This is a genomic window from Acinetobacter sp. YH12251 (assembly GCF_013417465.1).
Taxonomy (GTDB): Bacteria; Pseudomonadota; Gammaproteobacteria; order Pseudomonadales; family Moraxellaceae; genus Acinetobacter; species Acinetobacter amyesii.
Genome location: NZ_VPDZ01000008.1, coordinates 1 through 115,343, shown reverse-complemented (window position 1 = coordinate 115,343; position 115,343 = coordinate 1). Strand labels below are relative to the sequence as shown.

At 41.3% G+C, this 115,343-nt stretch carries 108 protein-coding genes, 9 tRNA genes and 2 pseudogenes (1 of these 119 running past the window's edge); 47 read left to right on the top strand and 72 right to left on the bottom strand.

Features of this window, described 5'->3' with window-relative positions; translation table 11 throughout:
* Positions 1-1,590, bottom strand: partial view of an exodeoxyribonuclease V subunit gamma gene (locus FTV27_RS08790; protein ID WP_180078059.1) — the beginning only. 2,193 nt of this gene lie to the left of the window's left edge; 1,590 of the gene's 3,783 nt are visible here — the first part of the coding sequence; the start codon lies at positions 1,588-1,590; the stop codon falls past the left edge of the window.
* A 179-nt stretch (positions 1,591-1,769) separates the two neighbouring features.
* Between FTV27_RS08790 and FTV27_RS08785 the strand changes: the two genes are divergently transcribed.
* Complete coding sequence (locus FTV27_RS08785) at positions 1,770-2,291, top strand: hypothetical protein (protein WP_078192820.1); 522 nt, start codon at positions 1,770-1,772, stop codon at positions 2,289-2,291.
* 141 nt (positions 2,292-2,432) lie between these two features.
* Here FTV27_RS08785 and FTV27_RS08780 read toward each other — a convergent pair whose 3' ends face one another.
* Positions 2,433-3,851 carry a phosphate--AMP phosphotransferase gene (locus FTV27_RS08780; RefSeq protein ID WP_111885629.1) on the bottom strand — a complete coding sequence of 473 codons (1,419 nt, stop codon included), beginning with the start codon at positions 3,849-3,851 and terminating at the stop codon, positions 2,433-2,435.
* A gap of 205 nt (positions 3,852-4,056) precedes the next feature.
* Between FTV27_RS08780 and FTV27_RS08775 the strand changes: the two genes are divergently transcribed.
* The 7 genes from FTV27_RS08775 (at position 4,057) to FTV27_RS08745 (ending at position 10,357) form a co-directional block, all read left to right on the top strand.
* A complete protein-coding gene (locus FTV27_RS08775; RefSeq protein WP_180024752.1) occupies positions 4,057-4,770 on the top strand; it encodes a hypothetical protein in 714 nt (237 codons plus the stop codon).
* 226 nt (positions 4,771-4,996) lie between these two features.
* Positions 4,997-5,941: a bifunctional demethylmenaquinone methyltransferase/2-methoxy-6-polyprenyl-1,4-benzoquinol methylase UbiE gene (gene ubiE, locus FTV27_RS08770; RefSeq protein WP_078192823.1), complete on the top strand. Its 945-nt coding sequence runs from the start codon at positions 4,997-4,999 to the stop codon at positions 5,939-5,941.
* A 16-nt stretch (positions 5,942-5,957) separates the two neighbouring features.
* The gene (locus tag FTV27_RS08765) at positions 5,958-6,626 is read left to right on the top strand and encodes an SCP2 domain-containing protein (RefSeq protein WP_180078058.1); all 669 of its coding nucleotides are present in this window, start codon (positions 5,958-5,960) and stop codon (positions 6,624-6,626) included.
* An 18-nt stretch (positions 6,627-6,644) separates the two neighbouring features.
* Complete coding sequence (locus FTV27_RS08760) at positions 6,645-8,264, top strand: AarF/ABC1/UbiB kinase family protein (RefSeq protein ID WP_180078055.1); 1,620 nt, start codon at positions 6,645-6,647, stop codon at positions 8,262-8,264.
* A 112-nt stretch (positions 8,265-8,376) separates the two neighbouring features.
* Positions 8,377-8,784 carry a hypothetical protein gene (locus FTV27_RS08755; protein WP_180078053.1) on the top strand — a complete coding sequence of 136 codons (408 nt, stop codon included), beginning with the start codon at positions 8,377-8,379 and terminating at the stop codon, positions 8,782-8,784.
* Between the two features lie 106 nt (positions 8,785-8,890).
* The gene (locus tag FTV27_RS08750; RefSeq protein ID WP_180078051.1) at positions 8,891-9,970 is read left to right on the top strand and encodes a patatin-like phospholipase family protein; all 1,080 of its coding nucleotides are present in this window, start codon (positions 8,891-8,893) and stop codon (positions 9,968-9,970) included.
* Positions 9,971-10,042: 72 nt separating this feature from the next.
* Positions 10,043-10,357 carry a hypothetical protein gene (locus tag FTV27_RS08745; protein ID WP_180078050.1) on the top strand — a complete coding sequence of 105 codons (315 nt, stop codon included), beginning with the start codon at positions 10,043-10,045 and terminating at the stop codon, positions 10,355-10,357.
* A gap of 70 nt (positions 10,358-10,427) precedes the next feature.
* On the opposite strand, the gene FTV27_RS08740 is transcribed toward FTV27_RS08745, so the two are convergent.
* The gene (locus FTV27_RS08740) at positions 10,428-12,608 is read right to left on the bottom strand and encodes a SulP family inorganic anion transporter (RefSeq protein ID WP_180078048.1); all 2,181 of its coding nucleotides are present in this window, start codon (positions 12,606-12,608) and stop codon (positions 10,428-10,430) included.
* Positions 12,609-12,858: 250 nt separating this feature from the next.
* Complete coding sequence (locus FTV27_RS08735; protein WP_180078046.1) at positions 12,859-15,219, bottom strand: Tex family protein; 2,361 nt, start codon at positions 15,217-15,219, stop codon at positions 12,859-12,861.
* Positions 15,220-15,554: 335 nt separating this feature from the next.
* On the opposite strand from FTV27_RS08735, the gene ompR reads away from it, so the two are divergent.
* From ompR to FTV27_RS08710, 5 genes are all read left to right on the top strand, one after another.
* Positions 15,555-16,319, top strand: a complete 765-nt coding sequence (ompR, locus tag FTV27_RS08730; protein WP_078189809.1) for a two-component system response regulator OmpR — start codon at positions 15,555-15,557, stop codon at positions 16,317-16,319.
* Between the two features lie 246 nt (positions 16,320-16,565).
* Positions 16,566-18,026, top strand: coding sequence for an ATP-binding protein (locus FTV27_RS08725; protein WP_180024744.1), 1,461 nt, complete (start codon positions 16,566-16,568; stop codon positions 18,024-18,026).
* 206 nt (positions 18,027-18,232) lie between these two features.
* Positions 18,233-19,750 carry an acetyl-CoA hydrolase/transferase family protein gene (locus FTV27_RS08720; RefSeq protein ID WP_180078128.1) on the top strand — a complete coding sequence of 506 codons (1,518 nt, stop codon included), beginning with the start codon at positions 18,233-18,235 and terminating at the stop codon, positions 19,748-19,750.
* Positions 19,751-19,877: 127 nt separating this feature from the next.
* Complete coding sequence (locus FTV27_RS08715) at positions 19,878-20,297, top strand: GNAT family acetyltransferase (RefSeq protein ID WP_180078044.1); 420 nt, start codon at positions 19,878-19,880, stop codon at positions 20,295-20,297.
* 148 nt (positions 20,298-20,445) lie between these two features.
* The gene (locus FTV27_RS08710; RefSeq protein ID WP_180078042.1) at positions 20,446-21,132 is read left to right on the top strand and encodes a DsbA family protein; all 687 of its coding nucleotides are present in this window, start codon (positions 20,446-20,448) and stop codon (positions 21,130-21,132) included.
* A 75-nt stretch (positions 21,133-21,207) separates the two neighbouring features.
* Here the strand turns inward: FTV27_RS08710 and FTV27_RS08705 are convergent, their stop codons facing one another.
* Positions 21,208-21,408 carry a dodecin family protein gene (locus tag FTV27_RS08705; RefSeq protein WP_067761311.1) on the bottom strand — a complete coding sequence of 67 codons (201 nt, stop codon included), beginning with the start codon at positions 21,406-21,408 and terminating at the stop codon, positions 21,208-21,210.
* A 237-nt stretch (positions 21,409-21,645) separates the two neighbouring features.
* Between FTV27_RS08705 and FTV27_RS08700 the strand changes: the two genes are divergently transcribed.
* The 5 genes from FTV27_RS08700 to FTV27_RS08680 all read left to right on the top strand — a co-directional run bounded on the left by FTV27_RS08700 (position 21,646) and on the right by FTV27_RS08680 (position 25,566).
* A complete protein-coding gene (locus FTV27_RS08700) occupies positions 21,646-21,894 on the top strand; it encodes a glycine zipper domain-containing protein (protein ID WP_078192883.1) in 249 nt (82 codons plus the stop codon).
* A gap of 234 nt (positions 21,895-22,128) precedes the next feature.
* Entirely contained in the window at positions 22,129-22,317 is a 189-nt protein-coding gene (locus FTV27_RS08695) for a hypothetical protein (RefSeq protein ID WP_180078040.1), read from the top strand.
* 350 nt (positions 22,318-22,667) lie between these two features.
* Positions 22,668-22,847, top strand: a complete 180-nt coding sequence (locus FTV27_RS08690; protein WP_180007056.1) for a hypothetical protein — start codon at positions 22,668-22,670, stop codon at positions 22,845-22,847.
* Between the two features lie 11 nt (positions 22,848-22,858).
* Positions 22,859-24,307, top strand: coding sequence for a hypothetical protein (locus FTV27_RS08685; RefSeq protein ID WP_180078038.1), 1,449 nt, complete (start codon positions 22,859-22,861; stop codon positions 24,305-24,307).
* 98 nt (positions 24,308-24,405) lie between these two features.
* A complete protein-coding gene (locus tag FTV27_RS08680) occupies positions 24,406-25,566 on the top strand; it encodes a hypothetical protein (RefSeq protein WP_180078037.1) in 1,161 nt (386 codons plus the stop codon).
* Between the two features lie 68 nt (positions 25,567-25,634).
* Here the strand turns inward: FTV27_RS08680 and FTV27_RS08675 are convergent, their stop codons facing one another.
* The 6 genes from FTV27_RS08675 to FTV27_RS08650 form a co-directional block, all read right to left on the bottom strand.
* On the bottom strand, positions 25,635-25,910 hold the full coding sequence (locus FTV27_RS08675) for a hypothetical protein (protein ID WP_078192833.1): 276 nt from the start codon (positions 25,908-25,910) through the stop codon (positions 25,635-25,637).
* A 154-nt stretch (positions 25,911-26,064) separates the two neighbouring features.
* Positions 26,065-27,984, bottom strand: a complete 1,920-nt coding sequence (gene htpG / locus FTV27_RS08670) for a molecular chaperone HtpG (RefSeq protein ID WP_180078035.1) — start codon at positions 27,982-27,984, stop codon at positions 26,065-26,067.
* A 117-nt stretch (positions 27,985-28,101) separates the two neighbouring features.
* A complete protein-coding gene (locus tag FTV27_RS08665) occupies positions 28,102-28,449 on the bottom strand; it encodes a lysozyme inhibitor LprI family protein (protein WP_078189819.1) in 348 nt (115 codons plus the stop codon).
* Between the two features lie 157 nt (positions 28,450-28,606).
* A complete protein-coding gene (locus FTV27_RS08660; RefSeq protein WP_180024739.1) occupies positions 28,607-29,194 on the bottom strand; it encodes an OmpW family protein in 588 nt (195 codons plus the stop codon).
* A 306-nt stretch (positions 29,195-29,500) separates the two neighbouring features.
* Entirely contained in the window at positions 29,501-30,868 is a 1,368-nt protein-coding gene (locus FTV27_RS08655) for a Na+/H+ antiporter family protein (RefSeq protein WP_078192837.1), read from the bottom strand.
* A 96-nt stretch (positions 30,869-30,964) separates the two neighbouring features.
* The gene (locus FTV27_RS08650) at positions 30,965-31,840 is read right to left on the bottom strand and encodes an alpha/beta fold hydrolase (RefSeq protein ID WP_180078033.1); all 876 of its coding nucleotides are present in this window, start codon (positions 31,838-31,840) and stop codon (positions 30,965-30,967) included.
* 128 nt (positions 31,841-31,968) lie between these two features.
* Between FTV27_RS08650 and FTV27_RS08645 the strand changes: the two genes are divergently transcribed.
* Positions 31,969-32,451 (top strand): DUF4442 domain-containing protein, encoded by a 483-nt coding sequence (locus FTV27_RS08645; protein WP_078189823.1) that lies wholly within the window; start codon positions 31,969-31,971, stop codon positions 32,449-32,451.
* A gap of 50 nt (positions 32,452-32,501) precedes the next feature.
* Here the strand turns inward: FTV27_RS08645 and FTV27_RS08640 are convergent, their stop codons facing one another.
* From FTV27_RS08640 to FTV27_RS08495, 30 genes and pseudogenes are all read right to left on the bottom strand, one after another.
* Positions 32,502-32,858, bottom strand: coding sequence for a DNA transfer protein p32 (locus FTV27_RS08640; protein ID WP_078192840.1), 357 nt, complete (start codon positions 32,856-32,858; stop codon positions 32,502-32,504).
* 129 nt (positions 32,859-32,987) lie between these two features.
* The gene (locus tag FTV27_RS08635; RefSeq protein WP_180007039.1) at positions 32,988-33,530 is read right to left on the bottom strand and encodes a hypothetical protein; all 543 of its coding nucleotides are present in this window, start codon (positions 33,528-33,530) and stop codon (positions 32,988-32,990) included.
* 159 nt (positions 33,531-33,689) lie between these two features.
* Positions 33,690-37,889 (bottom strand): DNA-directed RNA polymerase subunit beta', encoded by a 4,200-nt coding sequence (gene rpoC / locus FTV27_RS08630; protein WP_180078031.1) that lies wholly within the window; start codon positions 37,887-37,889, stop codon positions 33,690-33,692.
* Between the two features lie 155 nt (positions 37,890-38,044).
* Positions 38,045-42,133, bottom strand: a complete 4,089-nt coding sequence (gene rpoB, locus FTV27_RS08625; protein WP_180024736.1) for a DNA-directed RNA polymerase subunit beta — start codon at positions 42,131-42,133, stop codon at positions 38,045-38,047.
* A gap of 303 nt (positions 42,134-42,436) precedes the next feature.
* The gene (gene rplL / locus FTV27_RS08620; RefSeq protein ID WP_078189828.1) at positions 42,437-42,808 is read right to left on the bottom strand and encodes a 50S ribosomal protein L7/L12; all 372 of its coding nucleotides are present in this window, start codon (positions 42,806-42,808) and stop codon (positions 42,437-42,439) included.
* A gap of 48 nt (positions 42,809-42,856) precedes the next feature.
* Positions 42,857-43,363, bottom strand: coding sequence for a 50S ribosomal protein L10 (gene rplJ / locus FTV27_RS08615; protein WP_111885844.1), 507 nt, complete (start codon positions 43,361-43,363; stop codon positions 42,857-42,859).
* Between the two features lie 301 nt (positions 43,364-43,664).
* Positions 43,665-44,360: a 50S ribosomal protein L1 gene (gene rplA, locus FTV27_RS08610; RefSeq protein WP_078189830.1), complete on the bottom strand. Its 696-nt coding sequence runs from the start codon at positions 44,358-44,360 to the stop codon at positions 43,665-43,667.
* 3 nt (positions 44,361-44,363) lie between these two features.
* Positions 44,364-44,792, bottom strand: coding sequence for a 50S ribosomal protein L11 (gene rplK, locus FTV27_RS08605; RefSeq protein WP_004868049.1), 429 nt, complete (start codon positions 44,790-44,792; stop codon positions 44,364-44,366).
* A 115-nt stretch (positions 44,793-44,907) separates the two neighbouring features.
* Positions 44,908-45,441: a transcription termination/antitermination protein NusG gene (gene nusG / locus FTV27_RS08600; protein WP_078189831.1), complete on the bottom strand. Its 534-nt coding sequence runs from the start codon at positions 45,439-45,441 to the stop codon at positions 44,908-44,910.
* Positions 45,442-45,448: 7 nt separating this feature from the next.
* Complete coding sequence (gene secE / locus FTV27_RS08595; protein ID WP_078189832.1) at positions 45,449-45,889, bottom strand: preprotein translocase subunit SecE; 441 nt, start codon at positions 45,887-45,889, stop codon at positions 45,449-45,451.
* 76 nt (positions 45,890-45,965) lie between these two features.
* Positions 45,966-46,041 (bottom strand) — tRNA-Trp (locus FTV27_RS08590).
* A 55-nt stretch (positions 46,042-46,096) separates the two neighbouring features.
* Complete coding sequence (gene tuf, locus FTV27_RS08585; RefSeq protein ID WP_180077405.1) at positions 46,097-47,287, bottom strand: elongation factor Tu; 1,191 nt, start codon at positions 47,285-47,287, stop codon at positions 46,097-46,099.
* A gap of 155 nt (positions 47,288-47,442) precedes the next feature.
* A tRNA-Thr gene (locus FTV27_RS08580) sits at positions 47,443-47,517 on the bottom strand.
* Between the two features lie 23 nt (positions 47,518-47,540).
* Positions 47,541-47,616 (bottom strand) — tRNA-Gly (locus FTV27_RS08575).
* 38 nt (positions 47,617-47,654) lie between these two features.
* Positions 47,655-47,738 (bottom strand) — tRNA-Tyr (locus tag FTV27_RS08570).
* 54 nt (positions 47,739-47,792) lie between these two features.
* Positions 47,793-47,868, bottom strand: a tRNA-Thr gene (locus FTV27_RS08565).
* A gap of 98 nt (positions 47,869-47,966) precedes the next feature.
* On the bottom strand, positions 47,967-49,460 hold the full coding sequence (gene trpE, locus FTV27_RS08560) for an anthranilate synthase component I (RefSeq protein WP_180078126.1): 1,494 nt from the start codon (positions 49,458-49,460) through the stop codon (positions 47,967-47,969).
* Positions 49,461-49,577: 117 nt separating this feature from the next.
* Positions 49,578-50,246 (bottom strand): phosphoglycolate phosphatase, encoded by a 669-nt coding sequence (gene gph / locus FTV27_RS08555; RefSeq protein WP_180078029.1) that lies wholly within the window; start codon positions 50,244-50,246, stop codon positions 49,578-49,580.
* Positions 50,247-50,323: 77 nt separating this feature from the next.
* Complete coding sequence (locus FTV27_RS08550; protein ID WP_180024947.1) at positions 50,324-51,073, bottom strand: FHA domain-containing protein; 750 nt, start codon at positions 51,071-51,073, stop codon at positions 50,324-50,326.
* A gap of 77 nt (positions 51,074-51,150) precedes the next feature.
* Complete coding sequence (gspD, locus tag FTV27_RS08545) at positions 51,151-53,382, bottom strand: type II secretion system secretin GspD (RefSeq protein WP_180078027.1); 2,232 nt, start codon at positions 53,380-53,382, stop codon at positions 51,151-51,153.
* A gap of 42 nt (positions 53,383-53,424) precedes the next feature.
* Positions 53,425-54,291, bottom strand: coding sequence for a type II secretion system protein N (locus FTV27_RS08540; RefSeq protein WP_180078025.1), 867 nt, complete (start codon positions 54,289-54,291; stop codon positions 53,425-53,427).
* Positions 54,291-55,034: a type II secretion system protein N gene (gene gspN, locus FTV27_RS08535; RefSeq protein WP_180078023.1), complete on the bottom strand. Its 744-nt coding sequence runs from the start codon at positions 55,032-55,034 to the stop codon at positions 54,291-54,293. Before gspN ends, FTV27_RS08540 begins: the two co-directional genes overlap by 1 nt.
* 168 nt (positions 55,035-55,202) lie before the next feature.
* Positions 55,203-55,529: an H-NS family nucleoid-associated regulatory protein gene (locus FTV27_RS08530; protein WP_180078124.1), complete on the bottom strand. Its 327-nt coding sequence runs from the start codon at positions 55,527-55,529 to the stop codon at positions 55,203-55,205.
* Between the two features lie 142 nt (positions 55,530-55,671).
* Positions 55,672-56,103 (bottom strand): thioesterase family protein, encoded by a 432-nt coding sequence (locus FTV27_RS08525; protein WP_180078020.1) that lies wholly within the window; start codon positions 56,101-56,103, stop codon positions 55,672-55,674.
* 9 nt (positions 56,104-56,112) lie between these two features.
* Complete coding sequence (locus FTV27_RS08520) at positions 56,113-57,306, bottom strand: heme biosynthesis protein HemY (protein WP_180078018.1); 1,194 nt, start codon at positions 57,304-57,306, stop codon at positions 56,113-56,115.
* Between the two features lie 6 nt (positions 57,307-57,312).
* On the bottom strand, positions 57,313-58,155 hold the full coding sequence (locus FTV27_RS08515; RefSeq protein ID WP_180078016.1) for a hypothetical protein: 843 nt from the start codon (positions 58,153-58,155) through the stop codon (positions 57,313-57,315).
* Positions 58,152-58,931, bottom strand: a complete 780-nt coding sequence (locus FTV27_RS08510) for a uroporphyrinogen-III synthase (protein ID WP_180078014.1) — start codon at positions 58,929-58,931, stop codon at positions 58,152-58,154. The genes FTV27_RS08515 and FTV27_RS08510 overlap by 4 nt, the downstream gene beginning before the upstream one ends.
* A 3-nt stretch (positions 58,932-58,934) precedes the next feature.
* Positions 58,935-59,852, bottom strand: a complete 918-nt coding sequence (gene hemC, locus FTV27_RS08505) for a hydroxymethylbilane synthase (protein ID WP_218949541.1) — start codon at positions 59,850-59,852, stop codon at positions 58,935-58,937.
* A gap of 95 nt (positions 59,853-59,947) precedes the next feature.
* Entirely contained in the window at positions 59,948-60,688 is a 741-nt protein-coding gene (locus tag FTV27_RS08500) for a LytTR family DNA-binding domain-containing protein (RefSeq protein ID WP_078193128.1), read from the bottom strand.
* Between the two features lie 53 nt (positions 60,689-60,741).
* Positions 60,742-61,895: pseudogene (locus FTV27_RS08495) on the bottom strand (sensor histidine kinase).
* Here FTV27_RS08495 and argH point away from each other — a divergent pair.
* Together argH and FTV27_RS08485 are read left to right on the top strand one after the other, a co-directional pair.
* The gene (argH, locus tag FTV27_RS08490) at positions 61,886-63,316 is read left to right on the top strand and encodes an argininosuccinate lyase (RefSeq protein ID WP_180078011.1); all 1,431 of its coding nucleotides are present in this window, start codon (positions 61,886-61,888) and stop codon (positions 63,314-63,316) included. The pseudogene FTV27_RS08495 and the gene argH overlap by 10 nt on opposite strands.
* Positions 63,317-63,343: 27 nt before the next feature.
* On the top strand, positions 63,344-63,613 hold the full coding sequence (locus FTV27_RS08485; protein WP_078190466.1) for an oxidative damage protection protein: 270 nt from the start codon (positions 63,344-63,346) through the stop codon (positions 63,611-63,613).
* 819 nt (positions 63,614-64,432) lie between these two features.
* On the opposite strand, the gene pgsA is transcribed toward FTV27_RS08485, so the two are convergent.
* From pgsA to uvrC, 3 genes are all read right to left on the bottom strand, one after another.
* A complete protein-coding gene (pgsA, locus tag FTV27_RS08480; RefSeq protein WP_078190467.1) occupies positions 64,433-65,020 on the bottom strand; it encodes a CDP-diacylglycerol--glycerol-3-phosphate 3-phosphatidyltransferase in 588 nt (195 codons plus the stop codon).
* Positions 65,021-65,124: 104 nt separating this feature from the next.
* On the bottom strand, positions 65,125-65,919 hold the full coding sequence (locus FTV27_RS08475) for a thioesterase family protein (protein WP_180078009.1): 795 nt from the start codon (positions 65,917-65,919) through the stop codon (positions 65,125-65,127).
* Positions 65,920-66,055: 136 nt separating this feature from the next.
* A complete protein-coding gene (gene uvrC / locus FTV27_RS08470) occupies positions 66,056-67,855 on the bottom strand; it encodes an excinuclease ABC subunit UvrC (protein ID WP_180078007.1) in 1,800 nt (599 codons plus the stop codon).
* A 178-nt stretch (positions 67,856-68,033) separates the two neighbouring features.
* Here uvrC and FTV27_RS08465 point away from each other — a divergent pair, with 178 nt between their 5' ends.
* Positions 68,034-69,080, top strand: coding sequence for an AAA family ATPase (locus FTV27_RS08465; protein WP_180078006.1), 1,047 nt, complete (start codon positions 68,034-68,036; stop codon positions 69,078-69,080).
* 53 nt (positions 69,081-69,133) lie between these two features.
* Here FTV27_RS08465 and FTV27_RS08460 read toward each other — a convergent pair whose 3' ends face one another.
* Together FTV27_RS08460 and FTV27_RS08455 are read right to left on the bottom strand one after the other, a co-directional pair.
* On the bottom strand, positions 69,134-69,547 hold the full coding sequence (locus FTV27_RS08460) for a PH domain-containing protein (RefSeq protein WP_180078004.1): 414 nt from the start codon (positions 69,545-69,547) through the stop codon (positions 69,134-69,136).
* 181 nt (positions 69,548-69,728) lie between these two features.
* Entirely contained in the window at positions 69,729-70,811 is a 1,083-nt protein-coding gene (locus FTV27_RS08455) for a diguanylate cyclase domain-containing protein (protein WP_180024933.1), read from the bottom strand.
* Between FTV27_RS08455 and FTV27_RS17185 the strand changes: the two genes are divergently transcribed.
* Positions 70,810-70,935: a hypothetical protein gene (locus FTV27_RS17185; RefSeq protein ID WP_257230000.1), complete on the top strand. Its 126-nt coding sequence runs from the start codon at positions 70,810-70,812 to the stop codon at positions 70,933-70,935. The two genes, FTV27_RS08455 and FTV27_RS17185, sit on opposite strands and share 2 nt — an antisense overlap.
* Positions 70,936-71,191: 256 nt before the next feature.
* On the opposite strand, the gene lpxO is transcribed toward FTV27_RS17185, so the two are convergent.
* Positions 71,192-72,106: a lipid A hydroxylase LpxO gene (lpxO, locus tag FTV27_RS08450; protein WP_078190472.1), complete on the bottom strand. Its 915-nt coding sequence runs from the start codon at positions 72,104-72,106 to the stop codon at positions 71,192-71,194.
* Between the two features lie 473 nt (positions 72,107-72,579).
* Between lpxO and fadB the strand changes: the two genes are divergently transcribed.
* From fadB to FTV27_RS08435, 3 genes are all read left to right on the top strand, one after another.
* A complete protein-coding gene (gene fadB / locus FTV27_RS08445) occupies positions 72,580-74,733 on the top strand; it encodes a fatty acid oxidation complex subunit alpha FadB (RefSeq protein ID WP_180078002.1) in 2,154 nt (717 codons plus the stop codon).
* Positions 74,734-74,745: 12 nt separating this feature from the next.
* Positions 74,746-75,918, top strand: a complete 1,173-nt coding sequence (gene fadA, locus FTV27_RS08440) for an acetyl-CoA C-acyltransferase FadA (RefSeq protein ID WP_180078000.1) — start codon at positions 74,746-74,748, stop codon at positions 75,916-75,918.
* A 126-nt stretch (positions 75,919-76,044) separates the two neighbouring features.
* A complete protein-coding gene (locus FTV27_RS08435) occupies positions 76,045-76,893 on the top strand; it encodes a hypothetical protein (protein WP_180077998.1) in 849 nt (282 codons plus the stop codon).
* 338 nt (positions 76,894-77,231) lie between these two features.
* Here FTV27_RS08435 and tehB read toward each other — a convergent pair whose 3' ends face one another.
* A complete protein-coding gene (gene tehB / locus FTV27_RS08430) occupies positions 77,232-78,104 on the bottom strand; it encodes an SAM-dependent methyltransferase TehB (protein WP_180077996.1) in 873 nt (290 codons plus the stop codon).
* 297 nt (positions 78,105-78,401) lie between these two features.
* Between tehB and FTV27_RS08425 the strand changes: the two genes are divergently transcribed.
* Positions 78,402-78,977: a hypothetical protein gene (locus FTV27_RS08425; protein WP_180077994.1), complete on the top strand. Its 576-nt coding sequence runs from the start codon at positions 78,402-78,404 to the stop codon at positions 78,975-78,977.
* A gap of 54 nt (positions 78,978-79,031) precedes the next feature.
* Here FTV27_RS08425 and FTV27_RS08420 read toward each other — a convergent pair whose 3' ends face one another.
* The 10 genes and pseudogenes from FTV27_RS08420 to FTV27_RS08375 all read right to left on the bottom strand — a co-directional run bounded on the left by FTV27_RS08420 (position 79,032) and on the right by FTV27_RS08375 (position 85,827).
* Positions 79,032-80,393, bottom strand: coding sequence for a GGDEF domain-containing protein (locus FTV27_RS08420; RefSeq protein ID WP_180077992.1), 1,362 nt, complete (start codon positions 80,391-80,393; stop codon positions 79,032-79,034).
* Positions 80,394-80,768: 375 nt separating this feature from the next.
* Complete coding sequence (locus FTV27_RS08415; RefSeq protein WP_078190480.1) at positions 80,769-81,047, bottom strand: hypothetical protein; 279 nt, start codon at positions 81,045-81,047, stop codon at positions 80,769-80,771.
* A gap of 79 nt (positions 81,048-81,126) precedes the next feature.
* A complete protein-coding gene (locus FTV27_RS08410) occupies positions 81,127-81,876 on the bottom strand; it encodes a hypothetical protein (RefSeq protein WP_180077990.1) in 750 nt (249 codons plus the stop codon).
* Between the two features lie 192 nt (positions 81,877-82,068).
* A complete protein-coding gene (locus FTV27_RS08405; protein WP_227591847.1) occupies positions 82,069-82,596 on the bottom strand; it encodes a hypothetical protein in 528 nt (175 codons plus the stop codon).
* A gap of 193 nt (positions 82,597-82,789) precedes the next feature.
* A pseudogene (locus FTV27_RS08400) lies at positions 82,790-83,524 on the bottom strand (class I SAM-dependent methyltransferase).
* Positions 83,525-83,625: 101 nt separating this feature from the next.
* Positions 83,626-84,348: a hypothetical protein gene (locus FTV27_RS08395; protein WP_180077988.1), complete on the bottom strand. Its 723-nt coding sequence runs from the start codon at positions 84,346-84,348 to the stop codon at positions 83,626-83,628.
* Complete coding sequence (locus FTV27_RS08390; protein ID WP_180025927.1) at positions 84,348-84,797, bottom strand: hypothetical protein; 450 nt, start codon at positions 84,795-84,797, stop codon at positions 84,348-84,350. Before FTV27_RS08390 ends, FTV27_RS08395 begins: the two co-directional genes overlap by 1 nt.
* A gap of 155 nt (positions 84,798-84,952) precedes the next feature.
* Positions 84,953-85,028, bottom strand: a tRNA-Phe gene (locus FTV27_RS08385).
* A gap of 138 nt (positions 85,029-85,166) precedes the next feature.
* Positions 85,167-85,242: transfer RNA gene (locus FTV27_RS08380), tRNA-Phe, on the bottom strand.
* A 195-nt stretch (positions 85,243-85,437) separates the two neighbouring features.
* The gene (locus FTV27_RS08375; protein ID WP_078193146.1) at positions 85,438-85,827 is read right to left on the bottom strand and encodes a GNAT family N-acetyltransferase; all 390 of its coding nucleotides are present in this window, start codon (positions 85,825-85,827) and stop codon (positions 85,438-85,440) included.
* 97 nt (positions 85,828-85,924) lie between these two features.
* Between FTV27_RS08375 and hisB the strand changes: the two genes are divergently transcribed.
* The 8 genes from hisB (at position 85,925) to FTV27_RS08335 (ending at position 92,380) form a co-directional block, all read left to right on the top strand.
* Entirely contained in the window at positions 85,925-86,518 is a 594-nt protein-coding gene (hisB, locus tag FTV27_RS08370; RefSeq protein WP_078190487.1) for an imidazoleglycerol-phosphate dehydratase HisB, read from the top strand.
* A complete protein-coding gene (gene hisH, locus FTV27_RS08365) occupies positions 86,518-87,135 on the top strand; it encodes an imidazole glycerol phosphate synthase subunit HisH (RefSeq protein WP_078193147.1) in 618 nt (205 codons plus the stop codon). The genes hisB and hisH overlap by 1 nt, the downstream gene beginning before the upstream one ends.
* 130 nt (positions 87,136-87,265) lie before the next feature.
* Positions 87,266-87,775, top strand: a complete 510-nt coding sequence (locus FTV27_RS08360) for a DUF805 domain-containing protein (protein ID WP_180009276.1) — start codon at positions 87,266-87,268, stop codon at positions 87,773-87,775.
* 230 nt (positions 87,776-88,005) lie between these two features.
* Positions 88,006-88,479 (top strand): DUF805 domain-containing protein, encoded by a 474-nt coding sequence (locus tag FTV27_RS08355; RefSeq protein WP_180035467.1) that lies wholly within the window; start codon positions 88,006-88,008, stop codon positions 88,477-88,479.
* A 155-nt stretch (positions 88,480-88,634) separates the two neighbouring features.
* Entirely contained in the window at positions 88,635-89,300 is a 666-nt protein-coding gene (locus FTV27_RS08350) for a 3'-5' exonuclease (RefSeq protein WP_180077986.1), read from the top strand.
* A gap of 433 nt (positions 89,301-89,733) precedes the next feature.
* On the top strand, positions 89,734-90,498 hold the full coding sequence (locus tag FTV27_RS08345; RefSeq protein WP_180077984.1) for a hypothetical protein: 765 nt from the start codon (positions 89,734-89,736) through the stop codon (positions 90,496-90,498).
* A 193-nt stretch (positions 90,499-90,691) separates the two neighbouring features.
* Positions 90,692-91,423 carry a 1-(5-phosphoribosyl)-5-[(5-phosphoribosylamino)methylideneamino]imidazole-4-carboxamide isomerase gene (gene hisA / locus FTV27_RS08340; protein WP_180077982.1) on the top strand — a complete coding sequence of 244 codons (732 nt, stop codon included), beginning with the start codon at positions 90,692-90,694 and terminating at the stop codon, positions 91,421-91,423.
* A 69-nt stretch (positions 91,424-91,492) separates the two neighbouring features.
* Positions 91,493-92,380 carry a DMT family transporter gene (locus FTV27_RS08335; protein WP_180077980.1) on the top strand — a complete coding sequence of 296 codons (888 nt, stop codon included), beginning with the start codon at positions 91,493-91,495 and terminating at the stop codon, positions 92,378-92,380.
* A gap of 90 nt (positions 92,381-92,470) precedes the next feature.
* Here FTV27_RS08335 and FTV27_RS08330 read toward each other — a convergent pair whose 3' ends face one another.
* Genes FTV27_RS08330 through FTV27_RS08320 form a run of 3 tightly spaced genes read right to left on the bottom strand, consistent with a single transcriptional unit; the run spans position 92,471 to position 94,506 of the window.
* Complete coding sequence (locus FTV27_RS08330) at positions 92,471-92,863, bottom strand: hypothetical protein (RefSeq protein WP_168378990.1); 393 nt, start codon at positions 92,861-92,863, stop codon at positions 92,471-92,473.
* A gap of 38 nt (positions 92,864-92,901) precedes the next feature.
* Complete coding sequence (locus tag FTV27_RS08325) at positions 92,902-93,528, bottom strand: DUF1294 domain-containing protein (protein ID WP_180077978.1); 627 nt, start codon at positions 93,526-93,528, stop codon at positions 92,902-92,904.
* A gap of 27 nt (positions 93,529-93,555) precedes the next feature.
* The gene (locus tag FTV27_RS08320) at positions 93,556-94,506 is read right to left on the bottom strand and encodes a homoserine kinase (protein ID WP_180077976.1); all 951 of its coding nucleotides are present in this window, start codon (positions 94,504-94,506) and stop codon (positions 93,556-93,558) included.
* Positions 94,507-94,616: 110 nt separating this feature from the next.
* On the opposite strand from FTV27_RS08320, the gene hisF reads away from it, so the two are divergent.
* Positions 94,617-95,378 (top strand): imidazole glycerol phosphate synthase subunit HisF, encoded by a 762-nt coding sequence (gene hisF / locus FTV27_RS08315; RefSeq protein WP_373423585.1) that lies wholly within the window; start codon positions 94,617-94,619, stop codon positions 95,376-95,378.
* Between the two features lie 374 nt (positions 95,379-95,752).
* On the opposite strand, the gene FTV27_RS08310 is transcribed toward hisF, so the two are convergent.
* Entirely contained in the window at positions 95,753-96,373 is a 621-nt protein-coding gene (locus tag FTV27_RS08310; RefSeq protein WP_180077974.1) for a hypothetical protein, read from the bottom strand.
* Between the two features lie 111 nt (positions 96,374-96,484).
* Here FTV27_RS08310 and FTV27_RS08305 point away from each other — a divergent pair, with 111 nt between their 5' ends.
* On the top strand, positions 96,485-97,495 hold the full coding sequence (locus tag FTV27_RS08305) for an AraC family transcriptional regulator (RefSeq protein WP_180077971.1): 1,011 nt from the start codon (positions 96,485-96,487) through the stop codon (positions 97,493-97,495).
* A gap of 165 nt (positions 97,496-97,660) precedes the next feature.
* Positions 97,661-98,347 carry an aquaporin Z gene (gene aqpZ / locus FTV27_RS08300; protein WP_180063003.1) on the top strand — a complete coding sequence of 229 codons (687 nt, stop codon included), beginning with the start codon at positions 97,661-97,663 and terminating at the stop codon, positions 98,345-98,347.
* Positions 98,348-98,446: 99 nt separating this feature from the next.
* Here aqpZ and FTV27_RS08295 read toward each other — a convergent pair whose 3' ends face one another.
* Both FTV27_RS08295 and FTV27_RS08290 read right to left on the bottom strand, forming a co-directional pair.
* On the bottom strand, positions 98,447-98,695 hold the full coding sequence (locus FTV27_RS08295; protein WP_111884516.1) for a hypothetical protein: 249 nt from the start codon (positions 98,693-98,695) through the stop codon (positions 98,447-98,449).
* 117 nt (positions 98,696-98,812) lie between these two features.
* Positions 98,813-99,901, bottom strand: coding sequence for a DNA/RNA non-specific endonuclease (locus tag FTV27_RS08290; protein WP_078193159.1), 1,089 nt, complete (start codon positions 99,899-99,901; stop codon positions 98,813-98,815).
* 263 nt (positions 99,902-100,164) lie between these two features.
* Between FTV27_RS08290 and FTV27_RS08285 the strand changes: the two genes are divergently transcribed.
* Entirely contained in the window at positions 100,165-100,881 is a 717-nt protein-coding gene (locus FTV27_RS08285; RefSeq protein ID WP_180077969.1) for a hypothetical protein, read from the top strand.
* Positions 100,882-101,084: 203 nt separating this feature from the next.
* Here FTV27_RS08285 and FTV27_RS08280 read toward each other — a convergent pair whose 3' ends face one another.
* Positions 101,085-102,965: a potassium transporter Kup gene (locus tag FTV27_RS08280; RefSeq protein ID WP_078193161.1), complete on the bottom strand. Its 1,881-nt coding sequence runs from the start codon at positions 102,963-102,965 to the stop codon at positions 101,085-101,087.
* Positions 102,966-103,087: 122 nt separating this feature from the next.
* Here FTV27_RS08280 and FTV27_RS08275 point away from each other — a divergent pair.
* The 3 genes from FTV27_RS08275 (at position 103,088) to FTV27_RS08265 (ending at position 104,099) form a co-directional block, all read left to right on the top strand.
* Positions 103,088-103,178, top strand: a tRNA-Ser gene (locus tag FTV27_RS08275).
* Between the two features lie 428 nt (positions 103,179-103,606).
* Positions 103,607-103,834: a hypothetical protein gene (locus FTV27_RS08270; RefSeq protein ID WP_078190515.1), complete on the top strand. Its 228-nt coding sequence runs from the start codon at positions 103,607-103,609 to the stop codon at positions 103,832-103,834.
* Between the two features lie 189 nt (positions 103,835-104,023).
* Positions 104,024-104,099 (top strand) — tRNA-Thr (locus FTV27_RS08265).
* Between the two features lie 51 nt (positions 104,100-104,150).
* On the opposite strand, the gene FTV27_RS08260 is transcribed toward FTV27_RS08265, so the two are convergent.
* The 3 genes from FTV27_RS08260 to FTV27_RS08250 form a co-directional block, all read right to left on the bottom strand.
* Positions 104,151-104,978 carry a cyclopropane-fatty-acyl-phospholipid synthase family protein gene (locus FTV27_RS08260; RefSeq protein ID WP_180077967.1) on the bottom strand — a complete coding sequence of 276 codons (828 nt, stop codon included), beginning with the start codon at positions 104,976-104,978 and terminating at the stop codon, positions 104,151-104,153.
* Between the two features lie 2 nt (positions 104,979-104,980).
* Positions 104,981-106,279 carry an FAD-dependent oxidoreductase gene (locus FTV27_RS08255; RefSeq protein WP_180077964.1) on the bottom strand — a complete coding sequence of 433 codons (1,299 nt, stop codon included), beginning with the start codon at positions 106,277-106,279 and terminating at the stop codon, positions 104,981-104,983.
* A 430-nt stretch (positions 106,280-106,709) separates the two neighbouring features.
* Positions 106,710-107,588, bottom strand: a complete 879-nt coding sequence (locus FTV27_RS08250; RefSeq protein WP_078190517.1) for a pirin family protein — start codon at positions 107,586-107,588, stop codon at positions 106,710-106,712.
* Positions 107,589-107,915: 327 nt separating this feature from the next.
* Between FTV27_RS08250 and ycaC the strand changes: the two genes are divergently transcribed.
* Together ycaC and FTV27_RS08240 are read left to right on the top strand one after the other, a co-directional pair.
* The gene (gene ycaC / locus FTV27_RS08245; protein ID WP_078193174.1) at positions 107,916-108,542 is read left to right on the top strand and encodes an isochorismate family cysteine hydrolase YcaC; all 627 of its coding nucleotides are present in this window, start codon (positions 107,916-107,918) and stop codon (positions 108,540-108,542) included.
* 107 nt (positions 108,543-108,649) lie between these two features.
* Positions 108,650-109,573, top strand: coding sequence for a LysR substrate-binding domain-containing protein (locus tag FTV27_RS08240; RefSeq protein ID WP_180077962.1), 924 nt, complete (start codon positions 108,650-108,652; stop codon positions 109,571-109,573).
* 67 nt (positions 109,574-109,640) lie between these two features.
* Here FTV27_RS08240 and ahpC read toward each other — a convergent pair whose 3' ends face one another.
* Together ahpC and FTV27_RS08230 are read right to left on the bottom strand one after the other, a co-directional pair.
* Entirely contained in the window at positions 109,641-110,204 is a 564-nt protein-coding gene (ahpC, locus tag FTV27_RS08235; RefSeq protein WP_078190520.1) for an alkyl hydroperoxide reductase subunit C, read from the bottom strand.
* A gap of 486 nt (positions 110,205-110,690) precedes the next feature.
* Positions 110,691-111,695, bottom strand: coding sequence for a T6SS immunity protein Tli4 family protein (locus tag FTV27_RS08230; RefSeq protein ID WP_180002755.1), 1,005 nt, complete (start codon positions 111,693-111,695; stop codon positions 110,691-110,693).
* 238 nt (positions 111,696-111,933) lie between these two features.
* Between FTV27_RS08230 and FTV27_RS08225 the strand changes: the two genes are divergently transcribed.
* Positions 111,934-112,332 (top strand): transposase family protein, encoded by a 399-nt coding sequence (locus FTV27_RS08225; protein ID WP_180077959.1) that lies wholly within the window; start codon positions 111,934-111,936, stop codon positions 112,330-112,332.
* A complete protein-coding gene (locus FTV27_RS17070) occupies positions 112,280-112,756 on the top strand; it encodes a transposase family protein (RefSeq protein WP_218949540.1) in 477 nt (158 codons plus the stop codon). The genes FTV27_RS08225 and FTV27_RS17070 overlap by 53 nt, the downstream gene beginning before the upstream one ends.
* Before the next feature lie 244 nt (positions 112,757-113,000).
* Here the strand turns inward: FTV27_RS17070 and ssb are convergent, their stop codons facing one another.
* Entirely contained in the window at positions 113,001-113,582 is a 582-nt protein-coding gene (ssb, locus tag FTV27_RS08215; protein ID WP_180077958.1) for a single-stranded DNA-binding protein, read from the bottom strand.
* 179 nt (positions 113,583-113,761) lie between these two features.
* On the opposite strand from ssb, the gene FTV27_RS08210 reads away from it, so the two are divergent.
* A complete protein-coding gene (locus FTV27_RS08210) occupies positions 113,762-114,049 on the top strand; it encodes a hypothetical protein (protein WP_180074839.1) in 288 nt (95 codons plus the stop codon).
* Positions 114,050-114,767: 718 nt separating this feature from the next.
* Here the strand turns inward: FTV27_RS08210 and FTV27_RS08205 are convergent.
* A complete protein-coding gene (locus FTV27_RS08205; RefSeq protein ID WP_168370874.1) occupies positions 114,768-115,127 on the bottom strand; it encodes a hypothetical protein in 360 nt (119 codons plus the stop codon).
* Positions 115,128-115,343 lie beyond the last annotated feature (216 nt).

Below are 115,343 nucleotides of genomic sequence, written 5' to 3'. Positions count from 1 at the left end.
TTGAATATCTTGACTAACCACTCCTGCAATTTTTACTGGGATATAAGGTAAATCCATAGCACTGCGACCCATGCCTCGAGTCGTCGAAAAGACCGTCCGAATATGCGGTTCCAGTTCTTTTAAGTTTGGCACCAATACCAAGATATCACTCGGATGGCGTGGCTCTTGTTCCGAGCCTTCGGCCAACCAATGTACCAACTGCTCACGTAAAACTTCTAACTGACGCAGGCTAGAATGACAGACATGAAATTGAATCGATTCATCTGAACCCGCGAGTGCATATTGATGCTGTTCGGGCTCTTCTAGAGTCATGATGTCATATTGAATTTGAGCGAGCAGCGTTGTCGGCTCAGTATCTGGAAAAATATCTTCCCAGCCTTCGCCACCAGACATATTCACCAATAATGCAAAGTTATCCCGCGCACGTTTGCCTAAACGAGTCAATAATGAATGCTGTGATTCACGAAATTCCGCATTGGTCGTACTCAGATAGGCCTGAATTTGCGCTGTGCTGACATTAGGATTTCGTTCAATATAACGCTGTTGCAATTTTAGGTTATAACGATCTTTCCAAACAGGATCGACCATGTCTGCCCAATACTCACGCGATGGGTTGAAATACAACAAATGTACTTCGGTATACGCCGCCAAACGATACAAAAATTTGAGTTGTGCAGGTGGTAGTTCTAAGGTAGTAAAGACGAAAATCTGTTCAGGTAAACCGTTATAGGTTTGATGACGCTCATCATCGCGTTCATCCTCCTCAGCATCCAAATCAAACTGCTGCTGCCGATTTTGCTCAGCATGCGCCAAGGCAAACCAAAATTTATTATCTATTTCCTGACGGTCATTAAAATCTTTTTTGAATACTTGATGCCACAGCCAACGCTGCCATTGCTCTAGTTGTCGAGCCTGCGTCGGTAAATATTCATCAGCTTGTTCAGGTTTCAGACCTGTGAGTTGCATAATATTTAATGGCTGGTTATGACTCCACGCTTTTAGCCAGTCGGTATCGCAATGTGGACAAATCCATTGCTCAACACCTTCATCCGGGGTATGAATACAACTGCCACGAAAGGCCATGTAGTTGGTAAAAAGCCGAGTGACTTGAGCAGCGATCCAGTACAACATTTCTTGGCGCTTTTGCTCACGTTTTTTTTGATCTGAGAGTTGTGCTGTGCTGTCAAAAATACGCTGAACTAAGGGCTGCACGTCTGTCGGAATCTGAGCAGCATCAAACTTATCAGCCGCAATAAAACCGGCTAGAGCATTATAAATACGCCATTGCATAATCAATGGCGGCATGTTGATACCTTTAATTCGCTCACGGTCTTGTTTGTTCGGCAAGGCCCAATCGTAGGCTTTCCACTGCAACCCTAAAATTTTACGATGATGCTTAATATTGGCACTAATACTGATTTTTTCAGCAACTTGTTTTTCTAACCATGCTGCAATGGCTTGATCGGGTACCACGATATGCCGTTCTTGCAAGACAGATAATGCATTAGTCGACTGATTTGATTTCAATTTTTTGATTAGACAATCCACCAAAACTTCGATTCTTTGACTCTGAATTACATGTATTGCCATGGATTACCTTTACAGCCTGAATGACCAACTACTACAAAACAACAATGATTATTTACTATACATCTTGGGCTGTCTATGCGACTTTGACAAGAGAATAGATTGCAAAAAATGCTTTTAAACAAGTATCTTAATGATACTTTATGAGAAAAAAACCAATCCAGTATTAAGGGTATTTGCTTATGAAAATTGATAACATTCCTGATTCCATCGACCCTAACTTAAATCTGGACATTATTCGCGCTGAATGCTTAGAGCTCGTTAAAAAACGTGCTTATTTTTCAGCAGGTGCAGCCATTATTCCTGTGCCATTTTTGGATGTGGTGATTGACGTCGGAATTTTGTCACAGCTCATTCCAGAAATTAATGCGCGTTTTGGTTTAGCACCAGATCAAATTAGTGTGTATGATCCAAAAACCAAACAAATTCATTGGACAGAACTGCGTAAACGTGGTGTCGAATTTTCTGGTTTAGTGGTTGCACGAACCGCGATGAAAAAATCGCTAAATAACATTGCTGCAAAATATATTACCAAACAAGTCACTAAATTTATTCCATTAGGTGGACAATTGGTGGCAGCCAGTTTGGGTTATATTGTGATGAAAAAAGTCGCTGAAACCCATGTAGAAGAAAGCTACCAATTGGCGAAGCGTATTCAACAGAAATTTCCGAACCAACCTGTCCCAACACCAAACAATGCTTAATGCAGCGACGTTTAGTTTATGAACAGGTTTAAAACATTAAAGCGCTCTAAATCATAGGCCTGAAGATCCAGTAAATTTGAAAATGAGCGAGTTTTGAAAATGAAGAAAAAAGCCACGAATTGCGTGGCTTTTTTCATAAAGTCAATCTGCTTTCAACTGCGCTAAAATCGTTTTTAGCACTTGTAAACGAGCACTATGCTTATCATTGGTCGCAATCACATGCCACGGCGCATATTCTGTATTCGTGCGTTGCAACATATCTGCAGCAGCTTTGAGATAGTCATCCCAACGGTCACGATTCCGCCAGTCATCTGGAGTAATTTTAAAACGTTTATGCGCGGTTTCTTCGCGGGCTTTAAACCGCGCAGCTTGCTCATCCTTATCTATGGCTAACCAGAACTTGATGACAACCGTTTGACTGTTATATAGGTCCTTTTCAAAGCGATTAATTTCATCATATGCCCTCTGCCATTCAACGGTGTTAGCAAATCCTTCAATCCGCTCAACCAAAACACGACCATACCAACTGCGATCAAAAATCGTGATTTTCTCTTCAGGGACAATTTTATTCCAAAAGCGCCATAAGTAAGGACGGCGTAGTTCATATTTTTCAGGTGCTGCTATAGTATGAATTTCATATTCGCGTGGGTCTAACTTTTTAACAATACGTTTAATTGCTCCGCCTTTCCCTGCGGCATCCATCCCTTCAAACACGATCACCACGTTGCGTGAATCAAAACGTAAAGCTTCAGCCACCTTACGGCTTAATTTTTTTAATTCTTTTTTATAATCGGCTTCATCAGCGACGGCTGTACTTGGCTCCAATAAAGCCTGTGGTGTTTTGGCTTGTTTCCAACGCCCTACCGCTTTAGTTTCATGTGTTGGACAATGTTTTAAAGTGCGTAAAATATACTGTGCAAATTGCTGATCACGGACTTGCTCATCTTCACAGTCGATAATGATCCAGTCATGACTAAAACGCTGACGTAAACGTTGCAAGTTGTCATATTGTTTTTTATTGCGCCAATCTAAACCATGCAATTTATGCCAACGCGCTTCACTCGGGTCCATTTCATCCAAACGTTTTTGTAAAGATTTCCAAGATAAATCGAACCAGACCTTAATCACATCGACATGATTATTTTTTAGGTCTCGTTCATAAGCCCGCATGTTCTCGACATATTCATCAAATAAGGTTTCATCCAAAGGCTTCGACACATGCATGGCGGTACTGAGCAAATCACTATACCAGTTTCCAAACATCACCATGATTTGCCCTTCGGCAGGAATAAACCGTGCATAAGACTGCCAAAAGGTTTGTTTTGGATTAAATATGATCGGGGCATCCGCTTTCACCCTTAAGTAACGTGGATCAACCCATTCACGGAGCTGTTTGACGGCCTCCCCCTTACCCGCAAGCTCTATTCCGCTGACTAAAATCAACACGCTTTTGGCATTAGGCTGACGGCTGGTATTTTTCAGTTGATATTGCGCTTCAATTAGCTCAACCGAGAGTTGTTCTTCATCCATCAATTGAAATTCTGTTTCTTTTAAGCTCATGGCGGACCCTTGGTTTTATTCTGTTTTGAGTATAACCATGCCGTTCATCACACAACAATGCTTTCATGTATATGCTGAAATGCAAAATATGACCATTTCTGCAACAAACTGACTCAGATTAACCTATAATTTCGTCACTTTGTCATAGCCCTAAGCTACAACACCCACTAAGATTCAAACATCTAAAAAATAATTGAGACACTCAATGTCCAAACTTGCAGTATTAGATGATTTACTTGAACTGTATTACCAGTTGAACTACCACAAAAAGCCAGAAATTTTACAGCGTTTACAAGATGTCCAGCAGTGGCAAAAACAGCGTATGCAACGCACTCATGCCGTACAATTTGCTGAAAAACACAATGTGCTGATGTCTGAATATTTTATTAATCGTTTATATGGCGGTCCTGATTTTGATGCATTAGCAGCACAAATTGCTCGTCTCACGCGCTATGCACACAAAGCTGAAAAATTGATTCCAGACAATGCTATAAAGACTGGTACTTCGGGCGTACAACTTGCCATTTTAGCCGTACAGCTTGATGAACAAGTGGCCATGCAATTATTAGAAGATTATCCATCCAATCTGACCCTAACCGATGAAATGATGCGCCAGACTTATCTTAAGCTTGATCAGGGCAAGGACCGTATGTTACAGCTGCAACTATTGGACGATTTAGGTCGTAATCTAGATAAATATATGCGCTCATTTATGGTCTATACCGCCTTTAAGATGTGCAAAGGCGCAGCAATAAAATATAACTTCGAAGTGATGTATGACTTTATGCAAGATGGCTTTCTCGCAATGAAACCACTTAAGTCAGCAGAAAAATTTGTGCGTGAATTTACCACTGTAGAACGTCAAATCATTGACCGTGTACATGCTGGAGACCCTAACCCGTTTCAGCCGGCGGCCTAACAAAATTATCATCCCCATTCAGCCCACATTTGATATAAAACAAACAGGGCGCTCAAAGCTGAACTCAGATTTTTTATAGGGGTTTTGCAAAGCAATTACAGCAGCCCCTTATTTTTTCTGTATATTATTCACAACAAATGCAAATGACTGCTGTATAACAACAGAGAATCTGTCATCATGCTTACAAAGTAACATTAACCCTATTTATAAGTTAGGAGTGACTCTAATGTCTAACGAGAATCAAACGCCTGTCCCTACACCTGAGTCGGCACAAAATACAGACAAAGCGAGTCCATTCTTAACTGAACCTTTACCACAAGGGACAGCGCAAGGTCAGCAACAATCTTTAGAACAACGTCTGACCGACACACCTGTGACAGGTTCAGTACCCAAATATAATCTGCCACGTGGCGCGAACACAGGTAATGTTGGGCCAACTACACACTTTGGTTATCAGACCGTGAGCAGCGAAGACAAAGCGCAAAAAGTCGCGGAAGTTTTCCACTCAGTGGCTGCGAAATACGACATCATGAATGATTTAATGTCATTTGGTATTCACCGTCTATGGAAACGTTTTGCCATTAACATGTCAGGTGTTCGTCGCGGTCAGCACGTACTGGATATTGCAGGCGGTACAGGTGACCTTGCTAAAGTGTTCAGTCGTGAAGTTGGTCCGACAGGTCATGTGGTGCTTTCAGACATTAACGAATCGATGCTCAATGTCGGTCGTGACCGCCTCATTGATGCTGGTTGTACCAATGTCGATTTCGTTTTGGCCAATGCTGAAACTTTAGAACCTTTTGCAGACAACAGTTTTGACCTATTAACCATTTCATTTGGTCTACGTAACGTGACTGACAAAGATGCTGCTCTTGCTGCAATGTACCGCGTTCTTAAGCCAGGTGGTCGTTTACTGATTTTAGAATTCTCTAAACCGGTATTTGAACCTTTCTCAAAACTGTATGACTTGTACTCATTCACTGCATTACCGATCATGGGTAAAATCGTAGCGAATGACTCTGAAAGCTATAAATACCTTGCAGAATCAATTCGTATGCACCCAGACCAACGTACTCTTAAAGGTATGATGGAAAATGCGGGCTTCCAAAACTGTGATTACCACAACTTAACGGGTGGTATCGTGGCTGTACACCGTGGTTTCAAACTTTAATACTGCAGGCTGAACTATGTGGTCGATTCTCGCACTTGGTGCAGTTGAACGCTTAATTCATCATGTCATTGATTTGGATGCTATTACTCGTATCCAACTGAATGAATTGCAAGGCAAAATGCTTCGTGTGGTGATCGACTCACCACAGTTGTCGGTGGATGTGTTTTTTGACGATCAGAAAGTTCGCTTAGAACCGACGCCAACAGGACACTCTGAAACCGCATCTATCTTTGAGCAACGTCCTTACGAGCAGCAGTCAAGTAAGACCGAAGCAACGGCGACCTTGCATGTCAAAACGGTCGTCGAGCTCCTTAAACTGCTGTTGGCTGAAGATGTCGGCAATATCCCATTGCAAGGTGATTATCATTTATTGCAGGATATCCAACGCATTATGCAGCAAGCTGAGCCCGATTTAGCTTCGCATTTAAGCCCTTGGATAGGTCCAAGCCTTGCGCATGAAATTGGTAAGTTGCAACTTGCACCCAAATATCTCAAACGTACTTTACAAAGCCATTTGTTCTTTGCTGAAGACGCGTTAAAAGAAGATTCTGGCTTGTTTGCCCCACGTTGGCAGATGGATGACCTGAATCAAGACACACGAATTTTGAATCAAAATCTGGACCGTGCAGAAGCAAAAATTCAGCAACTGCATAGCCAAATTGACTCATTACAAGACAACACTTAAGACTAGGTAATTGCACATATGATTCCGCACGTTTCACGTTTACTCGACCTTTGGCGCATCGCTGCGCACTATAGACTCGACACGTTGTTTCCTGCGGAAGAATTACCGGAAAAAGCCCGTCATATTCTTTCTCTCATTCGCATGCACCCTGCGGCTTGGTCAAGCCGCGAGCGTAAAAATCCGCTCAAGCTCAAAGAAGCCATGGAAGAGATGGGCCCGCTGGCCATTAAAATGGGGCAATTACTGTCTACCCGTCGTGACTTGATTCCACCTGAAGTTTTACAGCAATTGGTACTACTACAAGACCGTGTAAAACCTTTTTCGAATGACGTTGCCAAAATGCGTATTCAGGAATCACTCAAAGCGGATGTGAATACCTTATTTGCACGCTTTGACGAGCAGCCTTTAGCCGCTGCATCTATTGCACAAGTGCATACTGCAGCCCTGCATGATGGCCGTGAAGTCGTGGTAAAAGTGACTCGCCCAAATATTCGCAATCAAATTCTGGAAGATTTTGAAATATTAGAGTGGCTTGGTCAGTTCCTTGAAAAACGTCTAGAAGCCGCTCGTGCCCTGCATTTATCTGAAATTATTCAGGACTACCGTCAAATTATTCTCAATGAATTGGATTTGACTTTAGAAGCGGATAACACCCGTCGTATGCGTCATTACTTCACCGGTTCAAGCATGATGTACGTGCCTGAAGTCTACATGGACAGCCGTGATGTCATGGTCGAAGAACGTATTACCGGTGTGCCTATTTCAGATATTGCGACCTTTGATCGCTTGGGTATGGATCGTAAAGATTTAGCCGAAAAAGGGCTCACCATTTTCTTTACCCAAGTGTTCCGCGATAACTTCTTCCATGCAGACATGCATCCGGGGAATGTCTTCGTCGAAACCATCAATCCTAGCAATCCACGCTTTATTGCCTTGGACTGCGCGATTATGGGTGAGCTTTCAAAGCACGACCAAATGACCGTAGCACGCATGCTACTTGCGGTTATGAACAGCGACTTTATGCAGCTGATTCAAATCGTGCATCAAGCGGGTTGGATTCCACCGGGTACAGATCAAGATGCCTTAGCACGTGAAATGCGTCGCACAGTTGGCCCAATGGTCTCTAAACCAATGCATGAATTGGACTTCGCCGGCATTCTGATTCAAGTGATGGATATTGCGCGTCGTTTCCATTTAGAGATTCCGCCACAACTGATGTTGCTGCTCAAAACCTTGGTTCATGTCGAAGGTTTAGGAACTGATCTCTATCCTGAATTGGATATTTGGAGTTTGGCAAAACCAATCCTCACCGATTGGATTAAAGCGCAAATGAATCCTCAGAAAAACTTAAAAGAACTCGGACAAAAAATTCCAGACTTACTTTTAGGTGCGCAAGATTTACCAACGCTGATGATCGACAGTCTGAATGGTTTAAAAAATCAGTCAGCTTGGCATGCAAAACAACTCAATGAACTGCAAAGCATGCGCTTGCAAATGGAACATCAGCAAAAGCGTAGTTGGGTCTTTGGTAGTGTTATGGCCATCTTCCTCTCCATTGCGATAATTGCGCCATGGTATGTTTCCATCGTATTAATTGCACTTTCATGCTTACTTGCCATTTGGCGTGTGTTTAAATAATCTTTGTATTTAAACAATATGTTGTATCCATAGCTCCTTTAAGCCCTTTGACAATAAAGGGCTTAAAGCTATAAAAACAAAAAATTCAAAAAATTAAATAAGGCTGAACGCCATGTCATACAGTTATTTAGGGGTACTGTATGGTCGAAATCCACTCAGAGCTTGTGCAACGGCCTTGCTATATAGTTTTTCGACCCTGCTCGATGTATTGGTTCAATTGAATTTACACTTATCTTTTCTGAACTGGCAACCGACAGCCAACACCACCCTGTATCGGATGCAACATAGCGCTGCATTTTGGTGGATCATTCTCTTTAATGTACTTCCCTGTTTATTCCTGCTTTGTTTGCCACAGCAAAAACTGACGGCCGGGTTAAATTATTGGTTATTAGCTGGGGCCGTGGTTTTTATCATTAATCTATTTGCTTGGGCGGTCTTTCCAATGGCGACATGGGCAATCGTCTGCCTCAGTTTGTTTCAATTGCATCGGCATAATGAACAATTATTACAACACTCATGAGCGATACCCTGATATGACTGAGAAGTCATTTGTCGGAAGTTTCAGCCATTGGGTCTGTGCAAAAACGCACTAGAATAATTCTACGACTGTATTTTAAGCGACTGCCATGACTCAAATTTTGCAAAAAAAACCGCCTGCGCTCAATATCCGTGCTGGCCATTTAGCACGCCAACTAATTGAAAAAGAAGGTTTAAACGCCGCTCAAGTGGATATCCTGCCCGGTGCTGCTGGTGGCCCGAAAGGCATTGGTATTCAAGGTTTAGATCAGGCGATTTTTGCTGACTTTTTGCCACGTGCGCAACAAAAGCGTACTTTAATTGGTTCATCGATTGGCAGTTGGCGCTTTGCCAGTATTGCTGCTTGGGGAGCTATCGAAGGCACGAAACGCCTCTCTGAGCTGTATACCAATCTGAGCTTTCATAAAAAGATGAGTCGTCAAGAAGTCAGCGATGTGTGTCGTGGCATGCTGATCGATTTGATTCAAGGTCAAAAAGCTGCACTGGTTAATCATCCTGATTATCACCTCACTGTGCTTTCAGTCAAAGCTCAGCATATTTTCCAAAGTGATAAAGCTCTGCCGCTATTAGCCTCTGTCGCAGGAATCGTGGGAACGACAGCGCTCGCACGTAAACACAGTCGTTATTTCATGCAGCGTGTAATTAGTCAGCCTGTGTCAGGTCATCAATTTACCGTGGCGGATGATGGCTTTACCACGCATTACCATGCATTGACTCAAGACAGTGTCATGCCGTGGCTTATGGCTTCTGCATCTATTCCCGGTGTCATGGCCGCGATCCGTGATATCCCTGATGCGCCACAAGGCAGTTACCGCGATGGCGGCCTGATTGACTATCATATTGACCTACCCTTCCAAAGTCAGGGCATCGTGCTGTATCCGCATTTCACAGATAGCATCACCCCCGGTTGGTTTGATAAATTATTTAAACGTCAGGCTAATCCAGACAATCAGGCGCGTACCCTGTTACTATCACCTTCACAAGAATACCTTGCAAGCTTGCCGCTTGGCCGACTGCCTGACCGTAAAGACTTTACCCTCAAAGGCTTAGACAACCAACAACGGATTAAAATGTGGAACCAATGTGTGGCTGAAAGTCAGCGTATGGGCGATGAGTTTTTGGAGTTGGTTGAAAAGCAACATTTCCCAGCAGTCATGCAAGCACTCTAAGCGTTACAGTAATCTCTTGCGAGGGACGCTATAATCCTGTTTCAGAATTTTGAGCTTATTTAGTATAGATTTATGCGGATATTTTTAACTGTTTTGCAGTATGCCTGCATCGCTTTTGCACTTTTCCTTGTTTATCAAGTGTCAACCGCCTTGATCAACGGCCAATACGATTTAATGGAAGTGGTGGCAGATGTCGGTACGATTTTAATTTGTATTGATTTGGCGGTGTTTTTATTTACCAGTAATGCAAAACAAGGCATTAGCATCGAAGACTATGCGAAACAATTGGAACAAAAGCCGTCAAAATTGGTATATGTCACCCGTAAATTGGGACATTTCGGTATTTTGCTGATCATTACCAGTTGGATTGTACCGATGATTCGCTAATGTATTTTAGTTCAATAAAAAGGATCATCATGTGTTCATGATGATCCTTTTTTATGTCATCAGATTTTATTTATCCGAAGAAATTAACCCGTCCAGTTCTTACATCATACACCGCACCAACGATCGCCACTTTACCTTCTTGCACCAATTGCTGTAGCACTTCACTATTTTGCAAAATATAGCGGATGTTGTAATGCACATTCATTTGCGTCACTTGCTCTAAAAATGCCGGACTCAGCGTTTGTGGTTGCATCAATTCAGCAACACGCGATACAGACTCATTGAGTGGCCCCAGCACATATTGAATATGCGGCATACGCGTCAAGCTCTGAATCGATTGACCAGCTAAATGCAACTGACAAGCACTGCTAACCGCACCACAGTCCGTATGACCAAGCACTACGATCACTTTGGCACCTTTGACTTCGCAGGCAAATTCTAAAGAACCTAATACTTTTTGCCCTGCGACATTCCCCGCTATGCGTAAACTAAATAAATCGCCAATTCCAACATCAAAGATCATTTCAGTCGGCGCACGAGAATCCATACAACCTAACACTGCCGCAATCGGATGCTGTCCTTCTTCTGCGGTCACCCGCAGTTGACGATAGATATCTCGTTGCAAACGCTCATTTTGTACAAACCGCTCATTGCCGGCTTTAAGTAAAGCGAGCACGGCCTCCGGAGTCAAACGTTGCTGTAAAGCTGAGGTACTGATATCTATATCCAATGCCGCCTCCTGCGCATCGGCATAGTGTGCCTTGAAACCAATCAACTGCACTTGCACTTTACGCTGTGCTGCCTTTTCCTGCTGGTACTCTTGAATAAGCTGGAAAATATCAGCATCCATATCACTCACATGTGTGGCATCAATCACCACTTGTTCGCCCCGATGGATATGTTCCAATGCAGATATTAATGCCGACCGGTTGAGAAAACTAACTTGTGAAGGCAATTCAATCCGTGTAATCACCCCATGTAAATGATGCTCTTTATACACCTTCAGTCCCTTATTAAAATTGGCATATAAAATAAAGGCCGCACTACTGGCTAAACCAATCAAGATTCCGAGCAATAAGTCTGTGAATAAAATCGCCAGTAAGGTAATGATAAAAGGAATAAATTGTTTCCAACCTTTTAAATACAACTGTTTAAACAATTTGGGATGTGTCAGTTTAAACCCAGTGAGGATTAAAATTGCGGCTAATGCTGAAAGCGGAATCATGTTCATCAAAGGCACTAAACACAGTACGGCAAACAAGAGCAATACGCCATGAAAGATGGCAGAACATTTACTTTTAGCTCCAGCACTGGCATTGACCGAACTACGAACAATTACTGAAGTTAGCGGCATCCCGCCTATAGCACCCGAAACGACATTGCCGATGCCTTGCGCCCATAACTCTCGGTTGGGGGGTGAAGAGCGCTTATGCGGATCCAATTTATCTGCTGCTTCTAAATTCAATAGAGTTTCTAATGACGCCACAACCGCCAAAGTGATAGCGCCCGTATAAATCAGAGGATTATTTAAAGCGGTCCAATCCGGAAAGATCATCACATTTTGTGGCTGATCCCAAAGGTTAGGAAGTTGGATGAGATTTGATGGATGAACTGCAAAAGACGAGCCACTAAGCACCAACACGGCATTACATAGTGCAGCGATGACTACAGCAACCAAGGCTGAAGGCAAAACCCATTTTTTGCATGGGCTCTGTTCCCATAGCAACATCAGCACAAGGCTACCGATACCGATCAGAACGGCACCGATATCCCAATGCAAATCGAGCGGCTGTGACTGCCACGGCACAGACCATGAAAATTGGTTCAAGCCAAACAAATAAGGTATTTGACTCCCAATCAAAATCAGCCCGATAGCTGCCAACAAACCCAATATGACATTGTTCGGAATAAAGTTGGCAAAGAAACCGAGCCGAAATAAGCCAAATCCAATCTGTAAGATACCGGCAAAAACAATACACAATAAAAAGGCGGCATAGTTGCCGCCGAGTAGTTCTAGCTGTACCAAAATGACTGCTGTTAAACCTGCTGCTGGCCCTGCAACACTGATATGTGAGCCACTCAGTGCCCCAACTAAAATACCACCGACAATGCCGGCAATAATGCCAGAGAGAATCGGTGCGCCAGAAGCCAATGCAATACCTAGGCATAGCGGTAAAGCCACGAGAAATACCACTGTTCCAGATAAAAAGTCGTGAATATGAAATCGATGTCGTTCAATTTTAGATGTCATCATTTTACCGTTTATAATAAATATCAAATAATTAGATGTAAGTATGTAAAGCCTAAAGTTTGTGACCACTTTATGGCGTGACTTATATTGTCTGACAATCGAACGATTCTATAGTGTGTTTTGATACGTGATTTGTGTGATTTTTACACTTTATTGCGAAGTTTAAGATTCAGCTCATTTATCTTTGATAGGCCGTAAAAGAAAATAAAAAAAACCTCCCAAATGGGAGGTTTTTTTTAACAGTTCAAGATTACTTCGAACCTTTAATCCCTGCTTGTAATAACAACGCACCTAAACCACCAATTTTATTTTCTTGTGGTTTCGCTGCTTGAGGTTTTTTATGACCTTGTGGGCGGTCGCCTTGCGGACGAGCATGCTGTGGTCGTTTCGCATGTGGCTTACGCTCACCACGTTGTTCTTGCTGGGCATTGTCACGACGTGGTTGACGTTGTGGTTTCGCTGCAGCAGTACCTTCTGCACGCATAGACAAGTTGACACGGTTACGTTCAACATCGACATTCAAGACACGAACTTGAACAATTTGACCTGGTTTTACGACTTTGTGCGGATCTGCAACAAATTCATTTGCAAGTTCAGAAATATGCACTAAACCGTCTTGGTGTACACCCACATCCACGAATGCACCGAAGTTCGTCACATTCGTAACCACACCTTCAAGCTGTAAACCTTCAGTCAACTGCGCCACTTCAGTGATGTCTTCACGGAATTTTGCGGTACGGAACTCTGGACGTGGATCACGACCTGGTTTTTCAAGTTCAGATAAAACGTCTTGAATTGTCGGTAGACCAAATTGGTCATTCACAAATTCTTCGGCGTTTACTTGGCGAATAATTTCAGTATTACCAATAATATCTTTGACTGTGGTTGCTTTCGCTGCCACAATTTTTTCTACTAAACCATAAGATTCAGGGTGAACTGCAGATGCATCCAATGGTTCAGAACCATCTTGAATACGTAAGAAACCTGCTGCTTGTTCAAAGGTACGTTCGCCTAAACGAGGTACTTTCTTCAAACTTTGACGGTTATCAAAACGACCATTTTCTTTACGGAAATCCACAATTTGCTGTGCAATTGATTTATTCAAACCCGCGATATAACCCAAAATTGCAGATGATGCTGTGTTCACATCTACACCAACTGAGTTCACGCAGTCTTCAACTACTGCTTCTAGTGTTTTTGCTAAATCGGTTTGGTTCACGTCATGTTGGTATTGACCTACACCAATCGATTTCGGATCAATTTTCACAAGCTCCGCCAATGGATCTTGTAAACGACGAGCAATCGACACTGCACCGCGAATAGATACATCTAGCTCTGGCAATTCTTGAGATGCCAATTCAGATGCTGAATAAACAGATGCACCCGCTTCAGAGACAGACACACGAATCAAGTTCAAATCCGTATTCGCAGCCATCATTTCAGCCACAACCGCTTCAGTTTCACGGCTTGCAGTACCATTACCAATCGCAATTAATTCAACATTGAATTCGCGGCAAAGGCGCGCAAGTTCAGCAACTGAACCAGCTTTGTCTTCTTTCGGAGCAAATGGGTAAATCGTGCTGTGTGCAAGTACATCACCTGATGCATTGACAACAGCCAATTTCACACCCGTACGGATACCAGGGTCAACACCCAGAGTGGTACGCGCGCCGGCTGGTGCAGAAAGTAATAAATGACGTAGGTTTTCAGCAAATACATCCATCGCTTCAGCTTCGGCAGCCAAACGTTTTTCAGTCAATAATGAATGCTCAATGGCAGGACGAACTTTACCGAGCCAGAACAGTTTTGCTGTTTGTTTTAAGAAATCTGCACGCGCTTGTGGCTGAGCTGTTTCTATATTATATTCAGTTTCAATACGTGCCAATGGTGCATCATCTTCACCATCGACTTTTAAGCCTAAGACATTTTCTTGACGGCCACGTAGCATCGCCAATAAACGATGTGACGGCACTTTATTTAAGCTTTCAGAAAAATCGAAGTAATCACGGAATTTTTTACCGACTTCCTTTTTCTCATCACTTGCCACTAAACTTTTTAACATTGCTGTTTTTGCAAATGTTGCTTTGAGTTCAGTGGTTAATGCAATATTTTGCGCCCATTCATCAATTAAAATGTGTTGAATCGCATCAAGTTGACTTTCAACATCTGCATAATCTTCATGGCTAAAGCCTGCCAAAGCTTCCGTAGGATCGATCGCTTCATTAAAGATTTTTTCAGCGATTGGGCCTAAACCCGCTTCTTTGGCTTTAAATGATTTACTTGTACGTTTTGGACGGTACGGCGCGTAAATCTCTTCTAAAGCATTTTTCGTTTCTGCTGCATTCACACGAGCAAGTAAGTCATCAGATAACTTGTTTTGTTCTTTTAGAGATTCGATTACCTTTTCACGGCGCTCAAATAAATCACGCAGGTAAGTCAGACGTGTATCGAGCTGACGTAATTGAGTATCGTCCAGACCTTGCGTCACTTCTTTACGGTAACGTGCGATAAATGGAACACTGGCACCTTCATCAATGAGCTTGATGGCAGCTTCAATTTGATTTGGACGTACGGCAATTTCTTTTGCCAACTGCTGAACTAAGTCAGTCATCGTATTAGATCCCTGCAAGGATAAGTTCTAAAAGCCATGATTATAAAGACCAAGACCATAAAATCCACAATTGTTTTTATAAATTTATTCGTGGTTTTTAATGCCAATTCATCTCAAATACACATTTTTTTACGAAACTGACTATGAAACAGCAAATTAGCGAGACTTAGACAAGCAAACTGATTCGAACAACATGTATACATTTGGTATCTATGTCTTGATTTTAACTGCAATATTTGTTGCTTTAGAGCATAGTAAATTTATATAAATGAATCGTATACTCAAGTGAAATCGACTTTTTGTTTACGATGACAATAAAGAATAAGGAGCACGTCATGAGTTTAGTTGTACCTGCTGAAAAAACAGATGCCGTACAAGCCGAAACCGACCGAGTCGAACGCATTCTGGTTGTCGATGATGATGTGCGTCTACGCACCCTCTTACAACGCTTCCTAGAAGATAAAGGTTTTGTGGTCAAAACCGCACATGATGCGACTCAGATGGATCGTCTGTTGCAGCGGGAACTCTTTTCCCTGATTGTGCTCGACTTTATGTTACCTGTTGAAGATGGCTTGAGTATTTGTCGCCGTCTGCGCCAATCTAGCATCGATACCCCAATCATTATGCTGACCGCTCGTGGTAGCGATTCAGACCGTATTGCAGGACTTGAAGCCGGTGCAGATGACTATTTACCAAAACCATTTAACCCGAATGAGCTATTAGCTCGTATTCGTGCGGTCCTACGTCGCCAAGTGCGTGAAGTTCCGGGCGCACCAAGCCAACAAATGGAAGTGGTGTCTTTTGGTCCTTGGTCACTCGACCTGTCTACTCGTACATTAACCCGTGAAGGTCAAGTCGTCACATTAACAACGGGTGAATTTGCCGTACTCAAAGCATTAGTTCAACACCCACGTGAACCACTGACACGCGACAAGTTAATGAATCTTGCTCGTGGTCGTGAATGGGGCGCGATGGAACGTTCAATTGACGTTCAGGTTTCTCGCCTGCGTCGTTTGGTTGAAGAAAACCCAGCACGTGCGCGCTATATTCAAACCGTTTGGGGCGTAGGTTATGTCTTTGTTCCAGATGGTGCTGAATAAGCCATAAAATAAGACCTGAGAATCGAGTCACCGTACCTCATGTCCGGAAATACCATTCGCTGCTGTCTGAGCCACTTGAAATTGAATGAATAAAAGTAATGTGCGCGAGTTCAGCGAATGGCAAAAATTTTGGTTACTTTTTTAAAAAGTAACATAACGAACTCCTCCCAAAGAACGTTCCAGCAGTAAGATTCCATCGCAAAGAATAAAAACTGCCTTTCAAAAAATTTGCTTAAAGGATTCTGCGTGAAACTCGAACCCATCGACCCACAGGAATTTACCGACTACGTTACCTACTCCGAAAAAAAACGGACACCTTGGGAACGCTTCCTCGATAAAATCAAACCCCGCTCTGCAGCCATGCGGACTACCGTATTGGTCTTATTTGTGGTGTTTTTTAGCCTGTTTATGTCCTTATGGTTCTTTTGGCGCACACTCTATTTACCCGAAATTCAACAACATGCTCGTTACCTCGCGGTCGAGCTTGAAATCATTAACAATCCTGATTTACGGATTTTTCATAACAATGCCGAAGTGGATGTCGACGATTGGATGCGCAATCGCGTCGGAATCGAATATGTGACCGATCCGAAAGAATTTCCCAATGTTAAAGACAAAGTGATTGCAGAATTCTTTACCAATCAAATTGAAAAAAAACTGGCCAAAGAAATGCGCATTGATAATGCGACCGTGTATTTCCAATTTAAACCTGACCCACGTATCTGGATTCAAACTCCAGAAATGAATGGCAACTGGGTTCGCGAGCCTTTAAAAACCTATGCCAACTATAGCGCAGAGCTGATTTTAGGCTGGTTATTGGGTATTCCGCTGATTGCTGGCATCATTATCTTAACCTTGGTTCGTCAGCTCAACCGTCCACTAAAACGTTTACAAGATGCGGCAAACAACTATAGTAAACAAGGCACTGCACCTTATTTAGAAACCAACCATGGGCCACAAGAAATCCGTGAAGTAAACCAAGCCTTTAACCACATGGTCTACACGCTGGAACAAACTGAACGTGATCGTCGCATCATGTTGGCCGGTATTTCCCACGATTTGCGTACTCCGCTGACCCGTATTCGACTCAGCGCAGAAATGATGCCTGATGATGACTTCCTAAAAGAAGGTCTGATTTACGATGTTGAAGATATGGATGCGATTCTGAATCAGTTCATTTCGTATATGCGAGATGGCTCTGATGAAGTTCCGCAAGATACTGATTTAAATGCGCTATTGCAGGAATTAGTGATTCAATTTAAACCTTTAGATATTCGCTTTGAACCTCAAGACTTACCGATTATTCAAGCACGTAGCCTGTCGTTAAAACGACTAATAGGCAACTTAATCAATAACTCAAAACGCTATGGTGCCGAGCCGATTGAACTGTCTACCGAATATGAAGGTGACCATATTCAAATTCGCGTTGCCGATAATGGCGAAGGGATTCCTGAAGACCAAATTGAAGACCTGATGCAACCTTTTGTACGTGGTAATGATGCACGTACCATCCAAGGCAGTGGACTCGGTTTAGCCATTGTAAAACGTATTGTGGATATTCACGAAGGTCAACTTTCAATTCACAATCGAGCAGAAGGTGGACTCGAAGCGATCATTTCTTTACCACTGCAAAAACTCGAAAATGATGAAATATTAAACAACAGCCCATTGGAAAAAATTAAGCAAAGTTTAACTGAACGCTTTTAACAAGCGTTCAAAAAAGCAACGAACAGTTTTGTTTAACCCTTAACCATTGTTATTTTTAACTTTATTATTCAATAGCTTAAAAATCATAATAAAATCTTATACCCACATTTTTTCAAAAAATTAGACCTTAGCCTAACAGGGATGCAAAATGGCTTTTTTGATCGGTACAATCCGTATCAGTTTTGAGAATTTCACGAGAGTATATGATGTCTTTAGATCGCATCCGTTTAGCTGCCCTTCACGACAAAGTTATCAGCGCAGAAAAAGCTGCTGAATTCATTCAGGATGGTATGACGGTAGGTATGAGTGGTTTCACACGCGCAGGTGAAGCGAAAGCTGTACCTTTAGCGTTGGTTCAACAGGCTCATGCTAATCCTCTTAAAATCACCCTAATTACTGGCGCGAGCTTGGGTAACGATTTGGACAAAAAATTGACTGAAGCAGGTGTTCTTGCTCGTCGTTTACCGTTCCAAGTAGACAATACATTACGTAAAGCGATCAACAAAGGCGAAGTAATGTTCATCGATCAGCATTTGTCTGAAACAGTTGAACAAATGCGTAACCTTCAGCTTAAAAAGCCTGATGTAGCAATTATTGAAGCTGTTGCGATCACTGAAGATGGTGGCATCATCCCTACAACTTCTGTAGGTAACTCTGCAAGCTTCGCAATTTTTGCTGAAAAAGTGATTGTTGAAATCAACACCAGCTTAAGCCCAGCATTTGAAGGCTTACACGATATTTATATCCCAACATATCGTCCAACACGTCAAGCTATTCCATTGACTCATGTTGATGAACGTATTGGTACACATGCGATCAACATCGATCCTTCAAAAATCGTAGGTATCGTATTTAACAACGAATTGCATGACTCTCCATCTACAGTTACTGCCCCTGATGATGAAACTCAAGGTATTGCAAACCACCTTATCGCTTTCTTTGAAAAAGAAGTCGCTGAAGGTCGTTTACCGAAAAACCTAGGTCCATTACAAGCAGGTATTGGTTCAATTGCAAACGCAGTATTGACTGGTCTTAAAGATTCAAACTTTGAAGACTTGATCATGTACTCTGAAGTACTTCAAGACTGTACATTTGAATTGATCGACGCAGGCAAAATGAAATTTGCTTCAGGTTCCTCTATTACGCTTTCTGCGAAATATGGCGAAAAAGTATTTAATAACCTTGAACAATACAAAGACAAACTTGTATTACGTCCACAAGAAATTTCTAACCACCCAGAACTTGTACGTCGTTTAGGTATTATCGGTATCAACACAGCACTTGAGTTTGATATCTACGGTAACGTGAACTCGACTCACGTTTGCGGTACAAAAATGATGAACGGTATTGGTGGTTCAGGTGACTTCGCACGTAATGCGCACTTGGCTATCTTCGTGACTAAATCAATTGCAAAAGGTGGCGACATTTCTTCTGTTGTTCCATTTGCTTCTCACGTTGACCATGCTGAACACGACGTTGACATCTTGGTTACTGAACAAGGTCTTGCTGACTTACGTGGTCTTGCCCCACGTGAACGTGCTCGTGCTGTAATCGACAACTGTGCTCACCCAAGCTACCGTGCAGCATTGAACGATTACTTCGACCGTGCATGTGCAAAAGGTGGTCAAACACCTCACCTTCTACGTGAAGCATTGTCTTGGCACATCAACTTCGAAGAGAACGGCCATATGTTAGCTGCTCAACCTGAAGTGAAAACTGCTTAATTGACAGTGAACTAAAAAAACGCTCTTCGGAGCGTTTTTTTATGGCTTTTATTTTTCAATATGACTTATCAAGTCTGCAAAACTCGACTAATCTAAATTGGTCAAAATACATGCTAAAACAAAAATTATGTTTATTATCCGCCCCTATCTCGAAACTGATTTAGACGATGTGATTGCACTTTGGGAACTGTGTGATCTGACCCGTCCATGGAATAATCCTGAAATTGATATATTTCGAAAATTGGCTCAACGTGATCAATTATTTTTATTGGCGGTCAAAGATGATCAACTGATTGCAACTGTGATGGGTGGCTATGATGGACACCGAGGCTGGGTCAACTATCTCGCCGTACATCCACATTTTCAGCGAAATGGCGTCGCTACCGCTCTCATTCAGCAATTAGAAAAACGCTTAATTGCTCTAGGCTGCCCAAAACTTCAATTACTGATTCGCCAAGACAACATTGACGTACAAAATTTTTATGAACAATTGGGCTATGAAGAGGTTGAAGTGATTTGTTTGGGTAAACGTTTAATCAAGGATTAGTGGCCAGACAAATCTTCGGTCAAGCCTTGTAACAACATCAAAAAAATTCGACATTGCACGATCAAAACAAAAATGGATTGCATTGCTTGGCTTTAAATTTTAGGATTTGCCCCCATCATTTTCCCAGAACATAGAAAAGAGATTTCCCATGCGTGTAGATATCTGGTCAGACGTGGTTTGCCCATTTTGTTATATTGCGAAAAAACGCCTTGAAGCTGCTGCCGAAGAATCGGGTGTAGAGCTTGAAGTGTTTTGGCATAGCTATCAACTTGATGCAGATGCGCCCGCTCGCCTAGAAATTTCTAATACTGAACGTCTAGCTCAAAAATATGGCCGCACTATTGAAGAAGTTGAAGAAATGCAGCGCAATATTGCCGAAATGGCGAAAGCTGAAGGTATTGAATTTAACTGGCAAAAAGCCAATTCAGGCAATACTTTCAACGCGCACCGCTTGATTCATCTTGCACAAAGCAAAGGTCTCGGCAGTGAAGCCAAAGAAGCTTTCTTCTATAGCTATATGACGCAAGGCTTGGCCATTGGTGAACGTGAAACCTTAGAAGACGTTGCATCTCGTATTGGTCTAAACCCTGTTGAAGTCGATGACTTATTAGACTCAGATGAATTTGCTGATTTCGTCAAATACGACGAAGAAGTAGCACGCGATCAACTTAAAGTTACGGGTGTACCGTTCTTTGTATTTGAGCAACGCATTGCTTTAGCAGGCGCTCAACCGAAAGATGTATTTAAAAAAGTGATGGACAAAGCTGCGGAACTCCCTGAGCTTGCTCCTACACCTGTCTGTAATGATGAAAGCTGTGAAACACCTGAAAAATAATTCAGCGCGTTCAATCAAAAATCCCCGAACTTCGGGGATTTTTATGATCAGTTTTTAACATCAATAAAATGAAACTTATTCCACCAAGAAGCTGATTTTTAAGTTCACTCGATATTCCGCAATTTTATTGTCTTTCACCACAACTTTTTGTTCATTAATCCATGCACCCTGAACGTTCTTTACGGTTTCAGTGACTTTATTAATTCCCGTTTGGATCGCATCTTCAAAACTTTTTGTGCTACTTGCATTTACTTCAACGACTTTAGCAACAGACATTGTATTTATCCTCATTGTTATGATTTTGAATCTTCATCATATGATTAAGTCACTTATTTTGGTTATTTTTTAAACATCAAAACAGCAAAATATTACATGTCTTACACAGGAGTGAATTCCACTTCGAGGGATTACAAACTGACCATCATTTATTACATGCTTTCTGTTTAAGCCAAGGCCACTACCGATTAGGCTAAAAGCTTCATTCTTCTAACGATCATGCTCGGGAGTAATGTCATGACTATTGAACCTCAAGCAACTTCTGCTGAAACCGAACTATCTACCAATACACCCCCTCAAACAACCACCAATGAGTCCCAAACAGGGAAGAATAGCTTTCTCTCACGTTTTTCTCCGACCGTCAAAGGTGCTGCGATCGGCGCTGTTGCAGGCAGTATTTTGCCTGTTTTTGGTACGATTAGTGGTGCCATTATCGGTGGTATCGCAGGCAAAGTCTATGAAAAGAAATGTGCCAAACATTCATAGATTTTTCATCTATATCTGAGTGATACGCCGCTGTCACTCAGCCACTAAAAACTCTAGAGCAATAACTCTAATAGACTGTTTTATATAAATAAAAATTCATACCGTTTATCTTGCGTTGCCGAATCGATCATTTTTAATTGATTATTTTTTGATATTATTTTCACATAAATTCAAGTGATTAATTTTCTCCCTGACTCAATTTTTGAGTTACTAATGATTGATAGGAATACACAAATGAACGCAATCAAATATGCTATGGTTGTTGCTGTGATGGCGCTTTCTGCAACTGTTTCTGCACAAATCGTTTACGTACCAGATTTTCCAGTAAAAAAAGCTGTAACTGCTGAAACTGCCAATGCAGAGAGCCAAGCTCCAGCTGCTGATACAACTGAAGTTATAACAAACACAGAAAAAAAAGCTTAATTTTTAGCTGATTTTTCCATAAAAAACCGATGGCTCCCACCATCGGTTTTTTATTTTTTGTGCCTTTTATTTGGGCTTTATTCTTTACTTAACATTAAAAATGAACATCTAAAAGCGCTCGATCGCTGATGATGACTTCAAAAAAATTGATCAAACCATACCGCTATATCTTTTGCAAAACCTATCTTTAAGCTAATGATTTGGTATTATTTTTAAACAAAATGCGCATTAATTGTCATATTTAACGCTTAATTTGTAGAAGCTGACATTTATTTCCATGTTTTTTTTAATGAAATCTCTATAATCAAATGAACTAATCGACTTCTTTATTTTTAAATTTACATTGTCCTATGCAAGAACTTCAGGCACTGATACAAGGAAAAATTTCACCGCAGGTTATCGATATTGAACACCTGATTGAATTGGCCAATACATATCGAAACCCGAATTCGGCTGAATATAAATTAGTAGAACTTGCAACCAATATTGTATTGGCTAAATATTTAGAAAAAGCACAAAAAGTCCTTTAGGAAGCGGACAAATGAATCTACAAGAGAAAGTACAATTAATAAAAGAAATCCATGTACTGACCCATCAACTTGAACACCGTGCTTTGAGTTTTTATGAAACTGCGCTTTCTAAACGTCGGATTCATGAAATTTTTGCCTTATGCGATGAACCGATTTTTCAAAAGCAAATATTAAGTTATCGTGCATTAACTAAGCCACAAATGGCTGCAACTGAATTTTCCAAACAAACGCCATATTCATTGTTATTTCGTGGCTATTTTAACCATGATGCTGCACTTGAAAATGCTTTATATCAATATCCAGAGATGGGTTGGGCCTTGCTGCATGACCATGAATTAGGTTGGCAAGTGTGGATGATTCCAGCCAAACAGCGCACGGCTTTACTCAGTGAATGGGGCAATTTTAGCGAATGCTATGATTGGTTAATTGAACAACAACAGCTATATAAATGTTTAATCAGTGATACTGATCTACGTCTACATGCCGTACGCCTAAAAGAAGAAGTCAGCACAGCACCAAACAATGTTGCAGCAAGTGTGAATGCCCTACTGCCAATTGAAGCGATAAATAAAGACGGATCTGTCGATCTAGATCATTGCGATAAGCAAATCAATGAAGCAGATACGTTGCTTGATAACTCAAATACAAATAAACCAGAGCTTTCTGCACCTGATACCGTTCCTCTTGTTCTAATTGAGCAGCCAACACATGCCCCATCGGAGGAAAATCTCAACTCGACAATGGCAGGCGTTGAACTTCCTGAACAGGTTCAAATCGCTCAATATACCGCTCGCGTTCAAACGCTGCAAAACATCGATGCGCAATTGGCCTTGTATGAATTGCAGTTTATAGATCAGCCTGAACTCACAACGCAACTTGATGTTCTATTGCATACGACAGATGGTACAGATTGGAAAAACCAGCCACTGTATTTAGCAGAGCAAATCAATACCGAAGGTCGCTTCATCAAATATCTCTTGTTGTTTGGTGCACAAACGCAAATGGAAGCCATTCGACTCTCTCAACTGTTTTGCCAACAACATCAACATGAAATTGCCGCGATTAAAGTCATGACATGGGACAATCTAGAGCAACTCTGTGCTGCACCTGATCAGCTCTATCAACAGTCTCAGCAGGCTGAAATAATTTGGTCGCAAAACGACTATTATCCATTTATCCCGGCACAGTTAATTCATACGCAAAAATTCATTCATTTTGATGAACCTGAACCGACGCTACATACCCCGCTGTTATTATTACAAGAACGTCAAAAAATACGTTTAATCCACGGTCAAAAACGCATGGCACTCTTGCGTCCCGAACAAGCCCTTCCCTATTTGATCCTCCATCGACAGCAAGGTTTAAATTGGCAAAGCATCCAAAATGTGATCCAACAATTGCCTCAACCCATTGATGTGATTTCGCTTTATCAAGCACTTAAGCAAATGACCGAAGATTAATTGCATTTATTTTGTAGTTTGGCTTGCATTTATCCGATAAAAATAACAAAACTACAGATGCAGGATACTCAGATGATAATTAAATAGAGCCAAAACATATGCATAAAAAACAACAGTACTTTATTCGGACTTTGCTTTTTTCCGCATCAATGAGCTTGATGTATCAAGTTGCTTGGGCCAATGAAACTGATGCTGTCGTCAATGAAACTGAGGGTGAACATTCGCAGGATGTGCCTGAAACTGACCAAAATTCATCGTATATCACGCCAAAGACCTATGATTTTTTAGATCAAATTCCACGTTGGATTGATGCAACACCGACCTTCTTACCTGAACAATCAGATCACCCCATTGTTCCGACAATAGAACAAACGGAAAATAATAGCTGGACCGATCGACAACAGAAGAAAGTCCGAAATTGGGCAGATCGAACGGCCGTTCGCATGGATAACTGGTTTGGGCAAAGTGAGCCTGATAAACCAGCCAATGCTACCCTTAGGGTGATTTTAGACAACAGTTGGAATAAGCACGATGAATACGAAATTAAGCCACGTATTCGCGGTAAAATTAAGCTTCCCACTTTAGAAAAAAAATTGAGTGTGGTCTTTGGTGATGACTCACTTGATAATGAATTAGAAAATAATGCTGCAATTACCAATGAAAACCCTGCGGGGCGTAGTGATAAAAATTATGACAATAAGCAAACCCGTGAAGATAACAGTTCACTGGCTTTACGTTGGTCAGAAATTTCAGATCGACTGCCCTTCGAAACTGACGTTGATCTCGGTTTACGTTCTGGTGATGACCTATATGTCCGCTTAAAAGCAGCTAAAAAATGGCAACTCGACAATGATTACAGTTTTTTAGCCGAACAAATTTATCGTTATGGTATCGATAGTAAAAATTATCTAAGAACCAATTTAGAATTAACCCATGCCCGTCCAGGCCAACCCTTTATTTCAAGCCAATTCAACCTGACCTATGCAGATGCACAGGATGATGATCTGAAATGGGATAACTTCAGTTACCGCCAACACCAATTTTTTAAAGGTAACCGATTCAACTACGGCCTATATACAGGTGGTTTTTACAATAACGATCAACTGCGTTTAAACAGTTGGGGACCCTATGTATCATGGCGACAGCCCTTTCTGCGCGAATGGTTTTATATCCAAGGTGATCTCAACTACCTCAACAACCATCGTGACGATAAAAGCCACTTTGTGGGCGCTTTAGTGCGCCTTGAAGCCTTGTTCTAGAACCCGCTATTTCACAGCGAATAAAAAGCCCATCTCAACAGGATGGGCTTTTTTTAAATAACTCAGCTTCAATTTTTCTTAATCACACGTACACGATCATTACGTACAATACTTGGCTGTTTTTCAGCGACTTTTTTCACTTTAGGAAAACTATACTGAACACGATCATTTCGCATCACACGGCGACTATCAACAAAAGGGTTGATATCGTATTGTGCGATCTGCTTTGAAACCTGCACACGGTCATTACGCACCATTTTTTGCTTAGCGCTGTCTGCCTGAGCAGATTGCATGAGGCCCATAGACAGCAGCGAGCCCATTACAGCGATCACTAAAATTTTCATCTTAAGATTCCCAATACTTAACGATCGCTATTATAGATTAATTACTTATTTTTAATTTATTTCAAAGATTAAAACATGGGCGTTTTTATTCATGTGCTCTATCGAAAAACCAAATAAAAAAACCTCCCGAAGGAGGTTCATTTCATATCTACCGTTACTTCAGCAATAAGCTGTTAATCCGTTTGATGTATTGGGCAGGATCTTCGGGTAAACCGCCTTCAGCAATCAACGCCTGATCAAAAATAACATTTGCTAAGTCATCAAACTGCACCGAACTTTCTAATTTTTGTACCAACGGATGGGATGGATTGATTTCCAAGACTGGTTTTGATTCAGGTACCGCTTGGCCTGCTTGTTTCAGCATACGAACCAGTTGCGGTGACAACTCACCCTCAGCAACCACCAAACACGCAGGAGAGTCCACTAAACGTGTTGTTACACGCACTTCAGAGGTCTTATCTTTTAACGCATCCGACAGTTTTTCAACAACAGGTTTAAACTGCTCAGCAGCTTCCTCAAGTGCTTTTTTCTCTTCAGCATCTTGTAGATCACCCAAATCAACTGCACCTTTCGATACATTCTGTAATGGTGTTCCATCAAACTCAAAAACAAATTCCATCGCCCACTCATCCACTCGTTCAGTCATGAGCAGCACTTCGATACCTTTTTTCTTGAACAATTCAAGTTGTGGTGAGTTTTTCGCAGCATTTAAACTATCAGCAGTCACATAGTAAATTGCCTTTTGGCCTTCTTTCATATTGGCTTTATAGTCTGCAAATGATGTTTTCACTTCATCATTATTTGACGAAGCAAAGCGTAATAATTTTAGAATACGCTCACGATTCGCCATGTCTTCGCCTAAGCCTTCTTTTAAGACTGAACCAAACTCAGCGTAGAATTTTGCAAACTTCTCTTGATCAGCAACATCTTCAGATTTCGCCAAACCATCTAGCACCGTTAAAATACGGCGGGCGTTACCTTCACGAATCGTTTTAACGTCGCGACTTTCTTGTAATAATTCACGGCTTACATTAAGTGGTAAGTCTGCGCTATCAACCACACCTTGAACAAAACGTAAATAATTTGGAATCAAATTATCCGCATCATCCATGATAAATACACGTTTCACATACAGCTTAATTCCTGCTTTAGCTTCACGTGTGAAAATATTGCTTGGTGCGCGAGATGGAATATAAAGTAACTGTGTATATTCCGTACTTCCCTCTACACGGTTGTGTGTCCATGCAAGCGGGGCTTCAAAATCATGGCTCAGGTTTTTATAAAACTCAGTATATTGTTCTTCACTGATCTCATTTTTATTACGCGTCCATAATGCACTTGCTGAGTTAATCGCTTCCCATTCATCCGTCAGTACATATTGACCAGGTTTTACTTCTTCGCCTTCTGCAGCTTCCTCTTGTTGCCAAACTTCTTTCTGCATCTCAATTGGCAAACTAATATGATCAGAGTATTTATTAATAATCTGCTTAACTTTGTAACGATCTAAATAATCTAAAGCATCCTCGCGTAAATGCAAAATGATGTCGGTTCCACGTGAAGCCTTATCAATTGGCTCTACATCAAACTCACCTGTACCATTACTAACCCAACGTACCCCTTCAGCGGCATTTACCCCAGCACGACGTGATTCCACTGTAATTTTTTCAGCAACAATAAAACCTGAATAGAAGCCCACACCAAATTGACCAATCAATTGTGCATCTGACTTTTGATCACCCGTAAGCTTCGACATAAAATCTTTAGTACCAGACTTAGCAATCGTACCCAAATGATCAATCGCTTCTTGTTGTGTCATACCAATACCATTATCCGAAATGGTAATTGTCTTCTGCTCTTTATTTAAATGAATACGCACATGTAAATCTGGATCATTTTCATAATATTCAGGATGGTTAATCCCTTCAAAACGTAATTTATCACAGGCATCAGATGCGTTTGATACTAACTCACGAAGGAAAATTTCAGGATTTGAATATAAAGAATGTGTTACTAAATGCAGTAACTGAGCCACTTCCGCTTGGAAGCTGTGTTTTTGAGATTGTTGTTCGCTCATCAGTCTCTCCGTTCATACTGAGTAAAATTATCAATTGCCTATATGAATGGAGGGACTTCACTATTTTTCAATAGTGTGAATGGAAAATTTTTATTCTGTCGCACTAAATTTTAAGGTTTAAAAAGGTCCTTGTTTATAAACGCGGTCCATGTAGAGATCCAGTTTTTGCTGCCGCATTTTATATACATCACTTAAACAACTGACATTGTCACGGCACTGATCGCGTAGTTGTAGCCATTTTATTTGTTGATCTTGAATTGCACCACGTGTCCCCATGGGAACTAAATGACGAATAATCGTATAGGTCGTGGCCATTTTGACATCGGCATCATTAATACTCCGGTTATCACAAACCGCATGTTCGGTAATGGTTTTCGCCTTTTTACAATCAAAACTTGCGGCATAACTTGTCGAAATAAAATAAGCACTGCCCAAGACCAGCATACCCTGAATAATTTTTTTCATCGTCTTTTCTCTTCTTCCAACTTGCTGATTTATCTCGACTCTAACAGTTCTACCTAAATTTTCTATTGCCTATTTGTTCAATTCGATCAACTGATGGATGGAATATGCTGCATAAAAAAACCCTGCCATTCGACAGGGTTTTAAAATTAGCTACAGCTTAGAATTTGTAGCTATAACCAATTGTATACACCATAGGATCGATATCTAAATCGAATTTACCGCCACCTAATTCATCAATTAAAGTCACTTCAGGGCTTAATTGAGCATAGCGAGCATCGAAGTATACACCCCAGTTTTTCGCATCAGCTGGTTGGTAATTAAAGCCGACTTGACCTGCAAAACCAAAATCTTCTTTTACATTTTTAGCCGCGCCAGATTCATCCCAAGCAACAAATGCTGTACCACCTACACCAATATATGGTGTAAAGCGTGTTGAATTTTTAAAGTTATATTTTGCAGTAATTGTCGGTGGAAGATGCTTAATTTTAGCAGCTTTATCACCATCCAAAAGTACATCATGACCAATTGGAGTAGCTAAAAGTAATTCAGCTGAAATGTTGTCATTAAAGAAATATTCAACCGATGGTGTAAATGCTAACTCATCATCCGCTTTTACTGTACCTAATGCGGTTTCAGTGTCACCTGTTGGAGAAATTACAGAACCACCAACTTTAACCTGCCATTGACCAGCCATAGCTGATGCAGACATACCCAATAATGCAATAAGAGCAGCTTGTTTTAACATTTTTAAACAACCTTCTAGAATGAATAATTAATATTAAACATTAGTATTAAAATTATGCAATAACATTATTTAATAATTTATTACATTATTATATAAGTTATTATTAATTAAATATATTTATTTTAATCATAGTGCAATGCTTGGTTTTATATTTTCACCGTTATAATTAATTTATTATTCATAATATACCAACCTTTTTAATCAGAATTAATAAAATGAATTATTTTAATCCAACCAAAACCCTCAGAATTAAATAACAAAAAAGGCGATTATATAATCGCCTTCTTATTTATCTTTGAAAATTTTTTAGAGTACCATTGCGGCAATCCAACCAAAGATCATTAATGGAATATTGTAGTGAATGAAGGTCGGTACCACACTGTCTTTCATGTGGTCATGCTGACCATCCATATTAAGACCTGATGTTGGCCCTAAAGTTGAGTCTGATGCTGGAGAACCTGCATCTCCCAAAGCTGCTGCTGTACCAATAATTGCAATCGTTGCCGCTGGGCTAAAACCAAATTGAATACAAAGTGGTACATAAATAATGGCCAAAATTGGGATTGTTGAGAATGAAGAACCAATACCTAAGGTAATTAATAACCCAATTAATAACATCCAAAATGCCGCTAAACCTTGGCTGTTTCCAATCCATTCAACTGAAGCTTGTACCAGTGTTGGTACTTGATTCGTAGCCTCAATCACAGATGCAAAGCCTTGCGCAGAAATCATAATGAAACCCACCAGTGCCATCATGCGCATACCACTGATAATGACATCGTCGGCTTCTTTCCACTTAAAGATACCTGCACAGCTTAAGATCGCAACACCAACGAGACCGGCCAAAATCATCGACTCAGATATGACTTGAACAGAAAGCGTAGCAACCACTGCAACCGCAGCCATAATCAAAGTAAATTTAGCGACTTGTGGTTTACCATTTTCATCTGCTTTTACATCAGATGAGATGGTGTGCTGTGATTCCTTAACCTGAACGTCAGCATACTCTCGTGGTTTACGGTAGCTATAAAAAACAGCAATTAATAAGCCAACAAACATCCCAAATACTGGAATTGCCATAGCAGTTGGAATTTGATCATAGCTGATGTTGAAACCGTATGGCTTACCAAAGGTATTGATGTTTTGACCTAAAATATCATTAAGGAAAATAGCACCAAAACCAAAAGGTACCAGCATATAAGTCGCCACAAGACCAAAAGTCAGAACACAAGCAATCAAACGACGGTCAAGTTTTAAATGATTAAATACGCTGAGTAATGGTGGAATTAATACTGGAATAAACGCAATGTGCACTGGAATCACGTTTTGTGAACATACGGCGGCTAAAGCGATAGTAGCGAAAATTACGTATTTCACGCGATTCTGGGCTTTCACATTACTGTTACCTTTGAGTTTAGTAATGAGTTGATAAGCCAGTAAATCTGGCAAACCTGAACGCGCAAGTGCCAAAGCAAATGCCCCCAACACGCCATAAGCAAGTGCGATTTGAGCACCGTTGCCTAAGCCACTATTAAACGCTTCGATGGTGCCATGAATACCAAGGCCAGCTAACAAGCCACCTGTTACTGCACCAATGATCAGTGCAAATACAACAGGCACGCGTGCCAGCGACAGTCCAAACATGACTGTAATTGCGGCAAGAATAGCAAACATAAGAAAAAAGGGAGTCTGACAAAAAACCATATTTTATCAGAATTTGCTCGCTATTTAGCCCCCTATCGATGAAACTGACACTATTGAAAGATTTACTTAAAGCTGCTGTGATTGCGCAAATTGAGCGATGTAACCTGCAATTTTTTCGGGTTGGCTCAGCACAGCCCAATGATTGGCATTGACTTCAACCACCGATAAATCCTCAACCCATTTAGGTAATTCTTTAATGTAGTCTGGACTGACAAAATTATCATGTTTCAACACAATCGCTTGTACAGGACAGACCGCATGACGTTGTCTAGGCTGAGTTAAGCGGGGAATAAAATTAGCACGGTAAAGCGCAATACCGTGTTTACCATCATGCTGAATATTATGATTCAAAGGCAATTCTTGAGTACGTTCTAAATCATTCACAATTTTTCCCCAACGTTCAGCATTCAAAAAATGCCACGCGGTCGGTGCCAAAAATGGTAATTGGAATACCCCGATGTACCATGACTTACTTAATAATTTGAGTAATTTTTTCTGCTGATGCTTAAAGCTATTTCTGAGCAAAAATGCCGCATGATCCAAACATGGCCCAGAAATAGTTGAATAAGACAAAATACGTGAGCGAAATTTTGGCTCAGTTACCGATTCCCAAGATTGGATAGAGCCCCAATCATGCGCGGCCAAATGAAAACTACGCTCGCCTAATACCGCTTGCGTCACACTATCTAAATCAAGTGAAAGTTGTTCTAAACGGTAATCTCGTACTTTACGGGGCACAGAGGACTGCCCTGCACCTCGCACGTCATAGGTGACGATATAAAATTCATTAATAAGATGTTCAATAACCGGTTCCCATACTTCCTGATTATCAGGATAACCATGAACCAAAACCAATGCCGGCTTAGTTTCATCACCCCATGTCTTCACATAGAGCCGTTGTTGATCTGTGGTATTCACCCATTGCGTATTTAGTGGTTGCATTCTTCTTGTCCTTTTATCGATTCCATCGAATTGACGTTTTATTTGTGAACATGGGCAATGTGATCAATGCCACAGTTTTGAAACTCATTTAGTATGCAAAGTTCAGCATAAAAAAAAATTGACCCAGTATGAGCATAATCCAGAAAATAATGACAATGCCTATTGTCTCTAAATTCTTACTCAATCATTATGCCCCTTATAAAGGTGCTGGCATTTCGATTGATAAAATTGATCTCGCCAATTATCACATTCGCGTCAAAATGCCATTAACTCGAAAAAATCAAAATATTGTCGGTGTACATTTTGGCGGTAGTCTATATTCAATGGTTGACCCATTTTATATGTTGATTTTGATGCATCACCTTGGCTCACGTTATATCGTGTGGGACAAAGCGGCAAATATCCAATTTTTATCTCCCGGGCGTGGAACGGTATACGCCGACATCCAGCTCGACCCAAATGAAATCAATCATATTAAAAACTTAGCAGATAACCACGCACCTGTACTACGGAACTATAGCTTAAATATTTTTGATGAAGCAGGCTTACGTATCGCTGAAGTTCAAAAAACCCTATACATTCGTCGCAAGCAACCCCGTCCACGCAAATAAAAAAGGCGCTTATCTTTAAGCGCCTTTTCATTCAAATTTATCGGATTGGATTAGCGATTTTGCTCAATTGCAGCACCTGCGCCACCACCGATAGCACCACCAATCGCAGCACCAGTATTACCACCAAAGATACTTTTACCGACTGCAGAACCAATCGCACCACCTACACCACTATATGTGGCATTTCTGTTTGAACCGTTTTGAGTTTTACTACCGACAGCTGCACCAGCACCACCACCAACGGCTGCACCTACACCACCACCGACATTATTACCCACACCACCACCTATGGCACCACCTAAAGCTGCAGCACCAATACGTTGTTCATTTGGCGACATGCTTTCACAACCAGCAAGCATTAGGGTCGACATCATCGCGACTGCACATACGCTCATTACTTTTTTCATTGTGATGTTCCTTGTCTTCTTCAATACCTATGATTCTAAAACCATTGTATGAAACAATTAAACATAGCTTGTTACGGCTTGGAGCATAAATGCTGCATTTTGTAAAAACCACGCCTAATCGCTCACGAATCACTCAGGGTTTTCATCCAAAATCATCAAATCTTTTGTGGTTTCACCATTTTCAGTCAGCACAGCATGAGAGAGTTTGGCTTTGCTTTCTGGATCTGTTGCCTGATCTAGTTTTAGCGTGCGTTTAATCGGGTCTTGCCCTTTCTTAAACTCTACACCTTCTGCATCAATATTGGTGTTTTGACGAATAATCTGACCGTCCTGCTTCACCGTAGTCTTGGTTTCAATTTTAGAAGTCGGCACGATGACACCACCACGTTGTAGTACTGGAATCGATAATTTCTTTTCAGAAAAATCACCTTGGTGATCAGAAAGTTCAATTTCACGTGCCACGATATCCTGACCTTTATTGGTCATTTCTAACACTGTTGCAGTCACTTGCCGTACAGGTTCTTGACCTGCAACACGGCGAATCACTTCTGTTTTTAGTACTGGAACTACAGCTTTATCTTCTACCACAATCGAATTGGGCATAGGTGCAGCAATCGCTGTCAATGAGCTGAATAATGCAGAAACTGCGAATAATTGCTGTGCGAATTTCATCAAAAGACCCCGTTATGTTTAAGTTTAAAAATCAAGAGATTTGTTATGTTCTATTTTTACTATAGGAAATAATTCAATATTAGGAAAGCTTTAATTTTCAATTCATCCGCATAAAAAAAGCCACCCAAAGGTGGCTTTTCGGAATGATTTAAAGGCTAATTAAAGACCGTTAAATTCATCGCTAAATGCTTGGCTTAATGCTTGATCTACATCAGAGAAATCATTGTGAAGCTCAAGCTCTGCAGCTTCAGACTCTTGACGACGACGTTCTAAGTGGTATGCCAAACCTGTACCCGCTGGGATCAGACGGCCTACAACTACGTTTTCTTTCAGACCACGTAATTCATCTTCTTTACCTGTTACAGCAGCTTCAGTTAACACACGAGTTGTTTCCTGGAACGATGCAGCAGAAATGAACGAGTCAGTAGAAAGCGACGCTTTGGTAATACCCATCAATTGACGTTCAAACTTCGCTGGGAACTTGTTCTGAGCTGCCACAGCTTGGTTTTCTTGAACAACGCGGATGTATTCCACTTGCTCGCCTTTGATGAAGCTTGTATCACCACCGTCAGTGATTTCAACTTTACGAAGCATTTGGCGTACGATCACTTCAATATGCTTGTCGTTGATTTTTACACCTTGTAGACGGTATACGTCTTGAACTTCGTTCACGATGTAGTTTGTAAGCGCAACTTCGCCTTTCAAACGTAAGATGTCGTGTGGATTTTGCGGACCATCAGAAATGGTTTCACCACGGTTCACATGCTCGCCTTCGAACACGTTGATCGTACGCCATTTCGGAATTAGCTCTTCGTAAATCTCAGAGCCATCATCCGGAGTAATCACAAGACGGTTCTTACCTTTGGTCTCTTTACCGAAGCTTACGATACCTGAAATTTCAGCAAGGATCGCATGTTCTTTCGGTTTACGTGCTTCGAACAAGTCAGCTACACGCGGTAGACCACCGGTAATATCACGTGTACGTGAAGATTCTTGTGGTACACGACCAATAACGTCACCGACACCAATTGTTTCGCCGTCGCGAACAGTCAGAATCGTGTTTTGTGGAAGGAAGTAGAACTGTTCGCCGCCATCTGTTGTATCCAATACAACAGCTGGACGCATATCTTTACCAGATGCTGGACGTGAAGTTACTGGAAGTACCTCAATAGTCGTCATACCTGTTGCATCATCAGTTTTCGATGTTACAGTTACGCCATCAGCGATTTGGCTGAAACGCACTTTACCTGCAACTTCGGTAACAAGTGGATGTGTATGCGGATCCCAAGTCGCTACGATACCGCCAGCTTCCACAGCTTCGCCATCTTTAATGATGATTGAAGCACCGTATGGAATTTTGTAACGTTCGCGTTCACGACCGATGTCATCCGCGATACCGATTTCACCTGAACGTGAAGTTGATACCAAGTGACCTTTAGCGTGTTGTACTGTTTTCACATTGTGGAAACGTACTGTACCTTTGTTACGAACTTGTACGCTGTTAGCAGCAGAAGTTCGGCTCGCAGCACCACCTACGTGGAACGTACGCATTGTTAACTGTGTACCTGGCTCACCAATTGATTGAGCAGCCATTACACCCACAGATTCACCTGGATTCACCAAGTGACCGCGAGCAAGGTCACGACCGTAACATTTCGCACATACACCGAAAGTAGATTCACAGTTTACAACTGAACGTACTTTCACTTCATCGACACCTTGCTCTTCTAAGTAGTTTGCAAGTTTTTCGTCGATTAAAGTATTACGTGGAAGAATCACATCATCCGAACCTGGTTTCTTCGCATCTTCAGCAAGTACACGACCCAATACTCGAGTACCTAAGTTCTCGATGACATCGCCACCTTGAATGAACGGAGTCATTACAAGACCGTCGAAAGTACCACAATCTGGCTCAGTAATTACCAAGTCTTGTGCAACGTCAACCAAACGACGAGTCAAGTAACCTGAGTTCGCAGTTTTCAATGCAGTATCGGCCAAACCTTTACGTGCACCGTGTGTTGAAATGAAGTACTGAAGTACGGTCAAACCTTCACGGAAGTTCGCTTTAATTGGTGTTTCAATGATCGAACCATCTGGTTTCGCCATCAAACCACGCATACCCGCTAACTGACGAATCTGAGCTGCCGAACCACGGGCACCTGAGTCAGACATCATGTAGATCGAGTTGAATGATTTTTGTTTCTCGTCTTCACCCTGTTTGTTTTTAACAGTTGTGAAAGACAAGTTGTCCATCATCGCTTTCGCTACTTGGTCGTTTGTACGCGCCCAAATATCGACAACTTTGTTATAACGTTCGCCGGCAGTTACGAAACCTTGCTCGAATTGTTGTTCAATTTCACGAACTTCAATTTCAGCTTTTTCGATAATTGCTTGTTTTTGTGGCGGAATTAACATGTCTTCCATACCAACAGACACACCTGAGTGAGTCGCTTGACGGAAGCCCAAATACATCAATTGGTCAGCGAAGATAACAGTATCTTTAAGACCTAATTTACGGTAGCAAGAGTTGATCAATTTAGAGATGTTCTTTTTAGTCATCTCAACGTTGATTTGTTGGAAATCCATACCTTCAGGTACAACTTCCCAAAGTAAACAACGACCTGGAGTTGTGTCTACAACAATGGTTTGTTGTTCACGGTTACCATTTTCGTCAATGACAGTTTGGTGTACACGTGCTTTTACGCGAGCGTGTAAATCAACTTGACCTGTTGCAAGTGCACGGTTTACTTCGTCAGTATCCGCAAACACCATGCCTTCACCTTTGGCATTGATCGCATCACGAGTGATGTAGTACAAGCCTAAGACAACGTCCTGAGAAGGTACGATGATTGGCTCACCGTTCGCAGGAGAAAGAATGTTGTTTGTTGACATCATTAACGCACGAGCTTCTAACTGAGCTTCAAGTGTTAATGGTACGTGTACCGCCATTTGGTCACCGTCGAAGTCGGCGTTAAATGCCGCACAAACTAACGGGTGAAGACGGATCGCTTTACCTTCAATCAGGGTTGGTTCAAATGCTTGAAGACCCAAACGGTGAAGTGTAGGCGCACGGTTCAACATCACTGGATGTTGACGGATTACGTGAGCAAGTACGTCCCAAACTTCTGGAGTTTCACGCTCAACCATTTTCTTCGCAGCTTTAATGGTTGTCGCTTGGCCAGATGCTTGTAGTTTCGCAAAAATGAATGGTTTGAATAATTCAAGCGCCATTTTTTTCGGAAGACCACATTGGTGAAGACGTAAAGTCGGACCTACGGTAATTACCGAACGACCAGAGTAATCGACACGTTTACCCAATAAGTTTTGACGGAAACGACCTTGTTTACCTTTGATCATATCTGCCAAAGATTTAAGAGGACGTTTATTCGAACCAGTAATTGCGCGACCACGACGACCGTTATCAAGCAATGCATCTACAGACTCTTGTAACATACGTTTTTCGTTACGTACGATAATGTCTGGTGCTGCAAGGTCTAGTAGACGTTTTAAACGGTTGTTACGGTTAATTACACGACGGTAAAGATCGTTTAAGTCAGAAGTCGCAAAACGACCACCTTCTAGAGGAACCAACGGACGAAGATCAGGTGGAAGTACTGGAAGTACATTCATCACCATCCATTCTGGTTTGTTGTTCGACTCTTTGAACGCTTCCATCAATTTCAGACGTTTAGAAGCTTTTTTAAGCTTCGTTTCTGAAGTTGTATTTGGAATTTCTTCACGAAGACGTGAAATTTCAGCTTCAAGATCGATGTCTTTCAACAAATCTTGAACTGCTTCTGCACCCATTTTCGCAGTGAATTCATCACCGTGTTCTTCTAAAGCAGTGAAGTATTCTTCATCGTTTAGAAGTTGGTATTTCTCAAGTGGAGTCATACCTGGGTCAGTTACAACGTATGATTCGAAATACAATACACGTTCGATATCACGTAAAGTCATGTCTAAAAGCAGACCGATACGGCTAGGAAGTGATTTTAAGAACCAAATATGTGCAACTGGAGAAGCAAGGTCAATATGACCCATACGCTCACGACGTACTTTTGCAGTTGTTACTTCAACGCCACATTTTTCACAAATGACGCCTTTGTATTTCATACGCTTGTATTTACCACACAAGCATTCGTAATCTTTTACTGGACCAAAGATTTTGGCACAGAATAAACCATCACGTTCAGGTTTGAACGTACGGTAGTTAATGGTTTCAGGCTTTTTAACTTCACCATGAGACCACGACTTAATCATTTCTGGTGACGCAAGACCAATACGGATGCGATCAAACTCTACAGGAGCATGACCGTCTGAATCCGTCTTTTTGCGCATGATATCGAGCAAGTCTTTCAATTTTTTTCTCCGTGTGTTGTGGAGATTTTCACTTCACAACTGGGTCACAAATATTGTTTTTTAACTGAATTTTAATCCCCCTTAATCCCCCTTTTTCAAAGGGGGAAAAGTCCCTCTTTTGCAAAGAGGGATTTAGGGAGATTTAATGGAGATTCTTAGTCACCATTTTTCAGTTCAATGTTGATACCTAAAGAACGGATCTCTTTGGTCAATACGTTGAACGATTCAGGCATACCTGGGTCCATGTAATGGTTACCATCTACAATATTCTTATAGATACGGGTACGACCTTCAACGTCATCCGACTTCACAGTAAGCATTTCTTGAAGTGTATATGCTGCACCGTAAGCTTCGAGTGCCCATACTTCCATCTCACCGAAACGCTGACCACCGAATTGTGCTTTACCACCAAGCGGCTGTTGAGTTACTAGAGAGTAAGAACCAGTAGAACGCGCATGCATCTTGTCGTCAACCAAGTGGTTCAGTTTCAACATGTACATGTAACCTACAGTTACTGGACGGTCAAAACGTTCACCTGTACGACCATCATACAATACTGTTTGACCAGTACGTGAAATGCCACCAAGTTCTAACAATTCTTTGATTTGTGATTCTTCAGCACCATCAAATACTGGTGTTGCTAAAGGAACACCTTTACGCAAGTTACCTGAAAGCACCAAGATTTCTTCATCAGTCAAGCTATCAAGATCTTCTTGTTCGCCACCAACTTTGTTGTAAATCTTGTCTAAGAAATCACGAAGCTCAAGTACAGTACGTTGCTCTTTCATCATCTTGTCGATTTGATCGCCAAGACCTTTAGCCGCCATACCTAAGTGAGTTTCAAGAATCTGACCCACGTTCATACGTGATGGTACACCCAATGGGTTAAGTACAACATCAACTGGAACACCGTTTGCATCGTGTGGCATGTCTTCTACAGGTAGGATGTTTGATACAACACCTTTGTTACCGTGACGACCCGCCATTTTATCACCCGGTTGGATGCGACGTTTTACAGCTAGGTAAACTTTAACAACTTTTAGTACACCAGTTGTCAGCTCATCACCTGTAGACAATTTACGTTTTTTCTCTGCAAATTTCTCGTCAATTTCAAGGCTCTTCTCTTTCAAGAACACTTGAATTTGAGTTAAACGTTCAGCAATCGCTTCGTCGACTGGTTGGATTTCAATAAGATCAACCAACTCAAGACCAGACAATAACTCTTCAGTTAATTTGTCACCGCGTTTAGTTGTACCGCCACCATTCGATTCTTGACCTTTCAACAAACGAACAATACGTTCACGAGCTGCTTCTTCAAAGATTTTGAATTCTTCTTTCAAATCTTTACGGTAAGCATCTAATTGAGCTTTTTCAATTGCTTGAGCACGTTCGTCTTTTTCAAGACCATCACGTGTAAACACTTGAACGTCAATAACAGTACCTTTAACACCAGAAGATACACGTAAAGATGAATCTTTAACGTCAGCCGCTTTTTCGCCGAAGATTGCACGAAGAAGTTTTTCTTCCGGAGTAAGTTGGGTTTCACCCTTAGGTGTTACTTTACCTACAAGGATATCGCCCGCTGTTACTTCAGCACCGATGTAAACAATACCTGACTCATCAAGTTTAGAAAGTGCTGCTTCACCCACGTTCGGGATATCGGCAGTAATTTCTTCCGCACCCAATTTAGTATCACGTGCTACACATGACAATTCTTGAATGTGGATGGATGTTAAACGATCTTCTTGAAGCACACGCTCAGATAATAAGATCGAGTCTTCATAGTTGTAACCGTTCCAAGTCATGAATGCTACGCGCATGTTTTGACCCAATGCCAATTCACCGCCATCTGTAGATGGACCATCAGCTAATACGTCACCACGACCCACTTGATCACCAAGGCTTACAAGCACTTTTTGGTTAATACAAGTGTTTTGGTTAGAACGTGTATATTTGATCAGGTTGTAGATATCTACACCTGCTTCACCCGCGATCATTTCGTCTTCGTTTACACGAATAACAACACGAGACGCGTCGACGAATTCAATACGGCCACCACGTTTCGCAAGAACACATACACCTGAGTCGTGCGCTACGTTTGCTTCCATACCTGTACCAACAAGCGGCTTGTCAGCGATCAACGTAGGTACTGCCTGACGTTGCATGTTTGAACCCATCAATGCACGGTTGGCATCATCGTGTTCAAGGAATGGAATAAGTGATGCAGCAACAGATACAACCTGCTGTGCAGATACGTCCATATGCGTCACTTTTTCAGGAGGCATACGTACGAAATCACCTTGGTGACGTACAGAAACAAATTCTTCTGTTAAATTACCGTCTTTATCTACACCTGAATCGGCCTGTGCAATCACAGTACCTACTTCTTCAATCGCAGAAAGGTATTCAACGTCATCCGTTACACGGCCATCAACAACTTTACGGTAAGGCGTTTCTAAGAAACCAAAATCATTCGCTTTCGCATAAACAGAAAGTGAGTTGATCAAACCAATGTTTGGACCCTCAGGAGTCTCAATTGGACATACACGACCATAATGAGTTTGATGTACGTCACGTACTTCGAAGCCAGCACGCTCACGAGTCAAACCACCTGGGCCCAATGCTGATACACGACGTTTGTGTGTAATTTCAGACAACGGGTTGTTTTGGTCCATAAACTGAGACAACTGGCTTGAACCAAAGAATTCTTTGATTGCAGCAGCAACTGGTTTCGCATTGATTAAATCTTGCGGAGACAAGTTATCAGTTTCAGCTTGAGATAAACGTTCTTTAACAGCACGTTCAACACGAACTAGACCAACACGGAATTGGTTTTCTGTCATTTCACCAACAGAACGAACACGACGGTTACCCAAGTGATCGATATCATCGACTTCACCTTTACCGTTACGGATTTCAACTAATGTTTTCAATACATCAGTGATGTCTTCGTTCGAAAGAATACCTTCAACTTCACGAGACTTCTGATCCGTACCCACTTCGTAAGGACGACCCAAACGACGGTTGAACTTCATACGACCTACTGGTGATAAGTCATAACGTTCAGAAGAGAAGAACAAATTGTTGAATAAGTTCTCAGCAGCTTCTTTTGTTGGTGGCTCACCCGGACGCATCACTTTGTAGATTTCTACAAGTGCTTCTTCACGACCAGTTGTAGTATCTGCACGTAAAGAGTCCGCAATGAATGGGCCACGGTCGATGTCATTGGTATAAAGTACGTTGAATTGTTTAACGCCGCCTTCAGCCAATTTCACCATAATTTCATGGCTTAGTACTGTATTTGCAGCAATTACTTCGCCATCACGTAACGTTACATCTTCAGCAACAATACGTTCATATAGGTATTCATCAGGAACAGAAAGTTTTTCAAGACCTGCTGCTTCCATTTGACGAACATGGCGCGCGTTAATACGTTTACCTTGTTCAACAATTGTCTTACCGTCTGTACCCACGATATCAAACTGTGCCATTTCGCCACGTAGACGTTCTGGAACCAAGTCAATTTGATAGCTACCCATATCAAGATATACAGGTACTTTTTCGTAGAACATGTCTAGGATTTGTTCGTTGTTATAACCCAAGGCACGAAGCACAACAGTCGCAAGTAATTTACGACGACGGTCAATACGAACATATACAAGATCTTTTGCATCGAATTCAAAGTCTAACCATGAACCACGGTAAGGAATGATACGAGCAGAGTAAAGAACTTTACCGCTAGAGTGAGTTTTGCCTTTATCGTGGTCAAAGAATACACCTGGTGAACGGTGTAATTGAGATACGATTACACGCTCAGTACCATTGATCACAAAGGTACCGTTGTCTGTCATAAGTGGCATTTCACCCATGTAGACTTCTTGCTCACGCACATCTTTGATTGTTTTAGTTTCGCGATCTTTAATGATCAGACGAATTTTTACACGCATTGGCGCCGCATAAGTTGAGCCACGAAGAATACATTCGCGCACATCAAATTCAGGCTTACCAAGACTATACTCAACAAATTCTAAAGCAGCATTGCCAGAATAACTTTCAATAGGAAAAACTGAACGAAATGCGGCTTGGAGACCGATATCTTCGCGGTTTTTTGGAGTTTTGCCGTCTTGAAGGAAAGTTCGGTACGAGTCGACTTGAATCGCGAGCAAGTACGGAACATCCATTACCTTGGGCAATTTACCAAAATTCTTACGGATCCGTTTCTTTTCGGTATATGAGTATGCCATCTGGAGTCCTCGGAAAGTAAACTAAGTCCGCCTGCAGAACGAACTTAGAAGGAATTACGCAGGCCGATATGGCCACCACTTTCACAAATGCTGCAATTTTTAGTGGTATTAAAACGCTTAACAATATTTTTTACTGAAAAATATTGGTAAGCGTTTGGTTTTATAAATTATTTTTAATTTGTATGATTTTTATATCATGCAAACAAAAATCGAGCCGATTATTGTAACGCAAAAAGGCTGATGACCCAAGGGCCACCAGCCATTTTTTGGAGCCGATTATAAAAAAATCGACTCCCCTTAAGATTACTTAAGTGTAACTGTAGCACCAGCTTCTTCAAGTTTTTTCTTAAGTTCTTCGCCTTCTTCTTTAGAAACGCCTTCTTTAAGAACTGAAGGAGCGCTTTCAACAAGATCTTTAGCTTCTTTAAGACCAAGGCCAGTAGCTTCACGAACTGCTTTAATTACAGCAACTTTGTTAGCACCGAAAGAAGTCAACTCAACGTTGAATTCTGATTGTTCTTCAGCAGCAGCACCAGCAGCGCCAGGAGCAGCAGCAACTGCTACAGCAGCAGCAGATACGTTGAATTTTTCTTCGAAAGCAGAAATAAGTTCAACAAGTTCAAGAACAGTTTTTTCAGCAACTGCGTTTAAGATTTCTTCGTTTGTTAAAGCCATGAGAGTAACTCCAAATGGGTATTGAATGGTGTGTAAATTGATTTAAGCTTAAGCAGCTTCTGACTCGTTTTTCTCTTTGAGCGCAGTAATAAGGCGACCCAATTTCGAAATAGGAGCTTGAAGAACGTTTGCAAGCATAGTAAGCGCTTTCTCTTGGTTTGGAAGGTTCGCGATAACGCTAACTTCAGCACCTTGATAAACTTTACCGTCAAATGCAGCAGCTTTAAGTTCAAATGCTTTATTAGTTTTAGCAAATTCTTCGAACAAACGAGCAGCTGCGCCCATGTCGTCTTCAGAAGTTGAGAAAGCTAAGATTGTTGGGCCAACAAGGTTGTCGCTCAAGATATTGAATTGAGTATCTTGAAGAGCACGTTTAGCCAAAGTGTTACGAACTACACGAGTAGCAACACCTAGTTTACGAGCTTCAACACGTAGAGCAGTTAATTGCTCAACAGTTAAACCTTGATAGTCAGCAACAACAGCAGCATACGCAGTAGAAGCAACTTCAGTTACTTCAGCTACGATCTGTTTTTTGCCTTCGATAAGAAGAGCCATTGTAAAACCTCCTAACGGTGATTTATGCACCTATACAGATGCACTCCCAATTCGTTAGCTCATCACTGAACCAACACGCGGAGGAGGAACAAATCACACCACCGCGTCTACTCAGGCTGAGCTATTAAGAAGAAAGCATAAAACTCCCCTCGCCTGAGGTCTTTGACGCTGATAAATCTAAATTTATCAATTCAAAGTTTGCCTGAATCACGCAATATACGACGAAGCGTTTCTTGCGTAATATTTAAAGCAGTGCTTCAAATATTACTCAGGGCTTTAAAATTCTGTAATAAGTCGAAACTTATTTAGAAACGTTTGCCACATCAACAACAAGACCAGGACCCATAGTTGAGCTTAAAGTGATCTTTTGGATGTAAACACCTTTAGAAGTAGCAGGTTTTGCTTTCTTAAGGTCAGCTACAAGAGCTTCAACGTTTGAACGAACAGCTTCAGCAGTGAAACCTACTTGACCGATCGCAGCGTGGATAATACCCGCTTTGTCTACACGGTAACGTGCTTGACCAGCTTTCGCGTTTTTAACAGCAGAAGCTACGTCAGGAGTTACAGTACCCACTTTAGGGTTTGGCATTAAGCCACGTGGACCAAGAATCGTACCTAACTTACCAACAACGCGCATTGCATCCGGAGCTGCAATTACTACGTCAAAGTCAAGGTTACCCGCTTGGATGCTTTCAGCAAGATCATCAAAACCAACAACGTCCGCGCCTTCAGCTTTAGCAGCTTCAGCAGCAGCGCCTTGAGCAAACACAGCTACACGTACAGTTTTACCAGTACCTGCAGGAAGTGTAGTCGCGCCACGAACAACTTGGTCAGATTTACGAGGATCAACACCTAGGTTTACAGCAACATCCAAAGATTCTTTGAATTTTACTGCTGGAAGGCCGTTAAGAACTGCAACTGCTTCTTCCAAAGTGTAAACTTTGTTAGCTTCAACAGCAGCAACAATGGCTTTTTGACGTTTAGTTAATTTAGCCATGTCTTATAGCTCCACTTCCAAGCCCATAGAACGCGCAGAACCAGCAATGGTACGTACACGTGCGTCTAAATCAGCACCAGTAAGATCTGGTTCTTTAGTAGTCGCAATTTCTTCTAATTGAGCGCGAGTCAACTTACCAACTTTAGTTTTGTTAGGTACAGCTGAACCCTTTTGGATGCCCGCAGCTTTCTTAAGAAGAATCGCAGCAGGAGGAGTTTTCATGATGAATGTGAACGACTTGTCGTTGTACACAGTGATCACTACTGGAATTGGAAGACCAGCTTCAACTTTTTGTGTCGCAGCATTGAATTCTTTACAGAATGCCATGATGTTAACACCACGTTGACCTAGTGCAGGACCAATCGGTGGAGATGGATTTGCTTTACCAGCTGGAACTTGCAGCTTGATATAGCCGTCAATCTTCTTAGCCATTTCAATTACCTCTGGGTACTAACGCCGCTAGGCTCCCCATACATATAAGTAACGATACCGTTACAACAACAATGCCCGACTCATAACAAATCGGGCGTTTATCAACCAAGTTAAATTAAACCGATTTTTCGACTTGGCGAAATTCCAGCTCAACCTGAGTTGGTCGATTAAATACATTAATCGTCAACGTCAAACGTGACTTATCGTATAGAACTTCTTCCACCACGCCTTTAAAATCGGTGAATGGACCGTCAATTACGAGTAATTCTTCACCTGGTTCAAACATCGTCTTAGGACGAGGTGCTTCGCCAGTATTGCGTACACGTGCAAGAATCGCATCAGCTTCTTTTTGCGTAATTGGTGCAGGCTTTTCTGCAGTACCACCGATGAAACCTAATACTTTTGGACATTCTTTAACAATGTGCCAAGTTTCATCATTCATTTCCATCTCGACTAACACATAGCCGGGAAAGAATTTACGCTCAGATTTACGTTTCTTACCATCCTTCATTTCCACTACTTCTTCAGTAGGGACAAGGACTTCACCAAAGCTATCGGCTACAGCGCTACGCTGGATTCGATCATTAAGTGAGCGTAACACTTGTTTTTCATAACCAGAATAGGCATGAATAATGTACCAACGTTTCATAGCTCTCTTACCCGATAATAAACTTCATTAACCAGCTCAAAGCATAGTCAAAGCACCATAATAAAATAGATGCCACTAAGACTACCGCAAGTACCTGCCAAGATGTGGTCATGGTCTCTTGCTTGGTTGGCCAAGTCACTCGACGTAACTCAATTCGAGCATCTTTCAACAATCGAACAAAGCCTTTGCCTTGATGGGTGGCGTATAATAAACCTAAAGCCACGATGATACAAGCCAAAATTACCCCAACACGGACCCAAACATCATTCGCTGGTGCCCAGTATGCTGGCAAATGTTGATTCACCATCATAGAACTACCGAGTAAAATCAACGCGATAACCCACAGAACATAGTCTAAAGGGGAACCAGAATTAACAACTTCAGCAGGATTATTTCTTTGAGGAATTGGCGCGTCGCTTAATGCGTCACGCGATTTATCATTCGACATTTTTGTACTCGTCGTAGGATTCGCGACTTATTATATGACCAGTTGAGCCAGCATCAAGCTTCTTTTTAAAAAAAATTGGCAGGCCAGGAGGGACTCGAACCCCCAACATTCGGTTTTGGAGACCGACGCTCTACCAATTGAACTACTGACCTGCTGAGCAAATCGAGAGTCGAAACTCTCGATCTGTACAAAGATAACTGTATTATATTATGCAGTTACTTTAGAAACAACACCCGCACCAACTGTACGGCCACCTTCACGGATCGCAAAGCGTAAGCCAGCGTCCATTGCGATTGGGTGGATTAATTCTACTGACATTTCTACGTTGTCACCAGGCATAACCATTTCAACGCCTTCTTTAAGCGAGATCGCACCAGTTACGTCAGTTGTACGGAAGTAGAACTGTGGACGGTAACCGTTAAGGAATGGAGTATGACGGCCACCTTCGTCTTTAGAAAGTACGTATACTTCTGCGTCGAATTTAGTATGCGGTTTGATTGTACCTGGTTTAGCAAGTACTTGACCACGTTGAACATCTTCACGTTTAGTACCACGTAGAAGAACACCACAGTTCTCGCCCGCACGACCTTCGTCAAGAAGTTTACGGAACATTTCTACGCCAGTTACAGTTGTTTTAACTGTATCTTTAATACCAACGATTTCAACTTCTTCGCCTACTTTCACGATACCAGTTTCAACACGGCCAGTTACTACTGTACCACGACCTGAAATTGAGAATACGTCTTCGATTGGCATAAGGAATGCTTGGTCGATAGCACGTTCTGGTTCTGGGATGTAAGAGTCAAGAGCTTCAACAAGAGCAACTACAGCATCCTCGCCGTATTGACCAGCTTCACCATTAAGCGCTGCAAGAGCAGAACCACGGATTACTGGAGTGTCGTCGCCTGGGAAGTCATAAGTAGAAAGAAGTTCACGAACTTCCATTTCTACTAATTCAATTAATTCTTCGTCGTCTACGATATCGCATTTGTTTAGGAATACAACGATATAAGGTACACCTACCTGACGAGAAAGGAGGATGTGTTCACGAGTTTGTGGCATTGGACCATCAGTCGCCGAACAAACAAGGATCGCACCATCCATTTGCGCAGCACCAGTAATCATGTTTTTAACATAATCGGCGTGACCTGGGCAGTCTACGTGAGCGTAGTGACGGATTGGAGAATCGTATTCTACGTGTGAAGTATTAATTGTAATACCACGTGCTTTTTCTTCTGGTGCAGAGTCGATTGCAGCGTAATCTTTCGCTTCACCACCGAATTTTTTTGCACACACAGTTGCAATCGCAGCTGTTAAAGTCGTTTTACCATGGTCAACGTGACCGATTGTGCCCACGTTAACGTGCGGCTTATTACGTTCAAACTTAGCCTTAGCCATGCTTTTCTTCCTCGTTTACGTCGAACACAATTCTGAGTAAAACCCAGCTCCGACATATCGCCTAAAAAAAATAAACACCCAATACTTGAAAAGCAGACTAAAAAGCCTGCTTCTGGAATCTTGCGCAACATTTAAAGTTGCCAAACTGTAAAATCTGGAGCTCTTATCGAGATTTGAACTCGAGACCTCTCCCTTACCAAGGGAGTGCTCTACCACTGAGCTATAAGAGCAAATATAAGCACTTCAATAGATATGGAGCGGGAGACGAGGGTCGAACTCGCGACATGTAGCTTGGAAGGCTACCGCTCTACCAACTGAGCTACTCCCGCACGATGTTGGTACAAACCACTTATTGAAGTCTTAAAATTGGTGGTGAGGGAAGGATTCGAACCTTCGAAACTTTCGTAGCGGAGTTACAGTCCGCCCCCTTTGACCGCTCGGGAACCTCACCATTTTACACTTACTTCAGTGTTGTTCTCTCTACTCACTCTCAAACTTTCTAAGATGGTGCCGGCACACGGATTCGAACTGTGGACCTACTGATTACAAGTCAGTTGCTCTACCAACTGAGCTATGCCGGCGTTTCTTAGTGTTTCGTACGTTTCGTATCGGAACGGTGTGCAGTTTAGCAAATCTTGAAATCCTTGCAAGTGTTTTTTCTAAAAAAAACGTGAAAAACTCATAAAATCAATCCATTTGATGATAATTCAACCGCTTTGATCACTGCGCGAGCTTTTATTTGGGTTTCATTCCACTCTGATTCAGGATTTGAGTCGTACACCACCCCTGCTCCAGCTTGAACATAGACCTTATTTTCACGAATTACACAGGTACGAATCGCAATCGACATGTCCATTTCGCCATGCCAGCCTAAATAACCAACAGCACCACCAAAAATTCCACGTTTTACTGGTTCAACTTCGTCAATAATTTCCATAGCACGGATTTTTGGTGCGCCTGAAAGCGTACCCGCAGGGAATGTTGCCTTAAAAACATCCAAAGCATCGATATCATCACGTACTTCACCTTGCACATTTGACACAATGTGCATGACATGCGAATAACGTTCGATCACCATTTGATCAGTCACGTGAACTTTACCGATTTTAGAAACGCGTCCAACATCATTTCGCCCCAAATCGATCAACATCAAATGCTCTGCAATTTCTTTTTCATCAGATAGCAAATCTTTTTCTAGCGCTAAATCTTCTTCTTTTGTTTTACCCCGTGGTCGCGTTCCCGCCAAAGGACGAACTGTTGCCACACCATTTTCTAAACGAGACAAAATTTCAGGTGATGAACCAACAATATGAAAAGGAATGTCATTTTCTAGTGTCTGCCCTTGCACCAAGAACAAATATGGCGATGGATTGAGGTGACGTAGTGCACGATAGACCTGTAAAGGCTCACCATCAAAATCGGATACCATACGATGACCTGGCACAACCTGCATCACATCACCTGCTTTAATGTACTCTTTTACTTTTGCAATAGAGTCAATAAAGTTATCGTGTCCAGTGATGGATTCAAACTGTGGTGCAGTATGCTTATTTGCTTTGAGTGCAATTGGGGTTGCCAAAAGTTCTTCTAGCTCATCCAATTGTTGCTGCGCCTTGGTATAGGCCTCAGCATCATTTACATCGGCATGCACAATTAAGAATAAGGTATCCTTAAGGTTATCAAAGACGATGACGGTTTTTGATAGCATCATCCACATATCCGGAATCCCGACCGGGTCAGCTTCTGGAACATTATTGAGCTTTGGTTCGATATAACGTACAGCATCATAACCAAAGTATCCAACCAATCCACCGGTAAAGCTCGGCAACGCTGGCAAATCTTGCTGTGTAGGCACTTTATATTGTGCTTGGAAGTCACGAATGTATTGAAATGGGTCAGCACATTGTTGTTTTTCAACCGAGCCATCAGCATGTTGAACGGTCAACTGCCCTTCATTACACGAAAATACGGTGGACTCGCCCAAGCCAATAATGGAGTAACGCGCCCAGTTTTCGCCACCCTCTACAGATTCAAATAAATAGGCTTGTTTATGTTGTTTTAATCGCGCAAAGACAGAAAGTGGAGTTTCTGTATCTGCCAAGCGCTGACGATATACTGGAATCAAGTTATATCCAGCAGTTTTCAGTTGTTCAAATTGAGTTTGTGTAGTCATTTGGGTTTCTCTATATTTCGCGTGGTCAATTTCAGTTAATTTCTTCTCATGCTGATTGAGTGACGCCATCGAAATACTACACACTTGCTCATTTTCACTTCCTTAACCCTACTTATTTCAACCCAATAATTCTTTTAAGTTATCAACCACGTGCTGCGGCTGACAATCTCGAATATTTTCACCATGATTATAGCCATAGCTGACCACAATACAATCAATACCCGCACGACGTGCTGCCTCTACATCATTGACAGAATCACCCACCATCAAAATTTGCTGTTTCGGCAAGGCATAATGCTCCGCACAATACTCTAGCTGCATGGGATGTGGTTTACGCTCTTCAAAACGATCTCCGCCAATCACATCATCAAAGTATTCATGCATACCTAGTGCCTGCACAATACTGCGTGCCGGTTGCTCTGGTTTATTGGTCACACAAATCAGAATTTTCTCTTCTGCTTTTGCCCAATCCAAGAACGCTAGAATGCCGTCAAAGGGCTGCGTCAAAACACAAGGATCTGCATTGTAAATCTTTAGAAAAGTTTCCAGTAAAAGATGGTGCTGTGCGGCATCCACCTTCCCGGTCAAGTATTCAAGTACGCTATGACAAAACAATGAAGTTCCTTTCCCAATCCAGTTTCGCACCTGCGCTTCTGTGACCAACGGTAATTGCAACGCATTTAGACTCATATTCATCGCACGATGTAAGTCAGATGCTGAGTCGACTAGCGTTCCATCCAGATCAAATAAAATCATTTGGCGTTCTGCTAAACGAACTTCAAACATAATGTCCCTCTATTTTTTTGTAAATTTTCCCCATAAAAAAGGCATGCCCATGCATGCCTTTTGAGGAATGTCTCGGTTTATTTAAACAAGACCCATGCAATAATTGCAAGAATGATTAAAACAATGACTGAGATTAAGCCCACAGAGGCATTTTTTTGCGCTTCACGCTCTTGCTCTACACATGTCGCTGGAATTTCTACATCACATGCTTCATTTTTCGGAACAGCCGTTACGTCAATTCCCTCAGGAATTGGTGCAGGTTTAGGCACACCTACATTGGTCGGCATACCATCACGAGTCAATTGAACCGAGCCATCTCGCTCTTTCAACTCTGGCATACCTTGATCATTCATTTGTTGTGCTGCGGTTTTAACAACAGGCTCTTGTGCCTTAGTCTCAGACGTGTTTGCTACAGACTCTTGTGCCACAGTTTCAGAAACTGCAACAGCTTCAGACGGCTGCTGAACAGGTGTAATTTCTTCTGTTTGCAACGCTTCAACGCTTTGTTCAATATCCGCAGGGATCTGAACAGCTTTAGCTGGAGCCAATAAACTAAACTTCACACTGGCAAACTGTACAATATCACCTTCTTTTAAAAGTGATTCACCAGTCAAACGGACATCATTAATAAACGTCCCATTGGATGAATTAAGATCTTGCAACCAGAGTGCCTGATCTTTCAGTACAAAGGCAGCATGTTTACGCGATACATCAGATTCTTGCAAAACAATATCTGCTTGTTGATGGCGACCCACCAACATATCACGCTCAATACTAATTTCTTGTCCTGTTAAATCACCAGAAATTGCTTGAATTTTCCAAGTCATGAAGTTAATTCTCTATTGCTCGTTTTTTTCATCATAGCATGCTGTGGTTTCAAAGCTAAACCACTCTGCTGTCTAACCTAAGGCATGCCCGCCACTTTGCCATTCGGTACGGTAATGGTTTCGCGCTTCACCGCAGGTTCAATGGCGACTGGCGTGGAGACCACTGCCGCTGGCTGTGTCATTTGTGGTGCTGTCGGTACCGTCTTATACACAGGGGCTGGCGCTGTACCTTTTGAAACAGGTATGCGCTGTTGATACACATCGTCCACATTTTCAGGTAATTTCGCAAAATTACCGTCATTATCCAATGCCAGTTGCAGACTATAGAGCTGACTGTAGCGCTGCTGAGACATTCTCTTCACATCGGCAGAATTTCCAACAATAGTCGGATGAATAAAGATCAGTAAATTGCGTTTACTGTTGGATTTTCCTTCCGAGCTAAAGAGTTTGCCCAGTACAGGAATAGCCCCGAGCCCTGGAACAGATTGACGCCCATGCAATGTATTGTCAGAGATCAACCCCCCCAACACAATCGTTTGACCATGCTCTGCCAAGATCGAGGTTTTGATCGCGCGTTTAGTCGTAACCAAATCCGACGCTTGGCCTTTATTGTCTTTTACATCAGAAACTTCTTGCTCTACCTCTAAACGCACCGAACCACCGTCGCCAATATGCGGCACAACTTTCAAAGTAACACCGACATCTTTACGCTCAATCGATGTGTATGGATTGGCTGTGCCACCATTGGTGGTGACCGAACCTGTCACAAATGGAACGTTTTCACCCACCACAATATAGGCTTCTTCGTTGTCCATCGTCACAATCGACGGTGTAGATAATAGATTCGATTTGGTTTTTTCTTTTAGGGCCTGAATCATCGCACCATAGAGTTTGCGTGAACCATCACTGCCTTCACGATAATCACCAAGGACCAAAGAAGTACCCGCACTCACCGCGCTACCTGCACCCGCAGCGCCACCAGTTAAATAACCTGCGGCAATATTCTTTAAACTAGAACCAAAGTTATCAAAGTTAATTAAGCCGATACCACTACTGATATCACCCAACGCCCATTGCACACCGAGTTGATCGGTATCCGTGCCTTCGACTTCAATAATCGCCGCTTCGATCAGCACTTGCTGACGACGAATATCGAGCTGAGAAATCGCAGATTCAATTTCACGCATGAGCTGCGGATCTGCTTTCACAATCAGTGCATTTTGTGTGGTATCGGCAATAATACTGACGCCATTGGCATTAAAGCTTGAGATACCGTTTTGCGTATTATTGGAAGAGTTATTACTGTTGAGGTTAATACCTGAACTGGTGTTATTTTGTGAGCTGAATGACTGTGAATTCGAACTGTTACTATCATTCATTAAACTGTTCATCGTGCTGCTGTTTGAGCTATTCGATGAATTCGTACTCGAAACAGCTTGCCCCGTGACCAAGCCTTGTAAGATTTCCGACAAGTTTTTTGCACTGGCATACTTCAAACGAAAGACTTTCAACCCACCCAATCGATCTGCTGCAGGCACATCTAAGGTTTCAATAATCTTACGAATGCGCTTACGTGTCGCTGTATCACCTTTAATGATAATGCGATTGGTTCGATTGTCCGCGATAATACGAATTCGTGACCCTTTCGGGTCTTTTGATGCGCCGGTCGAACTCATCGACTCTAACAGTCCAATCATTTCTTCGGCCTGACTCGATTGCAGCGTCACAGCTTCGATATCATTTTGACCCGTTCCATCTAAATTACGAATAATCGTTTCGAGCTGATAAATATTACTTGCACGATCTGAGACGATAAGCGCATTGGTCCCCGCCACTGCTGACAAATGTGCAAATTGCGGCATCAATGGGCGCAACGCTGGAATTAAGTCGTTGGCATTAGTGTTATCAAGCCAAATCACTCGAGTGACAATTTGGTCTCCAGACGCACGGTGGCGCGCATCATAAGGAATGCCCGAGCTTTTTACATTACTGTCTGGAACTAGTTTAATGGTGTTGCCCGATGGAATTGCCACTACACCATTCACATTCAACACACCGAGAAACAGGTCATAGACTTCATTTTTATTTAAAGGCTTATTGGAAATAACCGTTACATTTCCTCGTACCCGTGGATCAACTGCAAAATTTTTCCCCGTGATATCTGCGACTTCATTAATGAATGCCGTAAGATCTGCATCACGTAAATTGATTTTCCATGTTTGTGCATAACTTGCTGTGCTGACCATAGCAACCAAGGGCACCATGGCATAGGCAGCTAAAGTTGAACGGTTATTATTAAATAAAGCCATATACGCCTGTGTTTCCTAACCCTATAAAGTGATGAAACATCACTAAAAATCCTGTTGTATGGTCATCACTTGATCACCACGTTTGACTTCAAGTTTCACCTGCCCTTCACGGCGGGCTTGTTCTAATAATTGCGCCTCAGATTGTCCTGCACCGACCGCCTGCCCATTTAAAGACATGATGCGGTCACCCGGCTGCAAACCCAATTTATTTCTTAAGGCTGCAGGTGTTCGATTTGAAACTTCAAACCCACCATTAACTGATGGATTTACCCCCATTTCCTGCATATATTGTTCACGATTTTCAGTCATGCGTTGTACGGCCTGACCAATCGCGGACTGCGTTGTGCTTTGCCCTAAATTTGCAGGATCAGTTGTATTTTGCATGCTGTTATTCTGCAAAGATCCGCCTGATGTTGCATTGGCTGTAGGGACAATCGGTTGATCTAATCCGTTTTCAATACCTTGGAACGCCAATTCACGCCGTGCACCATTGCCCTGCGTTAAAATCACCTTATCCCAATAAACTTCAGCCAGTTGATATGATGAACCTTGAATGGTTTCTCCAACCAAGTAGCGATCTGAACTCTCATTGACCTTAATCACTGCCGACGAGTAGCGACTTGGCCGTCCAACCACCACACCTTGTAACACCATATTTAACTGCGCGTCAGCTGCTGAACTGCGGTTTTCCTGAAACAAGGCAAAAGAGCTAATATTAGGAACTTGCGTTTGCTGTGAACCCAATTCAACTCGGTCTAACTGCATGGCTTGTGGCGGTGCAATCAATAACCAAAATAAAGCGGCTAACTTCCAGCACAGGTACAAAATTATTAAAGCCAAGACCACAGGTGCAAGTCGATCTGTTTGCTTCCAATTGATCTCACGGAATTTGTCTAAATAGTCAGCCATCAGTTCACCCCACTCAATAGGGGTTGACGCGAACTAATCACATACGTATCTAATCCTGCCTTACCTTCATAGGAAGCAACATTCATCAAAAAGCGCTGGGTTAATTGCACATCCAACATGAGGTCTGGCTCAAGTGACAAATTCATCATTTTTTGTTCACGTTGATCTCGAACATCAATCGATAATTTGCCATTATCATCTTTTAATTGAGCCAACATGGCAGGTACATTCATTGACTCTTGACGCTGTGCAAAGCTAAAGGATAAATCCCCACCTGCCCACTGCATCTCGCCTGATGACTGACTAAATCCCTGCTGTGGCTTATATTTAAACTGCACATCTTTTAATTGAATGGCATTCGTTGGCCATTGCCAATCAGCAAAACTTTTTAAGGTTTCAGGGGCAATTTGACCCTCTAAGTTTTTGATGCTGATACTTTTGCCAAAACCATACCCCATCACACCTTGCAGTTTGGTATTACCACTATGAATTTCAACATTTGCACCCAAGCGCAATAAAATCAAGTCCCACGGGCGCGTGTTCCAGTTTAACGAGCCTTTCAAGTTTCCTCGTGTCCAATCTGCTTGCCCGTGCCAAATATTGCCACTGACGTTATGTAGCATTTGGTTATTTTTATAAAACTTTGTAATGAGCCACGCTGCTGGTACTTGCAGCATAACGAAAATTAAAAAACTGATCGCAGCAAAAATGAGCCACCGAATATTATTAGTTTTATTGATCATCCCACCACAACCGATCCATCAATTTTTTTTCCATCATTTAAACATTTTTCTTTATAGACACATTATGCATACTTTTTCTGCATAGCCAATTCAAAGAGATAAAAAAACCAGGCATTAGCCTGGTTTAATTATCCTGAACTCAGGATATGACGATTTCATGAATTATTCTTAAATTAAGAAGTCTTCTAGTTTCGCGCCTTTTTCTAATTCAGCCACTAACCAACGCGGTTGTTTACCACGACCGGTCCACGTGTCATCTGCATTGGTTTTGCTACGGTAACGTGGCTCAACAGCTTTACGAGTTGATTTTTTACGTTTGCTTGAACCAAATTCAAGGATTTGTTCAACACTTAAATCTAAATTTTCTGCAATTTCAATAATACGGTTGTATGCATCTTCAATCGCTTGATCTTTTTTAGATGCAATCAGTGCTTCAGCTTCTACTTGAAGCTTCTTTAACTCTTCAACTGATAAATTACTAATATCAGGCATAATCTTTAACTCCGAAATTTCATTTTAATAATGCTTATGAAAACTCGCTCATAATATTATAATAAAATTTTTATTCAATAAATAATTTTCATTTTACTACAATATTTTAACACGACTCCTTAAAATATATAAAGTTAAATTGTATTTAGATATTATTTCCCACTGAATTTTCTAAGGCTTTTATTTTGGTTTTAATATTTTCTGGAATAGAGGTTTTTTGTAGGGTAATTTTATCCACGCACACAATAACCGCATCGCCTGTTGCAACAATTTTTTGTTGCTGTTCACTCCATAATATATAACGCATACGAAATGCACTGTTTCTTAATTCTTCAACGCGCGTTGCCACTTTTAAAATATCAGGATAAACCACTGGGCTTAAATATTTACACTGGCTTGAAGCAACAACCGTAACCACAGACTGATTAAATATATCCAACTGATCTAAATAACCAATCCGCGCACTTTCCATATAACGATAATAATGCACGTTATTTACATGACCAAAAGCATCCATATCCCCCCAAGCGACGTGTTGAGTATGAACCAATGAATATTGAGCTAAATCTTCTTGCATATAATGTCCTTATATTCGAATTTCCATAAAATTGGCATTATTTTCAAATATTAAATTTAATTGTTTGATCAATTCATCCTGCTGATTTAAGGCTGACTTGATGCGTAAATAACTCATTAATACATCATCTGGATATAATTCTAACAATGCATCTGCTTCAGCTTGGCGTGCTGTCGCTTGGTAAATATTCCATTTTGCAAAACTAAAAACAGGCAGCGCAGGATACTTTTCTTCCCAACGTTGAATCTGCTGTTCTACAGCCACATAATCAGGGTTTTGCTTCAGCATTTTTTGCTGGAACCACAAAAAGAACACTTCTTTGTTAAATTGCTGTTCCAGCAAATGAATAGCCAATTGCTCATGTTCCTGACCCATCTCTGGCATACGAGACAAGACTTTCAACCATAGCACTTTGACCGCATATTTACGCTCTGTAATTTGATCTTGTAAGTCCAAATAACGCTGTTTTAAATACTGTAAGTCATCGACATCAGCTTGATCAAATGCAGATAATAATTGTTCCAACCAAGCTTGTTTTGTCAACTCATCTAAATGTCCATAACGTGTTGAACGTAAATACAACCAAGGAAACTGCAACGCAAACATACCCCATAGCATGGTTAAGCGCTGCTCATAGGCACTACTGACTTTTTGCAACCATGGTGATAATTCATGTTGATTCAAAAATTCGAGATGCGTTAAAGCCTTTTCACCCTCTTGTTGAGATAAATAAATTTCAATCCGTTGCAATTCTGCAAGCTCAAAAGCCATTGGATTGGTCTGAGTTAATGCATTTAATGCTGTTTCATATTGTTGCTGAATCCAATATAAACGCGCATCGATCACCCCTTTTAATAATCCAGACTCAGTAAAAGCTTGCTGAATAAAGTTTTTTTGATCTTGCGCAGCATTTAAAAGCCAAATGACAGCCAATTGCTCATAGGGATGTAGTTTATTAAAACTAAAGACCGTTTCAGATTTACGTTGTTCTCGACTTAAATAACGTTTAACCGCATACCAAAACATTTGCACGATCAAACTCAGGAGTGCCAGCAATAATGCTAAAAACCAAATATTGGATTGAACTTGCCATTCACGCCAGTATAAATACACATAGCCTGCACCATGCCCAAAACTCAGCAAACTAATAATGGCAACAACCAATAAGCTAATAAATAAATAGGCCAATAAAATATGTTTCATAGTCGATTATCCTATGAGTGCCCGAGTATTTAACAGCGGTACAGAAATAACCGGAATGTCCTTTAATTGTTCTAAACGTTGGCGTATTGGTTTTAATGAAGCATCTGGCAATTGCTGCATAATTTGCATAATTTCAGTGATTTCTTGTTGAAATTGAGGATATTGTCCTTGATTTAAAACCTGCTGAGCCAAAATTAAACGTAACTGCATTTCTTTTAATACCAAGCTACGCTGCATTAATACGGGACTCGGTTGTTCGACTGATTCGACTTGAATCCATTTTTGCCAAAAAGAAAGACCTTTTTGCTGCTCTTTTGAACTATAGGGCTTTAATATTTCTTTTTCTAACAATTGATCGATCGATTGCAGAGTATTTTTCACTTTATCAGACTGCAACTGACGCTCTGTCACATATTGCTTTAAGGTTTCACGGTCTTTTTGAATCACCTGATGCAAACTCATGCGCAGTGCAGGTGCCAAGCTCAACTGATCTAATTGTTGGTCTAATTGGTTTAATTTTTCCAAGGCGACAGCAAATTGTTGTTGCTGCATGGCAAATTCAACCAAATCAAGTTGCTGGCCCACAACCAACATCGGCTCAATACTATGGGTCGCCTCAGCAGCAATCGAAGCATTCGATGTCGTTGCAGCCGACATCTCGGTCGTTCTGCCGCTCAACTGTCGTTTCAAAGCCACAACCTGATCATTCAAACCGGCATTGCGCTGTTGCAATAAAGTTTGTTGTTGCATCAGTTCGGTTTGTTGAGCATTGACTTGAAATAGATCAAAACTGAGTTTAGCCAACCAAAGTACGGCGACAATGACCACAACGACAAACAACTTCTTCATGTATTTCCCTGCACGACTTGCACATGCTGCAATATGTGTGTCGCGTTTAAATCTTCGAGTTGAATAATTTTAAAATCTTTGTTCAGTGTTATACGACTTTGCTCAAGTAGCTCGAACAACCTTACACCTAAAACTAAAAAATGTGCATGACTCAGCACTGATAAATGCGACTGAATCAAGTCAAGCCAATTGAGCCAGCTGGCCTCACTGGTAATCAACATACAATATGGAGATGACAACTGATGTTCAGAAATGAGTGTTTTTACTTTTTGGATGGTCTCTTCTGGTAGATGCCGTTCATATAGCACAAAATTGAGAACCTGAATGCCACGTGCTAGCAACTGCTGCATCATAAATTGACGACCACCTTCACCGCGCCAAAATGCTACACAAGCCCCGGCCTCTAATTGTTCTAAATGGCTTAAGGTGAGCATTCCCTCCGAGGTTTCCACCTGCGGTACGACACTGTGAATACCATAATCAGCCAGCTTTGCTGCAGTTGCATCACCGACGGCAACCCATTGAATATGTTCGAGCTGCTCAAGTGAGATGCCTGCTTTACGCAAACCTTGCATACCAAAGGTGACCGCAGAGGGGCTTACTACAACCAATACATCCGCAGCACTCAACTGGGCGTAGCACGCTGCCAATGCTTCTGACCATGCCCGTGGCTTGAGCTCAAGTAATGGAAGCTCAGCCACAGCAACACCCGCAGAGCGCAGCGTCAAGCTAAGCTGCGTTGCACGATCTGCTGGACGTGTATTGATAAAAAGCATGTATTAATACAATGCCTTTAAAATTTCACCTGCACCTTGGGCTAACAAGTCTTGTGCCAATTTGACACCGAGCTGTTCAGCTTGTTCAGGAAAACCTACTTGCTGTGCTTTCAACAAGGTTTGACCGTCAACACTACCGACACGACCTTCCAAATGAATCTGACCATTTTCTAAGGTTGCATAACCTGCAATCGGTACTTGGCAGCCACCTTCTAGATATGCATTAAATGCACGTTCTGCGCGTACACAGGCATTGGTCTCTGTATGCATTAAGGGCAAAATTAAATCCAATACAGTTTGATCTTGGCTACGACATTCTAGGCCCAATGCACCTTGTCCAACTGCAGGTAAACTCACAACAGGCTCAAGAGTATGACGAATACGCTCTGCTAAACCCAGACGCTTCAACCCTGCACTCGCCAAAATAATCGCATCATAGTTACCCGCATCGAGTTTAGATAAACGCGTACCCACATTGCCACGCAGATCAATAATCTCAAGGTCTGGACGTTGTTTTAAAATTTGGCATTTGCGGCGCAAGCTCGACGTTCCCACCTTCGCACCCTGTGGTAACTCATCAAAACTGTTATAGGTATTTGAAACGAAAGCATCTAATGGGTCTTCACGCTCACAAATCACGGCCAAACTTAAACCTTCAGGCAAGGCCATTGGCACATCTTTCATCGAATGAACTGCCAAGTCTGCACGACCATCCAACAATGCCGCTTCTAATTCTTTTACAAATAATCCTTTCCCCCCAATTTTGGCTAAGGGGGTATCTAGAATCTTGTCACCTTGAGTCACAAAGGTCACCAACTCAACTTTCAAATTTGCATGAAGTGCTTCTAAGCGTGCACGAATATGTTCCGCCTGCCAAAGTGCAAGCGGGCTTTGTCGAGTTGCGATCTTAAGGATATTCATAAATTTTAAAATACAGTCTATAGGGCTATTATTCTAAACTTAACTTGCTCAGTTGAAAATGCAAGCTTAATTCGCAATGTGCTTTAACCCTTGCCCTATAATTTTTGTATTCGCTCGCGTAAATTCGGTAAATGCCGACGGCTGACCGACAAGCGCTCGTCTAAATCTCGACAACGCACTTGATATTGCCCTGAGCTTACAACCTCTAAACCATCTAAAAAGCTCACAGACACCAAGGCATTACGATGGATGCGTATAAAGCGATCACCAAATTCATGCTCTAAATCTTTCAGCGTTTCATCAATGAGTACGCTGCCATTTTTGTGCCGAACAGTGACATATTTCTGATCTGCAAGAAAATAGTAAATATTTTCCACAGGTACCAACTCTACACCACGATAGGTCTTTGCCGCGATTTGATGGCGGCTGATTTTAATTTCGTCCATATTTTCTTTTTGTTTTATCGTGCTCAATTGAGCTTGGGTTAATTTAGTTAAATGATCTAAAACCTGCTGCAATTCCTGTTGCATAACTGGTTTTAGTAAATATCCCTCTGCATTCGATTTAAATGCATCAAGTGCATGATGATCATATGCAGTACAAAAAATAATAGCAGGCATGGGGTCTAATTCACGCAACAATTTCGCGCAAGTCAACCCATCCATTTCAGGCATTTGTATATCTAGTAAGATGACATCAGGCTCGAGGCTTTGAGCCAAGTCAATCGCTTGTTGACCATGTGAAGCTTTCGCAACCACTTGATGTCCAAGTTGAGTGACTAAACGTGACAATCGCTCTACTGCTAGAGGCTCATCATCACAGATTAGGATGTCCATTTCTCCTCCTTATCTCATTAACGTCATTTATTTTTATTGGTCAACTGAGATTTCTATTTATATTGATATTGCACCACAGTCGTATACATTCCCTCGCCTGCGTAGGTTTGAAAAGTGACATGCTGACCATAATATGCCTCAAGTCTCTGTTTCACGTTTTCGATGGCAATACCATTCCCCTGACGTAATTTAATTGTATCCTGTGTATAGGGATTTGTAATAACGATATTAATTTGATTTTGTAATATTTCAATCAATATATTTATCGTACTCTTTGTCAAAATCTTTTCAACTCCATGAAAAATACTATTTTCTAATAAAGGTTGTAAAGTTAATAGTGGAATTTGTACTTGAGCGTATTGTTCAATACCTTCTAGTTTCCACTCCACCTTAAGCCGATCACCTAAACGCATTTGTTCAATGGCCAAATAACGCTGACACAGATCGATCTCATCTTTGAGACTTACCAACTTCAATTCTTGAAAACTTGCACGGAACAATCGAGATAAATTCAGTAGCATTTGCTCCGCTTTATCTGGGTCAATCGCAATCAAGCTAATCACATTGTTTAAGCTATTAAATAAAAAATGTGGATGAATCCGAGCTTGCATAGCCTGAATGCGTGAGTTTAATTCACTATGATGTTGTCGACCCCACTGTTCTCTTAAATATAAATATCGAAAACAAAATGCCCCAAGCAACACCCCATAGCTCAGATTTAAAACCACACCAGCAGTTAAAACGTCTGCATTCAAACCAGCTAAACTGAAATTTTCACCAAAATAGATCAAAACATTTAAAGTTATGGTGGTGAACAACACCAAAGCTTGCAATAAAACAAACCCGCCCAACATGAGCATTTTCATGCTTAAACCACGCGTCTTACTCTGCAAAAGCTCTGAAAATGCAGCAAATGCCAATAAAATCCAGTTAATAAATAACACATGCTGCATAACACTGGAAAAACTTAAGGCATGCCACGATTGAGCTTGGGCCAAGGCCAAGACCAAAGCTACAATATTGCCCGCAAGAAACAGCTCCCACAGATAGTGCCAACGGCCCATTTTTCCTGAAAATACAGAAATTGTCATAGACCTAAACCCTGTCTAAAAGTTTGATCAACTTGCCCTTCGGCAACTGGGTTCGAATTTGCTATACTCTTGCTCAGTTCTATGCTTTTTATCTTATTGAGCCGACATGACCACATCTTCTAATTCCTCAAATCCGTCACAAGCCCAAACTTCAGGCATGTGGGGCGGTCGTTTTTCCGAAGCTACTGACGCTTTTGTTGCTGAATTTACAGCATCTGTACAGTTTGACCAACGCTTTTATAAACAAGATATTGCAGGTTCAATTGCACATGCAACCATGCTTGCAAAAGTTGGCGTTCTAACTGAACAAGAGCGTGACGATATTATTAATGGCTTAAATACCATTAAAGCAGAAATTGAAGCGGGTAACTTCGAATGGCGCATTGACCTAGAAGATGTGCACATGAATATTGAGTCACGTTTGACTCAACGTATCGGTATTACAGGTAAAAAACTACACACCGGTCGTAGTCGTAATGACCAAGTTGCAACCGATATCCGTCTGTATGTTCGCGACGAAATCGATGCTATTTTAGAATTATTGCAAAAATTACAAAAAGGCATCCTAGGCTTAGCGGCGAAAAATACCAATACCATCATGCCGGGCTTCACGCATTTACAAACTGCACAGCCAGTGACTTTTGGCCACCATCTAATGGCGTGGTTTGAAATGTTAGTACGTGACTCAGAACGTTTAATTGACTGCCGTAAACGTGTAAATCGCCTACCTTTAGGCTCTGCTGCACTTGCAGGTACAACCTATCCAATCGAACGTGCGTATACAGCAGAACTCTTAGGTTTCGAAGCTGTCTGTGAAAATTCATTGGACGCCGTATCTGACCGTGATTTTGGTATTGAATTCAATGCTGCAGCATCACTCATCATGATGCATTTATCACGCATGTCAGAAGAAATGATTCTTTGGACATCGGCACAATTCAAATTTGTGAACATTCCTGACCGTTTTTGCACCGGCTCTTCAATCATGCCGCAAAAGAAAAACCCAGACGTTCCTGAGTTGATTCGTGGTAAAACTGGCCGTGTATATGGTGACTTGATGAGCCTATTGACCCTAATGAAAGGTCAACCTTTGGCATACAACAAAGACAACCAAGAAGATAAAGAACCACTATTCGATGCAATTGATACTGTTCGTGGCTCACTCATGGCATTTGCCGACATGATCCCTGCACTAGTGCCAAACATTGACATCATGCGTGAAGCAGCGCTGCGTGGCTTCTCAACTGCAACTGACCTTGCCGACTACCTCGTTAAAAATGGCGTGGCATTCCGTGATGCACATGAGATTGTGGGTAAAGCAGTTGCTCTCGGTGTTCAAGAAGGCAAAGATCTTTCAGAATTAACCCTTGAGCAACTTCAACAGTTCTCTGACTTGATTCAGGCCGATGTCTTCGAAAAAGCATTAACACTTGAAGCATCTGTCAATGCACGTAACCACATTGGTGGTACTGCACCTGCTCAAGTTGAAGCAGCAATTGAACGCGCACACGCACGTTTAGAAAAACTTTACGCATAACTTTTTCAAGTTAAATGGAGTATTGATATGTCTCGACAAGTTTTTTGCCGTAAATATCAGGCTGAAATGGAAGGTTTAGACTTTGCACCATTCCCGGGTGCAAAGGGACAAGAATTGTTTGATACGGTATCTAAACAAGCTTGGCAAGAATGGCTAAAACACCAAACTACGTTGATCAATGAAAAACGTTTAAACGTGTTTGAAGCTGACGCGAAAAAGTTCCTTGAAGAGCAACGTGAAAAATTCTTCAGCAATGATGAATCTTTAGAAAAAGCCGAAGGCCTAAAGCCTGAGTAAAACTTAAAGCGTTGCTTTAAGTTTTACGCAAGACAAGCGAAGCGCGTAGTTTCAAATGTCATGAAGGAGTCCCAAAGGGGCTCCTATTTTTATACTCCGCCACGCCGCAAGACAAGCAGCTATGCTGCTCGTAGGCTTTAATTGAAAAGAATCTCCAATCTTGGGGATTCTTTTTTATTGCTCTAAAAATTACGCAAGACAAGCGAAGTGCGTAATTTCAAAATAAAGTCTGAAAGGACTCTTTTTTTTGCTTCGGAGCACTGCTATTTTCGCAAAACCAAGATGACGTCTGTGTAAGCTTTCATTCAGAAATGACCTTCATCATTGCTGAAATATCTTTTATCCATTGATCAATTTTATTTAAACTTAAATAAATGAATTTATTATTTAAATAATGTTAATTGTATTTTTTCCATTACATATATCAATTTTTATCGTTTAAATCCAAACAAAACCTACCAAAGTTATCGGCCAATTTGTATCAAAAATTCTTAATGTAAATTTGTGATACATTTCTCAATAAAACACAACATTACACTACAATAAACTCCATGTATTTCTAAATCTGCTTTCCTATAATAGCAATCAAGAAGATGGAAACATCTTCCATAATAGCGATAAGTAACCCCGATTTTCCTTCCCAGATTTCCCCCAAAATCTGGGAATTTTTTTATCCAAAATTTGCGCTAACATCTCACATTTAACTTCAAGCTCTAATCAAATGAAGCGCTGTTCAAACTACTCAAACCCTCAATTTTTTCTAAAAACTCGGCAATAAAAAAGCCCCGATCACGGAGCTTTTAATAACTTACTTTTAAATCAAGGTTGTTTTAAATACGGCCATGCAGCTTTCAAATAAATAAACATCGACCATAACGTTAAAACCACGGCTGTATAGAGCAATCCATACGCCAACATTTCTAGGGGCTGCCAATTCAGCAAAAATACTGAAATCGCAATCATCTGGAATGCTGTTTTATATTTACCAACGGTTGAAACCGCAACACTGGTACGCGCGCCTAATTCAGCCATCCACTCACGTAGGGCAGACACCGTGATTTCACGTGAAATAATTACAATCGCTGCAAAGGCCATCGAAATGGTCGGTTGCCATTGCACCAAGACGATCAACGCAGTTGCGACCATCAGTTTATCTGCAACAGGATCGAGAAAACGTCCAAATGCTGAAGTCTGATTTAAACTTCTTGCAAGGTAGCCATCAAACCAGTCAGTGACAGCTGCGATCACAAAAATAGCGGTCAGCAATATATGACGTGACATGCTGGCAGCATGTTCACCCACGCCCATTGCAGGTGGCCAGTACGCCACCAACAAAAACACAGGAATTAAAGCAATTCGTGCCAATGTTAAAATATTAGGAATATTCAGGATTCGACCTGTTGTCATAGACACCCCAGTTTTCCCCTCATGCACGATGAAAATGCAAAATAATTTGAGGATTTATCCATCGTTAGTTGCACTCACTTTATACGAAATGCCCCTCAGTGTCACTAGGCAAACACCGTAACAGTCTGTCGCGCAATCGCTATCAACTGGTTATTTTCATCCCATAAATGCGCATATTCTGTAGCGTAGCCATCCGCGGCATAGTCGGTAAATACTTTATATTTAAACCAATTATGTAAGTTTGATTGCAAGAGATGTACATAGGTCAATGTCCATGTTAAAGAACTCGCAGGCGCCATGGTTTTGTACATAGGCAGTACGCCGGGCGGCCACATATCCATCGAGACCATTAGGTCAGCAACAGTCATCTTACGGTTATCATGACGTTCTGGGTTAAAACGCATCCAACCACTAAAGTCAGGCTTTTGACTTGCTGTACATGGATACTGCCCATCTACCCAGACCAAATCCATTTGCTGAAAGCACTGGGGTGCAAGTGGATGATGTTCGGCAATCTTTAAGCTGCTCACTTCAGGAAAATCGGGTGCTTGACGCTCCTGATTGACGGCAATGCTTGATTCACGTGGAACACCAAAGCTCGCCAATAAAATGCTTTGTACGGCATCATCTTGCCAAATTCGAACTTCGATGGTGGTGACGGATTTGCCCTGTCTTAAAATTTCCGCACTTAAACGCACGGGCGCCAATTGTACTGGCCCAACAAAGGTCACATTACAACTAAGTAAACGTCGCTGCGGATCGGCAATGGTGGCAACGGCTTTGTGCATCATCATGCCAGCCACTAAGCCGCCATAGATCGTACGCCCTTGCAACCATCCTTCTGGAATCTCAACCCATTCATTGTGTTCAATATGTTGATACAACTGTGTGAGTGACATCATCATCCCTGATCATATTTTTGATTTTTATATCATTGTATAAAAATCAAATGATGTGAATGATCAGTGACTCATGCGTCAATGAGCATTTTGGCAAATTCAGAATTGACCCGTCATCGATTGGGGCTAGTTCGCTCTATTCATGCAGAATTTTATAAATGGTGCGCGCCATCACATCGCCTAAGCCCGGCACTAGTTTTAAATCATTTTCCGAAGCTTTGAGTACCCCCTGAATCCCACCAAAGTGTGTCAGTAAATCTCGGCGACGCTTTGGTCCCAGTCCAGGAATGGCTTCAAGCACCGAAGAGCCTCGCTTTTTATCACGTTTCGCTCGATGTTTGGTAATGGCAAATCGGTGGGCTTCATCACGAACCTGTTGAATCAAATGCAGGGCTTTATGGTCTTCGGGCAATTGAATTTTTTCACCATCGGTAAAGTGCAAGGTTTCCAGACCTGGTTTACGCCCCTCACCTTTGGACACCCCGACCATAAAGGCATCGAGCTCGAGTTCCTGCATGACTTCCATCGCCATGTGTAATTGACCTTTACCCCCGTCAATTAATAGCAAATCGGGCAGCATATGCTTTTTATAGCGGCGGGTCAGCGCTTGACGCATGGCAGCATAATCATCTCCTTCAGTAATGTCATTGATGGAAAATTGGCGATAGTCGCGCTTTCTTGCGCCACCCGCATCAAAGACCACACAAGACGCGATAGTTGCCTCCCCCATAGTGTGAGAAATATCAAAACACTCAATACTGTCAATCGGCCGCCCAACGACTTGCTCTAACTGATGAAAGCGCTCATTCAATTCAAAATGGTCAGCCAGTTTACCTTTAATGGCGTGCTGCACATTCATCTGTGCCAATTCTTGCCACTCTGCACGGGTTTCACGCACTTTATGTTTGATTTGAATCCGCTTTTCAAAGTGCTGGTACAACGCATCTTCCATGTCTTTGCGATCTGGAATATCGACATTGATGATGAGTTCAGTTGGAATCTCATCTGCAACTTGAAAGTAGAAATTGGCAATGAAGTCCGAGAGCATTTGACCTAGATCATCACCCTGCATATCAGGGAAATAACTCTTTCCGCCGAGCATTTTGCCATTGCGCACATGCATGATTTGCACACAGGTCACACCGGCTTGATAAGCAATGGCAATGATATCTGCCTCGCCTTTGACTTTATAAATCGCTTGCTGAGTTTGCACATCACGTAGCAGTGCCATACGATCACGATAAAACACTGCCTTTTCAAACTCCAAAGCTTCTGCCGCAGCTTCCATTTTCCCAATCAGCTCTTGATTGAGCTCTTTGGTGTCGCCTTGTAAGAACCGAATCGAGTTATTGACATCTTCTTTGTAATCTTCGGGTGAGATCAACCCCACACAAGGCGCGGAACAGCGTTTAATTTGGTATTGCAAGCATGGTCGTTTGCGCTGCGAAAAATAGTTATTTTCACACTGACGCACATTAAACAGTTTTTGCAGCACCACCAAAGTATCACGCGCGTTATAAGCACTCGGATAAGGCCCAAAAAACTTACCGGCCTGATGCTTGGCTTTGCCTCGCCCTGCGGCAATTCGTGGATAGGGTTTATCGGCTGAAATAAAGATATAAACATAAGATTTATCGTCCCGCAGCATGATGTTATATGGTGGACGATGGAGCTTAATCAGGTTTTGTTCCAGCAATAGGGCTTCAGTTTCGGAACGCACTACTAGCGTTTCAATATCATAAATACGGGCAACCAAAGCCTGCGTTTTGGGATGCTCAATGGTTTTCACAAAATAACTCGACACACGATTTTTTAAATTCTTTGCTTTACCCACATACAGCAACTCACCGTCTTTACCCAGCATGCGGTAAACACCGGGTAGAGTCGTCATATTGGCAAGAATTTTTTCAATATGTTCGCGTGCGTTTTCGTTCACTTTTGCCTTGTTCCGTCTTCGATATTGCTCTTTGACATGATGTGATGCTTTTACCTACATTTTCAAGCAATCCCGCAAATTTATTGTTGCTCATAGCAATGATCTGATTGCTAAAAGCTATTAATGCAAAATTCTAAATTTGCTATGCTCAAAACATCACGCTTTAGGAACATGATGCATGACGAACGCCAATCCCGCCATCCATGTCGTACACCCGACAACTTCGACGCAGAGCACTGCTGAAAAAAACCGTTTGATGGGTAAGCCGCGTTTTCATTTTGAACCGCATGACGTTATGCAACGCTTAAAGCAACGGATCATTGGACAAGAAGCAGCATTAGACGAAATTGAAAAAATGCTGCATGTGGTCAAGGCTGATTTTTCCAGTCCTGAACGACCGCTCTCCGTAACCTTAATGCTTGGACCGACAGGTGTTGGTAAAACCGAAACTGTGCGTTTAATCAGTGAAGTGATTTATGGCCGACCTGATGCCTTTTGCCGCATTGATATGAACACGCTCGCACAGGAACATTATGCGGCTGCCATTACTGGTGCGCCTCCGGGCTATGTCGGCTCGAAAGAAGGCCATAGTTTATTTGATGAAGTTGCCATTGCAGGTAGTCATACCCGACCGGGCATCGTGCTTTTTGATGAACTGGAAAAAGCGTCAACCGAAGTTCTTCGCGGCTTAATGAATGTGCTGGATAGCGGAAAATTAACCCTAACCTCAGGTACAAAAACCATCGACTTTCGTAATTGTATGGTCTTTATGACCAGCAATGTCGGTGCACAAGCGGCACAGCAATATCTAGATAAGTTAAATTTTTTACCCGAAAAAATACAGAAGGTTTGTCTCAAGCGCGTGCCAGTCAGCAGCATTATTGAAAAAGTCATGCAACGTAAATTCGACCCTGAATTTATTAACCGTATTGACCGTGTACTGCAATATCAACCCGTTCAAGATGATGCTTTACCTCGTTTGGTCGAAATTGAGCTGGAAAAACTTAATCAACGCCTACAGCATCAAAAACGCAGTATCAAACTCACAGATGCAGCCAAAGCACATTTTTATCAGAATCATGATATTCGGTATGGCGCACGGCATTTAGCACGAAAAATGCGGGTCGAGCTTGAACCTATTTTGGCGGTGTATTTTTTGAATCATCCCGAACAAACTAAAATACACCTAGATGCACAACTTGGACAATTGGTTATTATTAAATAATTCTCTGGTCTTTAAAAGGCATGCTCACATACCTTTATTCAGCATTCTTATATTTATTGGATTGGAACACCAATCGCTTTAGCAAAAGCTTGCGGATCTTTCGGTGAAACCATGACGAATTTACGTTGTCCATTCTGTATATATTCAATTTTTAACCGTGTAATGGAAAGCGCAGGTGCCGCAGATAAATCCTGACTTGCACTGATGCGTTGGATATTCTGCAAAGGAATCTGCCAATGTAGAAACATGCTACGGATGTTTAATTCTGTAGCGGAAATTTGATAACGTGTATTGAATATTGGCCACCACAGCAGTAATACCGTTAAAATATACACCGCGGTATGAAGAGGATATTGCTGCATCGTGCCTTTGGCTTGCATGGTGAGTAATAATTGAATGAGTAAACCGCTCATACAAACAATAAACGCCACCACCCACCAATCTTTTTTTGAACGAAAAACTTGCATCTTATCCCCCATCAACTGCTTTTATTCTATACAAGATTTTGAAGGATGCATCTGCTATTTCAGCTTTTATTTTTGCAGGAAATAAGCGTATTTATCACATTATTTTCAAGAATATGGAGAACCATTTCGCTCAAGTACCGCTATTCATCAATTGTCATTTTTGGCGTTCTTTACGCTCGAATCACGCTTCTTTCGACATAGGTTGTTCCTGCAAACGTTTATAATTCTTTTTCTCTTGATACATTTTAGCATCGGCTTGTTGTACCAAGCTCATGGCATCTATATAGCCTTGCTGATGGTCTGTTTGACAGAGCCCAATACTTAAACTTAAGCCTGCTTCCATTTCAGCCACCGCTTCTAATAAACGCGGGATAAAACTCGCTTCCACATGCTTTTCACTACATCCCGGCAAGACCAAACAAAATTCGTCTCCGCCATAACGGAAGCAATGATCATCTAAACGTGCAACCGACTTTATGGCCGCAGCAACCGTTTGTAGTACCTGATCTCCACGTGGATGACCTTGTTCATCATTGATCTTTTTAAAATCATTGATATCAATAAACACTACTGTTACGGGTTCATGATTACGCTGTGCGGTATATAAAATACTGGTCAATAAGGTCGATAAATGCCGGACATTTAACAGTCCTGTTAATGGATCGCGCTGTGAAAGTTCTTCCATTTCTTGTGCACGAAACTCTAGCGCATGCGCATACTGTTCCATTTTTTCACGGGAGATCTTCACCTCATTAATCAAACTCCACACATAGGTTTCCACCACCAATGTAGTGTCGAACATAAAGAGCTTTTCCAAGGTGTTAATAATCCGCTGATATTGTTCCGTATCATTAAAGGTACGCTGAATTAAGCGAAACAACATGGTCTTTAGGGTATGCACCGCAGAGAGATACAATTTCGGCTCTACACCTATACGCTTATGAACCAAACCAATCCGTAAACGGTTATTCACATACGCGCTGTCATAGCGCCCGGAAAATAAATCCAATAAATATTGATGCTGCGCGCGTTGCAAACGCTTCAAGGTATCAAGATCACCAATCAAAGTGGCAATTTCTGGAATTGAGGTCTGATTTTCATAAAATTCATCGACCATACTGTCGAGTATCGGCGCCACAATTCCACCAATCGAAGCCAGTTCCGCCAGCTCTAAATCAGTCAAGCCAAGCAACTGTTTACGTCGTTCTATATCTTGCATCGAAATATGCATTTGATGCATCAATGTTTGGTTGGTTGCTTTCATGAATTGGATACCCTTCCTGCCAAATCAATCCCTTCAAGCGTTTACACTGAGTTTCTATGCAGTAGGTCTTCATGCCTGCATGCAAAGCTTCCACCGTTCACTTTTGGGTTTTGGCTATCATTGATGATGACGCGTTTCTTTCAGCTCAACGGTTTTGCATGGGCTTAAGTTCGGACGTCAACATCATATTCCTCGTCTATTGGCTCATTTTTTCTGGCTTATTCTGATTCTGGCTTATTTTGGCTAACACGATTCCTGTATTTAGCTGATTTGCTCTGCATAATTATTTTTATTCTGCTTCCACGATAACTGATATTTCACTGACTGTCAGCATAAAAAAACGCCCCTAAGGGCGCATTTTTTCGATATTTATTCCACTTTTAAAATAAATATGGACGTACAAAAATCAGGAAGAACAGCCCCAACATCAGGAACCACTTTAAAAAGTAATACAGTGAACGATTGGTTTTTTTCAAGGCTTTGGCTTTTATGCGAATTTGATAGACATAGCCAAATACTTTATTTAAACCACCTGTTTTATCACCGCTTTCATTCGGTGAACTTGCAGCAGTCATGACATTTTTACCAAACCAATGGTTAAAAGCTTCCATCCACTTTGACTTTAATGGCCGTTCAACATCTGCAAAGAAAATGATCCGGTTCTGATCCGTTTTATTTTCAGCATAGTGAATATAAGTTTCATCAAACACCACACTCTCGCCGTCACGCCATGAGTACCGCTGACCATCGACATCAATAAAACAACGGTCATCATTGGGCGTCAGTAAGCCCAAGTGATAACGCAATGAACCTGCATAGGGGTCACGATGACGAACTAAACGACTGTCGGGCGCCAACTCAGTAAACATCGCGGCTTTAATAGTGGGTAAATTTTTTAACAAGGCCGTAGTTTTTGGGCAAAGTTCAGCAGCCGAAGGATGAGCTGAGTCATACCATTTTAAATAAAAGCGTTTCCAACCTGTTTTAAAGAACGAGTTAAATCCAAGGTCATCATAAGTACTCGATGCTTTGATGCCCCCTTTTTCATACAAGGCCTTGGCTTCATCACGAATCATTTCCCAGTTTTCATCTAAGACTTTTAAATCTTTAAAATGCTGCGTGTCGATATAGGGTTGACTCGGCACTTTTGAAAACATGTACATGAGAAAATTGATCGGTGCGAGCAATGTCGAATGATCAAAAAACTGACGATAAAATGAATGACGGACTTTACCGCGTTGCTGGATATAAAACGCAGAAATGACAAAGACCGCCAGGATAATCCACTTAATCATATGAGGACCTGGTGCTAATAAGCATTGTGCTTAATGAAAAATTAACTTTTTTGAGAACGCGGCGAGTATAGCATAGTGCTCAGTGATGCGTAAATAAGCAGCATAGAACACTGTGTCTCAGCAAAGATGGATGACAATGTTAAAAGTGAATTGACCATTCTGCCGAAAAATACACTTGCTTTTTTCTTGAATTTTTCTTTTGCATCTCAATCTATAGCTTACATTTATAAAAAAATGTGAACTGAAACATAAGCTTCAACATATTTAATTAGAGCGATAGCGATTAAAGGCAGATCCAAAGGCTATTTCCAAAAGAAATTTTGATGACCCTAGCGTCACGGCTTGATACAACTTGTTATGTTCTTTTTAGATATAGTTATCGTAAGATTAGCGAGGCATAAAGTGTACGCAGGAACCGCGTACTCGCTTCACAACATCAACTTAGAAGTCCTCCAAAATAAAGGAGATCAGGCATGATCCACGCTGGCAATGCCATTACCGTCCAAATGCTTTCGGACGGAATTGCAGAATTCCGCTTTGACTTACAAGGTGAGTCGGTCAACAAGTTTAACCGCGCAACAATTGAAGATTTTAAAGCTGCAATTGACGCTGTTAAAGCAAACGGTGACATCAAAGGTTTAATCGTTACTTCAGGTAAATCTACATTTATCGTGGGTGCAGATATCACTGAATTCGGTGACAACTTCGCTCAAGGCGAACAAGCGATTGTGGATTGGGCATTGCCTGTTCACGACATCTTCAATGCGTTTGAAGATCTAAACGTTCCTAAAGTTGCTGCAATCAATGGTATGGCATTGGGCGGCGGTTTTGAAATGTGCTTAGTGTGTGACTATCGTGTGATGTCAGAAGCTGCACAAGTTGGCCTTCCAGAAATCAAACTGGGTATCTACCCTGGTTTTGGTGGTACGGTTCGTTTAAGCCGCGTGATTGGTATCGACAATGCGGTTGAATGGATGGCAATGGCTGCACCGAAAAAGCCGGCTGCTGCGCTCAAAGACGGTGCTGTTGATGCAGTTGTTGCTGCAGACAAACTACAAGACGCTGCAATTGACCTTGTGAAACAAGCGATTGCTGGCCGTGTAGACTGGAAAGCAAAACGTCAAGAAAAATTAGATCCTGTTAAATTGAACATGCTTGAACAAATGATGGCATTCAATACAGCGAAAGGTGCAGTTCTTGCTAAAGCAAATCCTGCACAATACCCAGCGCCAAAACTTCTTCTAGACTCATTACAAGCAGGTGCAAGCCTTCCACGTGATGAAGCATTGAAAATCGAAGCGCAAGGTTTTGCTAAAGCGGCTGTGACTCCACAAGCAGGTGCGTTAATTGGTTTATTCCTTAACGACCAAATTGTGAAGAAAACTTCGAAGAAATATGAAAAAGGTGCACACCCTGTCAACCAAGCAGCTGTATTAGGCGCGGGTATCATGGGTGGTGGTATTGCTTACCAAGCGGCAAGCAAAGGCACACCAATCATCATGAAAGACATTGGTAACCCACAATTGGCGTTAGGTATGTCTGAAGCGAACAAATTGTTGACTAAACAAGTTGATCGCAAAAAAATGACTGCGGCGAAAATGGGTGAAACTCTTGCGCGCATCCGTCCGACTTTAAGCTATGACGAGTTTAAAGAAGTGGACATCGTGATTGAAGCAGTTACAGAGAACCCTAAAGTTAAGGGTATCGTACTTGCTGAAACTGAGAAGAATGTTCGTGAAAACACGATCATTGCTTCGAACACATCAACCATTTCAATCACACGTTTGGCTGAAAACCTACAACGTCCTGAAAACTTCGTAGGTATGCACTTCTTTAACCCAGTTCACATGATGCCATTGGTAGAAGTGATCCGTGGTGAAAAGACGTCTGCTGAAGCGATTGCAACGACTGTAGTTCTTGCTCAGAAAATGGGTAAAACACCAATCGTGGTCAATGACTGCCCGGGCTTCCTTGTAAACCGCGTATTGTTCCCTTACTTCGGTGCATTTGACCTTCTACTGAAAGACGGTGCTGACTTCCAGCAAGTTGATAAAGTGATGGAAAAATTCGGCTGGCCAATGGGTCCTGCTTACCTCATCGACGTTGTGGGTATCGACACAGGCGTACACGGTGCAGAAGTGATGGCGGAAGGTTTCCCTGACCGTATGAAGCCTGACTTCAAAGGTTCAATTCAAACGATGTATGAAGCAAAACGTTTGGGTCAAAAGAATGACGTTGGTTTCTACAAATACGAACTTGACCGTAAAGGTAAGAAAGCCAAAGTGGTTGATCCAGTGGCTTACGAACTTGTGGCTTCTGTTGCAACTGCGGAAAAACGTGAATTTGATGCTCAAGAAATCATTGACCGTATGATGCTGACGTTCTGTAACGAAACTGTTCGTTGCCTAGAAGACAACATCGTAGCGACTGCTGCTGAAGCAGATATGGCGATGATCATGGGTGTAGGTTTCCCTCCATTCCGTGGTGGTCCATGCCGTTACATCGACCAAACAGGTGTCGCTGAATACGTAGCACTTTGCGACAAATATGCGTATTTAGGTAAGGCTTATGAAGCGCCACAAATGTTGCGTGACATGGCTGCAAACAACAAAAAATTCTACGGTTAAGGAGCAACGTGAATGGCTACTTTAAATCCACGTGACGTTGTCATCGTTGATGGCGTACGTTCAGCAATGGGTAAAACCAAAAATGGTATGTTCCGTAACGTACGTGCTGACAGCTTATCTGCTGAATTAGTACGTGCGCTTGTTGCTCGTAACCAGTTTGATACCAATGAAGTTGAAGACGTAATCTGGGGCTGTGTAAACCAGACTCTAGAACAAGGCATGAACATTGGTCGTAACATTGCGTTATTGGCTGATCTTCCAAAGACTGTTGCAGGTCAAACAGTGAACCGTCTTTGTGGTTCTTCTATGCAAGCAATCCACACAGCGGCTGCGCAAATTGCAACCAACCAAGGTGATATCTTCATCATTGGTGGTGTAGAGCACATGGGTCACGTTGGCATGATGCACGGCATCGACATCAACCCAGAAGCGTCTAAGCATTATGCAAAAGCGTCTAACATGATGGGCTTAACGGCTGAAATGTTAGGTCGTATGAACGGTATTTCTCGTGAAGAACAAGATGCGTTTGGTGTTGAATCACACCGCCGTGCTTGGGCTGCAACACAAGAAGGTCGTTTCAAAAATGAAATCGTGGGCGTTGAAGGTCACGATGCAAATGGCTTCAAAATTCTATGCGATATCGATGAAGTGATTCGTCCTGATGCAAACCTTGAAGCATTCCAAGCTTTACGCCCAGTATTCGACCCGAAAGGCGGTACAGTAACTGCTGCAACATCTTCAGCTTTGTCTGATGGTGCTTCTGCAATGTTGCTGATGTCTGCTGAACGTGCTCAAGCATTAGGTCTTAAGCCACGTGCTGTAATTCGCTCTATGGCGGTTGCAGGTTGTGATGCTGCGATCATGGGCTTTGGTCCTGTACCAGCAACTCAAAAAGCACTTAAACGTGCTGGCTTGTCAATTGCTGACATCCAAACGTTTGAATTGAACGAAGCGTTCGCAGCACAAGGTTTGTCTGTTCTTAAAGGCTTAGGCATTTATGATCAACAAGACCGTGTGAACTTGAACGGTGGTGCGATTGCGCTTGGTCACCCATTGGGTTGTTCTGGTGCACGTATCACAACGACTTTGCTGAACGTCATGGAACAGCAAGATACACAAATTGGTCTTGCGACCATGTGTATTGGTCTAGGTCAAGGTATCGCAACAGTGATTGAACGTGTTTAATTCTTAAATACGTGACTAAAAAGAACCCCGCTTTTGCGGGGTTTTTTAATAAAGATTTAATTAGATTATTAACACAATTTATGCATAATACGCATAGAAATCAAACAAAACCAAACAAGAGTTTCTATGAAAAATATTGTGTTACCACTGATCGCCAGTCTTGCATTTACAGGTTGTGCAACAACAAAAATCTCCGAAGAGTCGCGCCAAAAATTAAATCAGACCCAAGCTGCAATCCAAGTAAAACCTGTAGCGATTTTTGTGAACTCATGCCTTTTAACCAATGAATTAGGGAAAGATTTAGTACTCATCGAGCCTACTAAACTTACAAGTGAGAAGTTTATTCAAACTTTTACACAACAGTTAAACCAACATAATGTCACTGTTAGTACCTCTGCTACGCCGTTTATTTGTGGTTCAATGCCTGAAGAACAGCTTAAAAAATACGAATTTCAGGTTGATAGCAATTCTAAAAGAGCGCCTATCAGCACATATCCTCTTCTAAATCAAAATAGCAATATGACTGATGATCAACGTGCAGCAGCATTTGCACTTACTCAGTTTATAGCCAAAACAGATGCTGTAAATTTATCAAATGTTCGAAATAGAAATGCAAAACTAGATATGCCTCAGCTTGATGAAAAAACTGTCAAGACTTTAAAAGAATGGGCAAACTCAAACTATATTTTTTTAGTTTCGCTTGATGGATTGAATGCATCTGTAGGAAGTAAATTTGCAATGGGTGCCTTAAGTGTAGGTGTAACACTAGCAACTATGGGTGCAGGTGCTGGAATAGTTACAGCATACATGCCTAAGGAGGGTCAGCAATACTCAGTTCGTTTATTAAACTTAGATAAACAAACATTCGAATGGCATAAAGCTGACTTACTTAAAGGTAGAATCTACTCTAGTAATAACCACAATTTACAAGCAGATCAAATCCTTAATCCATTGTTTGAAACTAAAGTAAATTAAGTTCGGGCTCAGATATAAAGTTGCATGTTGAGTACAACGCTTTTCAGCATGCAACAACAGAGATTAAGTGTTCAAATTTACCACATTTAGGCTTAACAAGGGTCAGCTCTAAATAAGTTTAAAAATTCATTTCGTTAAAATATTCTATGACCACTAAAAAAATAATCAACATCATTTATTAACCTTAATTACTCATTTGGGTACATTTTATTAAATTACTCGACCTACATATAAATACTACCAAACTAACTCAAAAATGGTTCCCTTTTTTCAGTTTAAGTAAAGTAAGTGTTGAGTTGATCCCCAACTCTTCAACTCAACATCTTAAAATACTAGGCTTAAATTTTCTGCGCCAACAATGTCGCAAAATGCTGTTGAATTCGATTTCCCTGCGCATCCACCCGATGTAAATCACCGACATTTTCATTGTATTTCACAATGTTCCAGCCCGCATACAAAGCACTTAACTCTCCTGCTTTAAAGCTAAAAGGAAAGTCAGACTGTGCCGGAATATCATCGGTGTCCATCGCACAGACAATCAGGTTAAAACCATTCACATTGGTCGCTTGCTGCATCTGAGTAATCAATGGTTTCACCGTTGCTGCTTCTAAAAACATCATCACCACCGTACAGCAAATAAAGTCGTATGTACCTGTTATGCTTGGGTCAGCGTTTAGATCACGCTGCTGCACATGAATATTTTCAATGCCTTCCGCAGCGATCACCTCTTGCAGCTTGTGCAAACAGTGTGGATTAACATCCCATGCATCCACCTCAAAACGCTGCTCAGACAGCTGACTTAAGTACAGCGAATTACGCCCCTGCCCACAGCCGACATCCAAAGCACGTTCACCATGCAAATACGGTGTTGCAGCCAAAATTTCTGAGTGTGTTGGGCTGAGTTGATACTTCTTATAAAAATAGTCCTGTGCTAAGCAATAAAAACTTAACTGACATTGCACATCGTCACTCGCAGACACAATCTTGTGCCACGCCTGTGGTTCTATAAACGGCGGTGGTAGGTCTGGACTAAATACATGCGTCGAGAGGACATTTCCAGACGCATCTAACATGGCAAAATTTACTTCACCTTGCAGCACGGTGAGTTTTGCCCATGTGCCTGCTTTGGTATTGTGCTGTTGTTTAAAACCTTGTGGAATCGACTGCTGCGTCCACACAGGGAGCTGTTTATAACAAATAAGCTGCTGCATCTGTAGTTATCCCTCATGCGACGTTATTTTTATGCCATACCAATGGCGGAAATGTATATTCACCATAACGGCTTTAACAGTGATTTTAAATCAGCTTTGAATTAAAAATTTCGAATGCTGTGGAATGTACGCTGTTTTTGTTTGTTTTTCTGCGTAACACCATGTTATCCGTTTGTAACATTGGTGGAATATTCACACAATCGAATCCCTCACTCTGTGCCGTGTAACCTAAGCGCTGTTGATAAGGCATAAAATTTACAATGCCTTATTTTAACTAAGTTTTATAGAGTGATGACTATGAACGCGATCAAAACTACTTTAGCTGTTGCTTTAGTTGCTGCTACAACTTCTGCTATGGCAACTACTGCTGTAGAACAAAAACCTGCAACTGCTGTTGAAGCTGTAAAAGCTCAAGCTGCACAAGCGAAAACTGCAACTGTAGCTGCTGCTCAAGCAACTAAAGATGCTGCTAAAACTCAAGTGGCTGTTGCAGAAAAAGCAACTCAAACTAAAACTTTAACAGTAAAAGAAACCACTAAAGCAAAAACTGCTGACATGAAAAAAGCAGTGGTAGAAAAAGCAGCGGCAACTAAAGAAACTGCAGTTGCAGCAAAAGACGCGACTGTAGCAACTAAAGATGCTGTTGTTGCAAAAACTGTAGCAACTAAAGACGCTGTCGTTGCAAAAACTGTTGAAGCAAAAGATGCGGCTGTAGAAAAAGCAACTGATGCAAAAGAAGCTGTTGAAACTAAAACTGAAGAAGTAAAAGCTGAAGCGAAAAAAGACTGTGCTAAAAAATGTGCAGAGAAAAAAGCTGAAGCAGCGAAAGCTGAGAAAAAAGGGTTCTTTTCTTGGTTCAAAAAAGCAGCTTAATCATTGATTAAATGCTAAAAAAGATGCCTTCACGGCATCTTTTTTTATGCCCATTTAGACTGCAATACTGCTTTCTGCCAACGGAATAATCTTTTGATAAACAAACTGATTTTTCCCCTGTGATTTCGCCTGATATAGGCAGGCATCGACATACTGTAGAGTCGTGGAGTAATTGGATAAACTCAACTGTTGAAACTCGGCCAAGCCCATACTAAAGCTGACATCTAGCCTTAATTGATCTTTTCGAAACGGCACATGTTCGCAGCGTTCCAATATCGTTTCACACAACATTTTACCCTGCTCCAAATCGGCACCTTCGAGCAAAATTAAAAATTCTTCACCGCCCCAACGACTGATAAAACTCGCGCGTGGACTACAATTTTTTAAGATTTTTGCCAAATGCACCAAAACACTGTCCCCCATTTGGTGTCCATATTGGTCATTAATTTTTTTAAAATTATCGACATCGAGCAAAATGACACAGCCTTTATCAACCGCACCCTCTATAAATATTTGTTCTTTAAAGGCATGGCGATTTTTCAGCCCCGTCAACTCATCGCAAAAACTCACACGTTGCAAAGCAAAATACAGGCGTTTATTTCGTGCATACAGCTCACAAATAAACATGAAAATGATCAGATAAATACCCAATGCCAAACGATAAGAACTGATCCGCGAGAGCATATGTACCTGTGCATCTGACCAATATTCCCCAGCCAATGGCATGGCACCATACCAGCCACAGATCAGCGTCATTAAACCAATCAGCCAGCAAAAAGTTTTGAGGTCGTATTTGATCGCGTAATAACACATCAATAAAGGCAAGACCATGCAGGCATAGAAGATCTGATCATTTGAGATCACATATTGCACGGCCAATGCCACGATCAGATAGCCATAATCTATCCACGGTACATTCATCCAGCGCTGAACACCAAATAATAAACACACCACAGCCAAACTTGTTGCAAATTGCTCTAGAAAATAATCAACAAAGGCAAAGTATTGGTTGTCCATCTGAAAGCATGCCACGAATAATAGACTGCCTGCAAAAGCACCCACGATACTCGGAACAGTTAGCATCAAGGTTCGTTTAAAGCGGCGCTTTTTTAAATGGCTCAGTGCCAAATAGGCTTTAATAAATACCCAAATTTGAAATGCCGAAATCGCACACAGGAGAAATTTATCTTCTAAAGTTTTGGCGGGATCGACCATCAGCGAGGCCACGAAGATCGCACTAAAAGCATAGAGCACGATCAGTAAGTCGTGGCTTAAATGCTTCCGCATTAAAATCATGCCATAGGCCGCGAATGCATTTACCACCCAAACAGGGCTAATAAATAATTCATAGGTATAGCCTATCGACACCAATGAAACCGCACATATGGCAAGCCATAGCAGTATTAATTTTTTCATACGCTAAAAAAATCGTCTCTAAAAATGGCGATAAACCTTTCATTCAAAGCCAATCGGTCTAAGGTTAGAATGCTTGCAAGTTCAATACAGCTCAGCTTCTTATGCGTTATAGGCTGCTGGCTAAAAATTTATGTTTAAATTTTCGGCGTATTTTAAGTGATTTAAGTCACACTATTGATTAATAGTTGTATTAAATTTGCAATTTAAACAATCGAAGACTGTTTTAAAGCCAATGTTTTTTGCGTTATTCATGCTAGTTCGGAACTCAGTTCCCAAAATGATGCTCGATAGAAACAAAAAAGCCATCCGCTAAAGGATGGCTTTCACTTGTATAACATGTCTTGAAGCTGTGCTGAATAATTTGAATGAAAGGACTTATTTTAATATTTGTAATTGTTCCATCAACCAAGCCATGTATTTATCTTGATCCATAAAGTCAGGGGCCGTCCCTGTATCCAAACTATAAAATTGTTGATTAAATTCAATCACAATTTGTTCAGTCAAATGCCAATCTTCAATCATGCGAAAATACTGACTGAAGAAAAACCGGTTCTTGCCCCAATTGTTTAGACTTTCCAAACGTGGATATTGGCGGTTCGCAATAAAGTCGATATAGACCTGCTGAATATCATCAAAAATCTGAATAGCTCGCATGAGCATGGACCTCTATATGATGTAAAACCCTGCTATAAGCCACTTTATCGCGCAAATTTGAAAGAGTGATGACAGTCAGTTAAAGCTTTTGTTTCAACTCTGAACGGTTCTTTTGGCGGATCTCATCCATTTGTGCATTGAGCGCTAACATCTCTGTATAAAGCTGATTAAACTGCTTTAAAGGTGCATCTTCATAGAACATAAATAATTTATTTTTCTTTTCCCATTTATTGGCTTTCAGCACAGCAAAAATTTCATCAGCCTTCGCCAAGCTTTGCTTTTCTAACTCAAATAAAGCATGCGACTCTTCACTATCACGACTGTCTCTTAAACTCTGGGCAATTTGCTGACGAAACACCTGTTTGACCGCCAACTGTTTGGCCTGTGCTAAACCATTTTCCTCTTGCTGTGAGGTTTTTTGCTCATAAGCATCGACCACAGCATGCACCTGTTGCAGCATTTGCTCAGTCTCTTGATATTGGTTTTTTTTATCTTGCAACAAGCGATCGATGTCGAGAAATTTATCCCAATTCAGTGCTTTAAGATCACGAATATATTGATTCCGCGCTTCTGCACGCTGCAGCATTTGGCTTAAAATAAAATCCGACATGATTTTATAATCACCCGTTAGCCGTGCATCTGTCACATTAAGTTGTATCGGTTCTTCCCAGTGCTGAGCTTGCTGAAAAATTTGCTCGGTCTTTTCACGCAAAACCGTTTCATAGGTCGAGAGTTGCACAGCTTCTTTTTGCTGTACTGAATATTGATAAAACATCCATCCAAAGACCAATAGCGTTGCACTGGCCAAGACAACAAAGATACGCGGCATAATGAGCTCCGAATGCCCTTTTATTCAGTTTAACCAAAAGTTTGAAGGTTGACGATAAAATAGCCATGCTTTTTAAGAAGGCTATTTGAAAACATCAATGTCAATACACTTAAATTGCGCATGTCATCAAAACGAAAATTCATGGATAAAACATGAATTTTCGCCTTCAATTTGCTGTAGAGATGTATTCGATTATGGGGTCTTGATCGGATTGGTATTTAACTGACGGTCAATATTGCCAAGATTGATTTGATCACGACTGATTTGCACATTGGTTGCATTACGGTCTATCCCAAAGGGTTGCAACATAATATATAAACCATTGCGTGGATCAGAAGACTGTAAACCTGCGGCAATATCCAAAACATGCTGCTGCATCAAAGGTGATAAATTCGACATATCAGGCACTGCTGTGGCAGGCAAGACATCTACATTTGACACGATTGTTGCATCGACACCTTTGTTTTGCGTATCGCGCTCAAGTTGCATCACCCGTTGCTGTAAGGCTTTACGGCGATCGACCTGCTCTTGATACTCAACAATGCCCGTCTCTGCACGCATTTCACGCTCTGCCATAATGGTTAAAGCAGGCATCTGAATAGCTTGTTGTTCGGTATCCTCAGCTTTTGTAGTGGCTTTTTCCGCAGCCAAAGTACTCATAGCCGTCATTGCTGCGCTAACAAAAACCAAAACGGAAACAGATTTAGGGAGATTCATCATGTTCATTCCGAGAGATTTAAAAATAGAAAATTGAAAAAATTAACACTGCCATTATTGTACAACAATTAATCAATTTACTAGATTGAACCCCGACAAACGGCACGAAAGTACAGCCGATTCAAACCTCACGTTGCTCATTCTAGACTTAAGATTTCATCCTTTATCTATCTATATTGCGGCTACTTTTTCTTTTTTATACGGTCCCGATTCTTAATAGCACAGGAAATGACAAAGCAAACTCTTGCTGCGGATGACGGCTAAAGAAGTCGTGCAAATCTGCACACGGTTGATGTGTTGGATGTTGCTGTTGATAGTGTTTTAATCCAGACCACGTTTGCAAATAGTCCAAAATTTGCTGTGCACTCCACCTATAATTTAAAAACAGCTGAGGGACTGCTAAACCCTGAAATGGATACGGAATACTGCGATATTCTTCGTCGATGTAACGACGTTCAGCATCCTAATAGCCCTTTAACGTGACAAAATACAGATCCTGTAAAAGCTGGTTCAATTCCGCATGTTCAAATTGAATCAGACCATAGCCCACAATGGCGATGTGACCATGGGGTTTCAATACGCGTCGTACTTCCGCATAAAAGGCAGCAAAATCGAACCAATGAATCGCTTGCGCAACTGTGATTAAATCCGCTGAATGGTCAGCAAGCGGACAATGTTCTGCGCTAGCTTGCTCATAACGTACATTGTCTAAATTGGGTGCTTGTGCCAATTGTTCGGCACTCAGATCTGTCGCTAAAACCTGTTGAAAATAGGACGCCAAACCTTTGGTAAATTGACCTGAACCTGCACCACAGTCCCATGCCAGTTCACGCACGGCAACATGCTGCAAGATGCTATCGACGACTTCAGCAGAATAACTTGGACGTGATTGTTGATACAGCGCACTCCCTGTAGAGAAAAGGTCTTTCATTGTAAAAATTATTTATTTTTTTATCAGTTTAATCGAATTTTTAGAGTCGGAAACTAGCACTTAAGTCATAGCTTCAGCGATAAAATTTGAGCTTCAAATATTTACTTAATCACATGCTGTATATAAAAACTGGTCTGTGCAATCGGGCTTAATTGATCATTCATTTGATAATATTTCACATCATAGTGCCCTGGCTTCCAGCCAGCGACAGGACTAAAACTGACCCAATTCTGTTCACGCTGAGCACTAATCCGTTGAGGCATAAAAAACAGCACTTCTCCAGTAGATTGATCGCTCCAACGTACAAAAACCTGCTCATTATTCGGAGTTTTTCCTAAAGTATCAAAGTGAGCAAACAACTGCTGCTCTGCATAAATGTCACGCGGCAGTACATTTTCAACCCCGTATTCTTGCTGTGCCATAACCGCGGCTCGTCCACTCATAGGCTCATGAGGATTATTTTTTGCATCAACAAATTCGCGTACAAGATGCTTCGCAAATTCGCGTTTGTTTTTTATTGCCGATAAATCATAGCTGGGAAAAGCTTGTTTTAAATATTGATCCAACTGTTGTGGTGTCGCCTGATCAATGACGGCATTCACCTGAGTCATTTGATTTTTAAGTTGCTGTTGTAATTCGATATTATTTTCAGACTGCTCAGGTATATTCTGCTGAAGGTTTTGAATAAACCTAATCCCTGTCTGATCTCTATTACTTTCTATAACTGTAGGATCATCAGATACAGTATTAGACGGGGCTATTAAATAGCCCAATCCAAAACAGACGAGTCCAATCAACATTGGCACAATGAATTTCATCAGCATTAATTACACGTAATCGTTTCAGTCACGTTATTCGCCAGCGTGATTTTCAAACTTCCATTTGTAAATAATGCCCCCTGATTCACTTCTTCTTTAGTTCGATTACTGCCTGACAATAATCTTAATCCTTCTGATGTACAGATTCCTGTCTGGGTATCATTTGTTAGCTTTAATACACAGCCTGCTGTTGTCACTTTATGGGTATTTGCTACAGGTTGAGTACATATTGCCGTGATCACATTTGTAGACGGTGTTTTAAGATCACACGCTGAACAATCTCGACTTGCACTACCGCATGCATTTGCTGCTTTTTCACTGCGGCAAATATAGGTTTGAGTACCAAAAGTAAATTCTTTTTCATAAGATGAATTAAAACTCCCACTGCTTCCACCACCACATGCTGTTAATAAAGCACTTGTCATTACAGTTAAAGCCATTAACATTTTGTTCATATGCATTGTCATACCTTTTATTTTTAAAAATTTTTTTAACTATTAGTCAAATTATATTCGGTAGATTGTAGCAGTTAAATTGTGTAAATGATAAACAACCGAAAAAACAACAGGCAAAAAAAACCTCAAACAATGGTTTGAGGCTTTTTCGAATATGGTGGCGAGACCCAGGATCGAACTGGGGACACACGGATTTTCAATCCGTTGCTCTACCTACTGAGCTATCACGCCGATGCGGTGTATTAAGCCGTATCTTAGTTAATTAGTCAATCATATTTATAAAAATATTTTTTGTATGCATATTTTTTAGGCAAAAAAAAATCCCTGATGGGATCAGGGATTGATAAACTGAAAAATCAGTTTTGAATATGGTGGCGAGACCCAGGATCGAACTGGGGACACACGGATTTTCAATCCGTTGCTCTACCTACTGAGCTATCACGCCGATGGGGCGTATTAAACAATTTAAGCTGAATGCCGTCAAGCATAAGCATGGGCTTTTTTTCTCAAATGTTTATTTTTAAATCAATATTTCACACTAATCGCTTACTTTTTGTCTTATTTACATTTAAGTCTGAGTCAATTTAATTATTCAGACGAAAAAAAGACAGCACGGAGACTGTCTTTTAAAAATTGAACTTTACTCAACTACGTCAATTTTACCAATGTGTGCTAAACAACGATGAATCGCGCCACAACCTGGCTCGAAAGTTTTTACACCTTTTTCTTCCTCCATACGGGTGGCCTCACTGACCAAACGTTCTGCAACACCACGCCCACGATTTGCAGGGTGTACCACAATATATTCGAGGGTTTTGCTTTCACCTTGGCCTGTACACCAAATCGCGCCAATCAATTTTGTATTAAATTCTGCAGTATAAACTAAGGTATACTGAGCTAAGTTCTGCTCAAGTTGTTCAATCGCATCGGAACCGTCGCTAAACTCAGGGCTAGTGTCATACAGTCGCTCAAGCTGGCTGCGCACTTCATCATTTTCTAAAGAAGTATAGGCATGTACGGTAATAGGCATTGATAAACCCTCCTGAGCAATCTAATATGCGGTGACTTTTCGTCACAGCGAAAATATTTTTACATCAATCATTTTGACGTATTTGAGGAACGTGTCTATGACAGATCGTATCAGTGAAGTGGTAAGAAACACCAACGAAACCAAAATTCGAGTTCGTGTGAATCTTGATGGTACTGGTCAAGGCACTTTAAACACTGGTGTTCCATTTTTAGACCATATGATTGATCAAATCAAGCGACATGGTCTGTTTGATATTGATATTCATTGTGATGGCGATCTTGAAATTGACGATCATCATACCGTAGAAGACTGTGGGATTACACTTGGCCAAGCCTTTGCTCAAGCACTGGGCAATAAAAAAGGTTTACGTCGCTACGGTCACTTCTATGCGCCGCTGGATGAATCACTGAGTCGTGTTGTGGTTGATTTATCTGGCCGTCCGGGTCTTTGGATGGATATTCCATTCACTCGCGCACGCATCGGGACTTTTGATGTGGATCTTTTCTCTGAATTTTTCCAAGGTTTTGTGAACCATGCGTTAATGACGCTGCACATCGACAACCTAAAAGGCAAAAACAGCCACCACCAAATTGAAAGCGTATTTAAAGCCTTTGCCCGTGCATTACGTATGGCGTGTGAAGTTGACCCGCGTGCCGAAAATACTGTTGCGTCTACCAAAGGAACATTGTAATGACCCGTATTGCCCTTCTTGACTATGGCATGGGAAATCTTCACTCAGCAGCAAAAGCCCTCGAACACGTGGGTGCAACTGTTGATGTCACCAATGATCCTAAGTTGATTGCACAAGCAGATAAAATTGTGTTCCCCGGTGTGGGAGCAATGCGTGACTGTATGCAAGGCATGCATGATGCAGGCATTGATGAAGTGGTCCGTAAAGCGGCATTTAATAAACCTGTGCTTGCGATCTGTGTCGGTATGCAAGCCCTAATGCAGCATTCCGAAGAAAATGGCGGTGCAGATGCATTGGGTATTTTTGAAGGTTCGGTTAAACGCTTCCCTGATGTAGAGGGATTAAAAGTGCCGCACATGGGCTGGAACCAAGTGCATCAGGCAGACCCTAGCCATCCGATGTGGAAAAACATTGAGCAAGATGCACGTTTCTATTTCGTACATAGCTTCTATGTAGAGCCGCAAGACTCAAGCATTGTCGCTGCTACCTGTGACTATGGTTTGGAATTTTGTACCGCAATTCACAAGGAAAACTTGTTTGCGACACAATTTCACCCAGAAAAAAGTCATACAGCCGGTCTGCAATTGCTGAAAAACTTTGTGGAATGGGATATTTAAAATTCCTTCACCGCAAAAAAGCCCGCTCCTTGCGGGCTTTTTTGTACTGTTTATTTTTCATCCTTTTATTTTCTACATATTCATTTTAGAATTTGCCTACTTATAAAAATACCAAAGCCTAGGAATAATAATGAATACATTCACATCTGACTCACCGACCCAAGCCAGTGGCCGCTTTAGCCGGCGCGCATATCTTGCATGGAATCTACTTCTCGGCATTATTTTTACGCTAATTGCTGTTGTAGTCGGCCTGCTCATACCCGGTGCGCAAAATGCGTTGACTGAGGGTGCAATGTCGACGCCACTCATGATTATTTTCTTTATCATGTATGCCATCGTCATTTATTACAGCGTCATTTTCTTAATCCGTCGTTTACATGACCGAGACCATTCTGGATGGCTTGCACTGCTGATCTTAGTTCCTGTAGTGAATATATTATTTGCGCTCTATGTGTTATTTGCACCGGGTAATAGCGGTAGTAATAGCTTTGGACAACCACGCCCGACCAAAGGCTGGGAAACAGTGCTGGCTGTTTTGTATATCGTGGTGTTTATAGTCGGGATACTTGCTGCGATCATGATTCCGTCTTACCAAAACTATGTGATCCGCTCTCAGCAAACCACGATTCAACAACAATAATGATAAATCATTAAATGCCGCCTAGATCGCTCTAAACAGCAATACATCTACTCAAACAAGCTCACACATGTGGGCTTTTTTTGTACTTTACCTTTATAATCAACGCGCTTTTTATGTTCAGGATCAAATCCTGTACTTTTTCACATTTTTATGTCGTTTTTAGCTCAATTTTTTTGCGGCTAAAAATGAATGATAACTATACTTTTTACGATAATTTAAGATCATTTAATATGAATAATTCACCCAATATAAACTCTGGTTGGAACCGTGACGGTCGTTTTAATCGCATGTCTTTTATCGGTTGGAATGTCTTCTATGGCCTCATGCTGAGCATATTGATGCTACTGATCGTCAGCATGATGCCCAATACCCTCAATGCCCTAATAGCTCATGCTGAAAATCCAATGACGCAAGTGATTGGATTGATCCTAAATATTTTAATGCTGATCCCTTTGATGATTTTTTCAGTGCGTCGTTTGCATGACTTTAATCTCTCAGGCTGGTTTGCACTCTTAGAGTTGATTCCGTTGCTCAATATCGTCATGTGCATTGCGCTGATGCTCATCCCGGGGTCTGCAAATGCCAATCAATATGGCGAGCCACGTACATCCAAAACATGGGAGGTGGTCCTCGCCTTTCTCTTTATCGGTTTATTCTTACTGATCTTGGTAAATGTATTATTTACTGCGCGTTTTCTATTTTAAGTCGTCACTGACTTTAAGCCTATTGGTCACTGTCATAGCAACGCGCTATGACAGGCAGGTGAGTCAATGGCTCATGCTCAACGCCACATCTCGGTATTTGCATTTCCCTACTAAACGCTCTAGGCTGCAACAACAAGCCTTTGAATTGAATCACAATGACTGATGCTCTACTGACACCTATTTTGCCAACAAAAGAACAGATTAAAGATTTTCCATTGTTCCAAAATTTAGTGCCAGAGCAGATCCATGTCATTCACAATGCCGAACAATGCCAACACTGGGCCGATGAATTGCAGACGACTGCCTTATTCGGTTTCGACTCTGAATCTAAGCCGACTTTTCGTAAAGGTGAGGTCTCTACCGGTCCACATTTAATCCAACTCGCGACGGCGCAACAGGCGTGGCTGTTTCAAATGAACGAATGCACTTGGGATTTTTTAAGACCAATCTTGAGTAATCGTGATCAAATTAAAGTAGGTTTTGGCTTAAAAAATGATGCACATTTATTTCGTAAAAAAGGCATCGAACTGAATAGTGTCTTGGAACTCTCCAAGTGCTTTGCTTCTTTTGGCTTAACCCAACCTGTGGGTTTAAAAAATGCCATGGCACTGCTTTTTCGTGTGAATTTTCCAAAATCTAAATCGGTCAGCACCTCGAATTGGGCCAAAAAGCGCTTAAATCCAGAACAAATTCGTTATGCCGCTGCCGATGCCTATGCCCCTGTTTTGGTCTTTGAAGAATTATTACAACGTGGCTTATTACCTAAAACCATTCCCAATACGTCTCTCAAACTAAGAATTCGTCCGCACATGAAATTTTAAATCCTTAATTATTTTAATGATTTAATTTATATTTAGCGATGTAACCACTCTGTAACTGGATATTGCCCCAATCTATGGCATGACCAAGTGCAAAGATCGGCTGAAGAGTGCCCATGAATTTGCAGTTTATTTGCGCTAAAGATTTGAACAGTACGTTATTGCTTTAAAAATAGTCACAGCACAGCCTAAAAACAATAAAATCGCACCTTTTAAGTACATTTATATCTTTGATTTAATTCATTTTAATTACATTAATATACATTTATATTTTTATTCAACTAAGGTTTTGATCTCTCTAAGTTTTATAGCAGAATTACATGATTTATCTCATTCTTTCTATACTTTCATAATTTGTTTTCATCAATCTCCTTTTGCTAAAACAAGTCTGCCAAATACATAACACATCATAATTTAAAAGCTTGGAGAACCTGACATGTTGAACTTATTTACAGGAAAAATCAGCGGTGTACTCAGCCTGACTTTACAAGGGATCAGTAAAGCGGTTGGACTGGTTTTAAATACTGTTTTGGATACAGTAGACAGCGTATTAGAGACCGTAAGTAGCTTAACAGCGCCCTTAACGAATGCACTGACTGAGCTTCCGCTCATTGGTGGGACCATCGAAAAAGTACTCGCGGTTGAAAATCAGTTGGTCGGCACCTTAGGTGATGGCTTACATGCGGTAGCCGATCAACTAGCGACAGGTGATCTTCTCGGCGGTGTACAAACCGCTCTCAATGGCGTAACTGGTGTGGTCGGCCAAACCGTGACGGAAGTTGCAGGTTTGGTTGATCATCTCAGTGGCGTGGCTGCACCAATCACAGATGTACTTTCTGACCTGCCATTGCTGGGCGGTCTATTGGATGCAGTAGGCGAAACTACGGGGAATTTAACAGGCTTGTTGGCTGAAACGGGCGACTATGTAGCCAGTATTGATCCTACCGAATTATTAACATCCGTCCTGAATGATCCATTAGCAAGTGTAGGTGGTGTCGTGCAAGATGTTTCAGGCACTTTAGATGCCTTACTGGATGACATTGCACCGATTACATCGATTGCCACTGAACTTCCTGTAGTCGGTGATCTCGTTCAAGTGGTCGGTGAAAGTACCACAGCCCTCAATCAAGGCTTATACGATGTCGGTAGCTTACTTCAATCCGTAAACATCGATTTATTACAAACAACCGCTTATGTTTAATGACTAAAAACACTAATACACAGCGCATTTTTATAGACCAAGAATAAAATCCAATCCTCTATTTACACTGGCCTGACACATGTCAGGCTTTTTTAATTCATCAATTCTGATATTAGCATTTAGTGAATAGCCGTTTATTTGATAAGATTAGGCACAAATTCATTCTTAATTTGATTGAGCAAGGAGCGAAAGCATGCTGATCATCCCTGCAATTGACCTGAAAGATGGCAAATGTGTCCGTTTAAAACAAGGTCGTATGGAAGACGATACCGTATTTTCTGACGATCCAGTGGCAACTGCACAGCATTGGGTAAATGAAGGCGCGCGTCGCTTACATTTGGTAGATTTAAACGGTGCTTTCGCTGGTACACCGATTCATAAGCCTGTGGTTGAAGCGATTGCTAAAGCACAGCCTGAATTGCCTATTCAAATTGGTGGTGGTATCCGCTCTCTTGAAACCATTGAACACTACCTTGATGCCGGCGTTTCGTTTGTCATCATTGGTACAAAAGCAGTAAAAGAGCCTGAATTTGTTGAAGAAGCGTGCAAAAAATTTGCAGGCCATATCATTGTCGGTATCGATGCCATGAATGGCATGGTGGCAACTGATGGTTGGGCAAATGTCACTGACGTGAAAGCTACTGATTTGGCTAAACGCTTTGCAGATGCTGGTGTATCGAGCATCGTCTACACCGACATCGCACGTGATGGCATGATGCAAGGTGTGAACGTTGAACAAACCGTTAACCTTGCAACGTATTCAGGCTTACCTGTTATTGCATCGGGTGGCGTGACCAACCTTGACGACGTGCGTAACTTAAAAGGCCAACCAGACATTTTAGGTGCGATTACCGGTCGTGCAATTTATGAAGGCACATTGAACCTTCGTGAAGCTCAATTACTGCTTGATCAACAAAGCTTGTAATTTACCCGAGCAGAAAAGAGGTCTTCGGGCCTCTTTTTTTATTTCTCCTCTTTGAACATTCAAATACACATGCCAACCGTCCAATCTGCTTGGAAAGCCAAGTTTCCGCAGCTCGCACTCATCCTGATTACCATGATTTGGGGTGCCAGTTTTATCACCGTGCAATACGGTTTAAATTTTAGCAGTCCCGTGCTGTTTGTCGGTCTACGTTTTGCCGCAGCTACACTGGCTGTGAGTCTGTTATCGCTCAAATATCTTAGACATTTTTCTCAATATGATGTCATTGCGGGCGCAAGTATCGGCGCGGTGATTGCAATCGGCTATGCGACGCAAACAATCGGCTTGCAAAGTATCAGCAGCAGCGAATCGGCTTTTTTAACTGCGCTGTATGTGCCGCTGGTGCCGATTTTTATGTGGCTGTGTTTTCGGCATAAACCGCATGTAATGACATGGCTGGGTGTATGTTTGGCTTTTGTCGGTTTGGTCTTTTTAACGGGTAATGGTTTTGGGGCTATTCAGCTCAATTTTGGACAAATCATTACGCTGCTCGGGTCGATTGCCATTGCCTTTGAAATTATCTTGATCAGTTATTTTGCACCCCGCGTCAATCTACGCAGAGTGACGGTTCTACAATTGGCATTTGCCTCACTGTTCTGTTTTTGCTTTGCTCCACTGGTAGGTGAAACCACATTGCCCAAATTTGAATGGCCATTAATCGCTGTACTGTGCGGATTGGGTCTGGCCAGCGCCGTGATTCAACTGGTGATGAACTGGGCGCAGCGTATGGTTGATCCTGCACAGGCGGCAATCATCTATGCAGGTGAACCGGTTTGGGCCGCAATCATTGGGCGACTTGCGGGTGAACGCTTAACACCGCTCGCTCTCATTGGCGGACTGTGTGTAGTGCTTGGTGTGATTGTGAGTGAATGGCGGCCGAAATGGTTAAAAAAACGCTAATTTCTGCATCCTCTATTAGATCAAAAAAGCGACTCATACGGTCGCTTTTTTGATGCTAAGATTTTTATTCCAAAAAGTTCTGAACTCGTATTACTCATACATCGGTCGGTTGTCATTGACACGGATTAAACCTTTAATCGCGCGGTACACAATCCATAACCAAGACAGTCCGATTACCGTGACGCAGAAGGTACTCGCTCCCAGTGCTACACCTGCAAAAGCATTGGCATTATTGCCGGTAAAGAACAGAAAAATAAAAGGCACGAAAGCAATGATGTTCCAAATGAGATACCACCAAAACGTGCGAATCTGCCAAGTGAAATGGCTTTCAAAAATCGTGCCGCGCACATCACTGCGTTTGACGTAATTGATAATCAACGCGAGGACCGCAAGCAAGCCGGCAGAAAAAATCGCCACAATATAAAGAATATACAAAATAATCGTGAGCAGGCGGTTTGGATCTTTATCAATGGAATAATTCATTTCGCTCTCCGTCATGATGATTTTGCGGATCGTTCCACCTAAATAGTCAGGATATTAAATGGTGAAATTAGCCATAAAATCAGTAATATGTTAAAGGCTATGGTACAGAAATATATTTTTCGAAACGGTTGTTTTTGTGTTTTATGCCGCAAACGTTGCTGAGCCAGCCATGCCGCCGGCCACCCACCTAAAAAAGACAAAAGATGCAGTGTATTTTCTGGCACACGTCGGTTCCCTATTTGCGCAGCTTCTTTATCTTGAGCATAGAACCAATAAGTCAGGACATTAATAATACTCACAAAAAGCAGCACCATGCCACTGAGTAAACCCGCCACAGATAAGCCCGCCAAGGCTAGGATATACACAATGCACAAGATTTGCATCGGCTCTGCCTGACGCGGCATCTGCACCACATTTTTTTTATTGGGGCGTTGTGTAGCTTTGGTTTGTGAGGCTTTTAAATAATGCACTTGCTGCGCACGAAAGCGTCCGCGTTCGTCTAAGATCACAGCATAATCCAACGCGCAGCCCACGATTGGTCGTGGGCCGGGACGGGAAAAGTCTTTAATGTGCAAAAATACGCGATCTTTGGTGCTATCGTTCGGTTGAATGAAGCCGTAGCCCTTATCATCAAACCATTCTACTAAGCGTCCTTGATCACGCATGCTTTTCCCTCTCGTTGTTTTTAAAATTTATGCTGTGACGAATTTTAATCGTTCAATCAGCATATTACGCATTTCAGCAGGGTTTTTCTGCAAAATATCATCCCCTGTACGGCCTTCTGCCGCATTTTTCTGTGCCACCTGTAAACGCATCATCCAGAAGCGACCCGCCGCCATCGCCAAATATAACTCTAGGCATGATTTTTCATCTGCGGTTAATGGACGCACGCTTTCATAGGCATTTAAAAAGGCAATGGCTTTGTCTTCATTCAAATGTACATCCGGATATTCAGTACAAAAGTCATTTAAAGTAATAGCAATATCAAACAAGAGTTCGTCTTTATTTAACTCATAAAAGTCTAAAATGCCGTTGAGTTGATCGCCTTCAAATAGAGTATTGTCACGGAACAGATCAGAATGAATAAAACCGGTAGGACGGTCTGGATACATCGCCGTTAAGATGTCATATAAGCCCAACAGATTGTTAAGTAACGTGGTATCTGCTTCATTTAATGTTGGACGAATATCACGTGAAACTTGTAACCAATAAGCATGATCACGATATTCTGCACGTTCCAAAGGGAAATCTTGTAAAGCCACATGCATTTTCGCTTGGGCTACAGCAATCGCTTCTGCTTGCGCTAAGCTCGCAGGCATGGGATGGTGACCTTGCATGCGTGGCGCAATTTGTGCAGGTTTATCCTTTAAACTATGAATCGCTTTACCTGAATGATTCAGCGGTACAGGCACAGCTAGACCAGCCTGCCCCAAATGTTCAAGTACAGGGACCAGCTCCCCTGCACCTTGCTCGTCCATCTCTTCAAAAACGGTTAATACATACTGCGTGCCATTTTCGCAAACAATAAAATAGTTGGTATTTTGAATACCGCCTTGAATCGGAATCAGGTCAATCACCTCCAGTCCATAAGGTGCTGCAAAATCCTGAACTTCCTTTAAAGTCAAAGTGGTATAAACCGACATAGAAAACCTGCGAAAAAACTTACATATTTTTGATAGAATAACCGCTCCGACTACTAAGGTGTAGCATCTAAGTCGCGAAGTTTCATAATCGGCTGTTATTTTTGGAAAAAATTATGCTTGCTAAACGTATTATTCCTTGCCTCGACGTGGACAACGGTCGTGTAGTGAAAGGTGTTCAATTTCTTGATATTCGTGATGCAGGCGATCCAGTTGAAGTTGCACGCCGTTATAACGAACAAGGTGCGGACGAAATTACCTTCTTAGACATTACCGCAACCTCAAATGGTCGTGATACCACTTACCGTACGGTAGAGCGTATGGCTGAGTCTGTATTTGTGCCATTAACAGTCGGTGGTGGCGTGCGTAAAGTAGAAGATATCCGCCTGTTATTAAATGCGGGTGCGGACAAAGTTTCGATTAACTCTGCTGCCATCTATAACCCTGAATTTGTACAAGAAGCCTCTCAGCGTTTTGGCGCACAGTGTATTGTGGTTGCTATTGATGCGAAAAAAACCGGCGATAATAAATGGGAAATTTTCACCCACGGTGGTCGTAAAGAAACCGGCATCGATGCCATCGAATGGGCGGTAAAAATGGCGGACTTCGGTGCGGGTGAATTATTAGTAACCTCAATGGACGCAGATGGTACCAAAGCGGGTTATGACATTGAACTGATGCGTAATATCAATGACCGTGTGACCATTCCAACCATTGCTTCTGGTGGTGTCGGTAATCTCCAACATTTGGCCGATGGCATTTTAAAAGGTGGAGCAGATGCGGTGCTTGCTGCCTCTATTTTCCACTTTGGTCAACACACCATTCCTGAAGCGAAAAAATATCTAGCAGAACAAGGCATTGAAATGCGTCTTTAATTGATTCGTTTTCAATGAGGATTGAAAAAGAGCGATGATTCGCTCTTTTTTTGCTTTGGTGTTTTTGATGCAACTCCATTGATTTGTAGCAGAGTATCGTCTATACAATTCATCCACTATAGACATAAAAAAAGGAGCCTTGTCGGCTCCTATAAACCAAGAAAAACTACAGCACTTGGTCTGATACTTAAAACAAATGAAAAAATATACATAGCAACTTCATCAATCAACTCGTCGTGTACAAGCCTTTTGATGATTTAAATATAGGGCATTTGCACTGCATTTGATTGACAGTAGATTCATAATTTATTGACAAATTGCGACAGCTCAATTGAATGGCAAAGCTAGTTGTCAAAACCCATAGTGCGTTCATATTAGACCGTTTCAAGAAGTGCAGTTGGCTTTTCACGCTCAGCGACCCACTTTGCAGGAAATACCCGATTGACCCAGTGTGACAATGGTTTCGCAATCGCTGTCGGCAGTAGCACACCCAATGGGTTCTGTTCCTGTAATTTCGCCGAGGAGATCACTCGAGTCCCTAAAATATAGTCAAACCACGGCTTAGTCACACACCAGTTGGCATCCTGATTTGAGTTCATATGGTGGTCATAGTGCCATGGAATCTTTTTCATCGCCCACTCTGGCTCAAGATGTGCGCGACGATGGATATAATAATAATTCCCTGCGCAATACAGCACAGACAAACTCATTCCTTTGGAAATGGGATAAAACAGCGGGACAAATACCGCTGCAACTGCCACCAGTGACAATATTTCATTTTTCGTGCGCCAGTTCTGTACACCTTCAACATAACCATGATCATGAAAATCTGTTTTTCGAACTTCACGATGATGCTCCCAATGTGATTTCATGCTTTTCGGTACTGGACTAAAACGTGGCTTGCCTGACCGATGTGTCCCATGCAAAACATATTTATGTGCGAACCATTCAAAGGCATTGGCGACGACCAACCCTGCAATAAAACCTTTTAACATGACCAATATCTCCTTTTCTTAGCTCCACTATAGGTAATGAAAAAGGCTAGATATTGACCGTTTTTTTTAATATTATTGACAAAACACGACAAAATTTAGAATTAAAAAAATATGCAACAACTCAAGGACTATACAGGATCGGTCTATGGAGGACTGGGCCATTTGCTCTATGCTTATCACCAAGCTCAAGGCATTGCCATTCCTGAAAAATTGAATAGAGTTCAAAACTTAGAGCGTTTTGATTATGCCATTTGGCGTGATTTATTGATGGATTTAGATCAAAAGATCCAAAAGCCGGCGCTGGGTTTAGAAATTGCTGAACATGTGCAACCCAAACATATTGGCATTATTGCGTATATTGCTCTGTCCTGTGAAAACTTGGGCGAAGCACTGCTCCGCTACCATGATTTTCATCGCTTAATCTTCGATGGCAGTCCATTGCTGATTGATATTCAAAATGATTTTTTCTCTATCGGTTGGAATGATTTACCCATGAATATGGCCAATCAATTGACCGATGAAATTGCGATTGCGTTAATGCTGCAGTTTCTAAAATTATTTATGCGTTTTGAAGATATCAATTTACACGAAGTGCATTTTCATAATCCTGCACCGAAAAATGTCGCTCAGTATGAACAATATTTTCGCTGCAAAGTTCGTTTTTCCCAAGAAAAGTCGAAGGTTATCGTTCCCATTCAAGAACTGTCTCGCCCTTTTTCCCAAGGCGATCAGACCTTACAAAAACTGTTGATGCAACAAGCACAGTCTTTATTAGAAAAACTGCCGAATACCACGCAAATCGACCAACGCTTACAGCAAGCCATCTTAATGGGTTTGCAAAAAAATCAGTTCCAAATTGAACATGTCGCTACGCAACTCAATCTTTCCGTCCGACAATTACAACGCCATTTACAACAACAAGGCAGCACCTATCAGCAACGTATGCAGGAAGTCCGCTGCATGATGGCTGAAGAATTTTTAAGAGACCCGCATTTAAGTTTGCAAGAAATTGCGTTACTGCTGGGTTATTCAGAACAGAGTGCGTTTCAACGTGCGTTTAAACAATGGCGAAACTTAACCCCACAGCAATGGCGCTTATCGCAAATTGAAGCAGCAAATTAAAAATGTGACACAGTTATCATTTTAATGTTGTGATTTTCAGCAAAATCCATTAAATCTATGCATATTCAATAAATGAATAAAACAACACTTCACAACTAGATTGCACTCATGCTGAGTGAAAGATTGAAAATCTATTCCAAATGACAAAAACAAATGGAGTTTTAAATGAATAAATATTTAGCAGAACTGATCGGTACCTTTTGGCTGGTCTTTGGTGGTTGTGGTAGTGCGGTCTTGGCTGCAGCCTTTCCTGAACTTGGCATTGGCTTCGCTGGCGTGGCACTGGCCTTCGGTCTAACCGTATTAACGGCTGCTTATGCGCTGGGTCATATCTCAGGCGGACATTTTAACCCTGCAGTGAGTATCGGCTTGTGGGCAGGCGGTCGTTTTGAAGCAAAAGAACTGGCTCCATATATTATTTCTCAATTACTGGGTGCAACCCTCGCCGCATTTATTCTATTCATCATTGTACAAGGTCAGGCCGGATTTACCGGTGTCGGCGGTTTTGCCACCAATGGCTATGGTGAGTTATCTCCTGGCAAATACTCTATGCTCTCAGCGTTAGTTATTGAAATTGTGCTGACGGCTGGCTTCCTGATTGTGATCATGGGAGCAACAGATAAACGCGCCCCTGCTGGCTTTGCCCCAATTGCGATCGGTCTTGCGCTCACATTGATCCATCTCATCAGCATTCCCGTCACCAATACTTCAGTCAACCCAGCGCGTAGTATGGGTGTCGCATTCTTTGCTGAAACTGCTGCGCTGTCGCAAGTTTGGCTGTTTTGGGTAGCCCCAATCATTGGCGCAGTGATTGGTGCGGTCATTTATAAACTGATGGCAAAAGACGCATAAATAGAAGAAGACACCATAAAAAAGCTCACAACCTGTGAGCTTTTTTTTTCATTCATCCCGAATTGAGCATTGCGTCCTTCGACGGCCGATGAAACAGCATTAAAGAAATGGATTTTCCACTTCGTTTTCATCACCGCCCTGCACTATTTTTTCAGCTAAGTTGGTTTCTGCCTCAAGCGTGGTCACCACATCATTGAAAAATGCCTGTAAAGCTTTCGCTGCAGCTAAACCAGCTTGGTCTTTCGTCACCTGTAAGTTGCCATAAATATTAATTCGATCTTGGCCATTTTCTAGTGTTAAGTCATGAATTGCATGCGACGCAGTGTCATTTTCAAATGCTTTAAACATGTTGGATATCCTTCTTTTTTGTTGTAGTGATGCAGCAATAGAAATACGTGAAAAAGATTTCAACTGCAAGCAATGATCCTCTTCATCGCTCGCAGTTCAACGCTATTATCTGCTTGATTATTTCAAAATTTGTAGCAGATATTGCAAAATTTCTTCAATCAATTGTTTGACCAAGGCATCTTGATTGTTGTCATTTTCACTGCTTGCCATGGATGTCTCTCCCACAGAACCACCACTCGATTTAAACTCTTTTTGCAAACTTAAAATCTTGTCTTCTGCGACATCTGCAGCACACTGGCTTTCAGCATCCCAATGCAAATAAGCGATATCTTGATTTGCTTTTACTTGGGTGGCTTTGAGTGGCAAACGGTAGGTATTACGCTTTTGGTCTTCAGTTAATTCTGGAAAGAAATTAATTCCAGTCAGTTCTTCTAGCGCACAAATACTCATGACTTTGACTGTCGGTGCCGTATCTCGCAAGGTATTGTCTGCATAGTACACGCCTGCAACACCTTTTTTCGGCAAATAGATCGCCTTATAAGTAGCGGTCGGCACGATGACCCCTTGCCCGATGGTTTTTAATTTTTTCGCACTATATACCGGCCCCGTTACCACATAGACATCTTGCTTTTGTTTGGTCACTATCGCCCGTGTGGCTTCTTCTAACTCACGCCACACTTGCTGATTATTTTTTGGAGCTTGCGGCACCATATTGGCCAAAGAAAAACTGTCTAACTGCGCAGCTTTATTGGGCATATCGGCATTTGGCGCCATGTGTCCACGGTCATAGCCTGAAGATTTATAGTCTGAAAGCAAAGCCCGATATTCAGACGGCACGCGAGTCTCTTCATGAAAGTTATCTTCACGCGGAATTTTTTGACTCAGGCGTGCGGGGGTTAATGCTTCTGCAACCCAAAGCGGTGTCTTGGATATCCCTGAATACATGACATTAAAGCCATTAAAACACAGTGGAAAACTGTTTTTATGTAGGCTTTCACGGACCAAATAAGGAGGCACTTCACGATAAAATTGGTCCAAACAGGCGCTATTTGAAGTGCTGCTCATAGAAACAAGTTGTTGAATTTTTTCTTGCCCGAAAGCAATAGCAAAGCTTCCTGTTGCCACCAGGCCTAACAGCACTTTTATGCCATTTTGCCCAAATAACTGTGAAAGCGGATTTGCTGAATTGCGTTTCTTTTTGACCATGACTTACAACAATGACTTCTAAAAGGACTATTTTTCCGCAGCTTAGCAAGGGTGCAAATTTTAGTACACTTTTCTTTTTTAATTTGCTTAACAATCACACAAATATTGTTTAACAAAGCAGCAGTTGATGTAACTTTATGTCGCAGTTGTGCAGTTCTTTATAGGAGGTCATGAAGCAGTTGCGTATGTTTCATTGAATTCGCCTCAAGAATTATGACAAGGTAAAAATACGAAAAATTGCGATAAAAATATACGGAGTGATTATGCATTCTAAAATTTTAGGTTTAGGTTTAATTTCAGGTTTAATGAGCGCAGCAGCATTTGCAGAGCCGCCGATTCAACCCGGTGATACATTAGAAAGCTTATCTAAAGTCAAAATTGTGACCACCGTGAATGGTCAACCTGGTTCCATTCAGGACTTAGTTTCAAGTGGCCAAGTTCAATTGGTTGAAGCTCCTGCCGGACAAGTCAATGCCGCTGCAACAGAACAGCCCTTAAACCCTGAACAGGCTCAGGCAAACCAAATCGATCCGAATGCCCCTGCAGTCCCTGCAAATGCTGAACAAGCCGTGACTGAAGCGGAAAATGCACTCGCAAATGAACAGCAAAGTGTAGCTGCCGCACCTACAGAGCAGTCTGTGCCAACTGAACAAACAGCAGTGGCCAATACACCTGAAGCCGCGGTAACTGAAGCACCTGTGGAAACAGCACAGCATGTACCTGAAGCCGTATCAACGGATGCCAACGCTGCGCCAGTCATTGCCTCTTCTGCAGAAGCGCCAGTGAATGCCGATAGCGCATCGGCTGCATTGCCTGAAGCTCCTCAAGGACAACAAGATGCTTTTATGGCAGCACCTGAAACTCAAAGTGCAAATCCTGCAGATGCATCAATTCAAGCCAACCCAGAAGCACCTGTTGCTGACGAAGCCATCCAAGCTGCGCCTGAAGCCTCTGCAGATGTAGACGAGACAATCAACTAATCAGCGTATTTTCAAGGATGAAATAACGCAACATCTCCATTCTGTTGTTTTGCTCGCATACTCCTCCCAGGAAAAAGCAACAGAATGATCTCTATGTCTTTGGACTAAAAAAGTTTAATTATTACAGATAAAAAAAAGCCAGAATTGATCTGGCTTTTTCGTGTCTAACTTTTAAATCTATGCCTAAAAGTTCAATCTACGTCTTAAATTTCTATCTGACTGCCCAACTCAACCACACGGTTGGTTGGAATTTGATAAAAATCGCTGACTGGACTGGTATTTCGCTGCATAGAGATAAACAGCTTTTCTCGCCAAGGTGCCATGCCTTCACCCAAGGTATGAATAATACGGTCTCTGGAAATAAAGAAACTGATTTGCATTAGATCAAATTCAAAGCCCAATTCACGATACGCATGCTCCAAAGCGGCAGGAATATTCGGCTGATCTTTAAACCCATAAAACATCGTGATTCGATAGAATCGATCATCTAGTTTTTCCGTGATCACCCGCTCATTTTCGGGTACAAATGGCACATCTCGGGTGTTGACCGTAACCATAATATTGCGTTCATGCAGGACTTTATTGTGCTTGATATTATGCAACATGGCATGAGGCACGATCTCAGGCGTTCCTGTCAAGAATACGGCATCACCTGGCACAAACTTAGTTTCACTGCCCATGCTGACACTGCGAATAAACAGATCAATAGGCAAAGCATCTTTACCGAGTCGATTGAGCACCAATGCCCGACCATCTTTCCACGTCATTAAAATCGTAAACAATACCGCACCAATCAGGATTGGAACCCAACCGCCCGCTGCAATTTTTAATGATGTCGATGCAACAAAAATCAAATCAATCAATAAAAATGGCACGGCAAATATTGCCACTTTCCAAACCGGCCAACGCCATAAACCATAAGCCAAAACTGAGATCAAAATCGTACCGCAGAGCATGGTCATGGTCACAGCTACGCCATACGCACTGGCCAAATTCGCACTGTTTTCAAACAGCAAGATCAAGATCAGCACCGAGATAAACAATGCCCAGTTAATAAATGGCAAATAAATCTGACCACGTTCAACTTCAGAGGTATGTTTCACTGTCAAACGCGGCAAATAACGCAATTGAATCGCCTGATTGACCATAGAAAACACCCCTGTGATCACCGCTTGAGAGGCAATCACCGCGGCCGCTGTCGCCAAAGCAATCATTGGATACAGTGCCCATTCTGGGATCAGCATATAGAATGGATTGGCTAGAGCTTCTGGATTACGCAGTAGCAAAGCACCTTGGCCCGCATAGTTCAACAACAAGCACGGCATCACCACAATAAACCATGCCAAGCGGATTGGGAGTCGGCCAAAATGCCCCATATCGGCATAGATTGCCTCACCACCTGTCATCGTCAAGATGACCGCACCCATGGTCAAAAACGCAACATAGGGCTGCTGTACCACAAAATTGAAAGCCCAATGCGGACTGATCATGGTCAACACAAATGGCGTTTGCGAAATACTCCATAATCCAAATCCGCCAATGGATAAAAACCACATGAGCGTCAATGGACCAAAGAATTTACCCATCGTGCCTGTGCCATGGCGTTGCACTAAAAATAGCCCCGCCAAAATACCAATCGATAAAGGTTGCAGCCATTGGTTAAACATCGGCGTCGCAATACTTAAACCTTCAATCGCGGATAACACGGAGATTGCGGGGGTAATGATCCCATCACCAAAGAACAAAGATGCCCCAATAAAGCCAAGGGCAATCAGGTAGATTTTTTTGTTTTCGGCAATTCGTGTGGTCCGTAGATTTAAGGCCAACAGCGACATAATACCGCCCTCGCCATTGTTATCTGCGCGCATAATGATGCTGACGTATTTAAAACTAATCGTCAGCATGATGCACCAGAAAATCAGGGACAGAATACCCAGCACAGACGCTTCGCTAATCGCCAAGTGTGCTGTGAGGAAACATTGGCGCAGCGCATATAACGGGCTCGTCCCAATGTCTCCGAATACTACGCCCAAAGCTGCCAAGGTGATGGCAGGCAATGCGGCTTTTTGTGCAGTACTTTGCATATAATTGTCTTCAATTTAGACAGGATTTTTGCGAATCATAGCACCGCTCAAGATGTTTTTGTCTAATTCAATTGTTTCTCTTGGCAGAATATATTTTTTTCGCTATTATCCACCGCGCAAAAGGTGAAGTGTCCGAGTGGCTGAAGGAGCACGCCTGGAAAGTGTGTAAACGTTTATAGCGTTTCGAGGGTTCGAATCCCTCTTTCACCGCCAGAATAAACTGCAATGCCAAGCAGAACGAAGGTCTAAATTAATAAAATTTAGGCCTTTTTTAATTGTAATATCCTCAATATTAAATATCCCCCTAATTCATCTTTTAGCCTTTTAGCTCAATAACTTCACAGTATTTAAGTCCTGATTGATGGATTTAAATCACACGTTTTTTTTCTAATGCACGACTTATGGATTTTTTATTGGCAGCAATAAGTACACGTATATTTACAAATACAAATTTTATATTCTAAAGACAATTACTTAAGCCTATGCTAAAAATAAATCATCCTCTCAATATAGGTGCTATTCAAAAAATTATTCATTAATTTAAACATCATAGAACTGAAACGCGATTGCGGTACTTTTAACTTGATCAACGAAAAACTTAAAAAACACCTTTCATATATCACTGCTATTCGGGAGAGAACATGAATAACAGCCAGAATTATGTTAAGCAGATCAAGAACGCCAAACGTGGTGGCTATACCCCAACCCTTGCCAAAGACATCAATAAACATAAAATTCAAAAAGCACAGCGTCTGATTGACGAATGGCGAAAGCTCGCCAATGAACTCCGCCCCCAAATGCAACTGGAGATGGCATATACACTTGAAGAATGCGCACAGGATCTAGACCAAATTTTAAGAATGAAATAGCACTCAACGTTCATCCATCCTATTTTTTCGCCCACATCTTGTGGGCGAAACATTGCCTAATTTTATTTCTCTGGTTTTAGAGCCAAACATCGGTTGAATGCTGAATAAATCAAACGTATAAATTACATTCGATTTGCTGTTTTTTTAACTTGCGCCGCTTCAAAAAATCTGTAGAATGCATTCCACAACGCCGGCATAGCTCAGTTGGTAGAGCAACTGACTTGTAATCAGTAGGTCCACAGTTCGAATCCGTGTGCCGGCACCATTTCTTAGCCTCGCTTTTTAGTGAGGCTTTGATGTTTTTAGAGCCGCTCTTTTATGGCTTCCTCGCGCTAATCTGCACATAACGAATCAGCCCGTCTCGATACAACTTTTCGCACAATTTTGCCGTCATCTTGATTTTGAATTGATCCACATAACTCAGGCTCATCTGACTTTTTTGTTCTTGAATATAATCGGCAAAACCCTGAAATACGAATTCGCTGATATCTTCGATCTGGATATTTTCGAAACCTGCCTGTTGCACTTGGTGTTGTAAATTTTGCTTTGAATTTAAATTTTTCAAATTCACATCTGCTGCTTTCAACAGACTTTGATATTTCAGTCGCTGTAATGAATTTAAATTCAAAAACGCATCGGACAACATCAAATAGTGAAAAGCAAAGCGTCCTTTTGAATTCAAAACATTAACAACTGATAAAAGCAATAAATTCAAATCACTATGATACGCAGCATCAATACACAGTACGGCATCCATACAGTTTTGTGGATAAATATTTTTTAAATTCAAAAATGAATCTTGTTGTATTTTGATTTTTGAATTTAAATTTTTTTGGATTTTTTCCACACATTCGGTTTGCAATTCGACTGCGGATAAGTTTTGAATTTGAAAATGTTCCATCCAAAAAACCAAGCTCGCGCCCTGCCCACAACCAAGGTCTAAAACACGATCTGTAGATTTTAATTGAATGGATTCGGCAAGATGGAAAGCGAGTTTTTGACAGGCTGCAGGATAGGATGATTTTGCATCATCCCAATAGCCCAAATTGCTCCAAGCAAGCTCCGCATCATCTCCGAGTAGTCGACTGTTAATCGCATATTTATGGCTAGGGACGTACTGATGAATTGCTTGAAGCCATTTCATTGTTAGTAACCGAGTTGAGGGGCAACCTCCACTTTAGGTTTTAAACCCACAAACGGCAATGGCGCACCAAAAATTTCTGCAATATGCATAGCAGACGTTACCGCGGACTCTAAAATCGGCAGACCATCGCAAGACCATGAGCCACAAAAGAAGACTTTACGCTCAGGGGATAAATGTCGTTGCTGTAACTCTTTATTCAGCGCCACCGTATGTGAATCCACCACTGCGCGTGTCAAACTGACCGAAGAGATCACTTTTTTAGGATCAATCAGTGTCACTGGCTGCCAAGTTTGGAACACTGGAGTTTTACCCACCAAGCTCGGCTCGATTGAGTTAAGCCACACGGTAAATTGCTGACGAGTAAATTTACGATCCATCATATAACTTAGTACAGACCAATCTTTGCGCTTCGGCGGCATCACCGTTTGATCAGTGTGGATCACCAACTGACCTTGCTCAAATTTAAATTTCTTTAAAAGCTCAATATCATCAGCAAACTGAGTAGAATCTAAAAATTCTTCCGTTTTGGTGGTTGGTGTCGCAACAACCACGCGATCGAATAGATGATGTGCACCGGCCTCAGTTTCCACCAAGACTTTATCGTCTTGCTCGTGCACTTTGGTAATTGCCGTACCACTTTGAATATTTAAACCTTCAATCAGTTTATCAACCAACGCAGGTGTACCACCTTGGATACGCAGCAAGGCATCACCATTGGTCAATTGACGCAAGAAAATCAATAGCGGTTTTGCAGGCCATTCGCCAATCGTTTTCGGGTTACAGGTGCAAATGGTATACAACACAGGCATGACCGCACCATGCCAAAATACTTCTTCAATTTCATTTTTATTAATGAACTCGGCAAGCGTGATGTCCTGATTTTTTGATTTAAAAAATCGAGTGATCGCGGCTTTGAGTTGCAACATTCCTTTGACTAAACGCCAGCCATATTGTTGTAAGCCTTTACGGTTATTAATAATTGGGAAATTACCAATACGGCTACGACTAGTGGTCAACCACGTTTCTGTACGATCTTCAAATAGCCAACTGCATGCCATATAGGTACGGACTGGGAAAGTTTTAATCCCTAAATGGGTCGCCAAACTTAAGGTATTTTTCCAGAGGTGTGGATTCATCACACGCAAAGGGGCATCGATCAAGCCACCTTCAAACTCAGTGCTGTGGCTATCCATACCACGACCAGGCAGAGCTTCGAAAATTGTAATGTTATGCCCTGCGTCTTTAAGAATTCTTGCGGTAGCCAGCCCAGCCATGCCACTACCGATGACTGCAATTTCCAATTTTCTTTTCCATCTATAAAACACAGTTTAAAAGTATGACTGATCAGAACTTAAAAATAGCTATTAAAAAATACCAGATTCGCACTTTTTGTATGGATTTCAGTACAGCGGTTTTTAAGTTAAATTTACAAATATTTACAGTCAAAAAGCACACAATTTAAGCTTTGTTTTTTAAACATATTTTTCTTTAAAATTTTAATTACTCTATAAAACCAAACAATTAAATTAACCATTTTTATAACTTTCGGTTTACTTTAAAGCCAAGTCTCGCTAAGATGCGCCACATAAGAAAGTGATAAATTCATCACAATTTATAAAAAGTAAAATGATATTTAAATCATGACAACTATAAATACTACAGCGCTCAATAAAAAAGCCTCTGACTGTTCAGAGGCTTTTTTTTCGGCTATTTCAATGTCATGAATTTCGCTTAAGCTTCATGCGCCAGTGCAATTTCACCAAATTTTCCGTTATTGAAATCATCAAAGGCTTGAATGATTTCAGCTTTGCTATTCATCACAAATGGGCCATAACCTTGAATCGGCTCATTTAGTGGCTCACCGCTAAGTAACAGAAATTGTGTGTCCTGCAACGCTTGTAGCTGAATGGCGATATCGTCTTTGGCAAACATGACCATCGAACTGTCTTGCACTTTATGGCTTTCATTCACCACAACCTCACCCTTCAAGACCACCAAAATGGTGTTATGCCCTTCAGGTACATGTAAGGTGGTTTCATATTGAGCTTTCAACTCACCATCCCAGACATTCACTGGACTAAAGGTCTGTGCTGGCCCAAGGTGACCACCCATTTCACCGGCAATCACCCGAATATGCCCTGCACCTTCATCCATGTCTATGCGAGGAATATCTTGGCGTGTGATCGCTTGGTAACGAGGCTGAGTCATTTTGTCTTTTGCCGGTAAATTCACCCACAATTGAACCATCTCAAAAAGACCACCTGCTTGAGCAAATTCAGGCGAATGAAATTCTTCATGTACCAGACCCGAACCTGCGGTCATCCATTGCACATCGCCCGTTTGAATTGTGCCGCCACCACCACTTGAGTCTTTATGAGTCACTTCACCGCTGTAGGCGATAGTCACGGTTTCAAAACCACGATGTGGATGTGAACCCACGCCATGCTGTGCAGTGGTGGGATCGAACTGATAAGGTGCTGCATAATCCAAAAGCAAAAATGGGCTAATCGCCTGACCTAGACGATCATAGGAAAATAAGCTTTTGACTGGAAAACCATCGCCCACCCAGTGCATTTGCTGATTACGATAAACACCAATTACTTTTTTCATTTCTTAGCTCCTATATTCATACAATAGGATGAACATAGCGCTTATTTTAAGCTTTGAAATACTTACTGACCACCTTCCAGATAGCATTCTATATCTCAAAATTAGAACAATATTCAGTCATACAATCTGAAATCCACTCAAAACCAAGCATTAATTTCGAAATCCTAAGGTTTAAGACATATACAACGATGAATTATCCCAAATTTATGATTGATCTTCTCATTTATACCTATTTTATTATCTCATTTTTACAACTATTCTAAACCGAGTTAACACGCAGACTTCATCTGATCCTGCGTACTTACAAACAGGAAAGAGGACAATAAAATGGGCAAACCTTACGTTCGTTTAGACAAAGACAATGCCGCGGTACTTTTAGTTGACCATCAAACGGGTCTACTTTCATTGGTTCGCGATATTGATCCAGATAAATTTAAAAATAATGTGCTCGCACTTGCTGCAGCTGCTAAATATTTTAATCTTCCAACAATTCTCACCACCAGTTTTGAACAAGGTCCAAACGGGCCATTGGTTCCAGAACTCAAAGAAATGTTCCCTGACGCACCTTATATTGCACGACCAGGCCAAATTAATGCTTGGGATAATGAAGATTTTGTGAAAGCAGTCAAAGCAACCGGCAAAAAACAATTGATTATTGCCGGTGTAGTGACTGAGGTTTGTGTGGCATTCCCAACCTTGTCTGCTTTAGAAGAAGACTTTGACGTCTTTGTGGTGACCGATGCTTCAGGTACTTTCAACCATTTAACCCGCGACTCAGCGTGGGAACGTATGACGCAAGCGGGTGCACAGCTCATGACGTGGTTTGGTACCGCGTGTGAATTACACCGTGACTGGCGTAATGATATTGAAGGTTTAGGTGCGCTTTTCGGCAACCATATTCCAGACTACCGTAACCTCATCAACAGCTATACGCAAAATACTGAAAAGAAATAATCCTCCAGTAGTAAAAAGCGGCTTCGAGCCGCTTTTTTTATACCTGATGTATAAATTGACGTATGATAATTGGAATTGAAATAATTTTTCACTGCATAAGGTGATCCATGCATTCATTTGATGACTATTACTACTTTTATTTGGTGGTGAAACATGGCGGTTTTAGCGCTGCAAGTGAAGCATCGAATATTACAAAATCAAAATTAAGCCGACGCATTTTAGATCTCGAAGCCAAATATAATGTCACCCTTATTCAGCGTTCTACCCGACACTTTAAGGTCACGACATTAGGCCAAGAATTGTATGAAGAATGCATAAAAGTGATCGAACAAGTCGAATGTGCGCATCAGGTACTCCTGAAGCAAAAAAGTGAACTTGAAGGCTTGGTTAAAATTAGCTGTCCACCGGTCATGATGAAACATCAAATTCGCCCCTTGTTAAATCAGTTTTTAAAAGATCATCCCAAAGTTCAGGTCGAACTCGAGCTGTCTAGCCGCCGTGTGGATGTCTTACATGACGACATTGATTTGGCGATTCGCACCAATTTTAGTAAGAATGAAGACTCGAGCATTATTGTACGTGACGTGATTAAAACCGTGCATTGCTTAGTGATTAGTCCTGAACTTTTACAAGGACGCGAGTTAAAGCATATTACCGAATTGACAGAATTTCCGAGTATCGTTTTGGGCACACAGAAAAACCGCTATCAATGGCATTTGCATCATACGGGACAGCAAGAACAGATTGAAATTGCCTTACAGCCTCGGATTAAAAGCAATGACTTAGCCGGTGCTTATTATGCAGCACTCGATGGTTTAGGCATTGCAGACTTACCCTATTTAACCGTGCAAGCAGATATTGAGGCAGGTCGTTTAATTCACCTCTTCCCCGAATGGTGCTCAAATGTCGGTACGGTGCAATTGGTATATGCTTCGCGCAAAGGTCAACGCCTAGTCATGGAAAGATTAATTGACTATTTAGTCGATGGAGTTCGTGGCTATGCTCCAGAACATGATGGCTATTTAGTCTAATGATCTAAACCACAAAAAAGCCAGAACTGAGTTCTGGCTTTTTTAAATCTACGGTTGGATCACCAAATTAGATTTTACCCACTAGGTCGATCGATGGTGCAAGCGTCGCTTCACCTTCTTTCCATTTTGCAGGACATACTTCACCTGGGTGTGCATGTACATATTGAGCAGCTTTTACTTTACGCATCAATTCAGAAGCATCACGACCAATACCACCTGCATTGATTTCAACGATTTGGATTTTACCTTCAGGGTCAATTACGAAAGTACCACGGTCAGCAAGACCATCCGCTTCAATTAAAACATCAAAGTTTTTCGCAAGTGTCCAAGTTGGATCGCCAACCATTGGGTATTCGATTTTCTTAATTTCTTCAGAAGAATCGTGCCAAGCTTTATGCGTGAAGTGTGTATCAGTAGATACTGAATAAATTTCTACGCCCATTTTTTTGAATTCAGCATAGTGATCAGCAAGATCGCCTAATTCTGTTGGACATACAAAAGTAAAGTCAGCAGGATAGAAAAACACCACAGACCATTTACCGTAGAAGTCTTTTTCTGAAACTTCAATAAATTGACCGTCTTGGTAAGCGGTAGCGTTAAATGGTTTTACTTCAGTATTAATTAAACTCATTTGATATTCCTCTAACTCATTTCAGGGATTGCTTATTTGTTGAAGCTAGAATACGACATATCAAATCATAGGTAAAACCGAACTTTTTTATAAAAACTATCGGATTTTTAGATTTATTATTTAAATCAATCATTGCCTTTCCATCGAGCAAACCAATCAATTTCAATGAGAGCAAGGCTTTATATCCATACAGAGGGCCTGCCAAGCAGCCTGTGTAAACTGTTGTTTATAGTGCGATGGTGGCGTTTTGACTTTATGTGATAACCATGCCCGACAATAACTTTCGGTTGCAGGGAACCATACTTTCTTAGATTCCATTGGTTCAACATTTGAGCCCATGATGCCCGGTATAAAAATAATAGGCACAACCAATTTAGGCCCAATAACGGCATTGCAAATAGTTTTATTAGTGCTTGGAGTCACAACAGACTTGAAGCAATCCCCCAGTACTATCAATAGGAGTTTTTTCAATCGTCATAATTATTCCTAGAATTTTTTTATTGTTTCAAGAATTGATTCATATATTTTTAGGGCTTCTTTTTCTGAAAGGTCTGAAGTCCGAACATTACTTCCATCGTATCCAGAATCAAACTCATACTTTACCGCTGGATCATTAATCTTCTGAGCTGTTCCTGCATGTTCCCAAGTTGCAATAATCCCATTTCTGCCTTTCATTGGAGCTTTGCTTACCCATTCCGATCCAGTGAGTTGATCACCACTAGTTTGGTTTTTTGTACCTTTTCTGATTGTTTTGAATGATGTGTACGTTAAATGAAGAATTCCATCACGTTTTAGATTGCTTTCTGTGCGAGTAATTAAATCTGGCAATTGATGAGCAACAGCATCGACTTGCATACTTGTTCTCACAGATGGCATATCGCTCATTTTGAATGCAATCGTATGTGTACTTCTTCGGAACTGTGAATCAGAATCTTTAATAAATCCATTTAAGATACAAACACCTTTCTCAGAAGGAACTGTATCGTTGTTGCGAGCACTGATATTCGCAATGATCTTGTTCATTTCATCAAAAACTAGACCTTTCTTCTCTGGCATGTATGGGATCTCAAACTTGAACAATGTATTCCGATCTAAGACCCAAAAATGAAGCTGTAAAGGAGCACCTTCAATAGTTCCAGCTTTCCCTGAGAAAATACGTACTGACTTAGACCCAAATATTTTTAATTCTGTGTCCAAAGTAATTTTAGATACTTTACTAGTAAAGTAATCTTTTAATGATGCATATTCAGCATTTAATTCAGCAACGGATGATCCAGTTTTACTCTTGATTTGGAATGAGTTGAATATATCACCACCAGCGATCTGCTCGACATTTTTAGGCAATTGAATCGTATATCTGCCAGCACAAAAACTTTTAGCGTTTTTTAAGTCAACCATTGGACTAAATACCTTAGAATTATTGTTTGCGTGGGAGTAACTAGCACTTATAAACATTGAAGTCATTAAAGCTAGTTTAACAATTGTTTTCATTGGTATTTCTCTCGAATATTAAATAATGTTAGTGTTATTAATTTCTAAACTATACGTTTAAATTATATTTATCAAAATTTGTAAAATTTAATTGATATATTGATAAAAAATTAAGTACTAAGAGAATGTAATGAATAAATATAATTTATATTAGACATCTTGCATAAATCAAAAAACGAGCACCTTTTTGATTGATATTTGTACTCTAACTTTCTTAGCATTCATGCATAATCTGCGGATGAAATACATTGATTCAAAGAAGAAGCTTTCTGAAACACAGTTTAAGCGATATACCGGCATCTCATGGTCAACCTTTTATTTAATGGTTGAGCAATTGCAGAAGCATGTTCCAGCTAAAGGCAGACCACCCAAGTTAAGTGTGGAGGATCAGGTTCTACTCTGTCTGAGCTATTGGCGGGAATACCGAACTTTATTTCACTTTGCTACGAGTTACGGGGTTTCAGAGTCAACAGCCTCAAGAATTGTACGTCATGTTGAAGATTGCCTGATTCAATCCAATCTGTTTAATTTACCGAAGAATTTGCCTGAAGGCGAAGGGATCGACTGGAATGTGGTGATCGTGGATGCCACAGAAATTCCAATTCAAAGGCCTAAAAAAACAGAAGAAAAGCTATAGTGGCAAGAAAAAGACGCATACCTTTAAAGTACAGGCCATCATTCATTATAAAACTCAGCAAATTCTGAGTTTATGCACTGATCGCGGTATGGTGCACGATTTCGAGCTATTCAAACGCAATTTAAAGCAGATTCCTTCAGGTGCTTTTATCCTTGCAGATAAAGGCTATCAGGGAATTTATGCTGTGTACCCTAATAGCCTATTGCCGTTAAAAGCCAAAAGACGCTGTAAACTGGAACCTGAACTCAAAATCTATAATCAGGCAATCAACAAAAGAAGAATCGGGATCGAGCATGTATTTGGTCGCCTGAAGACCTTTAAAATTCTTGCTGAACGTTACCGAAATAGAGGTAAAAGGCTGGGTTTGAGATTCCGTTTAATCGCAGGAATCTATAACTCGGAATTGAGTAAAAATGATTTATGAAAGAGGTCTATTTTTTAACAGTAATTTGTATTTTATTATCAGGCTGCACTACTTGGAACTAATGGGGCACTGGTAAAAGTCACAAATATTGTCATGTAGTTACTGATAATCAAATAAAACTTTTGAACTGTAAAATAATAAAAAAGTTTACAGAATTATTTCTAATATCTGTAAACTTTCTTTTAACTTACTATATATAAAGAATAATTTTATAAACTTTACAAAACTATATCTTTAGAGTGTGTCAAAACGGTAAGTCATCATCTAAATCTGCTGCTGCAGGAGCCGGTGTCGGTGCAGGCTGTTGTTTTGGCGCAAAACCACCTGGGTTGTTGTTGCCATAGCTATTGCCTTGAGCCGGTTGGTTATTGCCATAACCGCCTTGGTTTGAGTTATTACCGTAGCCACCTTGGTTTTGGTTATTGTTATAACCACCTTGTTGGTTATTAAAACGAGGCTGACCAAAATCACCGCCTTGACCTTGTTCGCCTTGTTGGCGATTATTGTCAAGCATTTGCATTTGTTCACCACGAATTTCAGTCGTGTAACGCTCTTGACCGCCTTGATCTGTCCACTGACGAGTACGTAATGAACCTTCAATATAAACTTTAGAACCTTTGCGCAAATATTGCTGTGCAATTTCACCTAAGCGGTTATGTAACACAATACGGTGCCATTCTGTTTGCTCTTTACGTTCACCTGTATTTTTATCTGTCCATGAATCACTCGTTGCAATTGAGAACTGAGTGAGAGAACCACCATTTGGGAAAGTTTTTGTTTCAGGGTCACGACCCAAAGTACCAACTAAAATGACTTTGCTCACCAATCTTTACTATAATTATTTTTTAATTTTTTATATCAATTAATTAAAGTAATTTTTTATATTTTAACTCTATTTATATTTCTGTAACAATAAGAGACTATTTTTTAAGCACATAACTCATTTTTTGCCAAACTATCTTGTTACAAAAAAACTATTAGATAGTTACAAGTAATAAATTTAATATGCAAAATAAGTTAACTCTAAATAAAGAACGTACGCTAATGGCATTAGAAAAAATAGAAACATTGACTTCGATAAAGACCTCTGATGGTTTAGTTGTAACGAATAAAGTCGTCACATCATCAAATGGTGATCTAGAAACCTATTATTTCTCTTATATTATTGATGATAAAAGGAAAGTATTCGTTTCTGATGAGGTACGTTCAAATCTAAAAAAATTGGAAATTGAAAACGTAGTTATTGGATTTTTAGCACACCCTTTTGTTTTAGACAAAATAGTACCAATATAGAGCTATATTTATAATCAAAATAATAGAACATATTCAGTTATATCTGAAAATCCTTAATTTCAAATACAAATGTATAGCGCAACAAAGAGGTTAGACTTATTCTAATCTAACCTCTGCCAACTATTCTAATTAAAATACTTGTTACGACTATTGCATATTCTTATACAAATGGACACTAAGTATCGCTAGCATATGTACAATGATTCTTATCTAACTTGGACACTTAAACTTGTTAAAAGATATCTTATAAGTGCTAACTAACAATCCAATATTTCAAACCCCAAACTTTTCAAATCCTTCTGTTCAGAAGAATTTAGTTTTTTAACACACCATACTAAAACATGCTTTGGTCTTGAGGATGCAACATACGCAAATCGCGCAGCTTCAGATGTTTTATCTCCAATCCAATGAGACCAATGTGTGCCAGTTCCATTCCGTGTAGGGTTTGAGATCAGCATAGTAGCTTCATGTGTTTCACCTTTAACACCATGGATAGTAGATTTTCTGAATTTGATATCTAATGAATCATTTTTACGGTGATAGTTAGAGATGCAGTGTGTTGCTTTACCACTTGGAGACTTAATTTTAAGGTCTGAATTTTTTAATGCTTCATAAATTTCAGTAAGAACAAATTCTTGCTCATGTAAATTGATGATTACAGCATTAAATTTTTTGCACCAATCTGTCCATGAACTAGTATTCTTTAAAAGTCAGTACTTTAACATGGAAAGGCTTCTACGGCCTTAAGTACAGAAAGTAGTCCATTCATACTTTCCATCTGTTCTATAGGAACTCCTCCAGTTAATGAATTAGGAGAATTGAGAAAATGATGCATCCATTTAATATCACCACCATTCAGGCTATAAACAGCTCTGTAAATTCGAATTACAATTAGTGCTATTTCCCCTGATTGAGAATTCGGATCTAAAGTTTGTAATTCAGAAAATTCACCATCAACACCTTCCAGATTTAGAATCCTTAAAAATTGCTCTGGCTTTAGTCCAAGCTGTTCAGCAGCTTTCCAGGACGCTTTAGCCAGAAGTCTGGATCTATCTATTTGTTGTGAATGTGGACTCATGATCGTGTCCTTAATATAAGAAACAGTTCTTTTTACATTACATTAAAATTAGGAACGTGGCCTAAATTTTATTCAATCGAACAGTTTTGATGGCACTGTTGCAAATAGGCTGACATGATAAGCTAAATATCTTATTTATTTCGAGATACAGCAGATGAATCCCTTCCATGGTCGGCACTTTCAAGGTGAAATCATTCTTTGGGCTGTTCGTTGGTA

Excerpts from the sequence above, each read along its gene's own strand:
- FTV27_RS08785 (WP_078192820.1), top strand. The coding sequence starts at position 1,770 with ATGAAAATTGATAACATTCCTGATTCCATCGACCCTAACTTAAATCTG.
- FTV27_RS08780 (WP_111885629.1), bottom strand. The coding sequence starts at position 3,851 with ATGAGCTTAAAAGAAACAGAATTTCAATTGATGGATGAAGAACAACTC.
- FTV27_RS08775 (WP_180024752.1), top strand. The coding sequence starts at position 4,057 with ATGTCCAAACTTGCAGTATTAGATGATTTACTTGAACTGTATTACCAG.
- ubiE (WP_078192823.1), top strand. The coding sequence starts at position 4,997 with ATGTCTAACGAGAATCAAACGCCTGTCCCTACACCTGAGTCGGCACAA.
- FTV27_RS08765 (WP_180078058.1), top strand. The coding sequence starts at position 5,958 with ATGTGGTCGATTCTCGCACTTGGTGCAGTTGAACGCTTAATTCATCAT.
- FTV27_RS08760 (WP_180078055.1), top strand. The coding sequence starts at position 6,645 with ATGATTCCGCACGTTTCACGTTTACTCGACCTTTGGCGCATCGCTGCG.
- FTV27_RS08755 (WP_180078053.1), top strand. The coding sequence starts at position 8,377 with ATGTCATACAGTTATTTAGGGGTACTGTATGGTCGAAATCCACTCAGA.
- FTV27_RS08750 (WP_180078051.1), top strand. The coding sequence starts at position 8,891 with ATGACTCAAATTTTGCAAAAAAAACCGCCTGCGCTCAATATCCGTGCT.
- FTV27_RS08745 (WP_180078050.1), top strand. The coding sequence starts at position 10,043 with ATGCGGATATTTTTAACTGTTTTGCAGTATGCCTGCATCGCTTTTGCA.
- FTV27_RS08740 (WP_180078048.1), bottom strand. The coding sequence starts at position 12,608 with ATGACATCTAAAATTGAACGACATCGATTTCATATTCACGACTTTTTA.
- FTV27_RS08735 (WP_180078046.1), bottom strand. The coding sequence starts at position 15,219 with ATGACTGACTTAGTTCAGCAGTTGGCAAAAGAAATTGCCGTACGTCCA.
- ompR (WP_078189809.1), top strand. The coding sequence starts at position 15,555 with ATGAGTTTAGTTGTACCTGCTGAAAAAACAGATGCCGTACAAGCCGAA.
- FTV27_RS08720 (WP_180078128.1), top strand. The coding sequence starts at position 18,233 with ATGTCTTTAGATCGCATCCGTTTAGCTGCCCTTCACGACAAAGTTATC.
- FTV27_RS08715 (WP_180078044.1), top strand. The coding sequence starts at position 19,878 with ATGTTTATTATCCGCCCCTATCTCGAAACTGATTTAGACGATGTGATT.
- FTV27_RS08710 (WP_180078042.1), top strand. The coding sequence starts at position 20,446 with ATGCGTGTAGATATCTGGTCAGACGTGGTTTGCCCATTTTGTTATATT.
- FTV27_RS08705 (WP_067761311.1), bottom strand. The coding sequence starts at position 21,408 with ATGTCTGTTGCTAAAGTCGTTGAAGTAAATGCAAGTAGCACAAAAAGT.
- FTV27_RS08700 (WP_078192883.1), top strand. The coding sequence starts at position 21,646 with ATGACTATTGAACCTCAAGCAACTTCTGCTGAAACCGAACTATCTACC.
- FTV27_RS08695 (WP_180078040.1), top strand. The coding sequence starts at position 22,129 with ATGAACGCAATCAAATATGCTATGGTTGTTGCTGTGATGGCGCTTTCT.
- FTV27_RS08690 (WP_180007056.1), top strand. The coding sequence starts at position 22,668 with ATGCAAGAACTTCAGGCACTGATACAAGGAAAAATTTCACCGCAGGTT.
- FTV27_RS08685 (WP_180078038.1), top strand. The coding sequence starts at position 22,859 with ATGAATCTACAAGAGAAAGTACAATTAATAAAAGAAATCCATGTACTG.
- FTV27_RS08680 (WP_180078037.1), top strand. The coding sequence starts at position 24,406 with ATGCATAAAAAACAACAGTACTTTATTCGGACTTTGCTTTTTTCCGCA.
- FTV27_RS08675 (WP_078192833.1), bottom strand. The coding sequence starts at position 25,910 with ATGAAAATTTTAGTGATCGCTGTAATGGGCTCGCTGCTGTCTATGGGC.
- htpG (WP_180078035.1), bottom strand. The coding sequence starts at position 27,984 with ATGAGCGAACAACAATCTCAAAAACACAGCTTCCAAGCGGAAGTGGCT.
- FTV27_RS08665 (WP_078189819.1), bottom strand. The coding sequence starts at position 28,449 with ATGAAAAAAATTATTCAGGGTATGCTGGTCTTGGGCAGTGCTTATTTT.
- FTV27_RS08660 (WP_180024739.1), bottom strand. The coding sequence starts at position 29,194 with ATGTTAAAACAAGCTGCTCTTATTGCATTATTGGGTATGTCTGCATCA.
- FTV27_RS08655 (WP_078192837.1), bottom strand. The coding sequence starts at position 30,868 with ATGTTTGCTATTCTTGCCGCAATTACAGTCATGTTTGGACTGTCGCTG.
- FTV27_RS08650 (WP_180078033.1), bottom strand. The coding sequence starts at position 31,840 with ATGCAACCACTAAATACGCAATGGGTGAATACCACAGATCAACAACGG.
- FTV27_RS08645 (WP_078189823.1), top strand. The coding sequence starts at position 31,969 with ATGAGCATAATCCAGAAAATAATGACAATGCCTATTGTCTCTAAATTC.
- FTV27_RS08640 (WP_078192840.1), bottom strand. The coding sequence starts at position 32,858 with ATGAAAAAAGTAATGAGCGTATGTGCAGTCGCGATGATGTCGACCCTA.
- FTV27_RS08635 (WP_180007039.1), bottom strand. The coding sequence starts at position 33,530 with ATGAAATTCGCACAGCAATTATTCGCAGTTTCTGCATTATTCAGCTCA.
- rpoB (WP_180024736.1), bottom strand. The coding sequence starts at position 42,133 with ATGGCATACTCATATACCGAAAAGAAACGGATCCGTAAGAATTTTGGT.
- rplL (WP_078189828.1), bottom strand. The coding sequence starts at position 42,808 with ATGGCTTTAACAAACGAAGAAATCTTAAACGCAGTTGCTGAAAAAACT.
- rplJ (WP_111885844.1), bottom strand. The coding sequence starts at position 43,363 with ATGGCTCTTCTTATCGAAGGCAAAAAACAGATCGTAGCTGAAGTAACT.
- rplA (WP_078189830.1), bottom strand. The coding sequence starts at position 44,360 with ATGGCTAAATTAACTAAACGTCAAAAAGCCATTGTTGCTGCTGTTGAA.
- rplK (WP_004868049.1), bottom strand. The coding sequence starts at position 44,792 with ATGGCTAAGAAGATTGACGGCTATATCAAGCTGCAAGTTCCAGCTGGT.
- nusG (WP_078189831.1), bottom strand. The coding sequence starts at position 45,441 with ATGAAACGTTGGTACATTATTCATGCCTATTCTGGTTATGAAAAACAA.
- secE (WP_078189832.1), bottom strand. The coding sequence starts at position 45,889 with ATGTCGAATGATAAATCGCGTGACGCATTAAGCGACGCGCCAATTCCT.
- tuf (WP_180077405.1), bottom strand. The coding sequence starts at position 47,287 with ATGGCTAAGGCTAAGTTTGAACGTAATAAGCCGCACGTTAACGTGGGC.
- trpE (WP_180078126.1), bottom strand. The coding sequence starts at position 49,460 with ATGACTACACAAACTCAATTTGAACAACTGAAAACTGCTGGATATAAC.
- gph (WP_180078029.1), bottom strand. The coding sequence starts at position 50,246 with ATGTTTGAAGTTCGTTTAGCAGAACGCCAAATGATTTTATTTGATCTG.
- FTV27_RS08550 (WP_180024947.1), bottom strand. The coding sequence starts at position 51,073 with ATGACTTGGAAAATTCAAGCAATTTCTGGTGATTTAACAGGACAAGAA.
- gspD (WP_180078027.1), bottom strand. The coding sequence starts at position 53,382 with ATGGCTTTATTTAATAATAACCGTTCAACTTTAGCTGCCTATGCCATG.
- FTV27_RS08540 (WP_180078025.1), bottom strand. The coding sequence starts at position 54,291 with ATGGCTGACTATTTAGACAAATTCCGTGAGATCAATTGGAAGCAAACA.
- gspN (WP_180078023.1), bottom strand. The coding sequence starts at position 55,034 with ATGATCAATAAAACTAATAATATTCGGTGGCTCATTTTTGCTGCGATC.
- FTV27_RS08525 (WP_180078020.1), bottom strand. The coding sequence starts at position 56,103 with ATGCAAGAAGATTTAGCTCAATATTCATTGGTTCATACTCAACACGTC.
- FTV27_RS08520 (WP_180078018.1), bottom strand. The coding sequence starts at position 57,306 with ATGAAACATATTTTATTGGCCTATTTATTTATTAGCTTATTGGTTGTT.
- FTV27_RS08515 (WP_180078016.1), bottom strand. The coding sequence starts at position 58,155 with ATGAAGAAGTTGTTTGTCGTTGTGGTCATTGTCGCCGTACTTTGGTTG.
- FTV27_RS08510 (WP_180078014.1), bottom strand. The coding sequence starts at position 58,931 with ATGCTTTTTATCAATACACGTCCAGCAGATCGTGCAACGCAGCTTAGC.
- hemC (WP_218949541.1), bottom strand. The coding sequence starts at position 59,852 with ATGAATATCCTTAAGATCGCAACTCGACAAAGCCCGCTTGCACTTTGG.
- FTV27_RS08500 (WP_078193128.1), bottom strand. The coding sequence starts at position 60,688 with ATGGACATCCTAATCTGTGATGATGAGCCTCTAGCAGTAGAGCGATTG.
- argH (WP_180078011.1), top strand. The coding sequence starts at position 61,886 with ATGACCACATCTTCTAATTCCTCAAATCCGTCACAAGCCCAAACTTCA.
- FTV27_RS08485 (WP_078190466.1), top strand. The coding sequence starts at position 63,344 with ATGTCTCGACAAGTTTTTTGCCGTAAATATCAGGCTGAAATGGAAGGT.
- pgsA (WP_078190467.1), bottom strand. The coding sequence starts at position 65,020 with ATGACAACAGGTCGAATCCTGAATATTCCTAATATTTTAACATTGGCA.
- FTV27_RS08475 (WP_180078009.1), bottom strand. The coding sequence starts at position 65,919 with ATGTCACTCACACAGTTGTATCAACATATTGAACACAATGAATGGGTT.
- FTV27_RS08465 (WP_180078006.1), top strand. The coding sequence starts at position 68,034 with ATGACGAACGCCAATCCCGCCATCCATGTCGTACACCCGACAACTTCG.
- FTV27_RS08460 (WP_180078004.1), bottom strand. The coding sequence starts at position 69,547 with ATGCAAGTTTTTCGTTCAAAAAAAGATTGGTGGGTGGTGGCGTTTATT.
- FTV27_RS17185 (WP_257230000.1), top strand. The coding sequence starts at position 70,810 with ATGAATTGGATACCCTTCCTGCCAAATCAATCCCTTCAAGCGTTTACA.
- FTV27_RS08455 (WP_180024933.1), bottom strand. The coding sequence starts at position 70,811 with ATGAAAGCAACCAACCAAACATTGATGCATCAAATGCATATTTCGATG.
- lpxO (WP_078190472.1), bottom strand. The coding sequence starts at position 72,106 with ATGATTAAGTGGATTATCCTGGCGGTCTTTGTCATTTCTGCGTTTTAT.
- fadB (WP_180078002.1), top strand. The coding sequence starts at position 72,580 with ATGATCCACGCTGGCAATGCCATTACCGTCCAAATGCTTTCGGACGGA.
- fadA (WP_180078000.1), top strand. The coding sequence starts at position 74,746 with ATGGCTACTTTAAATCCACGTGACGTTGTCATCGTTGATGGCGTACGT.
- FTV27_RS08435 (WP_180077998.1), top strand. The coding sequence starts at position 76,045 with ATGAAAAATATTGTGTTACCACTGATCGCCAGTCTTGCATTTACAGGT.
- tehB (WP_180077996.1), bottom strand. The coding sequence starts at position 78,104 with ATGCAGCAGCTTATTTGTTATAAACAGCTCCCTGTGTGGACGCAGCAG.
- FTV27_RS08425 (WP_180077994.1), top strand. The coding sequence starts at position 78,402 with ATGAACGCGATCAAAACTACTTTAGCTGTTGCTTTAGTTGCTGCTACA.
- FTV27_RS08420 (WP_180077992.1), bottom strand. The coding sequence starts at position 80,393 with ATGAAAAAATTAATACTGCTATGGCTTGCCATATGTGCGGTTTCATTG.
- FTV27_RS08415 (WP_078190480.1), bottom strand. The coding sequence starts at position 81,047 with ATGCGAGCTATTCAGATTTTTGATGATATTCAGCAGGTCTATATCGAC.
- FTV27_RS08410 (WP_180077990.1), bottom strand. The coding sequence starts at position 81,876 with ATGCCGCGTATCTTTGTTGTCTTGGCCAGTGCAACGCTATTGGTCTTT.
- FTV27_RS08405 (WP_227591847.1), bottom strand. The coding sequence starts at position 82,596 with ATGATGAATCTCCCTAAATCTGTTTCCGTTTTGGTTTTTGTTAGCGCA.
- FTV27_RS08395 (WP_180077988.1), bottom strand. The coding sequence starts at position 84,348 with ATGCTGATGAAATTCATTGTGCCAATGTTGATTGGACTCGTCTGTTTT.
- FTV27_RS08390 (WP_180025927.1), bottom strand. The coding sequence starts at position 84,797 with ATGAACAAAATGTTAATGGCTTTAACTGTAATGACAAGTGCTTTATTA.
- FTV27_RS08375 (WP_078193146.1), bottom strand. The coding sequence starts at position 85,827 with ATGCCTATTACCGTACATGCCTATACTTCTTTAGAAAATGATGAAGTG.
- hisB (WP_078190487.1), top strand. The coding sequence starts at position 85,925 with ATGACAGATCGTATCAGTGAAGTGGTAAGAAACACCAACGAAACCAAA.
- hisH (WP_078193147.1), top strand. The coding sequence starts at position 86,518 with ATGACCCGTATTGCCCTTCTTGACTATGGCATGGGAAATCTTCACTCA.
- FTV27_RS08360 (WP_180009276.1), top strand. The coding sequence starts at position 87,266 with ATGAATACATTCACATCTGACTCACCGACCCAAGCCAGTGGCCGCTTT.
- FTV27_RS08355 (WP_180035467.1), top strand. The coding sequence starts at position 88,006 with ATGAATAATTCACCCAATATAAACTCTGGTTGGAACCGTGACGGTCGT.
- FTV27_RS08350 (WP_180077986.1), top strand. The coding sequence starts at position 88,635 with ATGACTGATGCTCTACTGACACCTATTTTGCCAACAAAAGAACAGATT.
- FTV27_RS08345 (WP_180077984.1), top strand. The coding sequence starts at position 89,734 with ATGTTGAACTTATTTACAGGAAAAATCAGCGGTGTACTCAGCCTGACT.
- hisA (WP_180077982.1), top strand. The coding sequence starts at position 90,692 with ATGCTGATCATCCCTGCAATTGACCTGAAAGATGGCAAATGTGTCCGT.
- FTV27_RS08335 (WP_180077980.1), top strand. The coding sequence starts at position 91,493 with ATGCCAACCGTCCAATCTGCTTGGAAAGCCAAGTTTCCGCAGCTCGCA.
- FTV27_RS08330 (WP_168378990.1), bottom strand. The coding sequence starts at position 92,863 with ATGAATTATTCCATTGATAAAGATCCAAACCGCCTGCTCACGATTATT.
- FTV27_RS08325 (WP_180077978.1), bottom strand. The coding sequence starts at position 93,528 with ATGCGTGATCAAGGACGCTTAGTAGAATGGTTTGATGATAAGGGCTAC.
- FTV27_RS08320 (WP_180077976.1), bottom strand. The coding sequence starts at position 94,506 with ATGTCGGTTTATACCACTTTGACTTTAAAGGAAGTTCAGGATTTTGCA.
- FTV27_RS08310 (WP_180077974.1), bottom strand. The coding sequence starts at position 96,373 with ATGTTAAAAGGTTTTATTGCAGGGTTGGTCGTCGCCAATGCCTTTGAA.
- FTV27_RS08305 (WP_180077971.1), top strand. The coding sequence starts at position 96,485 with ATGCAACAACTCAAGGACTATACAGGATCGGTCTATGGAGGACTGGGC.
- aqpZ (WP_180063003.1), top strand. The coding sequence starts at position 97,661 with ATGAATAAATATTTAGCAGAACTGATCGGTACCTTTTGGCTGGTCTTT.
- FTV27_RS08295 (WP_111884516.1), bottom strand. The coding sequence starts at position 98,695 with ATGTTTAAAGCATTTGAAAATGACACTGCGTCGCATGCAATTCATGAC.
- FTV27_RS08290 (WP_078193159.1), bottom strand. The coding sequence starts at position 99,901 with ATGGTCAAAAAGAAACGCAATTCAGCAAATCCGCTTTCACAGTTATTT.
- FTV27_RS08285 (WP_180077969.1), top strand. The coding sequence starts at position 100,165 with ATGCATTCTAAAATTTTAGGTTTAGGTTTAATTTCAGGTTTAATGAGC.
- FTV27_RS08280 (WP_078193161.1), bottom strand. The coding sequence starts at position 102,965 with ATGCAAAGTACTGCACAAAAAGCCGCATTGCCTGCCATCACCTTGGCA.
- FTV27_RS08270 (WP_078190515.1), top strand. The coding sequence starts at position 103,607 with ATGAATAACAGCCAGAATTATGTTAAGCAGATCAAGAACGCCAAACGT.
- FTV27_RS08260 (WP_180077967.1), bottom strand. The coding sequence starts at position 104,978 with ATGAAATGGCTTCAAGCAATTCATCAGTACGTCCCTAGCCATAAATAT.
- FTV27_RS08250 (WP_078190517.1), bottom strand. The coding sequence starts at position 107,588 with ATGAAAAAAGTAATTGGTGTTTATCGTAATCAGCAAATGCACTGGGTG.
- ycaC (WP_078193174.1), top strand. The coding sequence starts at position 107,916 with ATGGGCAAACCTTACGTTCGTTTAGACAAAGACAATGCCGCGGTACTT.
- FTV27_RS08240 (WP_180077962.1), top strand. The coding sequence starts at position 108,650 with ATGCATTCATTTGATGACTATTACTACTTTTATTTGGTGGTGAAACAT.
- ahpC (WP_078190520.1), bottom strand. The coding sequence starts at position 110,204 with ATGAGTTTAATTAATACTGAAGTAAAACCATTTAACGCTACCGCTTAC.
- FTV27_RS08230 (WP_180002755.1), bottom strand. The coding sequence starts at position 111,695 with ATGAAAACAATTGTTAAACTAGCTTTAATGACTTCAATGTTTATAAGT.
- FTV27_RS08225 (WP_180077959.1), top strand. The coding sequence starts at position 111,934 with ATGAAATACATTGATTCAAAGAAGAAGCTTTCTGAAACACAGTTTAAG.
- FTV27_RS17070 (WP_218949540.1), top strand. The coding sequence starts at position 112,280 with ATGCCACAGAAATTCCAATTCAAAGGCCTAAAAAAACAGAAGAAAAGC.
- FTV27_RS08210 (WP_180074839.1), top strand. The coding sequence starts at position 113,762 with ATGCAAAATAAGTTAACTCTAAATAAAGAACGTACGCTAATGGCATTA.
- FTV27_RS08205 (WP_168370874.1), bottom strand. The coding sequence starts at position 115,127 with ATGAGTCCACATTCACAACAAATAGATAGATCCAGACTTCTGGCTAAA.